This is a genomic window from Bradyrhizobium sp. HKCCYLRH3059 (assembly GCF_051168035.1).
Lineage (GTDB): Bacteria > Pseudomonadota > Alphaproteobacteria > Rhizobiales > Xanthobacteraceae > Bradyrhizobium.
In genome coordinates this window covers 392,482-504,981 of record NZ_JBNPUF010000002.1, presented here as the reverse complement: position 1 = coordinate 504,981, position 112,500 = coordinate 392,482, and the positions used below count along the sequence as shown (strand labels likewise).

The 112,500-nt window shown below is 66.0% G+C and carries 108 protein-coding genes and 3 tRNA genes (2 of these 111 cut by a window edge); 66 read left to right on the top strand and 45 right to left on the bottom strand.

The genetic code is table 11. From position 1 onward, the window contains the following. The 4 genes from rpsD to murI form a co-directional block, all read right to left on the bottom strand. Window positions 1-118, bottom strand: the 5' end (the start) of a protein-coding gene (rpsD, locus tag ACQR13_RS09295) for a 30S ribosomal protein S4 (RefSeq protein WP_011925811.1). It extends 500 nt beyond the left edge of the window; the window shows 118 of its 618 coding nt (coding positions 1-118); it begins with the start codon at window positions 116-118; its stop codon lies off the left edge, out of view. A 213-nt stretch (window positions 119-331) separates the two neighbouring features. Further along, window positions 332-1,156, bottom strand: a complete 825-nt coding sequence (locus ACQR13_RS09290; RefSeq protein ID WP_315749314.1) for an acyltransferase — start codon at window positions 1,154-1,156, stop codon at window positions 332-334. Window positions 1,157-1,397: 241 nt separating this feature from the next. Further along, a complete protein-coding gene (locus ACQR13_RS09285; RefSeq protein ID WP_315826300.1) occupies window positions 1,398-2,171 on the bottom strand; it encodes an HpcH/HpaI aldolase family protein in 774 nt (257 codons plus the stop codon). Window positions 2,172-2,183: 12 nt separating this feature from the next. Then, window positions 2,184-2,981, bottom strand: a complete 798-nt coding sequence (gene murI / locus ACQR13_RS09280) for a glutamate racemase (protein WP_315714825.1) — start codon at window positions 2,979-2,981, stop codon at window positions 2,184-2,186. Between the two features lie 1,007 nt (window positions 2,982-3,988). Between murI and ACQR13_RS09275 the strand changes: the two genes are divergently transcribed. The 12 genes from ACQR13_RS09275 (at window position 3,989) to ACQR13_RS09220 (ending at window position 15,631) form a co-directional block, all read left to right on the top strand. Beyond that, window positions 3,989-4,729, top strand: a complete 741-nt coding sequence (locus ACQR13_RS09275) for an HlyD family efflux transporter periplasmic adaptor subunit (RefSeq protein ID WP_316192770.1) — start codon at window positions 3,989-3,991, stop codon at window positions 4,727-4,729. 92 nt (window positions 4,730-4,821) lie between these two features. Then, entirely contained in the window at window positions 4,822-6,099 is a 1,278-nt protein-coding gene (locus tag ACQR13_RS09270) for a hypothetical protein (protein ID WP_434844771.1), read from the top strand. A gap of 83 nt (window positions 6,100-6,182) precedes the next feature. Then, window positions 6,183-6,860, top strand: a complete 678-nt coding sequence (locus ACQR13_RS09265; protein ID WP_434844770.1) for a transposase — start codon at window positions 6,183-6,185, stop codon at window positions 6,858-6,860. Between the two features lie 455 nt (window positions 6,861-7,315). After that, a complete protein-coding gene (locus ACQR13_RS09260; protein ID WP_315714817.1) occupies window positions 7,316-7,645 on the top strand; it encodes an ArsR/SmtB family transcription factor in 330 nt (109 codons plus the stop codon). After that, a complete protein-coding gene (locus tag ACQR13_RS09255; protein WP_315714816.1) occupies window positions 7,642-8,121 on the top strand; it encodes an SRPBCC family protein in 480 nt (159 codons plus the stop codon). The genes ACQR13_RS09260 and ACQR13_RS09255 overlap by 4 nt, the downstream gene beginning before the upstream one ends. Window positions 8,122-8,135: 14 nt before the next feature. Further along, complete coding sequence (locus ACQR13_RS09250) at window positions 8,136-8,549, top strand: GFA family protein (RefSeq protein WP_316192767.1); 414 nt, start codon at window positions 8,136-8,138, stop codon at window positions 8,547-8,549. A gap of 455 nt (window positions 8,550-9,004) precedes the next feature. Next, window positions 9,005-9,436 carry a CopG family transcriptional regulator gene (locus ACQR13_RS09245; protein WP_316225225.1) on the top strand — a complete coding sequence of 144 codons (432 nt, stop codon included), beginning with the start codon at window positions 9,005-9,007 and terminating at the stop codon, window positions 9,434-9,436. Window positions 9,437-9,440: 4 nt separating this feature from the next. Beyond that, a complete protein-coding gene (locus ACQR13_RS09240) occupies window positions 9,441-10,676 on the top strand; it encodes an extracellular catalytic domain type 1 short-chain-length polyhydroxyalkanoate depolymerase (RefSeq protein ID WP_316192766.1) in 1,236 nt (411 codons plus the stop codon). A gap of 192 nt (window positions 10,677-10,868) precedes the next feature. Beyond that, window positions 10,869-11,141, top strand: a complete 273-nt coding sequence (locus ACQR13_RS09235) for a hypothetical protein (protein ID WP_315714813.1) — start codon at window positions 10,869-10,871, stop codon at window positions 11,139-11,141. A 166-nt stretch (window positions 11,142-11,307) separates the two neighbouring features. Next, window positions 11,308-12,069: an ABC transporter ATP-binding protein gene (locus ACQR13_RS09230; RefSeq protein WP_315714812.1), complete on the top strand. Its 762-nt coding sequence runs from the start codon at window positions 11,308-11,310 to the stop codon at window positions 12,067-12,069. Further along, window positions 12,063-14,429 (top strand): ABC transporter permease, encoded by a 2,367-nt coding sequence (locus tag ACQR13_RS09225; protein WP_434862810.1) that lies wholly within the window; start codon window positions 12,063-12,065, stop codon window positions 14,427-14,429. The genes ACQR13_RS09230 and ACQR13_RS09225 overlap by 7 nt, the downstream gene beginning before the upstream one ends. A gap of 2 nt (window positions 14,430-14,431) precedes the next feature. Next, window positions 14,432-15,631, top strand: a complete 1,200-nt coding sequence (locus ACQR13_RS09220; protein WP_315826295.1) for an efflux RND transporter periplasmic adaptor subunit — start codon at window positions 14,432-14,434, stop codon at window positions 15,629-15,631. A gap of 25 nt (window positions 15,632-15,656) precedes the next feature. Here ACQR13_RS09220 and ACQR13_RS09215 read toward each other — a convergent pair whose 3' ends face one another. The 4 genes from ACQR13_RS09215 to ACQR13_RS09200 all read right to left on the bottom strand — a co-directional run bounded on the left by ACQR13_RS09215 (window position 15,657) and on the right by ACQR13_RS09200 (window position 18,330). After that, window positions 15,657-16,754, bottom strand: coding sequence for a D-alanine--D-alanine ligase family protein (locus ACQR13_RS09215; protein WP_434862766.1), 1,098 nt, complete (start codon window positions 16,752-16,754; stop codon window positions 15,657-15,659). A 116-nt stretch (window positions 16,755-16,870) separates the two neighbouring features. Then, a complete protein-coding gene (locus ACQR13_RS09210; protein ID WP_316185395.1) occupies window positions 16,871-17,407 on the bottom strand; it encodes a thermonuclease family protein in 537 nt (178 codons plus the stop codon). Window positions 17,408-17,564: 157 nt separating this feature from the next. Further along, the gene (locus tag ACQR13_RS09205) at window positions 17,565-17,750 is read right to left on the bottom strand and encodes a hypothetical protein (RefSeq protein WP_315714985.1); all 186 of its coding nucleotides are present in this window, start codon (window positions 17,748-17,750) and stop codon (window positions 17,565-17,567) included. Window positions 17,751-17,916: 166 nt separating this feature from the next. Then, window positions 17,917-18,330, bottom strand: coding sequence for a hypothetical protein (locus tag ACQR13_RS09200; RefSeq protein WP_315714984.1), 414 nt, complete (start codon window positions 18,328-18,330; stop codon window positions 17,917-17,919). A gap of 500 nt (window positions 18,331-18,830) precedes the next feature. Between ACQR13_RS09200 and ACQR13_RS09195 the strand changes: the two genes are divergently transcribed. From ACQR13_RS09195 to ACQR13_RS09185, 3 genes are all read left to right on the top strand, one after another. Beyond that, window positions 18,831-19,685 carry an HWE histidine kinase domain-containing protein gene (locus ACQR13_RS09195; RefSeq protein ID WP_315714808.1) on the top strand — a complete coding sequence of 285 codons (855 nt, stop codon included), beginning with the start codon at window positions 18,831-18,833 and terminating at the stop codon, window positions 19,683-19,685. Window positions 19,686-19,710: 25 nt separating this feature from the next. After that, complete coding sequence (locus ACQR13_RS09190; protein ID WP_315749324.1) at window positions 19,711-19,893, top strand: hypothetical protein; 183 nt, start codon at window positions 19,711-19,713, stop codon at window positions 19,891-19,893. Window positions 19,894-20,046: 153 nt separating this feature from the next. After that, the gene (locus ACQR13_RS09185) at window positions 20,047-21,063 is read left to right on the top strand and encodes a zinc-dependent alcohol dehydrogenase family protein (protein ID WP_315749326.1); all 1,017 of its coding nucleotides are present in this window, start codon (window positions 20,047-20,049) and stop codon (window positions 21,061-21,063) included. Between the two features lie 241 nt (window positions 21,064-21,304). On the opposite strand, the gene ACQR13_RS09180 is transcribed toward ACQR13_RS09185, so the two are convergent. The 7 genes from ACQR13_RS09180 to ACQR13_RS09150 all read right to left on the bottom strand — a co-directional run bounded on the left by ACQR13_RS09180 (window position 21,305) and on the right by ACQR13_RS09150 (window position 28,913). Further along, window positions 21,305-22,093 (bottom strand): hypothetical protein, encoded by a 789-nt coding sequence (locus ACQR13_RS09180; RefSeq protein WP_434862765.1) that lies wholly within the window; start codon window positions 22,091-22,093, stop codon window positions 21,305-21,307. Next, window positions 22,090-23,004 carry a DMT family transporter gene (locus ACQR13_RS09175; RefSeq protein WP_315714804.1) on the bottom strand — a complete coding sequence of 305 codons (915 nt, stop codon included), beginning with the start codon at window positions 23,002-23,004 and terminating at the stop codon, window positions 22,090-22,092. Before ACQR13_RS09175 ends, ACQR13_RS09180 begins: the two co-directional genes overlap by 4 nt. A gap of 299 nt (window positions 23,005-23,303) precedes the next feature. After that, the gene (locus tag ACQR13_RS09170) at window positions 23,304-24,476 is read right to left on the bottom strand and encodes a M20 aminoacylase family protein (protein WP_315749331.1); all 1,173 of its coding nucleotides are present in this window, start codon (window positions 24,474-24,476) and stop codon (window positions 23,304-23,306) included. Between the two features lie 194 nt (window positions 24,477-24,670). Next, a complete protein-coding gene (locus ACQR13_RS09165) occupies window positions 24,671-24,883 on the bottom strand; it encodes an MJ0042-type zinc finger domain-containing protein (protein ID WP_315749332.1) in 213 nt (70 codons plus the stop codon). 83 nt (window positions 24,884-24,966) lie between these two features. After that, complete coding sequence (locus ACQR13_RS09160) at window positions 24,967-26,712, bottom strand: CHAD domain-containing protein (RefSeq protein WP_434862764.1); 1,746 nt, start codon at window positions 26,710-26,712, stop codon at window positions 24,967-24,969. A 241-nt stretch (window positions 26,713-26,953) separates the two neighbouring features. After that, on the bottom strand, window positions 26,954-27,907 hold the full coding sequence (locus ACQR13_RS09155; RefSeq protein WP_315749335.1) for an exopolysaccharide biosynthesis protein: 954 nt from the start codon (window positions 27,905-27,907) through the stop codon (window positions 26,954-26,956). 28 nt (window positions 27,908-27,935) lie between these two features. Continuing rightward, window positions 27,936-28,913: a TerC family protein gene (locus ACQR13_RS09150; protein ID WP_315749337.1), complete on the bottom strand. Its 978-nt coding sequence runs from the start codon at window positions 28,911-28,913 to the stop codon at window positions 27,936-27,938. Between the two features lie 577 nt (window positions 28,914-29,490). Here ACQR13_RS09150 and ACQR13_RS09145 point away from each other — a divergent pair. Then, window positions 29,491-30,444: a lipid kinase gene (locus ACQR13_RS09145; RefSeq protein WP_315749338.1), complete on the top strand. Its 954-nt coding sequence runs from the start codon at window positions 29,491-29,493 to the stop codon at window positions 30,442-30,444. 66 nt (window positions 30,445-30,510) lie between these two features. Continuing rightward, the gene (ftsH, locus tag ACQR13_RS09140; RefSeq protein WP_315749340.1) at window positions 30,511-32,358 is read left to right on the top strand and encodes an ATP-dependent zinc metalloprotease FtsH; all 1,848 of its coding nucleotides are present in this window, start codon (window positions 30,511-30,513) and stop codon (window positions 32,356-32,358) included. Window positions 32,359-32,512: 154 nt separating this feature from the next. Here the strand turns inward: ftsH and ACQR13_RS09135 are convergent, their stop codons facing one another. Beyond that, window positions 32,513-33,055, bottom strand: coding sequence for a cytochrome b (locus tag ACQR13_RS09135; protein ID WP_315749341.1), 543 nt, complete (start codon window positions 33,053-33,055; stop codon window positions 32,513-32,515). Window positions 33,056-33,392: 337 nt separating this feature from the next. On the opposite strand from ACQR13_RS09135, the gene ACQR13_RS09130 reads away from it, so the two are divergent. Then, complete coding sequence (locus ACQR13_RS09130) at window positions 33,393-35,831, top strand: DUF2235 domain-containing protein (protein ID WP_315714796.1); 2,439 nt, start codon at window positions 33,393-33,395, stop codon at window positions 35,829-35,831. Window positions 35,832-35,960: 129 nt separating this feature from the next. Further along, window positions 35,961-36,725, top strand: a complete 765-nt coding sequence (locus tag ACQR13_RS09125) for a hypothetical protein (protein WP_434862763.1) — start codon at window positions 35,961-35,963, stop codon at window positions 36,723-36,725. A 13-nt stretch (window positions 36,726-36,738) separates the two neighbouring features. Here the strand turns inward: ACQR13_RS09125 and purB are convergent, their stop codons facing one another. Then, the gene (gene purB / locus ACQR13_RS09120; protein ID WP_434862762.1) at window positions 36,739-38,046 is read right to left on the bottom strand and encodes an adenylosuccinate lyase; all 1,308 of its coding nucleotides are present in this window, start codon (window positions 38,044-38,046) and stop codon (window positions 36,739-36,741) included. Window positions 38,047-38,327: 281 nt separating this feature from the next. Between purB and ACQR13_RS09115 the strand changes: the two genes are divergently transcribed. Both ACQR13_RS09115 and ACQR13_RS09110 read left to right on the top strand, forming a co-directional pair. Further along, window positions 38,328-38,501, top strand: coding sequence for a hypothetical protein (locus ACQR13_RS09115; protein WP_316170297.1), 174 nt, complete (start codon window positions 38,328-38,330; stop codon window positions 38,499-38,501). Further along, window positions 38,498-39,085, top strand: coding sequence for a TetR family transcriptional regulator (locus ACQR13_RS09110; protein WP_316164442.1), 588 nt, complete (start codon window positions 38,498-38,500; stop codon window positions 39,083-39,085). Before ACQR13_RS09115 ends, ACQR13_RS09110 begins: the two co-directional genes overlap by 4 nt. 17 nt (window positions 39,086-39,102) lie before the next feature. On the opposite strand, the gene ACQR13_RS09105 is transcribed toward ACQR13_RS09110, so the two are convergent. Together ACQR13_RS09105 and ACQR13_RS09100 are read right to left on the bottom strand one after the other, a co-directional pair. Beyond that, window positions 39,103-39,750 carry a response regulator gene (locus tag ACQR13_RS09105; protein ID WP_434862761.1) on the bottom strand — a complete coding sequence of 216 codons (648 nt, stop codon included), beginning with the start codon at window positions 39,748-39,750 and terminating at the stop codon, window positions 39,103-39,105. Window positions 39,751-39,760: 10 nt separating this feature from the next. After that, window positions 39,761-41,119 carry a sensor histidine kinase gene (locus ACQR13_RS09100; RefSeq protein ID WP_315714790.1) on the bottom strand — a complete coding sequence of 453 codons (1,359 nt, stop codon included), beginning with the start codon at window positions 41,117-41,119 and terminating at the stop codon, window positions 39,761-39,763. A gap of 194 nt (window positions 41,120-41,313) precedes the next feature. Here ACQR13_RS09100 and ACQR13_RS09095 point away from each other — a divergent pair, with 194 nt between their 5' ends. From ACQR13_RS09095 to ACQR13_RS09065, 7 genes are all read left to right on the top strand, one after another. Continuing rightward, on the top strand, window positions 41,314-42,093 hold the full coding sequence (locus ACQR13_RS09095) for a MotA/TolQ/ExbB proton channel family protein (protein ID WP_316164444.1): 780 nt from the start codon (window positions 41,314-41,316) through the stop codon (window positions 42,091-42,093). Continuing rightward, window positions 42,090-42,761, top strand: a complete 672-nt coding sequence (locus ACQR13_RS09090) for a hypothetical protein (protein WP_315714788.1) — start codon at window positions 42,090-42,092, stop codon at window positions 42,759-42,761. Before ACQR13_RS09095 ends, ACQR13_RS09090 begins: the two co-directional genes overlap by 4 nt. Continuing rightward, window positions 42,758-43,366 (top strand): hypothetical protein, encoded by a 609-nt coding sequence (locus tag ACQR13_RS09085; protein WP_315749351.1) that lies wholly within the window; start codon window positions 42,758-42,760, stop codon window positions 43,364-43,366. Before ACQR13_RS09090 ends, ACQR13_RS09085 begins: the two co-directional genes overlap by 4 nt. 44 nt (window positions 43,367-43,410) lie before the next feature. Continuing rightward, window positions 43,411-43,569, top strand: a complete 159-nt coding sequence (locus tag ACQR13_RS09080; RefSeq protein ID WP_434844766.1) for a hypothetical protein — start codon at window positions 43,411-43,413, stop codon at window positions 43,567-43,569. A gap of 88 nt (window positions 43,570-43,657) precedes the next feature. Further along, complete coding sequence (locus ACQR13_RS09075; protein WP_316170295.1) at window positions 43,658-44,398, top strand: metallophosphoesterase family protein; 741 nt, start codon at window positions 43,658-43,660, stop codon at window positions 44,396-44,398. A gap of 3 nt (window positions 44,399-44,401) precedes the next feature. Beyond that, window positions 44,402-45,859, top strand: a complete 1,458-nt coding sequence (locus ACQR13_RS09070; RefSeq protein WP_315714784.1) for a serine/threonine protein kinase — start codon at window positions 44,402-44,404, stop codon at window positions 45,857-45,859. Window positions 45,860-46,023: 164 nt separating this feature from the next. Continuing rightward, window positions 46,024-47,355 (top strand): dicarboxylate/amino acid:cation symporter, encoded by a 1,332-nt coding sequence (locus ACQR13_RS09065; protein WP_315714783.1) that lies wholly within the window; start codon window positions 46,024-46,026, stop codon window positions 47,353-47,355. A 133-nt stretch (window positions 47,356-47,488) separates the two neighbouring features. On the opposite strand, the gene ACQR13_RS09060 is transcribed toward ACQR13_RS09065, so the two are convergent. The 4 genes from ACQR13_RS09060 to rpe are packed head-to-tail and all read right to left on the bottom strand — an operon-like array spanning window position 47,489 to window position 50,126. Continuing rightward, window positions 47,489-48,004, bottom strand: coding sequence for a hypothetical protein (locus ACQR13_RS09060; protein ID WP_315714782.1), 516 nt, complete (start codon window positions 48,002-48,004; stop codon window positions 47,489-47,491). Between the two features lie 42 nt (window positions 48,005-48,046). Continuing rightward, entirely contained in the window at window positions 48,047-48,877 is an 831-nt protein-coding gene (locus ACQR13_RS09055; protein WP_315750015.1) for a bifunctional allantoicase/(S)-ureidoglycine aminohydrolase, read from the bottom strand. 45 nt (window positions 48,878-48,922) lie between these two features. Next, complete coding sequence (locus ACQR13_RS09050) at window positions 48,923-49,408, bottom strand: ureidoglycolate lyase (RefSeq protein ID WP_315749353.1); 486 nt, start codon at window positions 49,406-49,408, stop codon at window positions 48,923-48,925. 16 nt (window positions 49,409-49,424) lie between these two features. Further along, on the bottom strand, window positions 49,425-50,126 hold the full coding sequence (rpe, locus tag ACQR13_RS09045) for a ribulose-phosphate 3-epimerase (RefSeq protein ID WP_434862760.1): 702 nt from the start codon (window positions 50,124-50,126) through the stop codon (window positions 49,425-49,427). 229 nt (window positions 50,127-50,355) lie between these two features. On the opposite strand from rpe, the gene ACQR13_RS09040 reads away from it, so the two are divergent. Continuing rightward, complete coding sequence (locus ACQR13_RS09040) at window positions 50,356-51,132, top strand: EF-hand domain-containing protein (RefSeq protein ID WP_316170291.1); 777 nt, start codon at window positions 50,356-50,358, stop codon at window positions 51,130-51,132. Between the two features lie 2 nt (window positions 51,133-51,134). Here the strand turns inward: ACQR13_RS09040 and ACQR13_RS09035 are convergent, their stop codons facing one another. Further along, a complete protein-coding gene (locus tag ACQR13_RS09035) occupies window positions 51,135-52,133 on the bottom strand; it encodes a P1 family peptidase (RefSeq protein ID WP_316170290.1) in 999 nt (332 codons plus the stop codon). A 201-nt stretch (window positions 52,134-52,334) separates the two neighbouring features. Beyond that, window positions 52,335-55,109, bottom strand: coding sequence for a PAS domain S-box protein (locus ACQR13_RS09030; RefSeq protein WP_434862759.1), 2,775 nt, complete (start codon window positions 55,107-55,109; stop codon window positions 52,335-52,337). A gap of 236 nt (window positions 55,110-55,345) precedes the next feature. On the opposite strand from ACQR13_RS09030, the gene ACQR13_RS09025 reads away from it, so the two are divergent. After that, entirely contained in the window at window positions 55,346-55,747 is a 402-nt protein-coding gene (locus tag ACQR13_RS09025; RefSeq protein ID WP_315750016.1) for a response regulator, read from the top strand. Window positions 55,748-55,886: 139 nt separating this feature from the next. Here the strand turns inward: ACQR13_RS09025 and ACQR13_RS09020 are convergent, their stop codons facing one another. The 8 genes from ACQR13_RS09020 to ACQR13_RS08985 form a co-directional block, all read right to left on the bottom strand. Further along, window positions 55,887-57,005 carry a branched-chain amino acid ABC transporter substrate-binding protein gene (locus ACQR13_RS09020; protein ID WP_315737407.1) on the bottom strand — a complete coding sequence of 373 codons (1,119 nt, stop codon included), beginning with the start codon at window positions 57,003-57,005 and terminating at the stop codon, window positions 55,887-55,889. 156 nt (window positions 57,006-57,161) lie between these two features. Further along, entirely contained in the window at window positions 57,162-57,893 is a 732-nt protein-coding gene (locus ACQR13_RS09015) for an ABC transporter ATP-binding protein (RefSeq protein ID WP_315749359.1), read from the bottom strand. Then, window positions 57,890-58,723 carry an ABC transporter ATP-binding protein gene (locus tag ACQR13_RS09010; RefSeq protein WP_315714774.1) on the bottom strand — a complete coding sequence of 278 codons (834 nt, stop codon included), beginning with the start codon at window positions 58,721-58,723 and terminating at the stop codon, window positions 57,890-57,892. Before ACQR13_RS09010 ends, ACQR13_RS09015 begins: the two co-directional genes overlap by 4 nt. Continuing rightward, entirely contained in the window at window positions 58,720-60,048 is a 1,329-nt protein-coding gene (gene livM, locus ACQR13_RS09005; protein ID WP_315714773.1) for a high-affinity branched-chain amino acid ABC transporter permease LivM, read from the bottom strand. The genes ACQR13_RS09010 and livM overlap by 4 nt, the downstream gene beginning before the upstream one ends. Before the next feature lie 13 nt (window positions 60,049-60,061). Then, window positions 60,062-60,979, bottom strand: coding sequence for an ABC transporter permease subunit (locus tag ACQR13_RS09000; protein ID WP_315714772.1), 918 nt, complete (start codon window positions 60,977-60,979; stop codon window positions 60,062-60,064). A 297-nt stretch (window positions 60,980-61,276) separates the two neighbouring features. After that, window positions 61,277-62,356, bottom strand: coding sequence for a hypothetical protein (locus ACQR13_RS08995; RefSeq protein ID WP_315714771.1), 1,080 nt, complete (start codon window positions 62,354-62,356; stop codon window positions 61,277-61,279). A 43-nt stretch (window positions 62,357-62,399) separates the two neighbouring features. Continuing rightward, entirely contained in the window at window positions 62,400-64,370 is a 1,971-nt protein-coding gene (locus tag ACQR13_RS08990) for a glycosyltransferase family 2 protein (protein ID WP_316192762.1), read from the bottom strand. Beyond that, the gene (locus ACQR13_RS08985) at window positions 64,370-65,575 is read right to left on the bottom strand and encodes an HlyD family secretion protein (RefSeq protein WP_315714768.1); all 1,206 of its coding nucleotides are present in this window, start codon (window positions 65,573-65,575) and stop codon (window positions 64,370-64,372) included. Before ACQR13_RS08985 ends, ACQR13_RS08990 begins: the two co-directional genes overlap by 1 nt. 437 nt (window positions 65,576-66,012) lie before the next feature. Between ACQR13_RS08985 and ACQR13_RS08980 the strand changes: the two genes are divergently transcribed. After that, on the top strand, window positions 66,013-66,558 hold the full coding sequence (locus ACQR13_RS08980) for a hypothetical protein (RefSeq protein ID WP_316192761.1): 546 nt from the start codon (window positions 66,013-66,015) through the stop codon (window positions 66,556-66,558). Between the two features lie 22 nt (window positions 66,559-66,580). Here the strand turns inward: ACQR13_RS08980 and pcaD are convergent, their stop codons facing one another. Beyond that, window positions 66,581-67,363 (bottom strand): 3-oxoadipate enol-lactonase, encoded by a 783-nt coding sequence (gene pcaD / locus ACQR13_RS08975; RefSeq protein ID WP_315749364.1) that lies wholly within the window; start codon window positions 67,361-67,363, stop codon window positions 66,581-66,583. 231 nt (window positions 67,364-67,594) lie between these two features. Between pcaD and ACQR13_RS08970 the strand changes: the two genes are divergently transcribed. From ACQR13_RS08970 to ACQR13_RS08885, 18 genes are all read left to right on the top strand, one after another. Beyond that, window positions 67,595-68,041, top strand: coding sequence for an SRPBCC family protein (locus tag ACQR13_RS08970; RefSeq protein ID WP_315714765.1), 447 nt, complete (start codon window positions 67,595-67,597; stop codon window positions 68,039-68,041). Window positions 68,042-68,172: 131 nt separating this feature from the next. Beyond that, window positions 68,173-68,658 (top strand): (2Fe-2S)-binding protein, encoded by a 486-nt coding sequence (locus tag ACQR13_RS08965; protein WP_172180444.1) that lies wholly within the window; start codon window positions 68,173-68,175, stop codon window positions 68,656-68,658. Window positions 68,659-68,706: 48 nt separating this feature from the next. Beyond that, a complete protein-coding gene (locus tag ACQR13_RS08960; RefSeq protein WP_316192760.1) occupies window positions 68,707-69,564 on the top strand; it encodes an FAD binding domain-containing protein in 858 nt (285 codons plus the stop codon). Window positions 69,565-69,595: 31 nt separating this feature from the next. Beyond that, complete coding sequence (locus ACQR13_RS08955) at window positions 69,596-70,504, top strand: AAA family ATPase (protein ID WP_315714763.1); 909 nt, start codon at window positions 69,596-69,598, stop codon at window positions 70,502-70,504. Between the two features lie 169 nt (window positions 70,505-70,673). Continuing rightward, complete coding sequence (locus ACQR13_RS08950; protein WP_315749367.1) at window positions 70,674-71,879, top strand: vWA domain-containing protein; 1,206 nt, start codon at window positions 70,674-70,676, stop codon at window positions 71,877-71,879. A 13-nt stretch (window positions 71,880-71,892) separates the two neighbouring features. Beyond that, window positions 71,893-72,216, top strand: a complete 324-nt coding sequence (locus tag ACQR13_RS08945; protein WP_315826273.1) for an XdhC family protein — start codon at window positions 71,893-71,895, stop codon at window positions 72,214-72,216. A gap of 3 nt (window positions 72,217-72,219) precedes the next feature. Beyond that, on the top strand, window positions 72,220-72,921 hold the full coding sequence (locus ACQR13_RS08940; RefSeq protein WP_315826272.1) for an XdhC family protein: 702 nt from the start codon (window positions 72,220-72,222) through the stop codon (window positions 72,919-72,921). Beyond that, on the top strand, window positions 72,918-74,522 hold the full coding sequence (locus ACQR13_RS08935; protein WP_434843496.1) for an NTP transferase domain-containing protein: 1,605 nt from the start codon (window positions 72,918-72,920) through the stop codon (window positions 74,520-74,522). Before ACQR13_RS08940 ends, ACQR13_RS08935 begins: the two co-directional genes overlap by 4 nt. A 170-nt stretch (window positions 74,523-74,692) precedes the next feature. Continuing rightward, window positions 74,693-75,097: a DUF4189 domain-containing protein gene (locus ACQR13_RS08930; RefSeq protein ID WP_315749370.1), complete on the top strand. Its 405-nt coding sequence runs from the start codon at window positions 74,693-74,695 to the stop codon at window positions 75,095-75,097. Between the two features lie 124 nt (window positions 75,098-75,221). Continuing rightward, entirely contained in the window at window positions 75,222-75,635 is a 414-nt protein-coding gene (locus ACQR13_RS08925; RefSeq protein ID WP_315759242.1) for a DUF2000 family protein, read from the top strand. Between the two features lie 122 nt (window positions 75,636-75,757). After that, window positions 75,758-76,783 carry an alcohol dehydrogenase AdhP gene (gene adhP, locus ACQR13_RS08920; RefSeq protein ID WP_434862758.1) on the top strand — a complete coding sequence of 342 codons (1,026 nt, stop codon included), beginning with the start codon at window positions 75,758-75,760 and terminating at the stop codon, window positions 76,781-76,783. Window positions 76,784-76,880: 97 nt separating this feature from the next. Beyond that, entirely contained in the window at window positions 76,881-78,161 is a 1,281-nt protein-coding gene (locus tag ACQR13_RS08915; protein ID WP_434862757.1) for an alpha-glucosidase/alpha-galactosidase, read from the top strand. A 114-nt stretch (window positions 78,162-78,275) separates the two neighbouring features. Beyond that, complete coding sequence (locus ACQR13_RS08910; protein ID WP_434862756.1) at window positions 78,276-78,944, top strand: TetR/AcrR family transcriptional regulator; 669 nt, start codon at window positions 78,276-78,278, stop codon at window positions 78,942-78,944. After that, on the top strand, window positions 78,941-79,732 hold the full coding sequence (locus ACQR13_RS08905; protein WP_434862755.1) for an HlyD family secretion protein: 792 nt from the start codon (window positions 78,941-78,943) through the stop codon (window positions 79,730-79,732). Before ACQR13_RS08910 ends, ACQR13_RS08905 begins: the two co-directional genes overlap by 4 nt. Then, the gene (locus ACQR13_RS08900) at window positions 79,729-80,667 is read left to right on the top strand and encodes an ABC transporter ATP-binding protein (RefSeq protein ID WP_315714753.1); all 939 of its coding nucleotides are present in this window, start codon (window positions 79,729-79,731) and stop codon (window positions 80,665-80,667) included. Before ACQR13_RS08905 ends, ACQR13_RS08900 begins: the two co-directional genes overlap by 4 nt. Continuing rightward, window positions 80,664-81,821, top strand: coding sequence for an ABC transporter permease (locus tag ACQR13_RS08895; RefSeq protein ID WP_315714752.1), 1,158 nt, complete (start codon window positions 80,664-80,666; stop codon window positions 81,819-81,821). Before ACQR13_RS08900 ends, ACQR13_RS08895 begins: the two co-directional genes overlap by 4 nt. 39 nt (window positions 81,822-81,860) lie before the next feature. Beyond that, window positions 81,861-83,174 (top strand): adenylate/guanylate cyclase domain-containing protein, encoded by a 1,314-nt coding sequence (locus ACQR13_RS08890; RefSeq protein WP_434862754.1) that lies wholly within the window; start codon window positions 81,861-81,863, stop codon window positions 83,172-83,174. Between the two features lie 92 nt (window positions 83,175-83,266). Then, the gene (locus ACQR13_RS08885; RefSeq protein ID WP_315714750.1) at window positions 83,267-84,952 is read left to right on the top strand and encodes a tannase/feruloyl esterase family alpha/beta hydrolase; all 1,686 of its coding nucleotides are present in this window, start codon (window positions 83,267-83,269) and stop codon (window positions 84,950-84,952) included. 4 nt (window positions 84,953-84,956) lie between these two features. On the opposite strand, the gene ACQR13_RS08880 is transcribed toward ACQR13_RS08885, so the two are convergent. Continuing rightward, complete coding sequence (locus ACQR13_RS08880; protein ID WP_434862753.1) at window positions 84,957-85,418, bottom strand: DUF488 domain-containing protein; 462 nt, start codon at window positions 85,416-85,418, stop codon at window positions 84,957-84,959. A 15-nt stretch (window positions 85,419-85,433) separates the two neighbouring features. After that, window positions 85,434-86,258 (bottom strand): DUF72 domain-containing protein, encoded by an 825-nt coding sequence (locus tag ACQR13_RS08875; protein ID WP_316186828.1) that lies wholly within the window; start codon window positions 86,256-86,258, stop codon window positions 85,434-85,436. 158 nt (window positions 86,259-86,416) lie between these two features. On the opposite strand from ACQR13_RS08875, the gene ACQR13_RS08870 reads away from it, so the two are divergent. The 3 genes from ACQR13_RS08870 (at window position 86,417) to ACQR13_RS08860 (ending at window position 89,530) form a co-directional block, all read left to right on the top strand. Next, window positions 86,417-86,617: a hypothetical protein gene (locus ACQR13_RS08870; protein WP_315714746.1), complete on the top strand. Its 201-nt coding sequence runs from the start codon at window positions 86,417-86,419 to the stop codon at window positions 86,615-86,617. Between the two features lie 265 nt (window positions 86,618-86,882). Next, window positions 86,883-88,016 carry a glycosyltransferase family 2 protein gene (locus ACQR13_RS08865; RefSeq protein ID WP_434862752.1) on the top strand — a complete coding sequence of 378 codons (1,134 nt, stop codon included), beginning with the start codon at window positions 86,883-86,885 and terminating at the stop codon, window positions 88,014-88,016. Then, a complete protein-coding gene (locus ACQR13_RS08860; protein WP_315749388.1) occupies window positions 88,013-89,530 on the top strand; it encodes a glycosyltransferase family 39 protein in 1,518 nt (505 codons plus the stop codon). The genes ACQR13_RS08865 and ACQR13_RS08860 overlap by 4 nt, the downstream gene beginning before the upstream one ends. Window positions 89,531-89,538: 8 nt before the next feature. On the opposite strand, the gene ACQR13_RS08855 is transcribed toward ACQR13_RS08860, so the two are convergent. Continuing rightward, on the bottom strand, window positions 89,539-90,339 hold the full coding sequence (locus ACQR13_RS08855; protein WP_315749389.1) for an FkbM family methyltransferase: 801 nt from the start codon (window positions 90,337-90,339) through the stop codon (window positions 89,539-89,541). Between the two features lie 542 nt (window positions 90,340-90,881). Between ACQR13_RS08855 and ACQR13_RS08850 the strand changes: the two genes are divergently transcribed. The 10 genes from ACQR13_RS08850 (at window position 90,882) to lepB (ending at window position 99,337) form a co-directional block, all read left to right on the top strand. After that, window positions 90,882-92,057, top strand: coding sequence for a DUF2778 domain-containing protein (locus tag ACQR13_RS08850; RefSeq protein ID WP_315749391.1), 1,176 nt, complete (start codon window positions 90,882-90,884; stop codon window positions 92,055-92,057). Between the two features lie 1,399 nt (window positions 92,058-93,456). After that, on the top strand, window positions 93,457-93,633 hold the full coding sequence (locus ACQR13_RS08845) for a hypothetical protein (protein WP_315749393.1): 177 nt from the start codon (window positions 93,457-93,459) through the stop codon (window positions 93,631-93,633). Window position 93,634: 1 nt separating this feature from the next. Next, a tRNA-Asp gene (locus tag ACQR13_RS08840) sits at window positions 93,635-93,709 on the top strand. Between the two features lie 39 nt (window positions 93,710-93,748). Beyond that, window positions 93,749-94,285 carry an HNH endonuclease gene (locus ACQR13_RS08835; protein ID WP_315749395.1) on the top strand — a complete coding sequence of 179 codons (537 nt, stop codon included), beginning with the start codon at window positions 93,749-93,751 and terminating at the stop codon, window positions 94,283-94,285. Window positions 94,286-94,585: 300 nt separating this feature from the next. Beyond that, window positions 94,586-94,658: transfer RNA gene (locus ACQR13_RS08830), tRNA-Phe, on the top strand. 2 nt (window positions 94,659-94,660) lie between these two features. Beyond that, window positions 94,661-94,726 (top strand) — tRNA-His (locus tag ACQR13_RS08825). Between the two features lie 354 nt (window positions 94,727-95,080). Continuing rightward, complete coding sequence (locus ACQR13_RS08820; RefSeq protein WP_315749397.1) at window positions 95,081-96,232, top strand: slipin family protein; 1,152 nt, start codon at window positions 95,081-95,083, stop codon at window positions 96,230-96,232. 211 nt (window positions 96,233-96,443) lie between these two features. After that, a complete protein-coding gene (locus ACQR13_RS08815; protein WP_315714979.1) occupies window positions 96,444-96,731 on the top strand; it encodes a GIY-YIG nuclease family protein in 288 nt (95 codons plus the stop codon). 321 nt (window positions 96,732-97,052) lie between these two features. Beyond that, window positions 97,053-98,396, top strand: a complete 1,344-nt coding sequence (locus tag ACQR13_RS08810; protein WP_434862751.1) for an RtcB family protein — start codon at window positions 97,053-97,055, stop codon at window positions 98,394-98,396. A gap of 158 nt (window positions 98,397-98,554) precedes the next feature. After that, on the top strand, window positions 98,555-99,337 hold the full coding sequence (gene lepB, locus ACQR13_RS08805) for a signal peptidase I (protein ID WP_434862750.1): 783 nt from the start codon (window positions 98,555-98,557) through the stop codon (window positions 99,335-99,337). A gap of 251 nt (window positions 99,338-99,588) precedes the next feature. Here the strand turns inward: lepB and groL are convergent, their stop codons facing one another. Beyond that, window positions 99,589-101,229: a chaperonin GroEL gene (gene groL, locus ACQR13_RS08800; protein WP_315714737.1), complete on the bottom strand. Its 1,641-nt coding sequence runs from the start codon at window positions 101,227-101,229 to the stop codon at window positions 99,589-99,591. 87 nt (window positions 101,230-101,316) lie between these two features. Beyond that, window positions 101,317-101,631 carry a co-chaperone GroES gene (gene groES / locus ACQR13_RS08795; protein ID WP_315714736.1) on the bottom strand — a complete coding sequence of 105 codons (315 nt, stop codon included), beginning with the start codon at window positions 101,629-101,631 and terminating at the stop codon, window positions 101,317-101,319. 379 nt (window positions 101,632-102,010) lie between these two features. Here groES and ACQR13_RS08790 point away from each other — a divergent pair, with 379 nt between their 5' ends. From ACQR13_RS08790 to ACQR13_RS08780, 3 genes are all read left to right on the top strand, one after another. Continuing rightward, the gene (locus ACQR13_RS08790; protein WP_315714735.1) at window positions 102,011-102,295 is read left to right on the top strand and encodes an usg protein; all 285 of its coding nucleotides are present in this window, start codon (window positions 102,011-102,013) and stop codon (window positions 102,293-102,295) included. 215 nt (window positions 102,296-102,510) lie between these two features. Beyond that, entirely contained in the window at window positions 102,511-103,116 is a 606-nt protein-coding gene (locus ACQR13_RS08785; protein WP_434862749.1) for a cupin, read from the top strand. Window positions 103,117-103,274: 158 nt separating this feature from the next. Then, complete coding sequence (locus ACQR13_RS08780) at window positions 103,275-105,359, top strand: acyltransferase family protein (RefSeq protein ID WP_434862748.1); 2,085 nt, start codon at window positions 103,275-103,277, stop codon at window positions 105,357-105,359. Here the strand turns inward: ACQR13_RS08780 and ACQR13_RS08775 are convergent. Continuing rightward, on the bottom strand, window positions 105,297-106,547 hold the full coding sequence (locus ACQR13_RS08775) for a NupC/NupG family nucleoside CNT transporter (RefSeq protein WP_434862747.1): 1,251 nt from the start codon (window positions 106,545-106,547) through the stop codon (window positions 105,297-105,299). The genes ACQR13_RS08780 and ACQR13_RS08775 overlap by 63 nt on opposite strands. Before the next feature lie 117 nt (window positions 106,548-106,664). On the opposite strand from ACQR13_RS08775, the gene ACQR13_RS08770 reads away from it, so the two are divergent. Beyond that, the gene (locus tag ACQR13_RS08770; RefSeq protein WP_315749409.1) at window positions 106,665-107,891 is read left to right on the top strand and encodes an MFS transporter; all 1,227 of its coding nucleotides are present in this window, start codon (window positions 106,665-106,667) and stop codon (window positions 107,889-107,891) included. A gap of 209 nt (window positions 107,892-108,100) precedes the next feature. On the opposite strand, the gene ACQR13_RS08765 is transcribed toward ACQR13_RS08770, so the two are convergent. From ACQR13_RS08765 to ACQR13_RS08745, 5 genes are all read right to left on the bottom strand, one after another. Next, on the bottom strand, window positions 108,101-108,856 hold the full coding sequence (locus ACQR13_RS08765; RefSeq protein ID WP_315749410.1) for an SDR family oxidoreductase: 756 nt from the start codon (window positions 108,854-108,856) through the stop codon (window positions 108,101-108,103). Window positions 108,857-108,890: 34 nt separating this feature from the next. After that, window positions 108,891-109,649: a peptidase gene (locus ACQR13_RS08760; RefSeq protein WP_315714729.1), complete on the bottom strand. Its 759-nt coding sequence runs from the start codon at window positions 109,647-109,649 to the stop codon at window positions 108,891-108,893. A 234-nt stretch (window positions 109,650-109,883) separates the two neighbouring features. Beyond that, window positions 109,884-110,732, bottom strand: a complete 849-nt coding sequence (locus tag ACQR13_RS08755; RefSeq protein WP_315749412.1) for a transglutaminase family protein — start codon at window positions 110,730-110,732, stop codon at window positions 109,884-109,886. 171 nt (window positions 110,733-110,903) lie between these two features. Continuing rightward, the gene (locus tag ACQR13_RS08750) at window positions 110,904-111,848 is read right to left on the bottom strand and encodes an alpha-E domain-containing protein (RefSeq protein ID WP_315714727.1); all 945 of its coding nucleotides are present in this window, start codon (window positions 111,846-111,848) and stop codon (window positions 110,904-110,906) included. 89 nt (window positions 111,849-111,937) lie between these two features. Beyond that, window positions 111,938-112,500: the 3' end of a circularly permuted type 2 ATP-grasp protein gene (locus ACQR13_RS08745; RefSeq protein WP_315749414.1), read on the bottom strand. It continues 856 nt past the right edge of the window; 563 of the gene's 1,419 nt are visible here — the last part of the coding sequence; its start codon lies off the right edge, out of view; the stop codon is at window positions 111,938-111,940.

Below are 112,500 nucleotides of genomic sequence, written 5' to 3'. Positions count from 1 at the left end.
GCTGGCCGTGCTGGCCGGGGCCGTATTCGCGGCGGTTGACGGGGCTCTTCGGGCGGCCCCAGATGTTCTGGCCCATGCGGCGATCGATCTTGTACTTCGCCTCACTGCGCTTAGTCATCGCGTCCTCTTCGATCAAGTTAGGGTTTGAGGAAACGCGCCCTCCTGTGTGTCCGGGAAATCCGGTCCACCGACAGGCCCCTCCCCAAAGCATGAAGGGAGAAGGCCACGGGTCGCGAAACGCAACGCGGGCCGAAAGCGGCCCGCGAGCAGGGGGGTCTTAGGCGAGAAAGCGCCGGTTTGTCAAACCGCAACCGCCGCTTTTGCCGACAAATCACCCTTTCGGCCCCCTCAGGACGGTCATTTTCTGCCGCGCCGCCTCGCATCCCAGGTCGGCCTCCGCCGGCCCGCGCCCGGGAACCGGGCGGGCCCGCAGCTCGGCCGCGATCTCGCCATTCAGCACCTGCTCGAGCCGGATCGCCGTCCGGGCGATCATGGCGCCGTCGGTAACCCGGTGATCCCAACGGATCAGGATGGGAATCGTCTGGTCCGGCCCGACGACGTCGTAATTGATGATGAACGGTCCCGGGCTCAGGGCAAGGAGCTGGCCGCCGCCGCAGGCCGCGACGCTGGTGACGGAGAAATTGCCGAACCAGTTGGCGCGCTGGCGGCCGAAATTCAGCCCGACCCACCAGGCGAACCGGCGCAGTGGCAACGGCAGCCGGGTCGCCCGCATGATCTTGCGGAACATGGCGACGTCCCCGACCGGCGCCTCCTTGCCCTGCCGGATCACCGCGTCGATCTCGGCCAGCGACATGTCCTCCGGCCCGGAGACGCGCTGCGGCAGCACGCAATCCTCGCCATTCTCGACCCGGGCAATGGTGACGGTGGCGACGCTGCGCGGCAGCTCGTAGAGGCAGCGCCGCGGCCACCCGGTGTAGAGCGTGCGCAGGACCGGCTCGTCGCGGGCGACCAGGGCGAACGCCTTGACGAAGAGCGCGGCGAAACCGGGCGGGCGGACGGCCGCGGCGCGGGCCTCCAGCAGCGGCCCGATCTGGATCGTCCGGGCCAGCGAGACGAACGGCACACCACGGGAGGCGAGCATCAGATCGATGATCAGACGGCGGTGCAGCGAAATCGGCCTGGTGGTTCCGCGCATCCTGAACCTGTCGCTCCCGTTCGTTCTGCTTGGCCTGGTCCGGCTCCCCGGCGGCGGCTGCTGTTAACACCGCAGGCCGGGTTACGGAAGCGCCGTTCGAGGGCGCCGGCGAGGCGAGCGGCTTGGCCTCACACCCCGAGCACGGCCGGCGACAGACCGAAAATCATCTTCTTCCTCATGGTCTTCTTCCGCAAAGTTGTTTTTCGTTTGAAACATGAAGCGCGGCTCGAAACGGCGCGAATCAGCGCTTGATCCCCTCGAAGCTCGCGGCGATGCCGCGCTGGAACAAGGACCAGTCGAAGCCGAGCGCCAGCGCCACGTAACCGCGCGCGATCATCGCATTGGCCTGATCGGCCGAGCGCGCGGCGCCGCCGATCGGCACGCCTGATCTGAGGATGCCGGCCTCGGCGCGGGCGATCAGGGATTTCACTTCGGGATCATCGAGCTGGCCGCGCTTGTTGATCGAGGTGGCGAGATCGCCCGGGCCGATCACCGCGATGTCGATGCCGGGCGTGGCCATGATCTCGTCGATCCGCTCGACCGCCTCGACATGCTCGATCGTCACCATGCAGATCATGTCGTCGTCGGCGGTCGCCATGTAGTCGGCCATCGACACGTTCCAGCGGAAGGGGGCGTGGAACGGACCCCACAGGCGGTCGCCCTGGGGCGGGTAGCGCACGCTGCGGACCGCCTTCTCGGCATCAGTGCGGCTGGAAATCATCGGGAAGTTGATGCCGAGGGCGCCGAGGTCCATCGGCGCCTTGGCGAGATGCGGCTCGTTGGCGGCGATGCGCACCAGCGGCACGCAGGGCGTGCCTGCGGTGGCCGTGATCATCGCATGCGCGGTGGAGAGATCGATCGGCCCGTGCTCGAGGTCGACGATGATCCAGTCGAGCGACTGCGCCATGATACGCACGGTCTGGATGCTCGGGATGGTGGCGATGGCGCCGAAGGTCGGCCGCTTGTCGCGCCAAGCCTGCTTGAGGCGGTTGAGCGGTTTGGGCGCTGCGGCCATCGGCGGTCTCCGTCAGGCCGGGACGCGGCCGCCGAAATAGGGCGTGAGCGCGCGGCCGAGCTGATGTGGCTTGTTCGAGGTGAAGATCATGGTGGCGCCGCCATCGTCGGGGCCGCCAGCCGGGGGGCCCAGCAGGTCGACGACACGGCGCGCGATGGCGGGCGCGGGATCTATCCAGGTCACCGGCCAGGGCGCCAGGCGTTCGAGCCGGTCGAGCAGCAGCGGATAATGCGTGCAGGCGAGCACGACGGTGTCGGTCCGGCCCGCGGGATCGGCGGCGTCGCCCACGAAGCAAGGCGCGATCTCGGCGGCAATGGCCGCATCGCTGACCTGGGTTCCGCTGAGCGCGGCCTCCGCCAGTGACGCGAGTTCCGGCGAGCCGACCAGCGTGACGGCGCAGCCCCGCGCGAAGTCGCGGATGAGGGCGTGGGTGTATTCGCGCTGCACCGTCGCCTTGGTGCCGAGCACGGAGACGCGCTTCGTCAGGGATTGCGCGCAGGCCGGCTTGATCGCCGGCACGGTGCCGACGAACGGCGTCGCGTAGGCCGCGCGCAGCGGCGCCAGCGTCTGCACCGAGGCGGTGTTGCAGGCGATCACGACGAGGTCCGGCTCGTGCGCGGCGATCAACTCGCCCATCAGCGGCACCACGCGGGCGATCAGCGCCGCCTCGCTGTGATGGCCGTACGGAAAGAACGCGTCGTCGGCGACATAGACGTAGTGGGCATCGGGCCGCGCCCGCACCACCTCGCGCAGCACGGACAGGCCGCCGAGGCCTGAGTCGAAGACGAGAATCGTAGGGCGATGGGTCACGCGGCGAGTCTACCGGATCGGGGAGGCGGATTCAGTCGGTTTTTCTGCGGGATTTGGCGGGAATGAGGCGCTTGGGTGTGTTCGGGCAGCGGGGGCGAAGGTTCAAAGCTGCGCATTGGGGCCACGGTGGCTGTCAAAATCTCAGTGTCATCCGGCGAACGCCGGGATCCATAACCACCGGCGGGGTTGGGCGTGCGAGCTGGACGCTCCAGCGTGCGTCACACGACCGCTGCGGAGTATGGCCCCGGGGGCGGCGCCGCGCCAACGCTGACGCGTTGCCGCAGCTTGCCCGGGACGACAGTGGAGATGGAGGCGTCATGCCGAGCGAAGCAATCCAGAGTCTCGCGACGACTCTGGATTGCTTCGTCGCTGCGCTCCTCGCAATGACGCTGAAACATGAATGACGGCGAAACATGGGCTCTCATCCTCGCGCCCGCTTTCGCGTCCGAGTTTTGCTCGTCTGACCGCCCTCTTCAGAATGAGGGCGCGGGAAAGGCCGGGTGCCGGTCGCACCCATGGCCCGCCTGCGAAAAAAAATGCAGGCGGCAGGAACCACAGGTACGGGCCGGATCATCCCGGCCTTCCCCGCGCAATGGTTTGAACGGCTTATACGTGATCTCCCCGGGGATCGGCTTTCTTGCCCCCGTCGCCAGCGCGCTCGTCGAACTTGCAGCGCCAGCTTGGCATCAGCACCGGGATGCCAGGACCACACGACTTCGCCGTACGCATCGGATCGTTCGTCGGCATGATCGCTCACGCTGCAACCCGACACGCCCACCGCATCCCGCACCCAACGCTCGTGACGATCGCGAAACGCCCCTCAAGTGAGGCGGGACGGCGCGGATCATAGCATGCAATTCCGAAAAACAGAAGAAGAATCTTCGAGGCCGCCGGCCGAAACCGTGATCCCCTTGTAACGATTTGGCAAACCTGATTTTTGCTGCCGGCAATCTCGCCTTGCTCGGATGGGCGGAGGATGTTTCCTCCCAGGCTGGGAGGAGCCTGCGATGCTGGGGCAAGCGCTGGTCGAACTCGACCGCACCGTGACCGAGGCCGAGCGCCGCCGCGTCGCGCAGGGCCTGATGCAGGCGCGGCTCGACGTCGCCCGGCTCGGCGTGCTGCGCGACAGCTTCGCTGATCTGGCCGAGCTGCGGCCGCTGGTGGTGCCGCAAGGCGCCGCGCCCACCGACGTCGCGCGCGCTCGCGCCGCGCTGCAGGCCCAGGCCGCCGAGCAGCAGTCGAAGCTCGCCTCCAATCTGCAGCAGCTCGCGCTGCACACCGTCGGCAGCGTCGTCACCCCGGCGCAACAACTGATGCTCATTGTCCCCGCCGACAGCCAGCTCGAGGCCGAAGCCATGATCTCCAACCGCGACATCGGCTTCGTCAATGTCGGCCAGCCAGCCGAGATCAAGATCGACACCTTCAACTTCACCCGCTACGGCCTCGTCCGCGGCAAGGTGCTGAGCGTCTCGCAGGATTCGATCGTGCGCGAAAAGCCGACCGACAAGCAGAACGGCGGCAAGGCCGCCGGCGCGCTGGCGGAGACCAGCGAGCCGGCGGAGCAGGAGTTCATCTATTCGGCGCGGGTGTCGCTGGACGAGAAGCAGATGCAGGTCGAGGATAAGATGGTGGCGCTGGCGCCAGATATGGCGGTGACGGTGGAGATCAAGACGGGGACGCGGCGCATCATCGAATACGCAATGTCGCCGCTGCTGCAATACAGACAGGAGAGCTTGAGGGAGAGATAGAGTCAAGAGAATAGGCAAGTCAGCAAGTATACGGCAAAACGAATGCTCTGTTCGCTAAATCTCGGCTGTTCTAGTTCGGTCCAGGCTTCACCATGAAACTAAGAAATGCACTTGTTATATCCTTGCTGCTGGCGACGGTCGTGGTGTTTTTCGTGGTCAAGAACACTCCGTTCGTAAAGGCTTTGCTAGGAAATTGGGATTTCGTCAAATCAGTCGATAACGAACGGGGGAGCTATTACCGACTAAAAGTCAGGTTGGTCTACAATGGGGATTTGCAAAGTTTCGATATCGTAGTTGCATGTGACGTGCGGCAAGTGAACTATATGGACGGAGCAAGAACGCTGGAAGTTGGTTTGACGCCGACCGTCTTTGGCCGAAGGATGGCTGATGGAAAGGCGATCGTCGTCCGTCCCCCTCGTGCTTGTCGTGGTGAAACGACCGAAAACGGTGGTGTGCCTGTCGACCTGTTGCCGCTCATTGTCGTCTTTGATGATGCTGAGACATTGGCTTTCGGAACGGCATATCTGACGGATGATGCCTTCGATAGCCCGCTATCCTCATTAAAGTTCGACGGTGCGTCGGTCGAGTCGGCGGACAAAGCCGCGTTCGATAGGTTCAGAAGCGAACAGCCGAACCTCGTGAGCCGGTCGTCTTATCATACAGCGAGTGGCCCCGTTGCTGTGAAGAGGTTTGGCACGACCGCGGCAAGGATCCCGATGGGTATTGGATGTTTTGGCTACGCTCGATTTCGATTGACGGATGCTGAGCGCCAACGTGCGGCCGAGCTATGGCCGAACACTCGCCCGCGGTATTGGCTGCCTTCGCACCCGGGCGGGAGAGACGCGTTCTCGCCGACATTTGGCGAATTGATGATGACGGATCGGCAGTACGACAAGCCGACTGCATCGTACAACCTGCTTTCACAGACCGAGTATGGGATTGCAGACTTCGGAATGCCGAGGAGAAATCCTGTCGAATGGTCCGGACATCAACGCCCCGTTGCACCGTCCTACTATCCAGATATTGGCGGGTGGCAAGCCTTGCCGTGGCCGAGCGATCCTGAAGCAAGAGCGCTTGAGCTGTTGTCGAATGGTCCACATGTCGGCGCCAGCATAGACTTTCGAGGTGGGGCAACTCGCGGGTTTGCATACTGTCGCCCTATGCCGGAGACATTTCCGACGGGGGTGGAATATCCGGACCCAGCCCAGGCACCAAGTGTTCGATATCTCAACTCTCCGGCTACGAACTACGTTGATGGAGTTGTTGTGTCTGGTGAGAGAAATTCGAGGCCTGCAGCCATCGTCGAGCGTGACGATTTCATTTTCCGACAATTCTTAATTGGGTTGTCGTCGACCAGGGGGGATGTTTGATGTCATTAAATGAATTGATTTACGGATTTACGGTGACAGTGCACTTAAATTGACATGCGCCGTCCGAGCGCGCAAGGTGGCGCATGGCTCGCCTTGCCCGTGTCGTCGTCCCTGGTCTGCCGCACCACGTCACCCAGCGCGGCAATGGTCGTGCGCGAACATTCTTCGGCGACGACGACTACGCGCTGTACCGCGATCTGCTCGCGACCCATTGCCGGGCGGCTGACGTCGCGGTGTGGGCGTGGTGCCTGATGCCGAACCACGTGCATCTGATCCTGGTGCCGTCGGATGCCGACGGGCTGCGCCGGGCGCTGTCGCGGGTGCATCGCAGCTATGCCGGCGTCATCCAGGCGCGCCGCAAGCGCAGCGGGCATTTCTGGCAGGGGCGGTTCGGCGCCGTGGCGATGGACGAGGCGCATCTGGCGGCGGCGCTGCGCTATGTCAGTCTCAATCCGGTGCGGGCGCGGCTGGCGGCGCGCGCCCAGGACTGGGGCTGGTCGAGCACGCGCGCGCATCTGCGCGGGCGCGACGACGGCCTGACCGCACGTGAGCCGGTGAAGGCAATGTTCCCGGACATTGCCGGACTCCTGACCCGCGCGCCGGAGGACGAGGAGGCTCTGTTCGCGCGTCTGCGCGCCGCCGAGAGCATCGGCCGGCCGATCGGCAGCGACCGCTTCCTCGCCCGCATCGAGAAATTGACCGGGCGCGTGCTCAAGCCCGCCAAACGCGGGCCGAAGCCGGCCGAGGCGGAGGACGGGTGAGCGTCGCGGCCAAGGCGCCGGCGCGGCTGCGAGCCTGAGTGCCTTGTCGTCAAACGCGCAATCAAAACGCCTAAGAAGTTAAGTGCACTGTCACCGAAATGCCCGCGCGCTCGTCGTACTTGCAGCGCCGGCTTGGCATCAGCACCGGGATGCCAGGACCACACGATTTCGCCGTGCGCATCGGATCGTTCGTCGGCATGATCGCTCACGCTGCAACCCGACACGCCCACCGCATCCCGCACCCAACGCTCGTGACGATCGCGAAACGCCCCTCAAGTGAGACGGGACGCGACACCATAGCATCAAATTCTGAAAAACGGAAGAATAAAAATTCGGATTTTCGAGTGGGCGATTTAGCCGTGGAGGTTGGCTCCCCTTGCCATGGCGAAACGCCAGGCGGTCTTTCCAATAATATTAGTGTTGACTAATTGATTAGCGATTGCTATTGTTTTTTCATGATCCAGCCTGAACCCATCACTGCCGTCATGCGCGCGCTGGCCGACCCAACCCGGCGCGCGGTGTTCGAGCGCATCGTCGAGGCCGACGAGATCACTGTCGTCGAACTCACCCGCGGCAGCACCGTCACGCAGGGCGCGATCTCCCAGCATCTGAAATCCTTGAAACAGGCCGGCTTGGTCTGCGAGCGCCCCGAGGGCCGCAAGGTCTATTACCGCGCCGAGCCACGCGGCCTCGAGCCGCTGGCCGACTGGATGAGCCATTACGGCGCGTTCTGGCGCGACCGCTTTGCCAATCTGAGAAACCTGCTGAAGGACATCGATCCATGAACCAAGCCGTGAACGCGGATACGCGGGCCATTGTCGTCGAGGACATCTTTCCGCATGCGCCGGAGATCATCTGGAAAGCCTTGACCAACGGCGAGCTGATCGGCCGCTGGCTGATGGCGCCCAAGGGCTTTGAGCCGATCATCGGCAATCGGTTCACCTTTCAAACGACGCCGGCCGGCGAATGGGATGGCACCATTCACTGCGAGGTGCTGGAGGTCGTGCCGAACGAGCGGCTGTCCTACGCGTGGAAGGGCGGCCACGACAGCAATGTCGGCTACGGCGCGAAGCTGGAGACGGTGGTCACCTTCAGTCTTTCCAAGGCGGACACGGGCACGCGCCTTCGCCTGGTGCATTCCGGCTTCGTGCTGCCGACCAATGACACCGCCTATCGCAAGATGGGCGAGGGCTGGAAGACGGTCGTCAAGAAGCTCGATCAGATCGCCGCCGAACAGGCGTCATCGCAGCGGCCGCATTGAACAAGGAGAGCGACATGACGAAGTCCTATGCCGGCGGCTGCGCCTGCGGCGCAGTCCGCTACGAGATTACGGGCGAGCCGGCCGTGATGCTGGACTGCCAGTGCCGGCAATGTCAGCGCGACAGCGGCACCGGGCATCAATCGCATTTGACCTTCGTCGCGGCGGAGGTGAAGGTCGACGGCGAGGTGTCGCATTGGCAGAGCATCGGCGACGGCGGCACCGTCAAGCGGCGCGCCTTCTGCCCGACCTGCGGCTCGCACATTCACCTGACATTTCCCGCGATGCCCGAGGTGTTCATCGTCCCGCCGGCCAGTCTCGACGACCCCGGCCGCTACAAGCCGCAACTGGTGTCGTGGACATCAGCCGGGTACGCCTGGGATCACCTCGATCCGGCGCTGCCGAAATTCGAGAAGATGCCGCCGCGGTGAGTCTTGGTGCTTGGGGCGAACGAGACGAGCATTTCGTGAGAATCGGCAATTGGCCGTGGGATGAGCTCTCGCCGTCTCCAATGCCGTCATGCTCCGCCAAAAGCGGAGCATCCAGTATTCTGCTGCAGAAGATACCGAACCGAAAAACCTCGGCGTACTGGATCGTCCGCCTTCGACGATGACCAGGGTTACGGCCCCGGGTTACTGTGCACTAAACTAACGACGGCCTGCGCGGCGGTGGGGCGGTGGCGACTGCACGCTCTATCTTGCCCCTCCGATGTTGGACCGGCCCTTTCCTCGGTTGCTGCATCGAGCCGGGCCGCGCTGGCAGGCGATAGGATCGACAGGAAGCTCGCGGCATCACCGGTTCCCTCGCGGAACATTACGCTTGCGCCTTGAACGTCAACGGTGGGCATCCATATGCCATCCATGCACCATCCCGGTGGATGGTAGAAATGGATGCCGCTGTGCCCGACAACGTCCACCCACTCCGCGGGAAAGTTCCGGACACCGAGAAGATCACCGTCAATCTCGGCTACGTCGATCTCGGTCAGGTCGATCTGATGGTGCGGGAAGGGTTCTATTCCAACCGCACCGATTTCATCCGCACCGCGATCCGCAATCAGCTCGACCGACACGCCGACGTGGTCAGGCAGTCGACGGTGCGCAACAGCCTGGACCTCGGCTTGCGGCATTACAGCCGCGCCGATCTCGAAGCGGCGCAGCGGGCCGGGCAGATGCTGCAAATCAACGTGCTTGGGCTTGCCACCATCGCCGCCGATGTGACGCCCGAGCTGGCCCGCGCCACCGTCGCCTCGGTCTCCGTGCTGGGCGCACTCCATGCCACCCCCGCGGTCAAGGCCGCTCTCGCCGACAGAATGAGGTAGCGCGATGCTGAACCAAGAGATCATGCGCGAAGCGACGCGCCTGACGCGGGCCGGCCAGTTGGGCGAGGCCACGGCGTTGCTGCAACGTATGCTGCGCGGCGATGGCTCGTCGGCGGCAGCGGCCAGTCCAGTGCGATCAGTGCCGGCGCGGCTCGCGCCTCCGACCATCGAGGGACAGGCGACGCGCGTCAGTGAGCGCGACCGGCCGTCCGCGAAGGTTGCCCCGGCGCAAGCGCGCGCCACGCAGGCCAAGCCATCGCAAGCCAAGCCATGGCAAGCCAAGCCCGCTCAGGCGCGCCAGCGACCCGTCCGGCGCGAAGATCTCGGCGAGCTGCCGGGCTTCGGCCTGCGAGGTCCGCATCTGCGCGCGCCTTCGGCGCGCGACACCACCCCCGAAGGTGCAAGATTCGTCCAGGCCAGCTTCGGCAATGCGGCGGGACGCCGGAGCTACAAGCTGTTGATCCCCAGCAGGGCCGAGGGCCGTCAGCTTCCGCTCGTCGTCATGCTGCATGGCTGCACACAGTCGGCGGACGATTTCGCGGCCGGCACACGGATGAACTTCCTGGGCGAGGAGCAGAGCTGCCTCGTCGTCTATCCGGAGCAGCCGAGCGGTGCCAATCAGTCGAAATGCTGGAACTGGTTTCGCACCGGCGACCAGCAGCGCGAGGGCGGCGAGCCGTCGCTGATCGCGGGCATCACCCGCCAGGTGATGCGCGACCATGCTGTAGATTCCAGGCGCGTCTATGTCGCCGGCCTGTCGGCCGGAGGCGCCACGGCCGCCATCATGGCCGCGACCTATCCCGATCTCTACGCCGCGGCGGGCGTCCATTCCGGTCTCGCCTGCGGGGCCGCGCGCGATCTTCCCTCGGCGTTGATGGCGATGCGCCAAGGCGCCGGCCACGCGGCGGATCGGAGATCGGCTGTGCCGACGATCGTCTTCCATGGCGATCGCGACACGACCGTGCATCCCGCCAACGGCGACCGGGTCGTTGCGCAGGCGACCGGCGCCATGCGCGGGACATCGTCGGTCGTGCACGGGCGGGTGCCCGGTGGCCATGCCTATACGCGGACGATTCTGACGGAGCCGAGCGGGAAGGTGACGTCGGAGCACTGGACCGTCCACGGCGCCGCTCACGCCTGGTCCGGCGGCAGTCCGGCCGGATCCTACACCGATCCGAAAGGACCGGATGCGACGCGGGAGATGCTGCGGTTCTTCCTCGCGCATTCATGCGCGGACTAGCAAGACAACGGCGCCCGTGAAAATGCCGGTGGCGCTGCATTCCGTCTTGCGAGGTCAAGACATCTGCACATCTGCGCGTCGCTGCTACCAGCAACCATGATGCATCTCCCCCGTTAAGCGGGCACGAATATCCTGGCGGGTGTCGTCCTCGGGAGGGCGAATGACCATGTCACGACGAACGCGGGTGGTCCGATGTCGCGATTCCTGAACTGGTTCTTCCGCAATCGCGCGACCGGCGAGATCACGATCGCCCAGATGCCGAACCCCGCTCTTTGGATCGTGCTGGCGGGCAGCCTCGTCGGCTGGGTCTGGCATCCGCCGGGTCAGACAGGCGCCAATCTGGATTGTCTGGTCAAAGCCAGTCTCTTCGTCTGGGCGTTCGACGAACTCCTGCGCGGCGTCAACCCCTGGCGCCGCTGCCTCGGCGCAGCCGTGCTGGTGTATGTGATCGCGACCGCGGTCTGATGGGCATCAGCGCGTTGGCCACGTGATGATGCGGCCCGCTTGACATGCATCAACGGATGACGATGGCTGCCGACCGATGGTCGGGGATGTCATCCGATGTCGAGGATTCAGGCGTGAGACGTCTCGCACGTTCGATGCGGGCCTTTGGTGCAGGAACCGCAGCCCGATGAGTTCGGCCGTCACCAACGACGGGGGCCCCGCCGCGCCTTCTGATCGGCCCGGCGCCGCCCCGGTGTTCCGCGCGCGCAAGCTCTCGAAGACCTATCGGATGGGCGAGGTCGAGGTGCATGCGCTGCGCGATGTCGACCTCGACATCTACGAGGGGGAGCTCGTGGTGCTGCTCGGGCCATCGGGATCGGGCAAGTCGACCCTGCTCAACATCCTCGGCGGACTGGACAGCCCGACGTCGGGCGAAGCGCAATGGCGCGATCATCAACTGGTCGGCGCCGGCGATGCCGAGCTGACGCGCTACCGGCGCGAGCATGTCGGCTTCGTGTTTCAGTTCTACAACCTGATCCCGAGTCTGACGGTGCTCGAGAACGTCGCGCTGGTCACCGAGATCGCCGACAAGCCGCTCGATCCGCTCGAGGTGCTCAAGCTCGTCGGCCTCGAGCGGCGGATCGACCACTTTCCCTCGCAGCTGTCCGGCGGCGAGCAGCAGCGCGTCGCGGTGGCCCGCGCCATGGTCAAGGCGCCCGACGTGCTGTTGTGCGACGAGCCGACCGGTGCGCTGGACTATGAGACGGGGAAGGTCGTGCTCGCCGCGATCGCGCGCGCCAACGCGCAGCTCGGGACGACCACCATCATCATCACGCACAATGCGGCGATCGCCGGCATGGCCGATCGCGTGCTCCGGCTCGGCGGCGGGCGCATCGTCGGCGAGACGCGCAATGCGCGGCGCCTCTCGGCCGATGAGGTGCGCTGGTGAGCCTGCTGGACCGCAAGCTGTGGCGCGACGTCGGCGCGATGCGCGGACAGGTGGTCACGATCGCGCTGCTGGTGGCGGCCGGTGTCGCCGTGTTCGTCGGCTCGGTCTCGACCTATTTGTCCCTGCGCGGCGGCTGCGAGCAGTTCTATGCCGACGGCCGGTTTCCGCAGATCTTCGTCACGCTGAAGCGGGCGCCGCTCGCGCTGGTGCCGCGGCTCAATTCCATTCCTGGCGTGGTCGCGGTCGAGCCGCGCATCGTGCGCGAGGTCATCGTCGATTGGCCGGCCGTCTCGCAACCGGTCTCGGCCCGCCTGGTGTCGCTGACCCACGCCGGCGATGAGCCCCTGGCGCGGTTGCATCTGCGCCGCGGCGCAGCGCCCGAGCCGGGTGCCGCCCGCAGCGCCGCGGTCAACGAGGCGTTTGCCGAGGCCAATGGCGTCAGTCCGGGTGACGACATCCGCGTGCTGCTCAATGGCCGCGTGCAGGGCTTCCGGGTTTCCGGCATCGCGTTGTCGCCGGAATATGTCTACGCGGTGAAGCCGGGATTGCCGATCCCCGACGATCGCCTCTACGCCATCCTGTGGGTCGACCGGAGCGCGGCCGAGGCCGCCTTCGACATGAAAGGGGCGTTCAACGATGCCGTGGTCGCGCTCGCTCCGGGTGTCGATCCCAAGCCCGTGATCGAGGAGCTCGACCGGCTGCTCGAGCCCTATGGCTCGATCGGCGCGATCGCGCGGCGGGATCAGCCGTCGAACCGCTTTCTCGAGGACGAGCTGAACCAGCAGAAGGTGATGTCGATCACCATCCCCATCATCTTCTTCGGTGTCGCCACGTTCCTGCTCAACGGCGCGCTCGGGCGGCTGGTCGCCGCGCAGCGCGAGCAGATCGCGGCGCTGAAGGCGCTCGGCTTTCCGACGCTGCGGCTCACCTTCCACTATCTCAAGCTGATGCTGGTCATCGTGCTGATCGGATCGGTGCTCGGCATCGCCGGCGGCGTCGGCTTCGGCCATGCCATGATCGCGAGCTATCAGGGGTTCTTCCGTCTTCCGGAGCTGCCGTTTCGGCTGGCGCCATGGGCGGCGGTGGCCGGTGTCGCGATCAGCGTCGCGGCGGGCGCCCTCGGTGTCGTCACGGCGCTTCAGGAGGTCGTCGGCCTTGCGCCGGCGGAGGCGATGCGGCCCGCGATGCCGCTGGGGTTCCGCCGCTCCTGGATCGAGCGCATCCTGCCCGGCACGGCGTTCGGCGCGCGGCGGATGATGATGCTGCGCAACGTCGCTGGGCGGCCGTTCCGTTCGCTGTTCACCATCGTCGGCATCGCCTTCGCGGTGCCGATGATGGTGCTCGGGATCTTCTGGCGCGACGCCATCGGCGAGATGATCGAGTTGCAGTTCAATCTGGTCGAGCGCGGCAACGCCACGATCACTTTCATCCATCCGATGGACCGCGCGATCCTGCGTGACCTGGCGCGCCAGCCCGGCGTGCTCGCGATCGAAGGCCAGCGCATCGTTCCGGTGCGCCTGCGGGCCGGGCACCAGAGCTACCTCACCTCGGTGATCGGACTGGCCGCCGCCGACGAGCTGCGCCGACCGCACGATTCCGCGCGTCGTCCGATCGTCGCGGCGCCCGATGGCATCACACTGACCCGACGCCTTGCCGAGCGGCTGGCGCTGGGCGCAGGGCAGGTCGTGACGGTGGAGGCGATGGAAGGCCACCGCCGGCGGCGCGACCTGCCGGTGAGCGCCATCGTCGACGAAGCGATCGGCATGGCGTCCTACATGGACATCGACACGCTCAACCGCTTCACCGGCGAAGGCGCGGTGATCTCGGCGGCGAGCCTCCAGGTCGAGCCGGCGGCGCTGGCTGCGCTCGGCGCGAGGTTCAAGAGCATGCCGAAAATCGAATCCGTGACGATGAAGGCCTACACCCTCGCATCCTTCATCGAGAAGATCGCGGGCCTCGTATTCGTCACCGCCGGCATCCTCACCGGCTTCGCCGCGATCATCACCGTGGGCGTGGTCTACAACAGCGCCCGCATCAGCCTGCAGGAGCGCGCCTGGGAGCTCGCGAGCCTGCGGGTGCTGGGCTTCACCCGCGGCGAGGTCGCCGGCATCCTGTTCGGCGAGTTCGCGCTGGACATCGCGGTCGGGATTCCGCTCGGCCTATGGCTGTCGCACGCCATCATCGGGCTGATCGCGCGCCTGCATTCCAGCGAGAGCTTCCAGATCCCGGGCGTGATCGCGCCGCAGACCTACCTGATCGCGACAGCGGTGGTCTTGGCCAGCGCCGCGATCAGCGCCATCATCGTCCGCAGGAGGGTGGATCGGCTCGATCTGGTCGCGGCCCTCAAGACCAGGGAATGAGCATGCCACCCGTTTTGCGCCGCGTCGTCATCGCATCGACCGTTGTGGCGGCGGCCGCCGTCATCGCCTGGATGATGATGCCGGGCCCCGTCCCGGTGGAGACGGCCGCGGTGACGAAAGGGCGGTTCGTTGCCACCGTCGAGGACGACGGCAAGACGCGGGTGCGCCAGCGCTACGTCGTGGCCGCGCCGCTCGCCGGCCGTCTCGGCCGCATCCGCTTCAAGGCCGGCGACCAGGTCAAGGCCGACGACGTGGTCGCCACAATCATGCCGGCGCCGGCGCCGCTGCTCGATCCGCGGGCCCGCCGCGAGGTCGAGGAGCTGCTCGGTGCGGCCGAGGCCAATGTCGAGCGCGCCAAGGAGGTGGTGGCCCGAGCGCAGGCGCAGAGCGCACAGGCGAGCGCCGATCTGGCGCGTACCACGGCGCTGGCCGCCAGCGGAGCCGCGACGGCGCAGGCCCGGGAGCGCGCCGAGCTCGCGATGCGGATTGCCGAACGTGACCTGCGCGCCGCCGAATATGCCGACCATGCCGCCGAGCACGAGCTCAGCCAGCTCAGGGCGATGCTGGCGCGCTACGGGAGCAAGACCGATGCCGATGCGCCGGCGGATAGCTGGAGCGTGACCGCGCCGGTCGGCGGGCTGGTGCTGAAAGTGATCCAGGAAAGCGAGACGACGGTGCAGCCAGGCGCGGCGCTGCTCGAGCTCGGCGATCCCCGTGATCTCGAAGTGGTCATCGACGTGCTGAGCACCGACGCGGTCGAGATCCGTCCCGGCGCCGAGGTCACGATCGATCGCTGGGGCGGGGCAGGCCGCCTGTCGGGCCGGGTTCGCCGGGTCGAGCCGGCGGCCTTCACGAAGATCTCCACGCTCGGCGTCGAGGAGCAGCGGGTCAACGTGCTGATCGACATCGTCTCGCCGGCCGAGCAATGGCAGCGGCTCGGCGATGCCTATCAGCTCGATGCGCAGATCGTCGTCTTCACGCAGGAGGATGCGACCATCGTTCCGACCGGCGCGCTGTTCAAGCGCGGTGACGACTGGTCGGTGTTCGCGCTGAAGGATGGGCGCGCCGAGTTGCGCACCGTCCGGCTCATCCGGCGCTCGGGCCGGTTCGCCGCCGTGGCCGACGGCGTCGCCAGCGGCGATGTCGTGATCATCTATCCCAGTGACCGGGTCGCCGCCGGCGTCAATGTGGCGCCGCGCTGACCTGCGGCGGCCGCAGACGCGTTCCTCAGCGCTGCGACGCCAGTTGCCTGAGCCGGGCATGGCGCGCCAGCGCGTGTGCGATCAGGCTGTCCATCAGCGCCGGCTGGGGCAGGCCGGTGGCCTCCCACATCTTCGGGTACATGCTGATGTTGGTGAAGCCCGGCAGGGTGTTCACCTCGTTGACGTAGACCTCCTCGCCGCGGACGAAGAAGTCGACGCGCGCGAGACTCTCGCAGCAGAGCACGCCGAACACCTCGGTGGCCATTTTGCGGATGCGCGCGGCGAGAGCGGGTTCGACCTGCGCCGGGACGTGCAGCGAGGCGCCCTTGGCATCGGTGTATTTGGCCTCATAGGAATAGAAGCCGTGGCTGTCGGCGGGCACGATCTCGCCGAGCTCGGAGGCGGCGACCTCGCCGTCGGCACGCTCCAGCACCGCGCATTCGATCTCGCGCACCGGGCTGATGCAGCGCTCGATCAGGATCTTCAGGTCGAAGCGCAGCGCCAGGCGGCAGGCGGCTTCGAACTCCTCGGCGTTGCGCGCCTTGGAGATGCCGACGGAGGAGCCGAGATTGGCCGGCTTGACGAACAGCTCGGATGACCCGACGGCGTCGACCGCCGCCGCATAGGTCACAGGCGACGCTTCCGTCATGGTGACGAACGGCACGATCGGCAGGCCGGCATCGCGCAGCAGGCGCTTGGCGACGTCCTTGTCCATCGCCGCCGCCGATCCCATCACGCGGCCGCCGACATAGGCGACATCGGCGAGCTCCAGCGCGCCCTGCACGGTGCCGTCCTCGCCGTTCGGACCGTGCAGCACCGGAAACACGACGTCGAAGGCGAGCTCGCGCGGGGCGCCGTCGCCGATGACCAGCGCGCGGCCCTGGCCGGCCGGCAGCAGCACGATCTGCGGGCCGTCAGCGGGTACGGTCAGCGCCGCGCCTGTGCCGTCATTCGCAGCGTCGGCGAGCACCCAGCGTCCGTCGGTGGTGATGCCGATCAGCGTGACGGCGTAGCGGCCGGCATCGAGCGAGCGGACGATGTTGGCCGCCGAGGCCCGCGAGACGTCGTGCTCCGCCGAGCGCCCGCCGAACAGGATCGCCACGCGCGTCTTTGTCTCCGTCATCGTCCTCATCCAGCCCTGATCTCTGCGATGCGCGACCGTACAGCCAGAGGCCAACGCGTGGCAATTGAGGTGTTGTGTCGGGTGTGGTGGAAGGCGACGTCGTCATGCGGCGGCGCTCACCGCCAGCCGATCCCGCCGTCCGAGCACACCGACGTCGTGCCGCCGGCATGCATGCAGCTCCGATAGAGCGGCGGCTCGATGAAGCGGCCCGACCAGATGCCGCGGCCGGCGCGGCGGGCGGCGCGCTGATCGGCGGTGTAAACGCCGCGCGAATATTGCGGCTCCTCGACCGCAAGCCCGCGCGACACCATGAACTGGCCGAGATCCGTCGCGCCGGCGGCGCAACGCGCGACGATGCGGCCGTAGCGATCGCCATCGACCGGCAGGCAGCGCAGAACCTTGCTGCGCGTGAACGCGTCCAGCGTGTTGGCGGCCAGCGCGCCGCAGCGATATGGCTTGCGGTCGCGGCCGCGGCAGAGCTGCGCGCTTTCGGGCGCGTCGATGCCCCACAGGCGAATCCGTTCGCCGTGAATGTCCAGCGTGTCGCCATCGACGATGCTGACGCGGCCGACGAGCTCAGCGGCTGTGGCGGGGAAAGCGAGGAGAAGCGGCAGAACGAGGCAGGCGAGACGGGGGAGGAGACGTCGCAAGATCGGCACCTGTGGCGCTGAGAGGGGCGTGATCGCTCGCTGCGCGAATCGATCGCGGATCATCCCGATCTATAGCGAATGGGAGGTGCGCGATTGTGTGGCGAGCACCGCAACAGCAGCGGAGCGCAATCGGCGCAGTTCGTCCGGCGAGCGTCGCGGTTCAGCGCAGGCTCGCATTCTCTGCGTGCCCATCCCGTGCGCGCGCCGCGTGCTCGACCTCGGCGGCGAGCATGCTCAGATGCTCGGCCAGGCGCGCGAACAGCTCGCGCTTGTCGCGGTCGGTGGCGAGATCACGAATGAGGGCGCATTCCGCTGCGTCGGCCCGCAGCTTGTCCGGCTGGGTCATCAACTCTGACATGTTCCGCTTCCCTGCCGCGCCGGCAAGTTTTCGAAACAACGGATCGTCATGATTGTTCCGGGTGTCCATGCATTTTTTCGAGCGGCGCCGTCAGCGCCTGATCGGAGTACCTCTATGGGGATGCGAGATGACGCGACGCTCGGCATTCGACTGTCTATCGTTCACCGGGCCACCATGTCGAGGCCGGATGCGCGGCCGAGATCTTGGTCTCGCGCAATGCCACCAGCGCGCTGCGCTTGTAGGGACGACCGCGCAGCCGCGAGCAGTCCTGGCAGCGCATGTAGCGCTCGAGTTCATGGATTGGCGTCGTCTTGGCGCGCCTGATGATGTCGAGCGCAACGGTCTGATTGGTGTCGCAGCCGAGGCAGCGCACTTCGAGATAGTAATAGCCCGCGTTGAGCGCGTCGCCGAGCAGCGGCGACGGCTGCGCCGGTCCCTTGTAGCCGAGCATCCGCTTATTCCAGGCGTCGCAGGCCAGACGATCCGCTTCCTTGCGCGCGCGCGCGGCCTGCTCCTGCGCGATGCGGATGCCGGCACCGTAGAGTCTCTCGCGCGATTTCGTCGTCATGACCGCCATGATCGACGCTGCGGCGCTCAGCGGCAAGCCGCTAGGGTTAGCGCAGCAAGAGGCGCCGGATACAAGCTCTCTCGCGTGCAGCGTTCCGATACCGTTGTCTTTCAGTTCATCGGCGCAGCCGGCGACGAGCTCATCATGCAACGTCCAGCATTCGTGCTGCGCCGACGCGACGCGGAGTAGCACTGATGGTGTCGAGCAGAGGCGCTGGGGGCGCAGGGGCCATGTAGTCACGCTTGCCGGTGGCGGCGCGGCGGTCGCTTCTCCCACCACGCGGCATGATGCGTTCCGTCTGGCGCAACAGGGCCGTCAAACGCAACGGCGCGGCAAAAGTTCCTAAAATTTTTGCGCCCATGCGGCAGTTGCTTCAGCTTGTTCCTGCAGGCGTCCGGCGATAGACCTTGCGCTCGGGGTCAATCGTGCGCGCGGGTCGGAGTTTCTCAGATTGGATCGTTCGGGGCAGACAGTGGTCGGCGACCACGTTTCTGCTCACCATGCTCGCCGTCGCGATTTCGACCGCGGGCCGGATCGGGCTGGACTATGCCGGCGCGACGCTGCCCTACGCGACGTTCTACCCTGCGGTGGTGTTCGCCGCGCTGCTCGGCGGCATTCCCGCGGCCATTTTTGCCGCCTGGCTGTCTGCCACCGTGGTGCTCGTCGGCTTCACCGATCGTCCCGATCATGCCGAGGCGATCAACCTCGTCGGATTCCTCAGCACCGCGGCGCTGATCATCTGGCTCGGGCATCTCTGTCGCGGCGCGCTGATGGAGCTGAAGCGCAGCGAGCATGCGCGCGAGTTGCTGCTCGGCGAGCTGAGACATCGCGTGAACAATCAGCTCGCGTTGTTTCAGGCGATCGTCAGATCGAGCCTGTCGGGCGAGGATCGCGCCAAAGGGGAAGCGATCGCGCTGCGGCTCGACGCCGTCGCGCGCGCCAACAGTCTCGCCTGGTCGGACCACCGCCTGATGACCTTGCGCATGCTGCTCGACGTCGAGCTGCAGCCGTATCGCGCCTCCGGCGCCGTGACGGTGGACGGCCCGGACATGCCGTTGGGGCCGGAAGCGGTGCGTAATCTCGCGCTGGTGTTCCACGAACTTGCGACCAACGCCGTCAAATACGGCGCGCTGCGCGGCCAGGGTGGACGACTCGAGGTCCAGATCGCGCAGGAGGGCGGCCGCGGCAGCGTGGCCTGGCGCGAGCTCGGTCCGCACCCGATCGAGCCGCCCGGGAAAGAGGGCTTCGGCACGCGCATGATCCGTGCGAGCCTTGCGGCGATCGGCGGCAGCATCGAGCAGGATTATCGCGACGAAGGTCTGGTCTGCCGGATCAGGTTCGACGCGGCGATGTGAAGGCCCGGTTCCTCGCAGGCGTCGCATGTCTCGCGGCGCGTGGCATGGCTGCGATGCGAAACGCGCAGCGGCGTTGCTGCGTATGTGTTCGATGGAACGGCGCGACATGCTGCTGCTGGCTGGATTGCTGCTGCTGGCACTCACCATTACCTGGGTTGGCACGGAATATGTGCTGAACCATGTCGTGATCCCGCTGATCGATGACTGAGAGCCGGCGGCGCCGCGACCATCGGATTTGCGTTGCGTTCGCGTTGTCTGTCCGCCGCGCGGAACGAGGCTCGGCTTGATCGCCGGCACGAAACGCTTCACCATTCCCGGCAGAACAACGAAGCGGCGACGCCGCTTGGGCGGGAGACATCGGATGCAATGTTACGAGCTGCAGGGGCCCGGCGGAATCGATGCGCTGGCGCTGGTCGACAAGCCCGTGCCGCAGCCGGGGAGGGGCGAGGTGCTGGTGCGGCTGACGGCGGCGAGCATCAACTATCGTGACCTGATCACGGTGAGGGGCGGCTACGGCTCGCGGCAGAAATTTCCGCTGGTGCCGCTGTCCGACGGCGCAGGCGTGGTCGAGGCGGTCGGTGAGGGCGTCACAGCATTCGCGACCGGCGACCGAGTCATCGGCAGCTTCTTCGAGAGCTGGACCGGCGGCGAGCCGAGCGAAGCGAAGATGCGTGCGGCGCTGGGCGGCGCCGTCGACGGCACGTTGACGGAGTATCGGGTGTTTCCCATGCACGCGCTGGTGCGGACGCCGGCGCATCTCACCGACGTCGAGGCCGCGACATTGCCGTGCGCCGGCGTCACCGCCTGGAGCGCGGTGATCAAGCTCGGCGGCATCAGGCCCGGCCACACCGTGCTGACGCAAGGCAGCGGCGGCGTCTCGATCTTTGCGCTGCTGATCGCGAAGATGGCCGGCGCGCGGGTGATCGCGACGTCGTCGAGTGAAGCCAAGATCGCGCGGCTGACGGCGCTCGGCGCCGATGTCACGCTGAACTACAAGCAGGTGCCGGATTGGGGCAAGAAGGCGCGCGAGATCACCGGGCAGGGCGTCGATCTCGTGGTCGAGGTCGGCGGCGTCGGCACCTTGAACGAGTCGATCCGCGCCACCCGGATCGGCGGCACCATCGCCTTCATCGGCGTGCTCGCCGGTGCGCCGGCCTCGGAGCTGCGGCTGCCGCTGATGGTGATGCAGCAGCAGCGGCTGCAGGGCGTCACGGTCGGCTCGGTCGACGATCTCCAGGCGCTGGCGAACGCGCTGACGCTGCATCAGGTGAAGCCGGTGGTCGACCGCGTGTTTCCGTTCAGCGAGGCGCGCGAGGCGTTCCACTACATGGCGAGCGGCGCGCATCTCGGCAAGGTGACGATCGCGATCGGGGGATGAGTGACCACGCTGCTGTCGGCGACTGCGTCATCGAAGCAGGGCAGCACTCTTAGCCTCACTCTCTCCGCCGTCATTCCGGGGCGCGTCGCGCAGCGGCGCGAGCCCGGAATCCATAGCCACAGGATGCTGTGCGACGCGAGCTGGCCGGTATGCTCGTCTTCGCCACCTGCACAGTCGTGGTTATGGATTCCGGGCTCGTCGCTGCGCGCCGCCCCGGAATGACGGCGAGAGAAACGGGCTGCTAATGACGTGGCGGTTTGCGGTGCTGTTTTGGCAGCTTCAATTGCCAGCGGCCGTTGCTGCGTTCGACAGAGGCCGGGAATGGCTTCATCTCGGTGCCGACCTTGAAGGTGGCGATGAGCTTGACGCGGTCGTCGCCGTCCCAGCCGTCGAACTCGTAGAAGGTGTAGTCGTCGTCAGGGGTGAGATAGGACCAGCCCCCCAGCTTGAGGTCGAACGGCGCGGCAACGATCTCCATCCCGTTGCCGCAGCCGGAGGGACCTTCGCTGGAGCAGACCGAAAACAGCCAGCGGCGGCTTGGCGAGGCGTGCGGCGGCGAATGGATCTTGGTCTCGATGACGCGATTGAGCCACAGCAGCATCCATTGCACGCCTTCCCAATAGCCGATCTCGATCAGCAGGAGTTCGTGCTCCGGAAAGTAGCCGACGAGCTTGTACTCGACCGAGTCGTCCTCATGTCCGGGTAGGTCATCCGGAAGTCGGGTCACGTAGCTTCTGGTGGAACCATCCTTGAATGTGATTTCCAGCGACTTGCCGTTGCGCCTGACGACATCGTTCAACTGAGCGAGGCAGGCCTGCTCGTCGCGGTCGAGGTCGGCCTTGCCGGTGTCTCCTTTGCAGCGGCCGTCTTGTGAAGGATGCTCCGACATCGCGTAGGGGATGTCGGCCGAGGCCGCGGCCGGACCAATCGTGGTTGCCAGCGCGACAAGAAGCAAAACGAAGATGCATTGCATTTTATTGATCCAGCGTTGCCGCTTTGGGTTCAAAGCAGCGCTGGTGCGTGCGGTCAACCTTGGATCGGATCGCCTGTCGGCTTCTTGCGCGCGGGCAGCGTCATCGCGATCACACCAATGAGGACACAGGTGAGGCCGATCCAGGCGGTCGGCGCGAGGTGCTCGCCGAGCCCGGCCACGGCGATCGCAACGCCGATCGGCACCCGCAGATAGGATTGCGCGGTGGCGCCGATCGAGCCGAGCGTCTGCACCAGGCGGAAATAGATCACCATCGCGGCCGCAGTCGAGACGGTCGCGAGCGCGACCAGCGCCAGCACCGAGCGCAGTGACGGTGCCAGCGTCCACGGATGGTCGACGACCAGCGCAAGCGGGATCAGCACCGCGGCGCCCGACAGCAGCGATCCCGCGGCCGGCAACATCGGATCGAGTCCCTTGAAGCTCTTTCCCATGATCGCCGCACCGGCATAGCAGATGGTGGCGGCGACGATCGCAATCTGCGCCCACAGCTCGCGGCCAAGCCCGCCCAGCGCCTCGGTGCCGACGATGAGGCAGGTGCCGGCGAGTCCGGCGGCGACGCCGACCAGCTTGCGCAGGGTGACAGGCTCGTGGTGCGTCACCAGCGCGGTCAGCAGGAAGGTGAAGATCGGCGAGGTCGCGTTGAGGATCGTCGCAAGACCCGCCTCGACGGTGCGCTCGGCCCAGGCGATCAGCGTGAATGGCACGACGCTGTTGAGACCGGCCTGGATCACGAAGCGACGCCAAATCGTCCGGTCACGCGGCCAAGCGAGGCCGCGGCTGCGGATGATCGCGGCCAGCAGCAGCCCCGCAATCAGCGTGCGCGCGGCGATCAGGGTCAGCGGCGGAATGGTTTCGACGCCGATCTTGATGAAGGTGTATGAGGCGCCCCACAAGGTGGACAGAACGAGCAGGAGGGCGAATTCTGTCGTGAGATCGGAGCGGCTCTGCATGGTGCCTCGCGGGCGGGAGAATGGCTTCTCCTAGCCGGGCGGCGGCGCGCGATGTTTCGATACGGGGCGAACTGTTCGTGGAAGGAAACCGAAGCCATTCCGATCGGTGCATTGCGTCCCTGGACGCTTCGCTGGCGCTCGCGATGACGGAGCCTGTGGGGTCGGCGATGTCAGCCACACCCGTCATTGCGAGCGGAGCGAAGCAATCCAGACTGGCGATCCGATGAATATCCTGGATTGCTTCGTCGCCTACGGCTCCTCGCAATGACGCTCGTTGCGAGCTTGCGCGGTCGCTCCGATCAGTTCGCCGGCATGCTCTTCTCGACCAGCTTCACCCAGTACGATGCGCCGGCGCTGAGGATGTTGTCGTTGAAGCGGTAGGCCGGGTGGTGGCATTCGTTGCCGGGGCCCATGCCGAGGAACACGAAGGCGCCCGGGCGCGCCTCCAGCATGAACGCGAAATCCTCGCCGCCCATCAGCGGAATGGCGCGGTCGTTGACGCGCTCAGCGCCGGCGACGTCGCGGGCGACGTCGGCGGCGAAAGCCGCCTGCGCAGGGTGATTCATCGTCACCGGATATTTGCGCTCGTAGATCGCCTCGGCCGAGCCGCCATAGGCGCGCGCGGTGGCCTCGGCGACCTCGACGATGCGCCTCTCGACGAGATCGCGGATCTCCGGATCGAGCGTGCGCACGGTGCCCAGCATCTCGACCGTCTCGGGGATCACGTTGAAGGTGGTGCCGCCATGGATCGAGCACACCGAGATCACCGCCGACTTCAAGGGATCGACGTTGCGGGCGACGATCGACTGCAGCGCGTTGACGATCTGCGAGGCGATCAGGATGCTGTCGACCGCCCGGTGCGGGCCGGCACCGCCATGGCCGCCCTTGCCGGTGACCTTGATGTGGATCGCATCAGCCGAGGCCAGCATCGCGGCGGGCGAGATTTCGAAATGGCCTTCGGGCACGCCCGGCATGTTGTGCATGCCGTAGACCTCCTGGATGCCCCAGCGCGTCATCAGCCCGTCATCGACCATCGCCTTGCCGCCGGCGCCGCCTTCCTCGGCCGGCTGGAAGATGACGATGGCGGTGCCGTCGAAATTGCGGGTCTCGGCGAGATATTTCGCAGCGCCCAGCAGCATCGCGGTGTGGCCGTCGTGGCCGCAGGCATGCATCAGGCCCGGCGTCTTCGAGGCGTAGGGAACGCCAGAGGTTTCCTCGATCGGGAGCGCATCCATGTCGGCGCGCAGGCCGATGGTCCTGCCGGAGGCGGACTTGCGGCCGCGGATCACGCCGACCACGCCGGTGCGGCCGATGCCCGTCACCACCTCGTCGCAGCCGAATGCGCGCAGCTTGTCGGCGACGATGCCGGCGGTGCGATGCACCTCGTACAGCAGCTCGGGATGTTCGTGGAAGTCGTGGCGCCAAGCGGCCATTTCGTCGGAGAGCGCGGCGATGCTGTTGAGGATGGGCATGAGGACCGGATGACTCGCTGAAGTGGATCGGGACGCTGCAGTGGATGCGGCCAAGCCAGCCGGCAGCACCGCGCGGTGACCGACTATGACCCGGTCAAAAAAGCCAGGCAAGTTGCCGCCGGCCATGGCGCCATGCGCGGATGCGCGGTCACCTCGACGGACCACGCCGGGCGTTCCGGATTGCGGAACGGGAGTCAGGTGAGCGGGGCGGGGGCCGGCACGCGGGGATATTTGCGCTCGGGTGGTACCTCCAGGCGGAAGGCCCGCAGCTTCGGCTCGTCCCACGCCGCCAATGGCGTGCCGCAGACGCCGCAGTCGAACCGCCCGGCAGCGCCAATGGCGGAGGTCGATTCCGCGATCTCGTAGGCGGCACGGCAATGGGGACACGTCACGCTGGATATCTTCATGAGATCACGCTCCCAAACAGCTCGACCAGACGCCTTGAACCAGATCAATGCGGTCCATGAACCGACGTCACCGCGTCCGGTCGTCACGCCTCCTCGGCCTGCCATGGCGTCGGCGCCTTCGTGAAGGCGCGCCACGCCTCGCGCAACGGCTCCTCCACGCCGGCCATGGCATGCGACTGCCAGCCGGTGATCGCGGCGGCCGCGATCGCCGCCTCGGTGGAGGTGGTGCCGAGGGTCTCGATCACGCCGGCGGTGACCGCCATGTCGTTGTAGTGGCCAAGCTGTTCCTGGAAGCCGGCGAGCGTCCTGGCATATTTCTTCGCCGATTTGCTCGCGCCGTAGAGCGGCAGCAGGAAGTCGATGCTGTAGCGCAGCTTCTTCAGCGCGAGACGCAGCCGGTGGCGCCGCTCGGCCGACAGCTTCTTGAAGCGGCGGCCGCGCTTGAGCACCTTCTGGTGGCGCTCCGACAGGACAGGCCCGGCGAAATCGATCGCGGGCGCCGCGAGGCGTCGGAGATCGTCGGGGGAGACGTCGTTGCGCCAGCCGCGGGTCTCGATCCATTCGCCGAGGCCGAGCACGAAAGCGGCGCAGCGGCGCTCGGCAAGCGCGATGCGCAGCGTGCGATAGGCGAGATCGCGCCGCCGCTCGGCGAGCGCCCGGAGCGAGTCGAAGCCTGCAACAGTGGGGCAGGCCTCGGCGATCTCGGGCAGCGTATCGGTCAGGAACACGTCGAGGTCGCGCGCCGCCGAGAGGCTCTGTGCCAGCCAGCGCGCATCCGCCTCGAGACCGTCGAGCGTCGCCGAGGTCCCGAGCGGCCGCATCAGATGCAACGCGGCGCGCAGGCGGCGCAGCGCCACCCGCAACTGATGCACGCCTTCCGTATCGCGTCCGTCCTCTGCCGCAGGCATGGCCTGCAGCAGATGATGCAGGCTGCCGCGCAGGACGAGAGCGAAGCTCTCGTCGAGAGACACCGCCGGATCGAGGCGCAGCTTGGGCGGCTTTTCGGCCCCCGGCGCTGCTCCGGCTGCGAGGTCGAAACCGCGCGCGGATTTGCTGCGGATCGAAGGTCTGATCGGTCCGTGATCGGCGATGCGCTGTGCGATCTCGTAGATGGCGGCGGGGTTGCCGCTCTTGAGCTCCAGCTCGATCTCGCTCACGATCTCACGGTGCTCGCCGGCCTTGATGACACCGCTGTCGAACGCGATCTCGATGGTCGCGCCGGGCAAGTCGAGCATGCGCGCGTGACGATGCACGTCGGTCGTGAACACCGCCTCGAGCGTTGCCTCGGCCAGCGCGGAGCGAAGCTCCTCCGGCAGCAGCGCGGCCGCCAGCACCGGATCTGGCGCCAGCGAGCTGACGCTGGCCTCCCACTCTCCGCGCTTGAGTGGGTCGTCGCTGTGCTGCTCTTTCACGGTCTGCACGAAGCGCGAGCCGCTCTGGCGCACCCGCAAGGTGAAGCCGTTCTTCCACAGCGTGCGCTTCGGCGTGTCGTAGTAGACCGATGTCAGATGCTTGCGCGAGCCCTTGTTGCGCGCATGCGCGGTGACGACCGGTGCGTTGTTGAAGCCGGCGAGTTGATCGGGCGCGACGAGGAGTTTCAGCTCGATCTCGTGGCCGCTGCCGGCCGCCGGATCCGGCAAGGACGGCGCCGCGACCTCCACGCCAAGCGCTGCGGCATCCTCCTGCGCGGCCGCGTGATCGGCTAGGTGCTGCGCAGTCAAGCGATCGGCGGCGCCACCGGGATCGCTGCTCGCCGACTCACCACTCTCCCGCACGCCGACCGCATGGCCACTGCCGTGGATCGACGCCGGTGCGTTCGAATCGGGCATGTGTCGATTCTGTAACCGTTTAATGACAGTCATCTCTCGTATAGCTGCAGCCGGCACAAAGGGACAGTGGCATTTCTCGCAGGCCGTCGACGATGCGCGACGCGCCAGAGCTTACCGGTCGCATTTTTTGTTGCTGCTTCAATGACAAGTGCTCGCGCTTCCGGCCGGCAGGTGCTCACGAAGATATGTCCGTCGCAGCCGCAATGCACCGTCGTGCGGCCGCGCCGCCACAGGCGGAACTTCAGATCGAGCCGGTGAGCATGAAACGCGTGGCGATGAAGACGGCGGCTGCGGTGGTCGCAATGCTCGCGGCGGCCACGAGGCCGCGGCCGCGACGCGCCAGCGCGCGGGAGCGCTCGCGCGGATCCTGCGCCGGATCGAAGGATGCGCGCCGGCTGCGCCGGTGGCGTACCGCCTGCACCCAGAAGGCAAGCGCCGCGATGCCGGTTACCACTGCAAATACGGTTGTCACGCCTGCGGCAAAGCCGAGATCGACACCGACGCTTTCCAGCATCGCCCGCAGATGCACAGCTAAGCGGGCCAGGAGAGTTGCGGCATAGTCGGCTGCTGCGGCGCCGGTGTAGAGCAGAACGGCAGTCCAGACCACCGCAGCCATCGCAATCAGGATCGACACGAGCACGGCGAGGCCGTCGCCTGCCATGAAGCCGATCGAGGCGGCGATCAGCGCCAGCGCCGGCATCACGTTGCCCATCGGGATCGGCAGGATGATGGTGACCGCCATCAGAAGCAGCGGCAGCGCGAGCAGCATCCGCGCCGGCCGGCCGGTCAGCCAGACCAGCCGCTCCTCGCGCAGGCCGCGTTCGGCATAGCCCGCCCAGTCGAGACCGGCGCGGATTATCTTGCGCAGCAGCCGCTGCGGCACCGGCCGGCGGCGCAACTGTTCGGGCAGCCATAGCCGCTCGGCGCCGAACAGGATCTGCAGCGCGACCAGCGCGACAAAGGTGCCGAACACCACGCCGAATGGGCCCGGCAACGGGATCAGCGCCGGCAGGGTCAGCAGCAGCAGGGTCAGGCCAAGACCTTCCGATTCCAGCCGGTCGAACAACTCGCCGATCGACGGTTCCTCGGACCGCACCGTACGGGCGATCGCGAGCAGCCGGCGGCTGATCGGCCCGTTGTGACGGCGCGGCGCCGAGGAGTCCTCGTCGTCGGATGCGACATCATTCATTGCCACGCAGCAACCTCTTGTCCTTCGACCTGCCTCACTTCATCGGCTCGACCGCAGGCCGCGTCTTCCACAGCGAATAGGCGATGCCGGCGCCGAGCAGACCGAAGGTGATGCCGAGCGAAATCGCGGGCGGAAACTTCTCGAGCCCGAGCAGGTCGGCCAGGAAGATCTTCGAGCCGATGAAGATCAGCACCGCCGCCAGCGCCAGCTTGAGATACTGGAAGCGATCCACCATCGCGGCAAGCGCGAAATAGAGCGCGCGCAGGCCGAGGATCGCGAAGATGTTCGACGTGTAGACCACGAAGGGGTCGGTCGAGATCGCGAAGATCGCGGGCACCGAGTCGACCGCGAAGATGACGTCGGCAAATTCGATCAGGATCAGCGCCAGGAACAGCGGCGTCATGAACCAGGTCGGCTTGCCGCGCGCATCAGGCTGGCGCACGAAGAAGTGCTCTTCGTGCAGGCGGTCGGTGACGTCGAAGCGGCGGCGCACCCAGGCCAGCGCCGGGTTGGCGCCGATGTCGTGCGGCGTGTCCCTGAACACCAGCATCTTGATGCCGGTCGCGACCAGGAACAGCGCGAACAGGTAGAGCACCCAGCTCGCCTGGGCGACGATCGCGGCGCCGAGCCCGATCATGATCGCGCGCAGCACGATGACGCCGACGATGCCCCAGAACAGCACGCGGTGCTGATAGGCGCGCGGGATCGAGAAGTAGCTGAAGATCATGGCGATGACGAAGACGTTGTCCATCGCCAGCGCCTTCTCGATCGTGAACGCGGTGAGATAGGCGGTGCCGGCCTCGGCGCCGATTTGCCACCATACCCAGGCGCCGAAGGCGAGGGCGAGCATGATGTAGATGCCGCTCATGACGAGGCTCTCGCGTACCGAGATCTCGCGCGTCTTGCGATGGAGGATGCCGAGATCGAAGACGAGGAGGGCGAGCACGATTGCGAGGAAGGCGAGCCACATCCAGACGGGCTTGCCGGCAAACGCGATGAGCAGGAATTCCACGACGGGTCCCTCTTTCAAGCCGGTGAGATTGATGTCAGGTCCGACATCGTGAGCGCACCGGCAGCTTCACCAGAGGGGCCCGGACCAGGGGTAGGCGACGGACGTATGTGTCTGCCGATTGGTTTTCAAGAGCCTGCGGTTTTCAAGAGCCCGCCGTTCGCATCTGCGTTCAGCAAGATGAACGGCGAGGTGCGACAGAGTGTCTGCTGCCCGGCGGCCGTCTTGCGGCCGTGCGGCGGTGAACTAATTCCAGAGGGCCGGAGATCCGGGCCCCTCTGATAGTCCGTGAGACTATGATGTCGGACTCTCTTTCATGACCGCTGCCGCTGGCGGTATTGCGCACTTCGGGCGCTATTGAGGAGTTTGACGAGATGCGGCCCCACGCGTCGCTTGTTGCTATCGGGCCTTGCGGCTCTCGCCCCCACATCACCATCCCAACAATCGTTACCCCGCTGAAACCTCCCGGCATCGCCTGGATGGGCGGCGGTGATCGTGATGGAACCGGAGCGCCTGCTCGCCACTTTGTATGGAACCTGTGCGCTGGAGCGCGCTGGCATTTTGTGTACGGGAGACAATCGTGACCACGGGGGGTGACCAGGTATCGATCGCGAAGGCGCCGCCGTCGCGCCCGGCCGTGGCAACGCGCCGCCTCTTGATGATCATCAATCGCGGCAGCCGCTCCGGCGGCGAGGCGGCCGGCGTTGCCGTGTCGCGGCTGAGCGCAGCCGGCTATGATCTCGTGATCTCGGCGCCGCATAGTCCGCGCGAGGTGGCGCCGTGGATCGAAGCCCATGCCGACGATGCGGAAGCGGTCGTCGTCGCCGGGGGGGACGGCAGCCTGAACGCGGCTGCGCCTGCACTGCTCAAGACCGGCCTGCCGCTGGGCATCATTCCGGCTGGCACCGCCAATGACCTTGCCCGCACGCTTGGCCTGCCGGCGGATATGGAGGCCGCGGTCGATGTGATTGCGGCCGGCCATCGCCGCCGGATCGATCTCGGCGAGGTCAACGGGCACCCGTTCTTCAACGTCGCCAGCCTCGGCTTGAGCGCCGAGCTCGCGCGGCAGCTGACCAAGGAAACCAAGCGGAGGTTCGGCCGGCTCGGCTATGCGCTCACGGCGCTGAAGGTGCTGACCAATGCACGGCCGTTCCGCGCGATGATCGTATCGTCCGACGGCGCGGTGCGGGTGAAGACACTGCAGATCGCGGTCGGCAATGGCCGCTACTACGGCGGCGGCATGGCGGTCGATCACCGCGCCGAGATCGACGATTCCCATCTCGATCTGTATTCGCTGGAGATCGGCCGCATCTGGAAGCTGCTGGCGATGGCCTATGACTTCCGCAAAGGCCGCCACGGCCTGTGGCAGGAGGTGCGGGCCTCGCGTGATACATCGTTCGAGATCCGCACGCGCCGTCCGCGCCGGATCAATGCCGATGGCGAGCTCGTCACCTTCACGCCGGCGCGCTTCTCCGTGCTGCCGCGTGCGGTCACGGTGTTCGTGCCCGAGGTCGCAGCGCAGGACCGCACCTGACGCGTGGCCGCTTGATCCGCCGTTCGCGGACACTCGATTTCGACTGATCACCCGATTGAGAGACCCATGACCAAGCAGACCCGCTTCAATCTCTGGTACGCGATCGTCGCGATCTTCGTCGCGATGATGATCCACAATGCGTGGACGAGCTATCGCCAGGTCGCCGTCATTCCCTACAGTCAATTCCAGGACCTGCTCGCAGCCGGCAAGGTGAAGGAGGTCGGCGTCTCCGAGAACTACCTGGAAGGCACGCTGAAGGAGCCGCTGCCCAGCGGCCAGTCGCGCTTCGCGACGACGCGCGTCGACCAGGAGTTCGCCAAGGAGCTCAGCAAGGCCAACGTCACCTTCACCGGTCGCGTCGAGAGCAATATCCTCGGCGACATCCTCTCGCTGGTGATGCCGATCGCGCTGTTCTTCGGCGTCTGGTACTGGCTGTCGCGCCGGATGATGGGTGGCGCCGGCGGGCTCGGCGGCGGCCTGATGCAGATCGGCAAGAGCAAGGCCAAGGTCTACGTCGAATCCAACACGGGCGTCCGATTCGACGACGTTGCCGGCGTCGACGAGGCCAAGGACGAACTGCGCGAGATCGTCTCGTTCCTGAAGGATCCGAAATCCTATGGCCGTCTCGGCGGCCGCATGCCCAAGGGCGTGCTGCTGGTCGGCCCGCCCGGCACCGGCAAGACGCTGCTCGCCAAGGCGGTCGCGGGCGAGGCCGGCGTGCCATTCTTCTCGATCTCGGGCTCGGAATTCGTCGAGATGTTCGTCGGCGTCGGTGCCGCGCGCGTGCGCGACCTGTTCGAGCAGGCCCGCGCCAAGGCGCCCGCGATCATCTTCATCGACGAGCTCGATGCGCTCGGCCGCGCCCGCGGCATGGGCCCGTTCGCCGGCGGCCATGACGAGAAGGAGCAGACTCTGAACCAGTTGCTGGTCGAGCTCGATGGCTTCGATTCCTCGACCGGCCTCGTGCTGCTGGCAGCGACCAACCGGCCGGAGATTCTCGATCCGGCGCTGCTGCGGGCCGGCCGCTTCGACCGCCAGGTGCTGGTCGACCGGCCCGACAAGCCGGGTCGCATCCAGATCCTGCAGGTGCATCTGAAGAAGGCCAAGCTCGCCGCCGACGTCGATCCGGAGAAGGTCGCGGCGCTGACGCCCGGCTTCACCGGCGCCGATCTCGCCAACCTCGTCAACGAGGCGACCTTGCTGGCGACGCGGCGCGGCGCCGACGAGGTCACGCTCGACGATTTCAACAATGCGATCGAGCGCATCGTCGCCGGTCTGGAGAAGCGCAACCGGCTGCTCAATCCGAAGGAGCGCGAGATCGTCGCCTATCACGAGATGGGGCACGCGATCGTCGCGATGAGCCTGCCGGGCACCGATCCCGTGCACAAGGTGTCGATCATCCCGCGCGGCGTCGGCGCGCTCGGCTACACCATCCAGCGCCCGACGGAAGATCGCTTCCTGATGACGCGCGAGGAGCTCGAGAACAAGATGGCGGTGCTGCTCGGCGGCCGCGCCGCGGAGCTCGTGGTCTACGGCCATCTGTCGACGGGCGCCGCCGACGATCTGCGCCGCGTCACCGACATCGCGCGCTCGATGGTGACGCGCTACGGCATGTCGGAGCAGTTGGGTTCGGTCGCCTATGAGCGCGACAACCAGTCGTTTCTTGCGCCGGGCGTCTCACGCAGCGCCGAGTATGGCGAGGCCGCGGGGGATGCGATCGACGCCGAGGTGCGTACGATCGTGACGAACGCGCTGGAGCGCACCCGCAAGCTGCTGCAGGACAAGCGCGACGTGCTGGAGCGCGCCGCCCGCCGCCTGCTGGTCAAGGAGACGCTCGACGAGACCGAACTCGCCGCCCTGCTGAAGCAGGACCAGCGCGCCGGCGATCTCGTTGTGGCAGCGAAGCCGATATAGTTGTCGAGTCGGGGAGCAAAGGCGCGGCCGTGCGGTCTCCACGATCGAGATTGTGTGGCGCCGTGCCCATCGTCTTGGCAATGAGCTCGCCGCACGACGATGGGCACGTTGCCGGTTGACGGCGGCTGCTTTGCCCACCCTACGGCGGCCACGCTCACCGCCGCGGCCACATCCGGGCCAGCGCCTCGTCCTTCTTGACAAACGCGTGCCAGAGCGTGGCCGCAATGTGCAGGCCGACCACGAGATAGACCAGATAGGCCAGCGTATCATGCGTGATCTCGCCGGCATGGGCGATCGTCCTGTCGCCGGCGAACAGGCGCGGCCAGCTGAAGGTCCCGAAATAACGCAGCGAACAGCCGCCGGCCGACGAGAACATGTAGCCGGTGACGGGCATGATCAGCAGCAGCGCATAGAGCGCCCAATGATTGAGCTGCGACAGCGCGCGGACCATCGGTCCGAACGTGGCCGGAGCGGCCGGCGCCGTGGTGCGAGCCCGCACGATCACGCGGAGAATGGCCAGCATAAACAGCGTGACGCCGAGCGATTTGTGAACCTCCAGCAACTCGCGCCGCGGCGACGTGCCGGCCGGCTGAAGGCCGCAATAGAGCCCGATCAGCATCGCTGCGATGAACAGCAGGGCGGTCGCCCAATGAATCCACCGCAGCAGGGGATCGTAGCTCGCGATCGTCTCGGGCATGTCGGGCTCGTCAGTGGTGAATTCCGGCGACCTGCTTAGTCGCGGATCTGACCTCTGTCGAAGGATCAGAGGTCGACGACGAGATGTCGGACAACCGCACAAAGGCATCTGCTGATCATTTTTGAGTGATTCCATGCGTGCCGCTCTGTCAGTCGCGCCTCGATAAGCCGTCCCCCGTTCGATGACTGCATTGGATCAAGCGACGATGTTGCCTTGCGGATGACGGGCGGTGCTGAGAACTGAGCGGGTGGTCCTGCGGGCTCGCGCAGGGATTGTGCCTTGATTTTCCTGCAATTGCGGACCAATCTCCCTGCCGGCATTCTGGTCGGGGGGCCTCGTGTCCAATCCTGTTGCAAAGAACATCGTGCTGTTGTCGGACGGGACCGGCAACAGCGCCAAGGCCGTGTTCAAGACCAATGTCTGGCGCCTGTTCCAGCTGCTGGACCTGCGCGATCCGCGCCGGCAAGTCGCCTTTTATGACGATGGCGTCGGAACGTCCTCCTTCAAGCTGTTCGCAGCCCTCGGCGGCATCTTCGGCTTCGGCCTGAAGCGGAATGTGATTGCGATCTACAGCTTCTGCTGTCGCAACTACAAGCCGGGCGACCGCATCTACTGCTTCGGGTTCAGCCGCGGTGCCTTCACCATCCGTATCGTGGCGGCAATGATCGCGGGGCAGGGGCTCGTCGCCTACGACGACAATGAAGCCGATCTCGCCCGGTTCGCCGCAGACGCCTATCGCCGCTATCGGCGTCGCTACAATAGCGGAATTCTCAGATATCTCGGCAAGATCGGCCTGGACCTGCGCGGAGTGCGCGACTGGGGAATCAGAACGCTGCGCAGAGTGCAGGGCGTGGCGCTGCAGGCTCCGCCAGCAGTCGAGGTCGAGAGCGTGCATTTCGTCGGCATTTGGGACACCGTTGACGCCTACGGCGGGCCGATCGAGGAGATGACGCGCGCCATTGACTATTGGATCTGGCCGCTGTCGATGCCGGACCAGTTCATGAATTCCAAGATCCATCGCGCTTGCCACGCCCTCGCGATCGAAGAGGAGCGTGACGCCTTCCGCCCGGTGATCTGGGATGAGCGCTATGTGTGGGGACGGGACGAGGCTGTTTCAGGCCGCAGTGACAAGAAGGACTGGCTGTTCGGCATCGACCACGATCCGCGCAGCGCGGCTGCGAAACTGGCCGAGCCGCCGCCGCATCTGCGCACCGATCTGCCGCCACGTGACCGCGAGCGCATCAGCCAGGTGTGGTTTACCGGCGTGCATTCCGACATCGGCGGCGGCTATCCGCAGGATGGCCTTTCCTATGTGACGCTCGATTGGATGCTCGACCGCGCCCAGGCCTATGGTCTCGTCTATCTCGACGGGCGGCGCAGGCTGCTCTACGATCCCGAGATCGATCCGCTCGACACGCTGAACGACTCGCGCAAGGGGCTTGCGGCCTACTACCGCTACAAGCCGCGCAATCTGCGCGAGATCTATGACGCGCCGCCCTACAAGCTATCGCTCCGGTACGATGTCAGTCGCATCAAGTGGCTGCTTCATTCGCCGTTCAAGGCCCAGACCGGGCTTCTTGCTGACGATCTGCATCCGAGCCTGCCGCAGCCACCTCTGCCGCCGGTGAAGCCGACGATCCACCGCACCGTGTTCGAACGCATTGGGTCGGGTCCCGATCACTATGCACCGGTGGTCGTACCCGCCGCTTACCGCGTCACGGATGAGACCGATACGCCGGTCGATGCGCTGCATCCGCTCGATCACGGGCACGCGCGGACGCGGGTGCAGGACGATGTCTGGAATTGGGTCTGGCTGCGCCGCGTGGTCTATTTCGCCACCATGTTCGCGCTGCTGTTCGTCGCGGCGATCCCATATTTCGTCATCTATTGGCCGCGCGTGCTTTATGAGCCCTTGCATGGGCTGGTAAATCCGCTGGTCAACGGAGCGGCAGCCTTCTTGCCCAAATTTCTCGACCCATGGTTCGTCGCGTTTCGGGATTCGCCGGGTTTGCTGGTGGTCGGTGTGGCCGCTGCGCTCGGCTTGACGGCGTGGGGCACCTCACTGCAGCGAACGATCCGCGACGCCGCACGCATCGCCTGGAACGATCCATCCCGGCACAAGCCGGTGACCGGCTGGCGCGCGACGGTTTATTCGCTGCGACGCCAGGGCTGGTATGTTGCCGGTTTCTATCTGCTGAAAACGTGGATCTTCCCGTTCGCCATCATGTTCTGGCTGTTCTGGTGGCTGGGGTTCGGCGCGGCCAATACGGCCGGGCTGTTCTGCAAGGAGACGCTGAGGCCGATCGAGGTCGAGGAGACAGAGATCGGCGCATACCCTGGTGGAAGCATCCGGCCAGTATTCGAGACGCGTCATCATTGCTATCCGACAGCGCTGACCGTGGCGCAGGGCGAGACCTATCAGATCGTGCTCGACGTCGGGGAGGCATGGAGCGACGGCGGCATCCCTGCGACTCCGGCCGGCTTCGGTTACGGCACCTGGACCCAATTGCCTGGGATACCCTTCAAGCGGCTGATCTGGTCGAACTGGTTCGCACCGATCGTGCGGGTGGGCAGCACCGGGCTGGAGGAGCATCTCCCGGCTTTCCAGCAGGAAACGCCCGGCAGCAGCCGCTGGACAGCCAGGTTCACGGCCCGCAGCGATGGGGAGGTGTTCGTCTACGTCAACGACACGTCCATCATGCTTCCTTGGCTGCTGTTGTATCGATTCTACTTCAACAACAAGGGCAACGCGGTCGTCTCGTTGAAGAAGCTGTAGCTGCAAGCGCTGCCAGGTCTGGCACTTGTCGAGCGTGACGTCGTCACGCTTCAGATGCTGCGCGGCACGGGCTGGTGTTGGCGTCGGGGCTGGGTAGGATGCAGGCATTGATCGCCTGCGAGGAGTACCATGACCCGACGAAGCTGGACAGGATGGACCGCACGCTTGGCGCTCGCCGCCGTCACGCTCGCCGGTGCCAGCGCCCATGCCGCCGAGCGGACGATGTCCTGGGACAGCGGCTGCCGTTTCACGGTCCGGTACGATCCCGCCAAGCACGACGAGACGCGGCTGCGCAACACCGTCCGTCTGCTGTTTGGCCCGTCCGATTTCGACTCGCCGGGCACGTTGCCGGCATTCGACCCGAAGGCGGTCGAGGCGCTCGACGCCGACAAGATCGACCGCGCCTGCAAGGCCACGCTCGACGCTGCCGCGCGGCTGGAGTTCATCGCGCTGCCCGGCATCGATGACTATCGGCGCGCCAGGGTGGCGGAGCTGAAGGACAGTTGCGATTTCGACCTGGTGCAGACCCGCGGATTCAAGACGCCCTCTACGCTGCGCGACTACCAGCCTGCCGCCGCCTGCGCGCGCTTCGTCGACGCGATCGAGGGCAAGACCGACCTGCAGCAGATGTTTCGCCAGACCGTCGACAAGGGCTGCGCCGACAACGCCAGCCCGAAGGCCTGCGTCGCCCGCTACGTCGCCGAGGCGCAGAAGCCGGACGGCCAGGAGCGCATGCGGATCTATCTGGTCAATTTCGGCTGGAGCAATTGCGCTATCAACTACAACCTCCGCAACACCGGCGAGAAGAAGATGGAGGCGATGCGGAGCGCGCTCGAGACCCAGTTCCGGAAGATGTTCAAGGTCAAGCAGGACAAGTGCGAGGAGGCGGACTGAGGCGTCCGCCCGCTCAGCTCTCCCCGAACACGCGCTTGAAGATCGTGTCGACGTGCTTGAGGTGATAGCCGAGGTCGAACTGCTCGTCGATCTCGGCGTCGCTCAGGTACTTCTTCACGTCGGCGTCGGCCTTGAGCAAAGTGCGGAAGTCGCCTTCGCCGCGCCAGACCGGCATCGCGTTGCGCTGGACCAGTCTGTAGGAGTCCTCGCGGCTCGCGCCCTTCTGGGTCAGCGCGATGAGCACGCGCTGCGAGTGGACGAGGCCGCCGAGCTTGTCGAGGTTCTTCTCCATGTTGGCCGGGTAGACCAGGAGCTTCTCGATCAGGCCGGCGAGGCGCATCAGCGCAAAGTCGAGCGTGACGGTGGCGTCGGGGCCGATCATGCGCTCGACCGATGAGTGCGAGATGTCGCGCTCATGCCAGAGCACGACGTTCTCCATCGCGGGCGTCACATAGGCACGCACCATGCGGGCGAGGCCGGTGAGGTTCTCCGACAGCACCGGGTTGCGCTTGTGCGGCATCGCCGACGAGCCCTTCTGCCCCTCGGAGAAGAATTCCTCGGCTTCCAGCACCTCGGTGCGCTGCAGGTGGCGGACTTCGGTCGCAACGCGTTCGACCGAGGAGGCGATCACGCCGAGGGTCGCAAAGAACATCGCGTGGCGGTCGCGCGGAATCACCTGGGTCGAGATCGGCTCGGGCGACAGGCCCATCGCCTTGGCGACGTGCTCTTCCACGCGCGGATCGATCTGGGCGAAGGTGCCGACGGCGCCGGAAATCGCGCAGGTCGCGACTTCCTTCCGCGCGGCGACCAGGCGCGCGCGCGCGCGGGAGAATTCGGCATAGGCATAAGCGAGCTTGAGGCCGAACGTGACCGGCTCGGCGTGGATGCCGTGCGAGCGGCCGATGGTCGGCGTCATCTTGTGCTCGAAGGCGCGTGTCTTCAGCGCCGCAAGCACGCGGTCGAGATCGGCGAGCAGCAGGTCGGCGGCGCGGGTGAGCTGGACGTTGAGGCAGGTGTCGAGCACGTCCGATGACGTCATGCCCTGGTGCACGAAGCGCGCCTCGGGACCGACGATCTCGGCGAGATGGGTCAGGAAGGCGATGACGTCGTGCTTGGTCTCGCGCTCGATCTCATCGATGCGGGCGACGTCGAAGGTGGCGTCCTTGGCCTTGGCCCAGATCGTCTTGGCGGCGTCCTTCGGGATCACGCCGAGCTCCGCCAGCGCGTCCGCCGCATGCGCCTCGATCTCGAACCAGATCTTGAACCGGGTCTGCGGCTCCCAGATCGAGGCCATTTCGGGACGGGAATAGCGGGGGATCATCGACGGCGCTCCGAGGCGGGAGGGAAGGTGGGCGGGACCAAGCGTCCGCGCCGGCATTTTACGCCGCGCTTTACCAGAGCGGCCGGATCGACACAAACGGCGGTCTTTCCGGCCGCTCGGCATGCCGTTACCGGATCATAATACCATTTTCAAAAAATCGCGCTGACAGATATTGAAATCTGTCAGCGCGATGGTGTATGTCGATCCTGCCATCTTGCTTAAGACCAACTTCCACTGTCTGACCTTGGGTTCAGCGGTTTCAACTGCGAAGGACCGCTTCGATGAAAATTGAAAAGCGATTGTTGCACTCACAATTTCAGGACTGGCTGAATCTCCAGGTCGCGCGTCACCTGGAGGCCCAGGCCACCAGGTTTCGCGCGCCATCGTCCACCGACCAGGCTGAGACGATCCAGATCAAGGCGAATACGTCCGACGCCGATATGGTGCACGCATGAATGAGGCCGTGGTTCTGACATCCGAGCGCATCCTCGAAGTTACCGAGGACGTGTTGCGCCGTTATGGGCTCGCCAAAGCGACGGTCGTCGACGTCGCGAGAGCGCTCGATGTCAGCCACGGCTCCGTCTACCGTCACTTTCCGAGCAAGGCGTCGCTGCGCGAGGCGGTTGCCAAGCGCTGGCTCGAGCGGGTCAGCGCGCCGCTGGCGCAGATCGCGGCCGAGCCGGGACCGGCGCCGGCGAAGCTGGAGCGCTGGCTGCGCGAGCTGTTCGGCGCCAAGCAGAAACGGGTCTGTGAAGATCCGGAGATGTTCGCGACCTATCTCACCCTGGCGCGCGAGGCGTGCTCGGTGGTCAAGGCGCACAAGCAGAACCTGATCGCCCAGGTCGAGGGCATGATCGCTGAGGGGGTCGCGCAGGGGACGTTCGATGTCGCTGATCCCAAGACCGCGGCCGCGGCGATCTTCGACGCGACCCGAAGCTTCCATCATCCCGCCCACGCTGAAGAATGGGGCGAATGCACCTGCTCGGCCCGCGTCGATGCCGTGCTGACCCTGCTGCTCCGTGGACTTCAGGCGCGCTAGGCGCGCGCTCATCCGGGCTACAAATCCGTCAGCCCGCTGGTCACCGCCAGCCGCACCAGCTGCGCATCCGTCTGCAGTCCCGTCTTGGCCTTCACCAGATAATGATAGTTCTGCACCGTCTTGACGCTGAGGTGCAGGTTCGTGGCGATCTGCTCGGTGGTGAGGCCCGACGCGAACTGGCGCAGGATTTCGATCTCACGCTCGCCGAGCCGGTCGAGCACGGTCTGCTGCGGATCGAGACTGTCGGCGGCCAGCACATGGGCGACGTCGTCGCTGAGCGCGCGCTCCCCGCTGATCACCATGCGGATGGCACGGACCAGCGCCGACGGCTCGCTGCTCTTGGTGACGAAGCCGCTCGCGCCGGCGGCGAACGCCGCCTTCACCAGCGGCGCCTCGCCATGCATCGAGAACACGAGGATGCAGGCGCGATTGTCGCGAGCGCGGATGTTGCGGATCGCCTCCAGCCCGCTGGCGCCCTTCATCGAGATGTCGAGCACGACCACGTCGGGCGCATGCGCCTTGAACGCGGCATAGGCCGCCGCGGCGCTGTCGGCCTCGGCGACGACTCGAAACCCGTCCTGGCTCTCCAGCACGCGGCGATAGCCTTGCCGGACCACCGGGTGGTCGTCGACCAGCAGGATCGAAATGCCTGTGCGCTCGGGCATCCCCGTAATCTCAGGCGGCCAGTGGAATTGTCGCGGAGACGCTGAGCCCGCGCGCGGCCGGTCCGATCGACAGCGAGCCGCCGACCGCGGCGATGCGCTCGCGGATTCCGGTCAGGCCGAAGCCGCTCGATTGCGCCAGCAGTGTCGCATCGCCGCCGCCGTCGTCCTCGACTGAAATCAGCAGCGCACTGTCGGGCCCGGAGCGCCGCTCGACCCGCAACGACACCTCGCTCGCACTGGTGTGGCGCAGGGCGTTGGTCAGGCACTCCTGCGCCATCCGGTAGGCGGTGACCGCGACCGGGCCCTGGATGTCGGCGAGATCACCGTGGAGGTCGAGCCGGATCGCCGGTCGCGCGGCGTGCTGATAGTTCTCGGTCAGCGCGATCAGGCCTGCGGCAAGGCCGAGCTCCTCGGTGAGCGGACGGCGCAGTCGGCTCAAGGTGCCGCGCAGGCACGCCATCAGATGGCTGACGGATCGCGTGATCATGCGTGCGTCCTGGGCGATCTGATCGTTGCGGCCGTTGCCGGCGCTCTCGATCGTCGAGGCAAAAGCGAGGATCGCAGTGAGGTTCTGCCCGAACTCGTCGTGCAGCTCGCGGGCGAGCGCCCGCCGCTCCTCGTCGCGGATGTCGAGCAGGCGCTCGGTCAGCGCGGCGCGCTGCTCGTTGGCCTGCGCCAGCCGGTCGCCGAGCTCGCCGACGGCGCGGCCGATCATCGCGAGCTCCATCGAGCGGAAGCGCGGCAGTGAGGGGCGGTGGTCGCCCTCGGCCATCCGCTGCAGCGCCGAGACGATGCTGCGCGCCGGCGCCAGCGCATGGGCGATCGCCAGCGAGGCCAGTACGCCGATCGCGACCGCCATCGCCAGCGCCACGCCAAAGCTGTCCTGGATGCGCAGCCAGGCGAGCTGGATCGCCGCATCGGGATCGGCGATCGCCGAGACGGTTCCCGCCGTGGTGGCGCGCGCGCTGATCGGCTGCGCGACCGCCGCGTGATCGCCGAGGATGGCTTCCACGGCGCTTGAGAACCAGCGCGGCGGCGCGGCGCCGAGGCCCTTGCTCTGGCCGCACAGCGGCTTCTCGAACGCCGCCTCCGGCTTGAACTGTACGCAGATGCCGGGCGCGATCAGCTTCATGGTCTCGGTCGTGCGCCAGTCGGGCAGCGGCAGCAGCCGCTCGCGCGATCGGTTGCCGCGCAGCAGCAGCTCGCGCCAGTACAGCGCCTCCAGCGCCTGCGAGACCCGGTCGGCCGATGCCGCGGTGGCGCGGTCGACGCTGCGATAGGCGTCGACGGTGACCCATACGGCCGCGGCGGCCAGACACAGCAGCACGATCAGCGCGAGGCGCGCAATGAGCTGGAGCACGAGACGCATGCGATCCTCTCCACGGCTTTTGCCGCAGCGTAACAATGGGCTGGTGCTCCGCCAAGCAAATGCACTGCAGCAAGCGGCAGGTTGGGAAATTTTCCCGAGAGCCTCGAGGCAGATGTCTTTGGACGCTGTTCCGCCGCTCTGCTTAACTCGCCTGCGAAGCGCCGAACGAAACGGCGCGCATCGGGAGTTCATGCATGAGCGTGGTCAGCAGTGCCGAACGAGTGGAACCTGCGCGCGACGCAGCCGAGCGCGGGCCGCTGCTGCTCTGGATGATCTTCACCGGCCTCACGATATTCGCCGCCGTGGTGCTCGCCCGCTACGGCTATTTCCACCTGATGGTCGCCTCCGACCGCACCTACATCTCCAGCGTCATCGCCGTGCTCTACGTCGCCACGTGCTGCCATTGCTTCTGGCGCACCAGAGCGATCGCGCGCGAGGCGGATGCGGCGCGGCGCTGCCGCGCCGTGCTGATCGGGCCCGATGCGGCGCGCGCGCTCGAACCTGATGCGCAGTTGCTTCCCAAAGGGCTGGTCACCAACCACATCCGCAGCCTCGTCACCAAGGCGCAAACGCAAGGGGCAGGGCGGCTCGACCAGACGCTGCTGCTGCGGACGCTCGCCGACCGCCTGCGCGGCTCCAACGGCTTCGGCGGCTTCGCCTCGGACACGCTGATGAAGCTCGGCCTGCTCGGCACCATCATCGGCTTCATCATCATGCTGGCGCCGATTGCCGGCCTCGACGTCAACGACAAGCTGGCGATGAAATCCTCGATGGGGCTGATGAGCGACGGCATGGCGGTGGCCATGTACACGACGCTCGCCGGCCTCGTCGGCTCGATCCTGGTGCGCATCCAGTACTACATGCTGGATGCGGCGACCGGGCGCGTGTTCTCGGACGCGGTCATGCTCACCGAGACGCGGGTGACGCCGCGGCTCGAGCGCGCGATGGATCGCGCGCCGGAGCAGGGCGCATGATGGACGATTTCGGGCTCTATCCGCGCGAGGAGCAGTTCGACCCGTTCAGCGTCATGCTGTTCAAGGCGCTGCAGATCGTCGCGTTCTTCTTCTTCATCGCGGTGCTCGCGATCTCGCCGGACGCCAAGGACGGCAAGGTCGACTCGAAGGCCGAGTTCCTGATCACGATGGACTGGCCGGATAACCATCCCGACGATCTCGACCTGTTCGTGCAGGACCCCGTCGGCAACATCGCCTGGTACCGGCATCGCGAGGCCGGCTTCCTCACCCTCGATCGCGACGACCGCGGCGGCGCCAACGATTTCATCCTGGTCAACGGTCTGAAGATCCCGTCGCCGATCCGCGAGGAGATCGTGACCATCAGAGGCATCGTCGCCGGCGAATACACCGTCAACATCTCGCATTTCCAGAACGTCAGCGGCGCGCCGGTCGAGGCCACCGTGAAGGTGCAGAAGCTCAACCCGACCGCGCAGGTGATCTTCGACGACAAGGTCGTGCTCGACCATTCCGGCGACGAGAAGACGGCGCTGCGCTTCAAGCTCAATGCCGAGGGCAAGGTGATCGACGTGCAGCGCCGACCGAAATCGCTTTTGGAGACGTTCCGCAGCAATTGGCGCAACGGCGCCGATCTCGATCCCAAGACCGGCGTCAGGGTGATCAGGCGATGATGAGCAGTCTGCAGACCGTCATCGTCACGCTGTCCGTGTGCTACGCGCTGATCGGCGCGCTGCTCTTGCTGGTGCTGGTCTATGCAAGGCTGCCTTGGCAGGCCAAGGCGGTCGCCGTGGTCATCACCAGTGCGTTCTATGTCGGCAGCTTCGCCGGCGCCCGCGGCCTGCTCGGCTGGGCCAGCGTCGACCGGCTGCCGAGGAGCTTCAAGGTGCTGCAGGTGCGGATCGTCGATCCGCACTCCGTCGAGGGCGATCCCGGCGCGGTCTATCTGTGGGTCGAGGCGCTGGACGACGACAACCGTCCGAGCGGCGTGCCGCGCGCCTATCGTATTCCCTACAGCGACACACTTGCCGACAAGGCTCAGCACGCCGCCGACCAGATCGCGGCGGGCCATCCGCAGGGCGGCCGCGCCGCCGATTTCGGCACCGGCGACGGCGGGGTCATCGACGCCGCGCGCGAATACATTCTGCCGAAGACGATCATCGAGACCGCCGGCGGTGATCCCTCCACCGGCGAGTTCAAGGCCGCCAAGAACGCCGGCGACGGCGTCTCGTTCACGCCACTGCTGCCGCCGCGCATGCCGCCGAAGGACGAGCAGTAGGCGGCTGCGGCCGTATCCTCCCGCGCGAAGCTCGCGCGCGGGCAATGGCGAGCATCGGGACGTTCCTGGCACGGCGCCTCGAGCTCAAGATCAACAAGGTCAAGAGTGCGGTCGCCAGACCGAACCGCCGCAAGTTCCTGGGCTTCGGCTTTACCCAGGGAAGAAAGCCGCACCGGCGCATCGCAGGGGACCTGCAACGCTGACATTCCGCATCTCTCCGCCTATCTTGTTTGATGTTCCTCAAGTCTCGTGTGGCCACGGCCGCTAGCCTTGAGAACCGGAGGACACGGGTTGCTGCTGGCGATTTTCACCGATATCCATGCCAATCGGCAGGCCTTCGCGGCCTGCCTGGAGGCGGCGCGTGCGCGTGGCGCGGATCGTCTCATCTGTCTCGGCGACATCGTCGGCTATGGCGCCGATCCGGAATGGTCGGTCGACACCGTCATGGAGATCGTCGCCGGTGGCGGGCTGGCGGTGCGCGGCAATCATGACAATGCCGTCTCGACGGCAAGCGAGAGCATGAATGCCGAGGCGCAGGCGGCGATGGAGTGGACGCGCGGGCGGCTCAGCGCCGAGCAGCGCCGCTTTCTCGCCGAGCTGCCGATGAGTATCGGTGACGACGACCGGTTGTTCGTGCATGCGGAGGCGTCCAGCCCGCCGCGCTGGCGCTATGTGCAGTCGTCCGCCGATGCCGCGCGCAGCATGATCGCGACCGAGGCGCAGGTAACGTTCTGCGGCCACATCCACCGTCCGGCGCTGTACTCGATGTCCGCCACCGCCAAGATGACGAGCTTCACCCCGACCGCCAACATGCCCATTCAGCTGTTGCGCGGCCGGCAATGGCTGGCCGTGGTCGGCTCGGTCGGCCAGCCGCGCGACGGTGATCCCGCCGCGTCGTTCGTGACCTTCGACACCAGGACCCGCGAGCTGACCTATTGCCGCGTGCCCTATGACGTCGAGGCGGCGGCGCAGCGCATTCGCGACAACGGCCTGCCGCCCTGGCTGGCGCAGCGGCTCTCGATGGGGCGCTAGAGCATGACGAAATCAAGGCTCAAGCCGGGCGTCGTGATCGACGGTTTCACGGTGGGTGAATGCGTGCATTCCGGCGGCATGGCGACGTTGTGGAGCGTCACCCATCCGGACATCGACCGGCCCATCCTGATGAAGGTGCCGCGCGTCTCCGAGGGCGAGGATCCTGCGGCGATCGTCAGCTTCGAGATGGAGCAGATGATTCTGCCAAAACTGTCGGGACCGCACGTGCCGGCCTGTTTCGGCACCGGCGATTTCGCCACCCAGGCCTATGTGGTGATCGAGCAGATTCCAGGCGATACGCTGTACAAGCGGCTGCCCGAGCTGCCGCTGGCTTACGAGGAGGCGCGGGTGCTGGTCGCGAAGATCGCGACCGCGCTCGCCGATATTCACCGGCAGCACGTCATCCATCACGACATCAAGCCCTCCAGCATCATGTTCCGGCCGACGGGGGAGGCGGTGCTGATCGACTACGGCCTGTCCTGCCACAAGCACTTGCCGGATCTCTTGCAGGAGGAGTTCCGCCTGCCTTACGGCACCGCGCCCTACATGGCGCCGGAGCGCATGATGGGCACGCGTAGCGATCCGCGCAGCGACATCTTTTCGCTCGGCGTGCTGCTCTACTTCTTCACCACCGGCGTGCGGCCGTTCGGCGAGACCGAGACCCTGCGCGGCATGCGCCGGCGGCTGTGGCGCGATCCCTATCCACCGCGACAGCTGAAGCCGGACTATCCGCCGTGGCTGCAGGAGATCGTGCTGCGCTGCCTGGAGATCGAGCCGGTGTGGCGCTACCCGACCGCGGCGCAGCTCGCCTTCGATCTCGGCCATCCCGACCAGGTCAAGCTGACGGCGCGTGCGGAGAAGGTCAAGCGCGACCCGATCACGGCCGTGTGGCGCCGCCGCTTCAACCGCGGCCTGGTGCAGCCGGAACAGAAAACATCCGACGTCGCGGTGCAGATCGCCTCCAGCCCGATCGTGGCGGTCGCGATCGACACCGTGGAAGGCGGCGAGGAGCTCAACGGCGCGCTGCGGCTGACCGCGCAGCGCATCCTCGCCACTTTGCCCGCGGCTCGGCTCGCCTGCGTCAACGTGCTGAAGCTCGGGCGTCTCACCATCGACCGCACCCTGGACGAGGAGGGCAACAACAAGCACATCGACCGCATGGTCGCGCTGAAGCACTGGGCGACGCCGCTCAAGCTCGACACGAGCCGGCTGACGGTGCACGTGCTGGAGGCGGTCGATCCGGCGGCCTCCATCATCGAATTCGCCGAGGCCAACCAGGTCGACCACATCATCATCGGCGCCCGCCGCGATTCCGTGCTGCGCTCGCTGCTCGGCAGCGTCTCGGCGAAGGTCGCCGCGGAGGCGGGGTGTACGGTGACCGTGGTGCGGACACGGCTCGCGGCACGGGAAGCCGAGGGCGACGATGATGATGCGCCGGCAAGGGTCGTGTCGGGGGAATGATGGACATGCGATGAAGATCCACGGCGCCTCCAAGCACGACAGTCAGAACGGCATGCACAGGCTGAAAAGTGAGGCGCGGCTGCGGTTGCGTTTCGAAAGTTCCCCCTCCAAAGTGATCCGGCGCGTGCGGAACGTGTCGGTTTTTTTCTGAGGGGGGACGATCAATGGCGGCAACGGATGTGAGCATGGCGGGGACAGCCGCGCCGAAGCGAGGCCTGTTCGGCTCGCTCTTCTTTCAGGTCGTGGCTGCGCTCGTGCTCGGCATCCTGATCGGCGTCTTCGCGCCCGAGACCGCCCAGGGGCTCAAATTCTTCAGCGACGCTTTCCTGCGTCTGATCGCCATGGTGGTCGCGCCGATCGTGTTCTGCGTCGTCGTGCACGGCATTGCGAGCGCCGGCGATCTCAGGAAGGTCGGCCGCGTCGGCGTCAAGTCGCTGGTCTATTTCGAGGGCATGACCACGATCGCGCTGGCCTTCGGCCTCGTGCTGGCGCTGGTCTTCAGCCCCGGCCACGGCATGAACATCGACGTCTCCAAGCTCGACGCCAAGCAGCTCGCGAGCTTCGCCGACAACGCCCACAAGCTGCAGGGCGGCGGCTTCGGCGGCTTCATCCTCAACATCATTCCGCCGACGGCGTTCGACGCCTTTGCCCGCAACGACGTGCTGCAGGTGCTGTTCTTCGCGGTGATCTTCGGCGTCAGCCTGGCGCTGGTCGGCGAGCCCGGCAAGCCCGTGGTCGACCTGATCGAGTCCGTCGCCAAGGTGCTGTTCAAGGCGATGGGGCTGATCGTGCGCGTCGCGCCGCTCGGCGTGCTCGGCGCCATCGGCTTCACCGTCGGCAAATATGGCGTCGGCTCGCTCAAGCAGCTCTTGGCGCTGGTCGTGCTGTTCTACGTCTCGGTGGCGCTGTTCGTCGTGACCGCGCTTGGCCTCGTGATGCGCATGGCCGGCCTCAGCCTGTTCAAGTTCCTGCGCTATTTGAAGGAGGAGCTCCTGATCGTGCTGGCGACGGCGTCGTCCGACTCGGTGCTGCCGCAGATCATGCGCAAGCTCGAGGCGATGGGCGTCAAGCAGGAGGTCGTCGGCCTGGTCATCCCGACCGGCTATTCCTTCAACCTCGATGCGTTCTCGATCTACCTGACGCTCGCCGTCGTCTTCATCGCCCAGGCCACCAACACGCCGCTGTCGGTCAGCGACCTGCTGCTGGTGCTCGGCGTGTCGCTGGTCACGTCCAAGGGCGCCCATGGCGTGCCCGGCTCGGCCATCGTCATCCTGGCCGCAACGCTCGGCGCCGTGCCGGCGATCCCCGCGATCGGACTTGTGCTCGTGTTGTCGGTCGACTGGTTCGTCGGCATCGCGCGCGCCGTCGGCAACCTGATCGGCAACTGCGTCGCCACCGTCGTCGTCGCCGCCTGGGAGGACGACCTCGACCATGCCAAGGCGAAGGCCGTGCTCGACCGCGGCACGGCGGAAGAGGTGGAGTATCAGGGGGCGTGAGGGAGGATCACTAGGGGGAGAATGAGGGAGCGAGTACGGCGTGGATTGGTCGATCGCGCGATCGAGCCGGTGTTCGAGGCCGATGAGGAGAAGCTCTTCGTCGGCGGTTGCGGCCGAAGATTCGACGAGCGCATCAGGTGGCAGTCTTGCGATAGCCGATGTCGTGGCCGCATTCATAGCGGCCGCTCGGATCATGATTGCGCAATTCGTAGACCCGCTGCCATGTGCTCTCCCACGCGCCTTCGGCGGTCAGACAGGTCCGGGTTCCGTCAGCATCGATGTTGATCACCTTCCAGATTAGAAGCGCCACGCAGGCGAAAGAATCGAAAAATGCATCCAGAAACGAGGTGAACCAGCCGGAGTCCATGCCCATATGGCGGAACTCCGGTTCGTGCGCAGAACTCACCAGGCCCCAGGGGCAGCCCGGTCCGAAGCCGTGCTCACAATAGGCGATCTCGGCACCGGATTGTGCATCGCGAAGCACGAACCAGCAGGGATATTGCTCCCCCGGTTGGCCATAGTCCCAATCGCGCAGCACCATGTGAGGTGCGACGAGCATGCCGCGGATATGCGAGAGCACACGCTTGTCGGACAGCTCAGCCAATTCCCCTTCGATCAAGCTCTCCAGGCGTTCGGGAACGGTCGACATCAGCCGTGTATCCAGGACTCATTCAGCGGATGCTGCTGGCCTTCACCTGAACGGCCGCAGCTTCATGTGCCGGTTGGCGTCCTTGTAGAGCAGGTAGCGGAAGCGGCCGGGGCCACCGGCGTAGCAGGCCTGCGGGCAGAAGGCGCGCAGCCACATGAAGTCGCCGGCCTCGACCTCGACCCAGTCGCGGTTGAGCTTGTAGACCGCCTTTCCCTCGAGCACATAGAGCCCGTGCTCCATCACATGCGTCTCCAGGAACGGGATCACGGCGCCGGGCTCGAAGGTGACGATGTTGACGTGCATGTCGTGGCGAACGTCGAGCGGATCGACGAAGCGCGTGGTGGCCCAGCGGCCCTGCGTCTCCGGCATCGCGGCAGGGGCGATCGTCGCCTCGTTGGTGACGAAGGCCTCGGGCACGGCGATGCCGGGAACGGCCTCATAGGCCTTGCGGATCCAGTGGAAGGTCGCGGGCGCCTGGCTGTCGTTGCGCATCGTCCACTTGCAGGACGGCGGCAGGAAGGCGTAGCCGCCATGGCCCAGGCGATGCTCTTTGCCGGCGATGGTGAGCATGATCTCGCCTGACACCACGAACAGCACGCCCTCGGCCTCCGGATCCGGCTCGGGCTGGGCGCTGCCGCCGCCGGGCGAGACCTCGACGATGTATTGCGAGAACGTTTCCGAGAAGCCGGAGAGGGGACGCGCGATCACCCAGGTTCGCGTCTTGTCCCAGAACGGCAGCGCCGAGGTGACGATGTCGCGCATCACGCCCTTCGGGATGACGGCATACGCCTCGGTGAACACGGCGCGGCCGGTCAGCAGGTCGGTCTGCGGCGGGTGGCCGCCCTGCGGGACGAAATAGTTCGGCTTGTCCATCATCGTCTCTCCTGCGCGCGGATCGTCGATCTCGCGCGCCCACATTCAAGGGATGCTCAAATACAGCGGCTCATCGAGCCACAGCTCCTCGAGATTGTCCGGGCTCATGCGATCGACCACCATGAAGCGCGAGGCCTCGTCGAACACCAGCAGCGGATGGTGCCAGACGTTGCGGGCGTAGTTCACGCCCTGGCGGCCGCTCGCCGTGAAGGCCCGGTAGCTCGCGGGATTGCGCGGGTCGGCGCAGACCAGCACCAGCCAGGGGCGGTCCTGCAGCGGCATGAACAGCTGGGTGCCGAGCGGATGCCGCTCCATCAGCTTGATCTCTATCGGCAGCGGCCGCGGCCTGGCCTCGAACAGGCTGATGTTCACGGCCGCGCCACCGGAGGTCACGTCGATGGCGGCCAGCCCGTTGCAGCGGTGGGCGAAGCCCTGGTTGATCTCGATCGTCTCGGCGCCGTCGGTCTCGACAACGTCGCCGAAGGCAGCGAACGCTGCCTTCGTCAGCGGCTGCGGCGTGAGCTTATGCATTCCGGGTCCGTGCGGCTCAGATCGCTTCGCCGCGTGCCGACGCGGCGGCATCGCGGATCGCGGCGATGTTGCTGCGATAGGCTTCCATCGTGCCACCCTTGAAGACGGCGGAGCCTGCGACGAAGGCGTTGGCGCCAGCGGCGGCGAGTGCGCCGGCATTGTCGCGGCCGACGCCGCCATCGACCTCGATATCGATCGGCCGGCCCGCGGTCATCGCGCGCAGATCCTGGATCTTGCCAATCGCCGAGGGGATGAAGGCCTGGCCGCCGAAGCCGGGATTGACCGACATGATCAGCACGAGGTCGACGAGGTCGAGCACATATTCGATGACGTTGAGCGGGGTCGACGGGTTGAGCGAGACGCCGGCCTTCTTGCCGAGCGCGCGGATTGCCTGCAGCGAGCGATGCAGATGCGGGCCGGCCTCGGCGTGGACCGTGATGTGATCGCAGCCGGCCTTGGCGAAGGCTTCGAGATAGGGATCGCACGGCGTGATCATCAGATGCGCGTCGAAGATCTTGGTGGTGTGCGGACGCAGCGCCTTGATCACGTCAGGGCCGTAGGAAATGTTCGGCACGAAATGGCCGTCCATGACGTCGAGATGGATCCAGTCGGCGCCGGCGGCATCGACGGCGCGCACCTCCTCGCCGAGCTTGGAGAAATCGGAGGCCAGGATCGATGGTGCGATGACGAGCGGACGCGGCGTGAAGGACTGGGTCATGGGCGGCTGTTCCAGTGCGATCGGGGAGTGTCGCCGTATCATGCAGAGGCGGCTGCGGCAACGCGAGCGGGAAAAATCTGCCGGGCGCGGCATGATCTGCCGGGTTTCGGCGATCGCAACATCGCGAAATGTCGGGAAATATCAGCGATTTGGCGCTGGCATGGCGATTGCGAGGAGAGGGGCGAGGTGTTGTCGCCGCCGCTCGCCGCGGCTTTCTCGGAGTTTCGCCATGTGGTTTGCATTGGGGGCCGCCGCGTCGGTCCTGGATGGCCTGCAGTCGCTGGGCTCGACGAAGTCCAGTTCCGGCAAATCAGACCAGTCCGGCGGCGGGCTGTTCAGCCTGGGCAATACTGGCTCGAGCAGCTCGGGCAATTTCAGCCCGTGGTCGAGCTCAGGCAGCGGCGGCAGCTCGGGGCAGATCGCCCCGGAGACGATGAGCGCGCTGCTGGCGGCGCAGAGCCAGTCGGGGACGACGTCGAGCGCGAGCTCGACCAGCAATCCGCTGCAGGACCTGTTCTCGCAGATCGACGGCGATGGCGACGGCAAGATCACGAAGTCCGAATTCGAGACTGCGCTCGGCGCGGGCGGCACCAACCTCTCGAACGCAGACAAGGTGTTCGGCAAGCTCGACAGCAACAGCGACGGCAATGTCAGCATGGACGAGCTGACCTCGGCGCTGCAGGGCGCCGGACGCCGTCGGGGCCACCATCACCACCAGGCTGGCGCAGGCAACGCCGACGGCTCCGGCAATTCGTCGGGCGCAGGGGCCGATGCGCTGATGCAGGCGCTGTCGGGCGCGTCGAGCTCCTCGTCCACCAACAGCGACGGTTCGACCACGACCACGATCACCTATGCGGATGGGTCGAAGGTGACGCTGACGACGCCGGCAGCCACAACCGCGTCCAACGCTGCGACCTCGTCCTACAACATGATCGAGAAGCTGATCCAGCGGCAGTCCAACATGCTGTCGGCCTCCACGTCTTCAACGACCGCGGTCAGCGCGTAAGCTCAACTGCCGAAGCGGCCTTGCCAGGACGGCAGCGCGCCGGCGAACGGCAGCGGCCTCGCGTGATAGACGCCGCGGGCGATCGCGCGCGCCAGGACGTTGGCCGCGACCATGCCGAGCTCACTCAGCTCGACCAGCGGCTCGATCGGCCTGGTGCAGGTCGCGGCCGCGAACACGATGTCGCCGTCGAGCGGCAGATGCACCGGATAGATCGCGCGCGCCATGCCGGTCTGCGCCATCATCGCGAGCCGCTTGGCCTGCGCCTTAGTCAGGATGGCATCGGTCACGACGAGGCTGATCGTCGTGTTCTCGGAGGCCGATGCTGCCGGGCCGCCCTTGATGCGCATCGCCAGCATGTCCGTCGTGAAGGCGGCCGGCAGGCCGCGGCCGCCGAACTCGCCGTCGATCTCGTACGGTGCCGCCCAGAACCACGGACCGTCGCCGACGGTGACGCTGCCGACCGCATTCACCACAACAATGGCCGCAACCTTGATGCCGCCTGTCGTCGTCGCCGACGCCGAGCCGAGCCCGCCCTGCAGGTTGGCCGTGGTGGCGCCGAGCCCGGCACCGACGCTGCCGAGCGCGAAGGTCGTGCTGGCCGCCGCCGCGGCCGCGTAGCCGAGCTCGCGATACGGCGCGTAGCGGCCCCAGGCCTTGTTGCCGCCGTTCAAGAGGTCGAACACGATCGCGCCGGGGACGATCGGGATCAGCGCGTCGCGCACGGCAAAGCCGCGCCCCTGTTCCGCCAGCCAGGCCTGAATGCCGCTCGCGGCCTCGAGCCCGAACGCCGAGCCTCCCGACAGGGCAATGCCGTCGACCCGTTCCACCGTATTCGCAGGATCGAGCAGCGCATCCTCGCGCACCCCGGGTCCGCCGCCACGGATGTCGATCGCGGCGACCGCCGGCTGATCGAACAGGATCGCGGTCACGCCGGAAGCGAGCGCTGCGTCATGGGCATGGCCTACGCGTACGCCGGGGATGTCGGTGAGGAGATTCTGCACGATCGTCCCTCGCTGCAGATGATGATGCCGGATGGATAGCGCGGCCGGCGCGAGGCCTCAATGCAGGAGGGCACGCGCCTCGGCGCTGGTATGAGCGCCCCGCTTGCGTCCCGCGGGCGCGAGGGGGGGGAGGCGACATCCGGGTCTCACGTGCCGCGCCGGTAGGCCCGGATGTCGCTTACGCCGATCCGGGCGCGTGCTTCAGCGCTCCAGCGCGATACGGATCATGCGGGCCAGCTCTGGCTTCCGGTAAGGCTTGGGCAGCAGCAGCACGCCGGCGTCGAGGCGGCCGTGGTGCACGATCGCGTTCTCGGTGTAGCCCGAGGTGAACAGCGTCCGCAGCGCCGGCCGCCGCACCCGCGCGGCGTCGGCGAGCTGGCGGCCGTTCATGGCGCCGGGCATGATGACGTCGGTGAACAGCAGGTCGATCTCCGGATGGCGCTCGAGCACGTCGAGCGCCTCGGCGGCATTGGCTGCAGCCAGGGTGGTGTAGCCGAGGCTGCCGACCTGGGCGATCACGTGCTGGCGTACAAGCGGATCGTCTTCCACGATCAGGATCGTCTCATTGCCGCCGCGCGCGTCTGGCGCCTGCAAGCCCGCGCTGGCCGCCGGAGTGGACGCCGAGCGCGGCAGATACAGCTTGATCGAGGTGCCGTGGCCGACCTCGCTGTAGATCTTGATGTGGCCGCCGGACTGCTTGACGAAACCGAACACCATGCTGAGGCCGAGCCCCGTGCCCTTGCCGGTGCCCTTGGTCGAGAAGAACGGATCGAACACCTTCTCGAGATAGGCCGGCGGAATGCCACAGCCGGTGTCGCTCACGGCGATCATCACGTAGTCACCGACGATGACCTCGCTATGGACGTCGGCATAGTCCCGGTCGAGCGTGACGTTCGCGGTCTCCAGCGTGAGCTTGCCGCCCTGCGGCATCGCATCACGCGCATTGAGCGCGAGATTGATGACCGCGGTGGCGAGCTGGTTCGGATCGGCGAGCGCAGTGCAGGGATCGGCGTCAAGGATACGCTCGATCTCGATCTGCGCGCCGAGCGTCGGCTGCAGCAAGGCTGCGGTCTCGTTCAACAGCGCGTTGACGTCGAGATCCGTCGGCTGCAGCGGCTGCTTGCGGGCGAAGGCCAGCAACTGCCGCGTGAGCTGCGCGCCGCGGTCGGCGGAGTCGTCGATCAGCTTGGCGACGGAGGCGAGCTCCGGCCGGTCGGAGACGGCGTCGGCAAGAATGCCGATGCTGCCGGTGATGACGGTGAGGATGTTGTTGAAGTCGTGGGCGACGCCGCCGGTGAGCTGACCGACCGCCTCCATCTTCTGCGCCTGGCGGAACTGCGCCTCGGCCGCGCGCTTCTCGGTGAGGTCGCGGCCGACGAAGAAGTGGCGCTGCACCGGCTCCGACCAGCTCGCCATCCAGTTCAGGACGACGCCGCGGCCTTCCTTGTGCATGAGCTGCGCCTCGAAATTACGGACGTCGCGGCCGCGGCGGCAGGCGCGCATCTGGCTACGGACCGCCTCGAGCTCGGGCGGATAGACGAAGTCGCTGGCATTGCGGCCGACCATCTCCTCCGGCCGGTAGCCGAGCACGTCCAGCGCGCTCGGGCTGACCTGCATCAATTGTCCGTAGGAGTTGGCAACCAGGATCAGGTCCTGCGAGGTCTCGAAGATGCGGCGGCGCTCCTCGGTCTCACGGGTCAGGGCGGTTCGGGTGCGCTTGCTCTCGGTGATGTCGTGCGCCACCTTCGAGGCGCCGATGACCACACCATGCGCGTCGAGGATCGGCGACACGCCGAGCGATACTTCGATCTCGCGGCCGTCCTTGTGGCGGCGGATCGTCTCGTGATGCTCGATCTTCTCGCCGCCGCCGATCCGGCTCAGGATGCGATCGACTTCGCTGCGCCGTTCGGCGGGCACGATCAGGCCGACGTCGTTGCCAAGCGCCTCGTCTGCGCCGTATCCGAACAGGTGTTCGGCGGCGCGATTCCAGGACGTGATCTTGCCCTGCAGCGTCAGCGTGATGATGGCGTCGTTGGAGGATTCCACCACAGCGCTGAACAGCCGCTCCCGCGCGATGAAGCGTGCCCGCTCGCTTTCGCTCTGCCGGCGCTGCTGCTGCAGCAGCCGCGTGAGCCTCGTCTGCAGCCTGACATTGTCGGCGAGCAGGACGCCGAGGACGAAGCTCGCTGCCAGCAAGCCATAGATGCGGCCCGCATAGTAGCCGAGGTCGAACCGGGCGGCGTTGAGCAGCGAGGAGAGCGAGAGATCGAACAGCCAAGCGCACAGCACCACCATGACCCAGAGGTCGAGAATGCTGTGCGGCCTGCGCAACGCCAGGACGAGCAGGGCAGCCGATGTTACGCACCAGATGGCGCCGACCGCGATCTTCAAAGCCGGAGTGGCAGCGTCATCGCGGACGAGCGCAGGCAGCGCCGTATCATGGGCGATCACCGCCCAGGTGAGTGCCGCAAGTGCAACCGCCACGCCGAGCACGGCGACCGAGAGAGACAGCGCAACCGACCCAACGGGCGCCGGACGGAGACGGTCGTGCAGCGCATAGACCAGAACGAACAAGGGGAACGCGCCGTGCCAGATCATGTAGATCCAGGCTGCGGTCTGCGGCCCTGCATCGAGCAGGCCGGTCTGAGAATACAGGCCTGGGAACACCAGCGTGTGCAGCAGCGAGGCCGGCGCGGTAAACAGGTAACCGCAGGCCAACCACAGCAACGGTCGCGAGCGAAGCAGCACGAACTGGGAGAACAGCAGGAACGCGGTGATGAGATCGTTCAGCGCCAGCGCCGACTGGTAGCTCGCGACGAACGCAGGCACCGGCGGCAACTGCACCTTGGCAAAGGGAGCGGCGGCGGCAAACAGCAAGGTCGAGATCGCAACCGCCGCGAGCGCTGCGATTTGGTCTCGGCGCGTCGCGGTGGACGTCGACAGGAGGACTTCGCGATGATCCTTGATGCTCTGCATCTCCAAGGGTCCTGCGCAACAGAGCCGACTTGCAAGCGGGGAGGTTTACAGCTGATGCGCGAAGAAAATCACTATTCTAATGAAGGTTGTATGGTACCAGATCGGATCGTTCTGTAGAATGAGTCAATAGTTGGAGTAACCGCACCTTTACCGCAAATGAGATAAATATACTCATAGTTGTGTCCGATTTCTTTCTACGTTGTAGGCTGTCCAACGGAAAAATTCTGGAGAAGTTGATGCCACGGATTCTGGTGGTCGACGATCAGAAGGATGTGCGCGCCATGATCTGTATGGTGCTGCGCGTCAATCAGTTCGACGTGGTCGAAGCGGGAACCGCTGCGTCCGGACTGCAGTTGTTCCGCGACCAGGCATTCGATGCCGTCATCGTCGACATCTATCTCGATGATTCCAACGGGCTCGATCTGGTCAGCAGTATGCGCGCGCTGGTTCCCGACGTTCCGGTGGTCGCCGTCTCCGGCATGACTGCCTTCGATGGCGCGTCGATGTCGGACGAGCTGACCCGTGTCGTTTACCTGCAGAAACCGTTCCGCCCGGCCGAGCTGATGCGTGCCGTTGAAACGGCCCGTGCAGCAGTGGCGGCGAAGGGGGCCCCATCGCTTTCGGCCTGTGCCGGCTGAGCCGGTCTGTTGCTCCGTACGACGTGGTTCCCCACGGTCGGGGGGCCTCAACGACGACCAAGCGCTCAGCAGAACGCCCCGGTCCAGGACCGGGGCGTTTGTATTTTGCTGATGATGATCGAGACGGTCAGAGTTCCTATCAGGAGCCCTTGCCGCCGAGCTCGGCGTAGCCGCCCTTGGCGTCCCACTTGTAGACGACGTAGTCGATCTGCTTGATGTCGCCCTTGGCGTCGAAGCCGAGCTTGCCCAGCACCGTGTCCCACTCGCCGGCCTTGATGGTGTCCATCACCTTCTTGGCGTCGGTGGTGTTGGCCTTCTTGACGGCCTGCGACCAGACCTGGATCGCGGCGTAGGTGTAGAGCGTATAGCCCTCGGGATCGATGTTCTTGGCCTTGAACTTGTCCACGATCGCCTTCGCGGTCGGCTTGTTGCGCGGCTCGGGGCCGAAGGTGAACAGCGTGCCTTCCGCGGCCGGACCGGTGATCGAAGCGAACTCCTTGTCGTTCATCGCGTCGCCCGCCATCAGGATGGTCTTGAGACCCTGGTCGCGCATCTGGCGCAGGATGAGGCCGGCTTCCTGATGATAGCCGCCGACATAGACGAGATCGATGTTGTCACGCTTCAAGCGGGAGACGATGGCGTTGAAGTCCTTGTCGCCCTTGTTGTAGGACTCGAACATCTTCTCGGTGACGCCGGCCTTGTTCAGCGCCTTCTTGGTCTCGTCGGCGAGACCCTTGCCGTAGGTGGTCTTGTCGTTGAGGATCGCGATGTTCTTGCCCTTGAAGTTCTTCGCGATGTAGTTGGCGGCGACGAGACCCTGCTGGTCGTCACGGCCGCAGACGCGCGCCACGTTCCACAGCTTGCGCTCGGTGAACAGCGGGTTGGTCGAGGCCGGCGTGATCTGCAGCACGTTGCTGTCGGCATAGGCCTCGGAGGCCGGGATCGACGACGACGAGCAGAAATGGCCGGCGACGAACGGAATGCCGGAGCCGGCGAGCTTTTCGGCAACCGAACGCGCCTGCTTCGGATCGCAGGCATCGTCACCCACCTGCAGTGCGAGCTTCTTGCCGAGCACGCCACCGGCGGCATTGAGGTCGGCGACCGCCATCTCGGCGCCGTTCTGCATCTGGCGGCCGAAGGCCGATTCACTGCCGGTCATCGGGCCGGCCACGGCGATGTTGATGTCTTCGGCGAAGGCAGCAGTCGAGAGCGCCAGCGATGCGCCCAGAGCCAAGCCGATGAGTTTGAGTGGTTTCATGAGAAATCCTCGCGGGGGTAGGTCGACACGGAACGGCCCGAACGGCGGGCCGCAGACCGCGCGCATTGTGGCTGATTTTCCGGCGAAGTCACCGGCAATTTTTGACCACACCTACGAAGGACTAAGGCCATTCTGGCCGGGTTTTGAGGGCCCGCCTCAGTGGCGGCCGCCCTCCAGATAGGCAGCGCGGATCTCCGGTCGCTGCAGCAGCTCGGTGCCGGTGCCCGACAGCGTAATCAGGCCGTTGACCAGCACATAGCCGCGATGGGCGAGCTTCAGCGCGTGATTGGCGTTCTGCTCGACGATCAGCACGGTCAGACCGTCCTGGCGGTTGAGTGTCCGAATGGCGTCGAAAATCTGGCGGGCGATCAGCGGCGCCAAGCCGAGCGAGGGCTCATCCAGAAGCAGCAGGCGCGGCCGGCTCATCAGCGCGCGCCCGATCGCCAGCATCTGCTGCTCGCCACCGGATAGCGTACCGCCGCGCTGGTCGACGCGCTCCTTCAGGCGCGGGAACAGGGCGAAGACGCGCTCCAGCGTGCTGGCCCGCTCCGCGTCGGTCGTCTCGCCGGCGTCGGCGCCCATCTGCAGGTTTTCCGCCACGCTCATGCGCGGAAAGATGCGGCGTCCCTCCGGCGACTGCGCGATGCGCAGCCGCGCGATCTGATGCGTCGGCACCTGTGTGATGTCGTTGCCGTCGTAGACGATGTTGCCGGAGCTTGCGCGCGGGCGGCCGAAGATCGACATCATCAGCGTCGACTTGCCGGCGCCGTTGGCGCCGATCAGCGCGACGATCTCGCCCGGCTTGATGTCGAGATCGACGCCCTTCAGCGCTTCGATTTTGCCGTAGGACGCGCGCAGATTGCGGATCGCGAGCAGGGACGCACTCACGCCTCGGCCTCCATCACGGCTGCGGCCTCTTCCTCGTCGGTGCCGAGATAGGCGGCGATGACCTTCGGATCGTCGCGGATCTCGCGCGGCGTGCCCTCGGCGATCTTGACGCCGTAGTCCATCACGACGACGCGGTCGGAGATTTCCATCACGACGCTCATGTCGTGCTCGATCAGCAGGATCGACGTGGCGTGATCGGCCCGGATCGACAGCAGCAACTCGCTGAGGGCCGCACTCTCGCGCGCGTTGAGGCCGGCGGCCGGTTCGTCGAGGCAGAGCAGGGCCGGCGAGGTGCACATCGCGCGCGCGATCTCCAGCCGACGCTGGTCGCCATAGGCGAGATTGCCGGCCGCGTCGTCGGCGCGGTCGATCAGCCCGACGCGCTTCAGCCAGAACACGGCCGCATCGATCGCGTTCCGCTCGGCCGCGCGCCACGAGGGCACGCCGAGCAGCCCGAGCACCGTCATGCCGGACGCGCGCATCAGCGCGTTGTGCTGCGCGACCATCAGGTTCTCGAGCGCCGTCATGCCCGGAAACAGCCGGATGTTCTGGAACGTCCGCGCTACCTTGGCCTGCTTGGAGATGTTGAAGTCCTTCAGCTTCTGCATCTCGAACTGCGCGCCGTCATCATGGGTCAGGCGGATGACGCCGGAGGTCGGCTTGTAGAAGCCGGTGATGCAGTTGAACACGGTGGTCTTGCCGGCGCCGTTGGGGCCGATCAGGGCCGTGATCTGCGTGCGTTGCGCGGTGAACGACAGCGCATTGACGGCGACGATGCCGCCGAAGCGCATGGTGAGGTTTTCGAGTGCGAGAATGGGAGCGGAGCTCATCCGTGGCCTTCCTTGACGAGGTCCGAAGAGATGCTCTTGGATTTTTCCAGGAATACGGTCGGCGCGCGATGGCCGACAATGCCGCGCGGCCGCCAGATCATCACCAGCACCATGGCGAGACCGAACACCAGCATGCGGTAGCCCTCGAGGCTTCTGAACAGCTCGAAGCCGCCGATCATGGCGAGCGCCGCCAGCGCCACGCCGAGCTGCGACCCCATGCCGCCGAGCACGACGATGGCGAGCACCAGCGCCGATTCCTGGAAGGTGAAGGATTCCGGGCTGATGAAGCCCTGGCGCGTGGCGAAGAAGGCGCCGGCGAAACCGCCGAACATCGCGCCGGTCGCAAATGCGGTCAGCTTGGTGGTGGTGATGTTGATGCCGAGCGCGCGGCAGGCGACCTCGTCCTCGCGCAGCGCTTCCCAGGCCCGGCCGATCGGCAGCCGGCGCAGCCGGATGGTGACCCAGTTGGTCAGGAGTGCCAGCGCCAGGATCAGATAGAACAGAAAAACGATGCGATGCGTCGGCGAGAACGGGATGCCGAGCATCGATGCAAGGCCGCCTTCGCCCGGTGCGAGCGGAATGCCGAACAACGTCGGTCGCGGAATCCCGGAGACGCCGTTGGGACCGCCGGTCACGTCCTGCCAGTTGATGAGGACGAGGCGGATGATCTCGCCAAAGGCCAGGGTGACGATGGCGAGGTAGTCACCGCGCAGCCGCAGCACCGGAAAGCCGAGCAGCACGCCCCAGAAGGCGGCGAGAATGCCGGCGAGCGGCAGGCAGACCCAGAACGACAGGCCGAAGGTGGTCGAGAGCAGGCCGTAGGAATAGGCGCCGACGGCGTAGAACGCGACGTAGCCGAGGTCGAGCAGGCCGGCGAGACCGACCACGACGTTGAGGCCCCAACCCAGCATGACGTAGGTAAGGACCAAAATGCCGAGGTCGAGAATGTAACGCTGATTGTAGAAGATCACCGGTACCAGCAAGGTGAAGATCAGCAGCGCCGGCGCGAGATAGCGGCCGGCTACCGACATGCCGCTCCGCACGGACGGCGGCACGAAGCTGCCGAGGCCGCCGCGCGGTCCGAGCCACAGCCGCAGCAGCTCGACCGCGATCGAGCCGACGAACACCGCCACAACCAGGCTGGCGAGGTCGCCGAAGCGGGTCCAGTATACGAGCTGGCCGCTCTGACCCGCTTCGGTGCGGATGCCGACCATCAGGGAGAACAGACCGAGAGCGACCAGTGCGCTGAGAAAGGCCTTCTTGAGGATGAAGGCGGCTCCGACCGGTTCGGAGCCTTTCGACGAGGCGGGAAGGGACGCGCTCACGCGGACTCCATCTTCAGACTTTTTCGACTTCGGGCCGGCCGAGCAGGCCGGTTGGCAGGAAAATCAGCACCACGATCAGGATCGAGAATGCCGCGACGTCCTTGTACTCCACCGAAAAATAAGCCGACCAGAACGTCTCGATCAGTCCGATCGCGAGGCCTCCGAGCATCGCGCCCGGCAGCGAGCCAATGCCGCCGAGCACCGCCGCCGTGAACGCCTTGATGCCGGCGACGAAGCCCATGAAGAAATCGACCAGGCCGTAATACAGCAGGTACATCATGCCGGCGACGGCCGCGAGCGCCGCGCCGATCACGAAGGTCATCGAGATGGTGCGGTCGACGTCGACGCCCAGCAGTGCCGCCATGGTCTGATCCTGCTCGCAGGCGCGCATGTCGCGGCCGAGCCGCGTGCGGGATACCAGCCAGGTGAACAGCGCGAGCAGAACGATGGTGGTGATGACCACCACGATCTGGATGTTGGAGAGCTGGACGACGAAGCCGCCCGCGCCCTCGTGCAGCGTGTAGCCGCCGGTGATGATCGGCGGCACCGGCTTGACGCGCGCGCCCTGCGACACCTGCGAATAGTTGGTGAGGACGAACGACATGCCGATGGCGGACAGCATCGGCGCCAGGCGGAACGAGTGCCGCAGCGGGCGATAGGCGATGCGTTCGATGGTCCACCCATAGAGCGCCGTGATGGCCATCGACACCAGCAGCACGATCAGCAGGATCACCGGAACCGCGGTCAGGCCCAGCGACACCAGGACCAGGAAGCAGATCAGCGCGATGAAGCCGCCGATCATGAAGATGTCGCCATGGGCGAAATTGATCATGCCGACGATGCCGTAGACCATGGTGTAGCCGATGGCGATCAGGCCGTAGATCGAGCCAAGGACGAGGCCGTTGATGAGCTGTTGCGCGAAATAATCCATGAACTGCCGTGAGTGAGACTGCCGATACCGGTTCGCAACGCGGCGGGGGCCTTGTAGAGCGGGTGCCGGTATGCCTGGAGACGCACCCGCGCCCAAGGCGACGCGTGCGGCAGTACTAACAGTTCGGAACCGGGTGCCGCAACAGCGTGCAGTGCCACAATTGCGGGCTTATCCCGCCTCCTTTGATGGCGCGGTTCCCCTGCCTTCCTCGGGGCCGGCCGTCGCCATCAAATGACCGCTTGGGAACCCAGCACGTAGCGCCGAAAAGGAGGGTTCTCGCACCGGTTGCTGGCGCCGCTATATGCCGCTACCGCTGTCTTCCGTCGAACCAGGCACTTTTGCCATCAGCTTCGACTGGAGCCTGACCAAGGCGTCGCGCAGCCGCGTCGCCTCATCGTACCGGGTTTCCCGCGCCACCATGCCAGAAAACGGATCTTTCACCATGGTCTCGGCGGCCTGGGCAAGACGGCGCATCGGCGTCACCACCCATTTCGCGGCGAAATTGAGCAGCACCAGGATCGAGAACACGCCACCGGCAACGTTGAACCAAAACGAGCGCACAAGCTGGCGGGTCGGCACCATCGCGGCAACGGCGTCCTGCCGGATCAGAAGGGACCAGCCGAAGCTCGGCAGATCGGCGTACTTCACGGTGGGGAACGTGAGGGTGAAATAATCCTTGCCGTCGGGCCATCGCTCGATGAGCGCGACCGAGGCCCCGCGGCTTGCGGCCTGCGCCGAGCCGATCGTCAGTTGCTTGCCGACGAGATCCGGCGGGCCGAACAGCACGATGCTCTCGCGCGACAGCAACACCAGATCGATGTCGCGCGACGCCAGCGCCGCGACGGATTCGATCACCCATTTCCAATCGATCTGGGCCCCGATGACGCCGGCGGGGGCGCCGTCGTGCACGAGCGGAGCCGACATTGCGATCAAGCGGTCCGGTCCCGAAGCGGCCTGCAACATCCGGCCCAGGGCCTCTGATTCGCGATCATCGACCGCCGTCGGCACCCCGAGTCCATGCCGGAACCAGCGCAGGTCGGCGACGTTTTGTCCTTCCAGCATCCGGTCCTTGCTCGCGATGACCTTGCCGCCGGAGTCGGCGATGCCGAGCCAGGCATAGCGCGGCTGGAACTGGCTCACGAACTGGATCTGCCGGCGCGCCTCGGCGACGTCGGCGGGGTCGATGATCGCGGCGAGCCGCGACACGTCGCTCCACGTGCCGTACAACTGTCGCGCCAGCAGGTTTGCGCTGAGCTCACCGCGCGTCCTCAGCTGCTCGATCGCGAGCTCCTCGCCGCGCCGCTGCAGCGACGCCGAATAGAGGATGGCAACGGCCAGCGCCGTCACGACGATCAGTGTCGTGCCGCCGAGGAACACCGCTGTCTGTAAGCTCCACCGTCGCCTCGTCATTGTCTTCTCCTCAATCGGCCACGGCTCGCGCGATTTCTTTCAGCATGCGGCCGAGATCGCCGCTGTCGGCGCCGGGCACTCCGCTCGCGGTGTGCAGCCGCTCGATGATCTGGGCGCGCTGCTGCGGCGTCACCGCAAATATGAGCCGGTAGCCGTCGTTCGTCGGAGCCGCGACCTTGGTCTGGATATCGCCGATCAGGGGCAGGGTGAGCGTGCCGATGGCGCCGGTCGCAAGGCCGACCGGACCGCTGACGCGTGCGCCGCCGGGGCCGAGATTGACGATCCAGCCGCGTTGCGGCTCGCCGTCGACCGTCAGGGTTATCGGCTCGACGATCTGGCGTTGCGGCCGGTTGTAGCGTGGACGGTCGATGCACACGGCGATCGCCACCGACAGCACCAGAATGTTGTAGATCGTCCAGAACATCACGACGATGACGCCGTCTCCCGCGGTCCCCGTGGTATTGAAGACGAAATCGGACGTCAGCGACACGATCATGCCACCGATCGTCAGCGCCATCAGGATCAGGAAGGGCCGCATCAGCGGCCATTGGACGATGATCTTGGCGCGGTCGCCGCCCTTGGCGGTCACCGAGAATTTGTGCGGACCGGGGGAGAGCAGGCCGAGAGCGGCGGCGCGGAGCACGGGCCAGGCGGCGACGATCTGCGAGACATCGTTGACGATCGGAATGAACAGTCCCTTGGACAGCCAGTTCAGCGTGTACATGATCGAGAGATAATAGGGGCCGTAATACCGGATGATATCGGCGATCGAGGCGTTCACCACCGTCACCCCGCCCCACCAGTAGAGCAGTGGACAGATCAGCGCGGCGAGGCGGAACGGATAGGTCGACGTCCAATAGAGCAGCGAGTCGAGCACGCTGAGCCGGTGGAAGAAATCGAGACCATGGGAGCCGAATGGATTGTAGACGTTGCGCACGATCTGCATGAGGCCGAGGCACCAGCGGCCGCGCTGCGTGACGTATTCCGCAAGGCCTTCCGGCGCCAATCCCTCCGACAACGCCTCGTTCAGGTACACGGTCTGGTAGCCGTGCGCGGACAGGCGCAGTGTGAGCAGGAAATCCTCGGTGACGCTCTCGGTGGGCACGCCGCCGATCATCTCCACGGCGGAGACGCGGAATATCGAGGAGGTGCCGCAGCACATTGCGATGCCCCAGGCGTCGCGCGCCGGCTCGACGTTGTCGAAGAAGTGGCGCTGCTCGTCGGGATAGGCCGCGCCGATGCCGAGATTGTGCTGGATCGGGTCCGGGTTGAAGAAGTGCTGGGGCGTCTGTACGAGGCCGACAGCCGGATCGTGGAACAACGCCAGCGTCCGCTCGACGAAGTCGAGATGAGGCACGAAATCGGCGTCGAGAACGGCGACGAAATCCGGCCGGTCCGCATCCGCCGCGCGCAGCCGCAAGGCATTGTTGATGTTGCCGGCCTTGGCGTGCGACTTGTCGGTACGGGCGACATAGCCGATGCCGTGCTCGGTGCAGTAATCCCGGAGCCAGGCCCGGCTGCCGTCGTCGAGGACGAAGACGCGCAACGCCGCATAGGTGATCGCCTTGGCGCCGACGATGGTTCGCTCCAGCACCTCGAGCTGCTCGTTGTAGGTCGTGATGAAGATGTCGACCCGAGGCGGCGGCCTCGGAAGCCACCAGCCGGCATGGCGATCAGCCTCCGTCGTCCGCTCCTTGGTCCTGGTCAGGATCAGGAAGGCGAAGGACGACGAAACAACGGTGAGCGCTTCGAGAATGGCGAAGCCCCAGCTGAGGATCCCATCCGGCGTGAGGCCGGGCGGAGCAAGGGTCTCGGTGAAGCGCCAGACGACATAGCGCCAGGCCAGCAGGATCGAGCCGCTGAGGAGCAGGGTCCGCCAGTACCATATCTTCGGGTCCAGGAGGGGCAACGCCAGGACGCGCAGCCCTACGATGATCGCAACGACTGCGAATGCGGACAGGAATGGTGACAGCGTCGGCATCAGTAGCCGTACCGGGCGACGAAGCCGCGCAATGCCGCGATCGGTCCGCTGGTGAAGATCACCCGGCCGGTGCGCCCGATGGCGCAGGACAGATCCGGCTGCTTGGCGAGATCTGGCACCGCAACGGTGACGTCGAAGCGCTGCAAGTGCTGCGGCGTCGGGCCGACAGCGAGATTGGCGTAGAGTTGCGAGGCGCCCGAGCCGCCGAGACGTGTCACCGTCCCATCGAATATCCGGTCGTCTCCGAACAGACGGAACTGCACCGGGGCGCCGATCGACAGGCGGGCGTAGAGACTTTCGGGAACGCTCGCGGTCACCACGAGACTGTTGCAGTCCACCAGCTTGACGAGATCCTGACCGCGACGGGCATATTCGCCATCGTCGACGAGGAAATCCCAGGCCATGCCCAGGACGCGGGCCCTCAGCGTCGCCGAGGTCAGCCGGTTGATCCGGACGCGTTCGGCGTTGATCTGCTGCTCGTATTGGACCAGGCGGGATTGGATCTGCTGCTCGTCCACGGCAAGTTCGGCGAGGCGCAGGTCGAGCTCGTGAATGCGCTGCATCGAGAACGGCACGTCGTTGTAGGAGTCGCCGATGAAGACCCCTGATTGCGCGGAGCCGAGCTCGGTCTCAACATAGTTGGTGCGCTGTTTCGCGCTTTCCAAATCCTGCTTGGCGATATCGAGCGAGGCGCTGGCCTGGTCGAGGCCGGCGACCGTCTGGACCCCGCGTTCCTTCAGCTCGTTGGCCCGCGTGAAGGTGAGATCCGCGAGCTTCAGCCGGGCGGCCGCGGCATCCTCCGCCGCCTTGGCCTCGGCGATGCGCGCCGCGATCTGGCGGACGCGGCCGGTCTTGTAGTTGGCCGACTGGGCCGCGAAGGCGGCCCGCGCCTGCTCGAGCGCCGAACGCTGCGCCGGAACCCGCTTGAGCGCGATCTTCTGCTCGTCACGGTCGCGCTCGAGATTGAGCAGGCGCGTGGTGTCGAACCGGTCGTCGACGATCTCGGCCATGAGTTCCCCGGCATTGACCCTGGCGCCGATATTGCTCACCCCCAGCGTCACGCGGCCTTCGATCGGCGCGCGCACGACGTAAAGCCGGGCATTGACGGTCGCGTCTCCCGAAGTTCCGGCGAAATGTTCGCCGACCAGGATGTAGAGGCCGCCGGCCAGCAGGAGGATGCCGATGAAGATCCGAGCTACTCTCATGCGGTACTCCCGCTCGGCAGCTGCCTGCCGCATCACGATCCCGCTGTGCGAAACGCAGCGGCGTTCGCCTCTAAGGTAGTATATCTGTTTCAGACTACTTTGACGCTAGTCAAGAACACCGATGGCGTGGCGCACAGAGTTGCGAGGCGCATGGACGTGAATCAGCGGCCGCCGACGGACGCAATGTCGGATGCGATGCAGATGTTCGAGGAGGCGTCGATGAGGCCCGGAAAGGCCGCTATCACGCGGGAATTCGGGGCCTGATCGGCGAGGTCATCAGCACGGTCTCTGCGGCGATTGGACGGTGGGCTCTCGCGCCCGTCGCCCCCCTGTTAAGGTAAACGAATGGTTTAAATTGCCGGGCGCGTTTGCCGGGCGTTAGCTCGTCTGGAAATCGGCCGGACGGGCGGTTTGTGGGATGCAAAGGTGGGCGTGACATGATCAAGGATTGCGTGATCAGGAATTGGCGGCTCAGCTGCGTCAACGGTGTGCTGCTGGCGCTCTATTTCGTGCCCGCCTGGACCATCATCGCGTTTCAGATCATGGTGTCGCCGATCCAGGGGTTGTTCGCGCGGCCGAATATCGCGGTGGCCTTGTTCATCAGCGACCACCTGCAGCTGTCGGGCATCGAGACGGTTCGCGCCGCCTGGCTGCTTGCGCTGGCGCGACTGACGGTCGCAGGCTTCTTCGCGATGTTCCTGGTGCTGATCCTGGTTCCGCGGGTGCGAAAGGTGGCCGGCTATGTCGAGGCACTGTCGATCGGGCTCGGCTTCGGCAGCATGCTCGCCTTCTTCAGCATGATCATGGCTGCCAAAGTCGGGGAGCCCCAGGCGTTGCGTCTGCATGCCACGGAACTCCTGATGCTGCTCGGCACGGCCATCGTCATGCTGGTGGAGAAGCCGACGACGCAAGCCTCGCCGTCTTCCGCATCCGCTTCGCCGAAGATGGAGCCCGCGGCGACGCCGTCGCCGCAGCAGGCATGACGCCCCGATCCATCGCGGTGCATCAGTGCTGGGTCAGAAAGCCCAGCACCGCATCGTTGAACTGGCCCGCCGCTTCGACATTCGAGATGTGCGCGGCATCGACGATGGTCATGCTGGCGCCGGGGATGCGGCTGCGGATTGCTTCCGCCATCGCGATCGGCGTCGATTTGTCGTAGCGGCCGGCCACGACGAGGGTCGGGCTCTTGATGGCCGGCAGATCCTCACGCAGGTCCAGGGCACGCAGCGCCGCGCAGCAGGCAAGATAGCCGCCGACAGGGGTGGCCACGAGCATTGCCTTCATCCGGTCGGCGACATCAGGATTGTGATCACGAAACTCCTGCGTCAGCCAGCCAGCGATGACCGTGTCGGCGATTCCAGCGAGTCCGCTGTCCTCGACCGCCTTGATGCGGGCGTCCCAGATTGCCGGATCGGGGTAGTAGCAGGTGGTGTTGGCGAGCACGAGCTTGCCGATGCGTTCAGGAGCATGGGCGGCGAGCCACTGTCCGACCATGCCGCCCATCGACACGCCGCACCAGTGCACCTTCTCGATGTTGAGGTCATCGAGAATCGCCAGCGCATCGCGGCCAAATCGCTCGATCGAGTAGGGCCCGGGCGGCACTTGCGATTTGCCATGACCGCGCCGGTCATAGCGGATCACGCGGAACACCTGCGTGAAGGCGCGCATCTGCGGCTCCCACATCTGCAGGGTCGAGCCGAGCGAGTTCGAGAGCATCAGGGTCGGCCCGCCGTCGCGGCCCTCGACGGTGACATTCAACAGACAGCCGTCGGCATCGATCATCGGCATGGGCGGAATCCTTGTCGCAGGCGGCCGCGCCGCCGGAGGAATCGTGCAGATTTGATGGCGAACTAACCACCGCCGCCGCCGTCTGCCAATCAAAACCCGACGGCGGCGAGGTCCGGAATGCTGCGGTGCCCGGCTTTTCTGCAACGCTTCCGGGCGCTGCTCGCCCTTCCTTTTGGGCGTTCGGTGCTTTACTTGAATGCCTCTAACCGCGCCAATCGGGGGGAGATGCACATGGCTATGACGATGACGGGCGAAGTCCAGCTGGCCGCTCCGCGAGAGCAGGTCTGGGACAAGCTGAATGATCCGGAGGTGCTCAAGGCCTGCATTCCCGGCTGCGAGGAGCTGGAGAGGACCGAGGATGGCGGCCTCCGCGCCGTTGCCAAGATGAAGGTCGGACCGGTCTCTGCGCGCTTCAAAGGCAAGGTGACCTTGAGCGATCTCGATCCGCCGAACGGCTACAAGATCTCCGGCGAAGGCGAGGGCGGTGTCGCCGGATTCGCCAAGGGTGGCGCGGTCGTCGCGCTGGCGGACAAGGACGGCGGCACGCTGCTGACCTACAATGTCGAAGCGCAGATCGGCGGCAAGCTGGCGCAGCTCGGCCAGCGGCTGATCAACGGCACCGCAAAGAAGCTCGCCGACGAATTCTTCGCCAACTTCGCCAAAGCCGTTCAAGGCTGACCGCAACCGACCCATGCGCGGCCGGGGGCGAGGTTGCCCGCCGCCGGGAGCGCCCATATGATGGTTTTCGACTGATTTTGCTGGGCTGCGCTGCAGTGCAACGCTGTCGCGCGGATAATAGAGAGTCCTGAATGGCCAAGATTTCCATGATTGTGAACGGTAATCCCGTCACGGCGAACGTCGACCCGCGGACGCTGCTGGTGCAGTTCCTGCGCGAGAATCTGCGCCTCACCGGCACCCATGTCGGCTGCGACACGTCGCAATGCGGAGCCTGCGTCGTCCATCTCGACGGCAAGGCAGTGAAGTCCTGCACGACCTTGGCCGTGATGGCCGATGGTCATGAGGTCAGGACGATCGAGGGACTCGCTGCCGACGGCGCGCCGCTGCATCCGATGCAGGAGGCGTTTCGCGAGCATCATGGCCTGCAATGCGGTTTCTGCACGCCGGGCATGATCATGACCGCGGTCGACCTCGTCCACCGTAAGGGACATGAGCTCAGCGACGAGACCATTCGCGAGGAGCTCGAGGGCAATCTCTGCCGCTGCACCGGCTATCAGAACATCGTGCAATCGATCGCCGCCGGCGCCAAGGCGATGGCCAAATCGGACCTCGCCTAAACGTCTGACCTTGCCTTAGTCGGCCCGCTGCGCACAGGACATTCCCCTATGTACGAATTCAAATATCATCGGCCGGCGACCGTGCGCCAGGCCGCCAATCTCCTCACCAAGAACGAAGACGCCAAGCTGGTCGCCGGCGGCCACACGCTGGTGCCGGTCATGAAGCAGCGACTCGCGAGCCCGCCGCATCTGGTCGATCTCTCCCATGTCGAGGGGCTCGATACGATCGAGGTGAAGGGCCGAAACCTCGTCATCGGCGCGATGGCGCGTCACGCCGACGTCGCCAACTCCGCAACCGTCGGCGAGGCCATTCCGGCGCTCGCCCATCTGGCGAGCCTGATCGGCGATCCCGCGGTGCGCCATCGCGGCACCATCGGCGGCTCGATCGCCAACAACGATCCGACCGCGGACTATCCGGCCGCATGCCTCGCGCTCGGCGCCACCATCGTCACCAACAAGCGCAAGCTGAAGGCCGAGGAGTTCTTCCTCGGGCTGTTCACGACCGCGCTGGAGCCGGACGAGATCATCACCAAGGTGAGCTTCCCGCTGGCCAAGAAGGCGGCCTACGTCAAGTTCCGCAACCAGGCCTCCCGCTACGCGCTGGTCGGTGTGTTCGTCGCCCGCCGTCCGTCCGACGTGCGCGTTGCGGTGACCGGGGCCGGCGGCAATGGCGTGTTCCGCGTCACCGCCTTCGAGGAGGCGCTGCAGAAGCGCTTCTCGCCGAAGGTGCTGGAGGGCATTACGGTCTCGGCTGAAGGCCTCAACAGCGATATTCACGGCAGCGCCGAATATCGTGCCCATCTGATCGGCGTGCTGGCGCGCCGTGCGGTCGATGCGGCCAATACCGGCGCCAAGGCCTCAACCGCGTCGGAGGGAGCCGCCGAACCCGAGGCTCCGGCTTCGTGACGGACGCGTGAAGAAGGAAGCGGTCTCGCCCATGAGTGCTCCGGCCCTGCCAGCATCGGTCGACGCGATGCTCGAATTGTTGTCCTCGCGCGGCTATCTGGCCGAGCGATCGCTGGCGACGGTGACCTATCTGTCGTTGCGCATGGGCCGGCCGCTGTTCCTCGAAGGCGAGGCCGGCGTCGGCAAGACCGAGATCGCCAAGGTCCTGTCGGCGGCGCTCGGCCGCAAGCTGATCCGGCTGCAGTGCTACGAGGGTCTCGACGTCGCCTCCGCCGTCTACGAATGGAATTCAGCGGCGCAGATGATCGCGATCCGGCTGGCGGAAGCGGGCGGCGAGGTCGACCGCGATCAATTGACGTCGGACATCTTCGCCGACCGCTACCTGATCAAGCGCCCGCTGCTGCAGGCGCTGGAGCCGGATGTCGCCGGCGCGCCGGTTCTGCTCATTGACGAGCTCGACCGCGCGGACGAGGCGTTCGAGGCCTATCTGCTCGAGATCCTCTCCGACTTCCAGGTCACGATCCCGGAGTTCGGCACCGTCAAGGCGCCGCATCCGCCGATCGTCATCATCACCTCGAACCGGACCCGCGAGATCCATGACGCGCTGAAGCGGCGCTGCCTGTATCACTGGGTCGATTATCCCTCCGCCGAGCGCGAGCTTGCCATCGTCAAAACCCGGCTGCCCGGCATCTCGCAGCGGCTGTCGCAGCAGATCGTGCGCTTCGTCCAGGCGCTGCGCGACCAGGACTTCTACAAGTCGCCGGGGGTCGCCGAGACGCTCGACTGGGCCACGGCGCTGACGGAGCTCGATGCGCGCTCGCTGAACGCCGAGGTCGTCGGCGACACGCTGGGCGCGCTGTTGAAATATCAGGACGACATCGCCCGCATGCAGGGCGATGCGTTGCAGAAGGCGATCAAGGACGCGACCAACGAGACGTAGTTCACGCCGGTGCCCACAATAAAGGTCGTCATTCCGGGATGCGTGCGCAGCACGCAGGCCCGGAATCCATAACCACGATCGTGAGTATGGATTCCGGGCTCACCCTCCGGGCGCCCCGGAATGACGAGCTCAATTTGAGGCGTGTGCGAAGCGGACGAGGGATCAGAACGTGCCCACAAGCATCAATCACCTCGCGCCGCCAACCGGCGGCATCGCCGACAACATCGCGGGCTTTGCGCGGGCGCTGCGTGCCGCCGGCCTGCCGGTCGGTCCGGGTGCCGTGATCGACGCGATGACCGCGCTCGAGGTCATCGACATCGGCAAGCGTGCGGACGTCTTCACCACGCTCGAATCGATCTTCGTCAAGCGCCACGAGCATGCGCTGATCTTCTCTCAGGCCTTCGACCTGTTCTTCCGCCCGGCCGAGGAGTGGAAGTCGATGCTCGATTCGGTGCCGCTGCCGGATCACGCCAAGAAGAAGCCGCCGCCGGCCTCGCGCCGGGTCCAGGAGGCGATGTCGCAGCCGCAGACCCATGAGGAGCCGAAGGCGCAGGAGCAGGACCTGCGGCTCGCGGTGTCCGACCGCGAGGTGCTGCAGAAGAAGGACTTTGCGCAGATGAGCGCGGCGGAGATCGCCGAGGTTGCGCGCGCCATCGCCAAGATGCGGCTCCCGCAGGCCGAGCTGAAGACCCGCCGCCACACCGCCGATCCGCGCGGCCGTCGCATCGACATGCGCAAGACGCTGCGTCAGGCGCTGCGCACCGAAGGCGAGATCATCAACTTTCATCGCTTGGGGAGAATCGAGAAGCCGGCGCCGATCGTGGCCTTGCTCGACATCTCCGGCTCGATGAGCGAGTACACCCGCCTGTTCCTGCATTTCCTCCACGCCATCACCGACGCGCGCAAGCGCGTCTCGGTGTTCCTGTTCGGCACGAGGCTGACCAACGTGACCCGGGCGCTGCGCCAGCGCGATCCCGACGAGGCGCTGGCGAGCTGCTCGGCCAATGTCGAGGACTGGGCCGGCGGGACCCGGATCGCCACCTCGCTGCAGACCTTCAACAAGCAGTGGGCGCGCCGCGTGCTCGGGCAGGGCGCGATCGTGCTGTTGATCTCCGACGGGCTGGAGCGCGAGGCCGACAGCAAGCTTGCCTTCGAGATGGACCGGCTGCACCGCTCCTGCCGGCGGCTGATCTGGCTCAATCCGCTGCTGCGCTATTCCGGCTTCGAGGCGAAGGCGCAGGGCATCAAAACCATGCTGCCCCACGTTGACGAATTCCGCCCGGTACATAACTTGACTTCGATCGAGACGCTGATCTCGGCGCTGTCGTCGCCGCTGCCGCCCCACCAGCGCAGCGCGATCCGGCCCGCCGCCTGAGAGGGAGATGACCATGCTCAACCGCGACGAAGACATCCTCAGGGCCGCCGAGGACTGGCACAAATCCGGTCACGGCGTGGCGCTCGCCACCGTGGTCGAGACCTGGGGCTCGGCGCCGCGCCCGGTCGGGTCCAACCTCGTGATCAACGACGAGGGCACGTTCTTAGGGTCCGTGTCCGGCGGCTGCGTGGAGGGCGCTGTCGTTACCGAGGCGCTCGACGTGATCACCAGCGGCCAGCCCAAGATGCTGGAGTTCGGCGTCGCCGACGAGACGGCCTGGAATGTCGGGCTGTCCTGCGGCGGCACCATCCGCGTGTTCGTCGAGAAGGTGGGTTGATCCATGCAGCCTGCAACGCTGGCCGAACTGAACGCCGAGCGTGCCGCGCGTCGCCCGGCGATTCTCGTCACCGACGTCGGCTCCGGGGCGCAGCGCCTGGTCAGGGCCGCCGCCATCGCCACCGATCCGCTGCGCAACGAGCTGTCGACCCATCTGCGTATGGGCAAGAGCGGCATGGTCGAGGTGGACGGCAAGCGGCTGTTCCTGAACGTCTACGCGCCGACGGCCAAGCTCGTGATCGTCGGCGCCGTCCATATCAGCCAGGCGTTGGCGCCGATCGCCAAGTCGCTGGGCTATGACGTCACCGTCGTCGATCCGCGCACGGCTTTCGCCAGCCCCGAGCGCTTCCCTGACGTGCCGCTGATCGCCGAATGGCCCGACGTGGCGCTGCCCCCGCTCAACGTCGATCACTACACCGCCTTTGTCGCGCTGACGCATGATCCGAAGATCGACGATCCGGCGCTGCTGCACGCCTTCTCGCGCGACTGCTTCTATATCGGCGCGCTCGGCTCGCGGAAGACGCACGCCAAGCGCGGTGATCGGCTGCGCGCGCAGGGCGCCAGCGATGCCGACATTGCCCGCATCCATGCGCCGATCGGGCTCGCCATCGGCGCGGTGTCGCCGTCGGAGATCGCGGTCTCGATCATGGCCGAGATCACCGCCACGTTGCGGCTGCCGGCCAAGGAGAAAGAGCAGGCGGCATGAAGTTCGGTCCTGCCAGTCCAGCCGAGGCGATCGGCGGGGTGACGGTGCACACCCTGCGCAAAGGATCATTGGTGCTGAAGAAGGGCACGCTGATCGGTCCCGCGGAGGTCGAGGCGCTGGTCCGGGAAGGCGTCAAGGAGATCGTCGTCGTCCGGCTCGAGGCCGGCGACGTCTCCGAGGACGAGGCGGCCGCCGACGTCGCCAAGGTCGTCGCCGGCGCGGGCATTCACGTCGATCGCGCCTTCACCGGGCGCGCCAATCTGTTCGCGGCGCAGGCCGGCGTGCTGATGATCGACCGCGCCGCGGTCGAGCGCATCAACGGCGTCGACGAGGCCATCACCTTTGCGACCCTGCCGGCGTTCAAGCCGGTGGTCGAAGGCGAGATGGTCGGCACCGTCAAGCTGATCCCGTTCGGCGTCGAAGGCCGCCTGCGCGATGTCGCCGTCGCGGCGGCGGGCAGGGGCGCGCTCAGCATCGCCTCCTATGTGATCAAGCGCGTCGGCGTGGTCTCGACGCTTCTTCCGGGGCTCGCACCCAAGGTCATCGACAAGACGCTGCGCGTCACCGCAGAGCGGCTCGCACCGGCCGGCGCCACCATCATCGCCGAGCGCCGCGCGCCGCATGAGCAGGCCGCGCTGGCTGCTGCGATCAGGGAGCTGCTGGCGCTGGGCGCCGAGCTCGTCATCGTGTTCGGCGCGTCCGCCATCGCCGACCGCCGCGACGTCATTCCAGCCGCAATCACCGGCATTGGCGGTGCCATCGAGCATTTCGGCATGCCGGTCGATCCCGGCAATCTGCTCTTGATCGGCAATGCCGGCGGTGTGCCGGTGCTCGGCGCGCCCGGCTGCGCCCGTTCGCCGGCGGAGAACGGTTTTGACTGGGTGCTGATGCGGCTGCTCGCCGGCATCAAGGTCAGCCGCGCCGAGCTCACGGCCATGGGTGTGGGTGGCCTCCTCATGGAGATCGTGACGCGGCCGCAGCCGCGCGCCACGCCGGAGGCCGAGGGCGAACGCAAGGTCGCCGCCGTCGTGCTTGCCGCCGGACGCTCGACCCGCATGGGGGGGCCGAACAAGCTGCTGGCCGAGCTCGACGGCAAGAAGCTGGTGCGCATCGTGACCGAGCAGGCGCTGGCCTCCAAGGCCGGTGAGGTCATCGTCGTCACCGGTCATCAGGCCGAGCTGGTCGAACAGGCGCTGTCCGACCTCAACGTCCGCTTCGTCCGCAACCCGGATTTCGCCGGCGGCCTCGCCAGCTCGGTGAAATCGGGCATTGCCGCGGTGCCTGAGGGCGTCGATGGCGCGGTGGTGTGCCTGGGTGACATGCCGATGGTGTCCTCGGATCTGCTCGACCGCCTGATCGGCGCGTTCGCGCCGGATCGCGGCAATTTGATCGTGGTGCCTGTGTCCGAGGGACGCCGCGGCAACCCCGTGCTGTGGTCGCGCCGCTTCTTCGCCGAGCTGATGACGCTGGACGGCGACGTCGGCGCGCGGCACCTGATCGCCAAGCACACCGAGGCCGTGGCCGAGGTGCCGGTCGACGGTGACAGTGCGTTTCTCGACATCGACACGCCGCAGGCGCTGGAAGCCGCGCGGCGCGGTTGAAGCCCGTAGCCCGCATGAGCATAAGCGACATGCGGGACGCCGTGCGTGAGAGCACGCATGTCGACTACGCTCATGCGGGCTACGACTTCCCTCCGACTCAACCTCTCATTCACCAAGTTTCAACGACCCCCGGCTAGATTTGCCGACATTGGGCCTCGGGGGAGGAGAGAGTGATCATTTCGACCGCCGCGCGACGTTTCGCGCTGTTTGCATTTGGACTGACCGTGATCGTTGGTGCCGCGCGCATCGCAGACACCAGCGCTATCAGCCCGGCGCATGCGGCCGGCGCGTTCGCCATTGGCCAGTGCGCCGCCTATGGCCAGGCGTTCGACTATCCGGCGGAGCATCTCGCCAAGGCCGCGGCGCTCAAGCAGTGCAAGGGCGACTGCACCGCGGTGACGATGAAGAAGGCCTGCGCGGCATTCGCGGTCGATCTCACCAATCCCTGCGGCGCCCACGGCTATGCTGTTCGGCCGACGATCTCGACCTCGCTCAACGAAGCGACCCGGGAATGCTACAAATATGGCGGCAAGGAATGCGTCATCCGCGCCTGGGTATGCGACGCCAAGGGTTGATTCAAGTCTGATGATCTCAGCGACTCGGCCGCCGGGGTTCCACGTCCGCTTTCATTTCGATGCTTCACCCTGAGAACGGCTCGGCTATTCTCGGGGTTCGATGACATCGAACTCTGGAAGTGGCATGCAATTCGACACCAAGATCGCGCTGATCATCCGCAACGATCTCGAGGCCTGGCAGAAGCTCAACGTCGCGGCGTTTCTTTCCAGCGGCATCGCCGCGGCATTTCCCGAATGCATCGGCGCACCTTATGAGGACGGCTCGGCGACCCTGTATCACGCGTTGATCGGGCAGCCGATCCTGATCTACGGCGCGCCGGATCGTGCCGCGCTGGCGCGTGCTCTGGATCGCGCGCTGTCGCGCAGCGTGAAGCCGGCCCTCTACACCGAGGACATGTTCAAGACCACGCATGACGAGGCCAACCGTGATGCCGTGAAGGCGGTGGCGCGCACCGATCTCAATCTGGTGGGATTGGCGTTTCGTGCGGAGCGCAAGGTGGTCGACAAGGTCGTCGACGGACTCAAATTTCACGCCTGACAGCCATGGGCACATTGCGCTGTCATCAAACTGTTACTTCATGCAGCGGCGCGGCTTGATGCCGATCAAGCCCGGAATACGCCGACGTCGTTAGTTTGCGCCGCGACATGAGGAGCAGACAGATGCAGACCATGAAAGCCGCCGTCGTCAAAGCCTTCGGCAAGCCGCTCGACATCGAGGACGTTCCGATTCCTGTGCCGGGACCCGGCGAGCTTCTGGTCAGGGTGAAGGCGTGCGGCGTCTGCCACACCGACCTTCACGCCGCCTCCGGCGATTGGCCGGTGAAGCCGGTGCCGCCATTCATCCCAGGACACGAGGCGGCCGGGATCGTCGCGGCGCTCGGGCTCGGGGTCACCGACTTCAAGGTCGGCGACGCCGTGGGCGTGGCGTGGCTGCACGATGCCTGCCTGCGCTGCGAGTATTGCGAGACCGGCTGGGAGACCTTGTGCGAGCACCAGCACAACACCGGCTATAGCGTGAATGGCGGCTTTGCCGAATACGTGATCGCATCCGCGGCGTTCGCTGCGCGTCTGCCGGCCAATGTGGACTTCGCCAGGATCGCGCCGATCCTCTGCGCCGGCGTCACCACCTACAAGGGTTTGAAGGAGACCGACGCACGGCCGGGCGAGTGGGTGGTGGTCTCCGGCGTCGGCGGCCTCGGTCATGTTGCAATCCAGTATGCGAAGGCGATGGGGCTGAAGGCGATCGGTCTCGACATCGCCGAGGACAAGCTGAAACTCGCGCTGGAGGCCGGCGCCGAACATGCCGTCAACGCGCTCGACAAGGATGCCGTGGCGCAGGTGATCGCAATCACCGGCGGCGGCGCTCATGGCGTGCTGGTCACTGCGGTGTCGACGCCGGCTTTTGCCCAGGCGCTGCACATGGTCCGCCGCAAGGGGACGGTCAGCCTCGTCGGCTTGCCGCCGGGCGAATTCCCGACACCGATCTTCGATGTCGTGCTGAAGCGCATCACCGTGCGCGGCTCGATCGTCGGTACCAGGCGTGATCTCGACGAAGCCATCGCGTTCGCCGCGGACGGCAAGGTGACGGCCGAGGTGACCACGGCGCCGTTGTCGGAGATCAACACCGTCTTCGACCGCATGAAGGCCGGCAAGATCGACGGTCGCGTGGTGCTCGACTTCGGCTGATCGGCAAGACCGATTGACGCGCCGCCGTGCCGAACATTGGGGCGGCGGTTTGATCTGGATCAGGAATGGGGACGCGCGGCGCTGGCACAAATTGCTCATGGCAGCCGTCACCAAGATCGTCTTCCTCGGCGCGAGCAGCGCGTCCTTTGGACTCAGCGTGTTCCGGGACTTGTTCTCGACGCATGATCTCGCTGGTTCGACGCTCGTGCTGGTCGGCCGCGACTCGATCCGGCTTGCCCGGTCGGAAGCACTGGCCCGGCTGCTCAACGACCTCTCCGGCGCCGGCCTTAAGATCGAGGCGACCACGGATTGGCGCGCGGCGCTCGACGGCGCCGGCTTCGTGATCCATGCCACCGCGATCGACCGCAACCGCCTGTGGAAGCTCGATTTCGAGGTGCCGCGCAAATACGGCATCCGTCACACGCTGGGCGAGAATGGCGGGCCGGGCGCATTGTTCTTCACGCTCCGCACCTTGCCGGTCGTATTCGACTTCGTGCGCGAGATGGAGCGGCGCTGTCCGGACGCGCTGTTCATCAACTTCTCCAATCCTGAGAGCCGCATCATCCTCGCGCTGGGGCTTCACAGCCGCCTCGCGCATATCGGCCTGTGCCACGGCATCTTCATCGCGCGCAGCCAGGTGGCTTCCATTCTGGAACTGGCCGAGGAGCGCGTGGACGTGTGGGGCGCCGGGCTCAACCATTTCCAATGTCTCATGCAGATCCGGGATCGCGACACCGGGGCCGATCTCTATCCACTGCTCCGCGAAAAGGCTGGGAGCCACGACCCCAAGGTCGCGCCGCTGACGCGGGCGCTGTTGCGCGACTTCGGCTTCTGGCTGGGCTGCGGCGACAGCCATGTCGGCGAATATCTCGCCTATGGCTGGGAAGCGGGCGAGAGCGGGTACGACTTCGCCTGGGACGAGGCGGAACGGGCCAAGCTGATCCGGCAGATCGACGAGGTCCTGGCAGGCAAATCCGGCATGCCGGACTGGTGGCGAATGCCGTCCGGAGAGCGCGCGGTCACCGTGATCAGCTCGGTGCTGCACGATCGGAAGCAGGTCATCGAGTCCGGCGTCGTTCTGAACCGTCACGTCATTCCCAACCTGGCTGCCGAGGCCGCCGTCGAAGTGCCCGTTGTCGCCGATCGCGTCGGTATCCATCCGGTGTCGCTGGGCCCGCTTCCAGATGCAGTCGCCAAGCTGATGTCGGTCCAGGTTCAGGTTCAGCAACTGGCGGTGCAGGCGGCCATGACCGCCTCCAAGGATCTCGCGCTGCAGGCGCTGCTCATCGATCCCGTCGTCAACTCGGCGGCTGCCGCGCGCCGGATCGTGGACGAGCTCTGGGAGGTCAATCGGCCTTACATCAGGTCCTGTGCGTGATCGCGCCGACTTCGTCTGACGAGGGGGCCGCGCGGTCGGGTAGGGCTCCTGACCCGCGCCGACGGATCTGCGAGGCCTCTTTACAATGACTGACTAGTCAGTCATAATGGTTTAATGTCGAAGCCGTCGAAATTGTCCGAGCGCAGAGTTCAAGCCGTCAAGCCAGCGGGAGCTGGCGCGTCGCGCCGGGCGGATCGCTCCGCCGAGCGCCGCGCGGCGATCGTGCAGGCGGCGATGGACGAGTTCATCGCCCGAGGCTTCGCGGCGACGCGGCTGGACGACGTCGCCAAGCGGGCCGGGGTCGCCAAGGGGACGATCTATCTGCACTTCAAGGACAAGGAATCGATGTTCGAGGAATTGATCCGGACCGCGATCGTGCCCTTCGTCGGCCGTCTTGCGGCGCCGCCGCCGGCCGGCGGCTCGGTGCGCGACATGGTCGAGGCGTTGGCGCGCATGTTCCTGCAGGAGGTCGCCGGCACCCGGCGGGCCGATCTCGTCCGGCTCATCATCGCGGAAGGGCCGCGCTTTCCGGCCATTGCCGATTTCTATTATCGCGAGGTCGTCTCCCGCGGTCTCGCGGCCATGCGCGCGCTGATCCAGTTGGCGATCACGCGCGGCGAGATCCGCGAGCCCAAGCTGGTGCAACACCCGCAATTGATGATCGCGCCAATGATGGTCGCGGTGCTGTGGAAGAGCCTGTTCGAGCGACATGCGCCGCTCGACGCCGAAGCGATGCTGCAGACCCATCTCGATCTGATCTTTGGCACGAGGAGGCCGACATGAGCCTGCTGCATTGCCTCGCCGTGCTGGTCACGGCCTTCACGTTCAACGCCTGCAAGGAGACGCGCGATCCCGGCTATCAAGGCTGGGTCGAGGCCGACATGATCTTCGTCAGCCCGGACGAAGCGGGTCGGATCACGAAGCTGAACGTGCATGAGGGCGACGTGGTCAAGGTCGGCGATCCGCTCTATTCGGTCGACGACGATCTGCAGCAGGCCGATCTCAACCAGACCAAGGCGACGCTGGCCAACGCGCAGCAGACCTATGACCGCGCCGCGGCCCTGAGCAAGACGGGCGCGGGGACACAGGCGACGCTCGACTCCGCCGTTTCGGCGCTGCGCGTCGCCGAGGCCCATCTCGTGACCTCGCAGACGCGGCTGGCACGGCGCAAGGGCGTGGCGCCGGTCGCGGGCACCATCCAGCAGATCTACTTCCGCGAGGGCGAGATGGTCGCGGCGCAACGGCCGGTGCTGTCGATCATGCCGCCGGGCAACATGAAGCTGCGCTTCTACGTGTCCGAGCCTGATCTGCCGAAGCTCGCGATCGGTGACGAGGTCCGCGTCACCTGCGACAATTGTGCTGATGATCTGACGGCCAGAATCTATTTCCTCGCGACCTCGGCGGAATACACGCCGCCGGTGATCTACAGCCTCGATGAGCGCAACAAGCTCGTCTATCTGATCCAGGCGCGGCCGTCGCGGCCGGATGCGCTGCGCGTCGGCCAGCCGGTCAGCATCTATCCGCATTCCAGGACGCCTGATCCGAAGACCCCGGTGGCGGACAAGCAATGAACGGAACGGGTCCCGCCGAGATCGCGATCGACGTCCAGGGATTGACCAAGTCCTTCGACGGCCGCGAGGTCGTGCATGATCTGTCGATGCAGGTGAAGCGCGGCTCGATCTACGGCTTTCTCGGCCCGAACGGCTCGGGCAAGACCACGACCATCCGGATGCTGTGCGGCCTGCTGACACCCGACGGCGGCGAGGGCACCTGCCTCGGCTTCGACATCCGTCGCGACGCCGACAAGATCAAGCGCCGGGTGGGCTACATGACGCAGCGCTTCAGCCTCTATCAGGACCTCTCGGTGCGGGAGAACCTCGAATTCGTGGCGCGCCTCTATGGCATGTCCGATCCGCGCCGGGCCGCGCGCGACATGGTGCAGCGACTCGGGCTTGCCGGCCGCGAGCGGCAGCTCGCCGGCGAGTTGTCGGGCGGCTGGAAGCAGCGGCTGGCGCTCGGGGCCTGCACCCTGCCGAATCCGCAACTGCTACTGCTCGACGAGCCCACCGCCGGCGTCGATCCCAAGGCGCGGCGGGACTTCTGGAACGAGATCCATGCGCTCGCCGGCGAAGGGCTGACCGTGCTGGTCTCGACCCACTACATGGACGAGGCCGAGCGCTGTCACGAGATCGCCTATATCGCCTATGGTCATCTGCTGGTGCACGGCACCGTCTCGGAGGTGATCGCGCAATCGGCGCTCACCACGTATACGGTGAGCGGCGACGATCTGCGCGAGCTCGCGGCGGACCTCACCGGCAAGCCGGGGGTCGACATGGTGGCGCCGTTCGGCACCAGCCTGCACGTGTCCGGCCGCGATCGCAACGCGCTGGACGCTGCGATCGCGCCCTGGCGCGACAAGGCTGATCTGCACTGGCAGCCCGCCGCGCCCTCGCTTGAGGACGTCTTCATCGACCTGATGAACCGTTCACGGGACAATTTCCAATGAGCGACGCAGCCGTCCATCACGCGTCTTCCGAGCCGCGCTTCGGCTTCTGGCGGCGCACCTACGCGATGCTGGTCAAGGAGTTCATCCAGCTCAAGCGCGACCGGGTCTCGTTTGCGATGATCGTGATGATCCCGGTGATGCAGCTGATGCTGTTCGGCTACGCGATCAACACCACGCCGCATCATCTGCCGGCGGCGGTGCTGCTGCAGGAGGACAGCGATCTCGGCCGCTCGATCCTGAAGGCGATGGAGAACACCGCGTATTTCCGCTTCACCCGGGAGGTCAGCAGCGTTGCCGAGTTCGACGATCTCCTGCTGTCCGGCAAGGTCCTGTTCGGCGTCGAGATCCCGCGCGGCTTCGAGCGCGCGGTCCGCCGCGGCGACCGGCCGGCCTTGCTCGTCGCGGCCGACGCGACCGATCCGGTCGCGGCGTCATCGGCGCTGTCCTCGCTCGGCATGATCGTGCAGACCGCGCTCGCGCACGATCTCTACACCGGCAATCCCGTCACGACGCCGTTCGAGATCAGGGCCCACGCGCGCTACAACCCGGCGGCCTCGTCGCGGCTCAACATCGTGCCGGGCCTCGTCGGCACCATCCTGACCATGACCATGCTGATCTTCACCGCGCTCTCGGTGACGCGCGAGATCGAGCGCGGCACGATGGAGAGCCTGCTGTCGATGCCGATCAAGCCGGTCGAGGTCATGCTCGGCAAGATCATCCCCTATGTGATGGTCGGATTCCTGCAGGCGACGATCATCATCGGCATCGGCGTCCTGCTGTTCGGCGTTCCGATCATGGGCAACCTGCTGCTGTTGGCGCTGCTGTCGACGCTGTTCATCGCGACCAACCTCTCGATCGGCTACACCTTCTCGACCCTGGCGCAGAACCAGCTGCAGGCAATGCAGCTCTCGATGATGTTCTTCCTGCCGAGCATCCTGTTGTCCGGATTCATGTTTCCCTTTCTCGGCATGCCGCAATGGGCGCAAGTGCTCGGTGAATGCCTGCCGCTGACGCACTATCTGCGGATCGTCCGCGCCATCATGCTGAAGGGCTCGACGCTCCAGAACCTGCAGCATGATACGATCGCCCTGTTCGGCCTCATGCTGTTCGCCATGACGGTCGCCGTCCTGCGCTTCCGCCGCACCCTCGATTGAGGCACAATGGCGACCGGGAGCAGGAACGGCTGAGGCAAGATGCAGATCGTGGGAGGAGGACAGGCGAACGAAGCGCCGGCGGGAGCGCCGGCCGAGTTCGACCAGGCGCTGATGCGTCAGACGTTGAACACCGAGCTGCTGCGGGTGAGGGCACTGATCGCCACTGCGGCTCTGTTTCTCGTGATATCGGTGCTGGTCGAAATCTTCGAGCCCAGGATCTCGGAGTGGATCTGGCCGACCCGAACCGGGGTCCTCTACGTCTACGCGATCATCGTCGCATTCATCAGCTTCCAGACTCTCATCCTGTTCAGGATCAAGGCGGACATCCGCCACGGCCGGGACGTGCCGGTGATCTGGCGCTATGTCAGCGCCCTGGTCGAGACCTCGCTGCCAACGTTCGTCCTCATCCTGCAGATCGAGGGCATCGGCCACGACAAGGCGCTGGGCTTCGGCGCGCCGCTGGTCTATTTCATCTTCATCGTTCTCTCGACGCTTCGTCTCGATTTCTGGCTGTCGAGCTTCACCGGTCTGGTTGCCGCGGTGGAGCTGCTGGTGGTGGCGCTGTTCGACCGGCCTTCGATCGATCTCAGCCAGAATCCGGAGGTCTACTATCACGGTGAGCGCAGCTTCATCATCCTGTTGTGCGGGATGCTCGCCGGTGCCGTCAGCGTGCAGCTGCGACGCCAGTTCGCGGCGAGCATCGAGGCCGCGTCGGCGCGCGACCGCGTCACGGATTTGTTTGGCCAGCACGTCTCGCCCCAGGTCGTCGAGCGCCTGATGAAGGAGGGGACGGCGGAGGCGCGCGACATCCACGAGGTCGCGGTGATGTTCGTCGACTTCCGCGGCTTCACCGCGGCGGCGCGGTCGAAGACGCCGCAGCAGGTTGTCGATCGTCTCGACGGAGCGTTCGCGGTGCTGGTGGAGATCCTCGAGCGTCATGGCGGCATCGTCAACAAATTCCTCGGCGATGGTTTCCTGGCGCTGTTCGGCGCGCCGTTCGAGTCGCGCGATGCCGCCGTGCAGGCGGTCATGGCTGCGCGCGAGATGGTGGCAGCGATGGAGCGCGTCAACGCATCGTCATCCTGGCAGCTCAGGATCGGGATCGGCATACATCTGGGCGAGGTGGTCGCCGGCAGCATCGGCTCGCCGCGGCGCAAAGAGTATACCGTCATCGGTGACACCGTGAACTTCGCCTCGCGGCTCGAGGCGCTGAACAAGGAGTTCGATTCGCAACTCCTGATCTCGAGCGAGGTGCGGCAGGCGGCCGGCGACGGGGCGCGCGACGCCGTCTTCCACGGCGCGGTGTCGGTGCGCGGCTACGACCGGCCGTTCGAGATCTGGCAATTGCACTGACGCAGGCGATACGGCGCGCGATGTCGGAGATTTACATTGGCTGGCCTCCGCGTTTAACTGCCCCCAACGAGAAGCATCATCAGGGGGAATGCATGATCCGAACCGGGGCGTCGTTTTTGGCCGCAGCAGGGATCTTGTGCGTAACCGGGATGGAGGCGGTGCGGGCTGAGGATGTTGCCTGCAGCAAGGTGACGGCCGAGGCGTTGAAGGTCCCCGGGCTGACCTTGACGGGATCGAAGCTGCAGGAGGCCGCCGACGGGCTGCCGCGGCATTGCATTCTCTCCGGCAAAGTCAATGAGCGCACCGGCGTCGATGGCCATGCCTATGCGATCCAGTTCGAGATCAGGCTGCCGGAGACCTGGAACGGCCGCTTCCTGCATCAGGTCAATGGCGGCAATGACGGCGTGGTGGTGCCGGCGCTCGGCGACAAGGCCGACGGTCTCGTCGGTGGCGGTGTGACGCCGCTCGGCCGCGGCTTTGCCGTGCTGTCGTCGGACAGTGGCCACTCCGGCAACGATCCCGCCAACAAGCCGCGCGGGCTTGCGTCCGGCTCAGCCTTCGGGCTCGATCCGCAGGCGCGCCGCGACTACGGCTATTCGGCCGACATCACGCTGGCGCCGATCGCGAAGGCGATCATCTCGGCGCATTACGGCAGGAAGCCGGACTATTCCTACATCGCCGGCTGTTCCAATGGCGGCCGCCACACCATGGTGGCTGCCGAGCGCATGCCCGAGCAGTATGACGGCTTCCTGGTCGGCAATCCCGGCTTCAACCTGCCGCGCGCTGCCGTGCAGCACGCCTGGGACGTGCAGGCGCTGACCAAGGCCGACGTCGACATCCGCAAGTCGATCACGCGGGAGGATGCCAAGCTGATCGCTTCCAAGATCACGGAGGTCTGCGACGGGCTCGACGGCGCCAAGGACGGCCTCACGGCCAACCTGAAAGCCTGCCAGAAGGCGTTCGATTTCGACAGCCTGCGCTGCGCCGCTGGGGCAACCGAAGCCTGTCTGCCGGCCGCCAAGGTCGATGCCTTGAAGAAAGTCTTCGCGGGCCCCCACAATTCCAAGGGCGAGCCGCTGTATTCCGACTGGCCGGTGGATGGTGGCGTCGGCACCGGCAACTGGCGCGCCTGGAAGGTCGAAAGCCCGGTGGCGCCGTGGAACAACCTTCCGATCATTGCCACCATGGGCGGCGCCTCGCTCAACTACATCTTCTCGACGCCGCCGGTCGAGATCGAAGGCTCGCCCGACAAGCTCGTCGAGAAGCTGCAGACCTACGACTTCGACAAGGACGCGCCGAAGATCTACGCCAAGGAAGGCCCCTTCACGGAGTCGGCGATGGACTTCATGGCCCCGCCCGCGGTCGATAACCCAACCTTGCCGGCGTTCCAGAACGGTGCCCGCAAGATGCTGATCTACCACGGCCAGGCTGATCCGGTGTTCTCAATCAACGACACGATCCGCTGGTATGAGAAGCTCAACGCCAACGTCCAGGGCAAGGCCGACGGTTTCGCGCGGCTGTTTGCGCTGCCCGGCGAGACCCATTGCGGCGGCGGCGTCACGCTGGAGAAATTCGATGCGCTGGGCGCGCTGATGGACTGGGTCGAGAAGGGCAAGGCGCCGGAGGCGATCACGGCCTCGGTCAATGCGGCCAACAAGGAGCTCCCATCGACATGGAGCCCGCAGCGGACGCGGCCGCTGTGCCCGTGGCCGAAATTCGCCAAGTATGTCGGCGGCGACGTCGAGCAGGCGTCATCCTTCACCTGCGCGGCGGAGTGAAACGTCAGACCTGCGGCGCGATCAGATTCTCGACTCGGACCTGGTCGCGCTCCTCGATGATCTCCGCGATCCATTGCCGGTGGCAATGAGCGTGGTCGCGCTCGTAGCAGAGCAGGCAAACGGGACCGGCGCTCTTCACGAGCGAGGCCAGCTCGTCCATCTGCTCCTTCGCCTGCGGCGTCTTCAGATGGGCGCTGTAGATCTTGTGCAGCGTGTCGTAGTGGCCGCTGCGGGCCGCCTCGCGGCCTTGCTTCGGCGTGCCGAGCCCGCGCAGGTGCACATAGCCGATGCCGCGCTCGTCCAGCCCGGCGGCGAGCTGGCTCTTGGAGAAGCCCGGCCGGCGCGAGGCCGCCACCGCGCGGACGTCGACCAGCAGCTTGACGCCGGCCGATTGCAGCTCGTCGAGGACGGCTTTGGCCGGCGTGTGCTCGTAGCCGATGGTGAACAGCATCTTGCTCTTGGCCATCATGCGCCTCCTGCGTCAGCTCACGCGCTCGATGAGCTCCATCGCGCCGGCTGGCGCGCGCACCTTGCCCTCGTGGATGACATAGGCGAACACGTCGCGCGGTATCTTCTTCGCCGGCTTGTCGTCAACCCGTGGCAGATCGTCCGGTTCGCCGCCGCCAGCCCACAGCTGCAACCGCTTCGCCCAGGCGTCGAGCTGCTTCGGCGGATAGCAGGTCGCAAGCTCGTCATTGCCCTTCTGCAGCCGGGCATAGACGAAATCACCCACGACATCGGCGATCGCCGGATATTTGCCGTGCTCGGCGAACACGACCGGCGTTGCAAACTCGCGCAGCAGCGCCACGAAGCCGGGGACGCAGAAACTGTCATGGCGGACCTCGACGACGTGACGCAGCTTGCGGCCGTCGAGCTCGCGCGGCAACAGCTCCAGGAACTTGCCGAAATCGGCCTCGTCGAACTTCTTGGTCGGCGCGAACTGCCACAGCACCGGCCCGAGCCGGTCGCCGAGCTCGAGCACGCCGGTGTCGTAAAAGCGCTTCACGGAATCACCGGCCTCGGCGAGCACGCGGCGGTTGGTCGCGAAGCGCGGCCCCTTCAGCGAGAAGATGAAACCGTCCGGCACCTCGCGCGCCCATTTGCGGAAGCTCTCCGGCTTCTGCGAGCCATAATAGGTGCCGTTGATCTCGATCGAGGTCAGCTTCGAGGCGGCGTATTCGAGCTCCTTCGATTGCGGCAGCTTGTCCGGATAGAACACACCGCGCCACGGCGCGAAGGTCCAGCCGCCGATGCCGATGTAGATGTGGCTCTTGGATTGCGAGGCGCGTGCGGGGGCTTTGCTCACGGACCAATTCCGATGCTGATTGCCGAGGGTGTTGCGGTAGGGGAGACGATAGTCAACCGGGCCGGTTCTGACCAGTTCGGCGCGGTCGCGCCGTCGCTCTTCCCGTGCTCCGGAGCCTCGTGTATCCAGGGCCGGGGCCGGGAAGGGGAGATATGACAATGAGAGCGGAATCGGTCGGCGGCCTGCTGGGGGCAATCGTCGCCGCTGTCGTGCTTGCGGCAGCCTTCTACTATGTTCCCGTCGGGCCGATGGCCCGTCAGATGCAGCCGGCCAAGGTCGAGGTGCCGCCCACGCCGGTGCAGACGGTTCCGGTGGCTCCGGCCGTACGCGGACCGGTGGTCCGGGAGGTTCCGAACTAGGCCGGCCAGGGACCCCTTGCAATCCTGCCGAGGCACCCCATTTTGGTCGGGACGGTGACGTCGAGCTGTAACGGCTCCGGCACCGAGACGACCACGGCAGAGCGGTTGCGCCGGATGTACGCGCGCCCTTTGTTTGTGGTCGTTGGCATTTTGGGCCGCTCATTCGGCAGCGGTGCACGCCGGCACCACAGTCCGGGCTTTTTGCGCCTTCCTTCAGCCGTTGCGCTTGGCAGTGTGGAACGCGGCAGATATACGCATCCGCACCATGAACGATGTCCTCCGACCGGCCATGCCCGCGCCGCCGCAAACCGCTGATATTCCGATCGTTTCGGTGGTCGTTCCGACCTTCAACGAGCGCGACAATGTCACCACGCTGTACCGGCGGCTGGAGGCGGCGTTCAAGGATGTGCCGTGGGAGGTGGTGTTCGTCGACGACAACTCCCCGGACGGCACCTGGCAGGTGGTGCGCGAATTGTCGCGCAGCGACAAACGTGTCCGCTGCGTCCGCCGGATCGGCCGCCGCGGACTGTCCGGTGCCTGCATCGAGGGCATCCTGGCCGCCAGTGCGCCCTATGCCGCCGTGATCGACGCCGATCTGCAGCACGACGAGACCCAGCTGCCGAAGATGCTGGCGCTCTTGCAGAGCGGCGCCGCCGAGCTTGTCGTCGGCAGTCGCTACATCGAGGGCGGCAGCGCCGCGAGCTTCGACAGCAAGCGGGCCGGGGCCAGCGCCTTCGCCACCGAGATCGCGCGCCGCGCGCTCAAGGTCGAGGTCAACGACCCCATGAGCGGCTTCTTCATGATCCGCCGCGACCGCTTCGAGGAGATCGCGCCGAAGCTCTCCACGCAGGGCTTCAAGATCCTGCTCGACATCATCGCCAGCGCCGAGGGTGGTCTGAAGACGGTCGAGGTGCCCTATACGTTCGGCTCGCGCCTGCACGGCGAGAGCAAGCTCGACTCGATGGTCGCGCTCGACTTCCTCGGCCTCGTGCTGGCCAAGATGACCAACGACGTGGTGTCGCTGCGCTTCCTGTTGTTCGCGATGGTCGGCGGCACCGGCCTGGTGGTCCATCTCGCCACGCTGTTCCTCGGTCTCAATTTGTTCGACCTTCCGTTCGCGGAGTCGCAGGCGCTCGGCGCCTTCGTCGCGATGACCTCGAACTTCATCCTCAACAACTTCCTCACCTATCGCGACCAGCGGCTGAAGGGCTTTGCCATCCTGCGTGGCCTGCTCGTCTTCTATCTGGTCTGCTCGGTCGGCCTGCTGGCCAATGTCGGCGTCGCCTTCTCGGTCTATGACCAGGAGCCGATCTGGTGGCTGGCGGGCGCCGCCGGCGCGCTGATGGGCGTGGTCTGGAATTACGCGATCTCCGGATTGTTCGTCTGGCGCAAGCGATGACATCTGCGGCAGGTGCCGACGACGCCCGGCTGGTCCGCAATGTCTGGCTGACCATCGCGGGCCTGATCGTTGTCCGGCTGATCGCGGCGGCAGTCACGCCGATCACCTTCGACGAAGCCTATTACTGGATGTGGTCGAAGCATCTCGCGGGCGGCTATTACGACCACCCGCCGATGGTTGCGGTCGTGATCCGGCTGGGCACGCTGATCGCCGGCGACAGCGAGCTCGGCGTGCGCCTCGTCTCGATCCTGCTCGGCCTGCCCATGAGCTATGCGGTGTATCGCACGGCCGAGATCCTGTTCGGCGGCGTGCGCGTGGCGGCGACCGCGGCGCTGCTGCTCAACGTCACCCTGATGGCGGCGGTCGGCACACTGATCGTGACCCCCGACGCGCCGCTGCTGGTCGCCTCCAGCTTCGTGCTGTTCTTCTGCGCCAAGGTGCTGGAGACGGGGAGGGGCGCGTGGTGGCTCGCGGTCGGCGCAGCCGTCGGTGCGGCGCTGCTGTCGAAATACACCGCGATGTTCTTCGGCGCGGCGATCCTGATCTGGCTCGTCGCCGTGCCGAAATTGCGCCGTTGGCTGGCCTCGCCCTGGCCCTATCTCGGCGGCCTCGTGGCGTTCGCGCTGTTCGCGCCGGTGATCCTGTGGAATGCCGATCACCAATGGGTGTCGTTCATCAAGCAGCTCGGCCGTGCCAGGGTCGAGGCGGTCAGGCCTGTCTACATCGCCGAGATCATCCCGACGCAGTTTGCCTTCGCGACGCCGCTGGTCTTCATCCTCGGCCTGATGGGCCTCTACGGCCTGGCCCGGCGCAGGGCAGGGGATGCGGCGGCGCGCGTCCTGATCGAGGCGATGGTCTGGGTCATCGTCGCCTATTTCGTTTGGCATTCGCTGCATGCGCGGGTCGAGGCCAACTGGTTCGCGCCGGTCTATCCGGCGTTCGTGGTGGCTGCCGCGGCGGCGGCCCATCTCGTCGCCTGGTCGGCGCGCGAGCAGCGCACCGCGACGTTCTGTCTGCGCTGGGCCGTGCCCGTCGGCGTCGTGATGTTCGTCGCGCTGATCGTGCAGGCCAACACGGGCCTGCTGTCCGGCTACCGGCGCGATGCCACGGTGCGCAGCGTCGGCGTCGGCTGGCGGCCGCTGGCTGCCGAGATCGAGGCGGCGCGGGTGCGCGCCGGCGCCTCCTGCGTGCTGGCGATGGACTATGGCACCACCGCCTGGCTGTCGTTCTATCTGCCGCCGGGGACCTGCGTGCTGCAGCCGATCCAGCGCATCCGCTGGGTCAATTTCCCGGAGCCGGATCCGGCCAAGCTCGCGGGCACGCAGCTTTTCGTCGACGAGGCCCAGATCGCGACGCGGGTCTACGTCAGCAACACGTTCGGCCGCATCGAGAAGGTCGGCGAGGCCGTGCGCAAGCGCGGGTCCTTGACCATCGAGACCTACGCCTTCTACGCGCTCAGCGAGCCGAAGGGCGATCTCCTCGACCGCACGCCGCCGCCGGAGCTGCAGCGCTGACACGCGCCTCAGGCCTGCTGCGGAATGATGTCCGCCAGCGCCTTGTCCCCGCCGTGGATCGCGACCATGTTGATGTCGGCGTCGATGGTCTTGTAGCCGCGGCGATCGAACCATTGCCGCAACTGGTCGGCATCGGTCTTGATCTTCTCGACCAGCATGATCGGCGTGCAGCGTTCGATCGTCGCCGCCGCACCTTCGAGCGCCTCGAGCTCCATGCCCTCGACGTCGAGCTTGATCAGGTCGCAACGCGGCAGGTTGAAATCGTCCAGCGGAAGCTTGCGCACCTCGACCGTGTCGTTCTCATAGTCGATGGCCTGGCCAATGAACTCGGTGTTGGGACGCTGGCGCAGCTCGAGGCTGCCGAAGCTCGACGGGGTCAGATAGTTCGGGCTCGGGATGTTGAGCACGCCGCGCTCGGAGGATACCGCGGCATGGATCGCAATCGCGTTGAAGCAGTTGTTGATCGCGATATTGCCGGCGAGCGCGTAGTAGATCCGCTCCTGCGCCTCGATCGAGAGCACGGATCCCCAGCCGGTCATCGCCTTCGCCCATTCGATCGTGTGGACGCCGATATTGGCGCCGCAGTCGATCGCGACCGCGCCGTCCCCATGGTGCCTGCGGCGTACGCCGAGCAGGCGGACGGCCAGCTGCACCTCTCCCGGATCGAAGGCGCCGGTGTTGAGGATCTGGAAGCCGACGCCGTAGCCGCGGTTGGCGTCGATCATGCGATAGTCGAGCCGGTTGACGATCATCGTACCTTGATTGGTCGAGGCCAGCACGAAGGCCAGCTTCCGGCCGGGGATCTGCATGGAGAGGTCCTCTCGTGTCGTCTTGGCCGGGAGCGGACGCGGTACGATTCGCCGACGGCGTGTCGCAGAGAATCGTCCCGTACCATACTGTCGCCAGCGGCCACAGCACCTGTAACTCCGGGTTGCTACGGATGCGCTTGTCGCGCACCTGGCCTGCCGGAGCAGGGGCTTTCGACTGGCGAGACCTGCGGCCTTTACCTCGTCAGCGCACGCATACGAGAGATCATCGATCGCTCGCCGCCGCCCCGGCCCAACCGTTAACGCGGCGTGCGCTGTTTTACGGATCGGCGCGACCGACGGATGCTGCCTCTCCCGATTTTTCCGGTACGGCAATATTGCCTCCGGCTGCAGTTTTGCCCTGTTTCTGCCCTGTTTGCCGGCAAAACAGGCCCTGATGGTTAACCCGCCTCTAATCCGCCAAAACTTAATCAGCATTTAACTAAAAGTCGCCTTAATGAAGCTCTGTGCTTCTGCGAGATGCAAAGCGGGTGTCCGTGGCGCATCGAGCGAGAGTTGTCGAGTATTCGTTCGGGCGTGAGTGAATGAGTAACAGTCGAGCTGCGTTGGCCGCACGAAATCGCAGGAAGTCCTCCCTGATCGCGTTCTCTCACAAATTGATCGGTGGCGCGGCAATCGCATGCCTGATCGGGGGCTGCGCCGTAACGGTCTATACCAAGATCATCGCGGCCGACGCCTATCCGACCCTGGGCAGCATCGAGCAGGATGAGCCCGTCGTGCGCCCGGCGCCGCGGCTCGCGACGCGCAGCGCCGCCGATGCGGTGGGTGAGGCCTTCTCGGCATTCCCGGAATCTCCGCCCGTCACCACGGCCGCCGCCATCACGCCGCAGATGTTCAACGACCGCTTCGGCGCGGCCGTGCCGCAGGGCGTCGCCTCCAACGCCGCGAACGGCGCGCCGCCGCTGCCCAAGCTCGCCGAAGCCGCGCCCAAGCAGATCGAGACCAGGCAGATCGAGACCAAGTCGGCCGAGGCCAAGCCGGCCGAGCCTGCGAAGGTCGCCGAGGCGTCGAAGAAGGATGCCCGGCCGCCGATGCAGCTGGCGCTCGCCAACACCAGGCCGGCCGCGCAGCCCGCGACGCCGGCGCAGGCTGCCGAGGCCAATGCGCCGAAGAGCAGCGGCTTCTCGCTGCGCGCGATGACCGAGCGTGCCAAGGCGGCGGTGCTGTCGATCGCGGGTGAGCGCCACTCGATCCAGGAAAAGCTCTGGGGCAAGCCGGAGAACCAGGATGGCGGGCTCCTGGCCTATGCCTCGGCTGATTCCAACATCACTGCCAGCATCGCCAAGGATCCGACCCGCGGCGGCCGGCCGCCGTACGATTTGAGCACGGCCGTGTACGACATCTCGGCCAAGGCGGTGTATCTGCCCGACGGCACCAAGCTCGAGGCGCATTCCGGCCTCGGCGACAACCTCGACAAGCCGAGCTCGGAGAAGATCAAGATGCGCGGCGTCACCCCGCCGCACATCTACGAGCTGAAGCCGCGCGAGGCGCTGTTCCATGGCGTGCCGGCGCTGCGGCTCAACCCGATCGGCGGCGAGGACGCCATCCACGGTCGCAACGGCCTGCTGGCGCACACCTTCATGCTCGGCCCGAACGGCGACTCCAACGGCTGCGTCTCGTTCCGCGACTACTATGCGTTCCTCGATGCCTACAAGAACAAGGGCATCCGCAAGCTCGCCGTGCTCGCCCGCATCGAGTGAGCCGGACGGGAGGCGTTGAGGTGGGATCTGCATGGTCGCCCTCACACACTCAGCAGTAGTTCCGAACTGTAGGGCGTGCAAAGGTGCGCCGTGATTCCCGTCGCACGAGTGCTATATCGCTAACTACTACGCTGCGCGATACAGCGTCCTCTCCCCTTGTGGGAGAGGGCGCATTCACTTGCAGCGCTCGTCCGATCTCCCAATCTCCAAGAGCACGCACTTTTAGAGCTACAAGATCGAGAATCCGCCGGCTGCCGTGCAGTCACGAGCGCACGATTTCTGATGCGGCTTCGGGATCGGCGTCGCTCCGGGCGACCGCTTCATGCGATCGTACGGAAAGAAGGGAAAACGGATACACAGCTCGAACACTCCTGGACACGACATCGCATTCTCGCGGCGAACGACGCCCGAGGCTTGCCAGCGACGTCGCCCTCGAAAATCAGGAGAGGGCGCGGGGAATGCCGGGTGAGGGCCTCACCCATGGCCCGCCTGCAACAAAGAAAGCAGGCGGCAGTCACCACAGGTTCAGCCGCATCATCCGGCATTCCCCGCGCGATGGACCTACGGCTTATACGTGGTCTCCCTGGTGCGCCGGGCTTTCTGGCCACCATCGGTCGGAGCATTCGTCTCCCTCGACCTTGACACCAGCATCGGGGTGTCAGGACATCACGACTTCGCCGTGCGCGCCGGATCGTTCGTCCGCATGATCAGATCACGCTGCAACCCGACGCGCCCACCGCATCCCGCCCTCCACGTTCATGACGATCGCGAAGCGCCCCTCTCATGAGGGCGGGACCGGCATAGAATGCATGATTTCCGATTTTTGGAAACAAGAAAATGCGGGGCACAGGAGGCGAGCGGGGCGATCTGATTGACCCGGCTCAACAAATCAGCCTTCGCGCGCGCGCGTCTTCGATCGTTCGAGCGGGCGACAGTGCTCTTGTCGTGCGCGAAAATGCGCAACTGATTTGCCCGACGAGCAGTCCGGCTGTTGCAGATCCGTCGCATTGCGGAAGCCGGCAACGTCATCGCTTCACGCTTTGGTCTTGACGGTTTCGGAAAATTCTGCGCATAGCTCTGCCCCATCGCAATCGGCCGCCGATCATCACCGGCGCGCTCTTGAGGACTACGACCGTGTTGAGCCTACGCTCACATCTCGCGAACGCCGCCACCAACGAACGACCCTTTAATCGGTCGAGCGATTGGTCGGGTCTGCGCGTCGCCTGTCAGGGTCCAAGCGATCTCGTGAAAATCCTGGCCCGACCGGGGCTCCAGATTTCAGCAAGAGCATAACAGCGGCGGGACTGCACCCTCCGCGCACCAAGCGGAGGGTTGGATGACCCGGACGTCAGGCGAAGATCCCGAGACTTGCGACATTGCGCGCGCACTGGATTCACCGGTGGCAGCAGCTTTCGTGCGCATCGTCATGACGTGCCGAGGCGTGACCGAGGCGCGCGCGCGGCAGCTCTATCTCGACTACCTCAATCGCACCGATCCGGACGCGTTTCATCCGCACGCGGTGGACGGCGGGCGCGATGGCCGGCGAGCGTCGAGCGGTGCGCCGGGTAGACCATGAGGCCCATGTCCCCATCTGGCGAAGGGACCGGACCGTCGATCCGGGAAGGCGGGTTCGATTCCCGCCATGGGCGCCAGAACGACCAGGCGGTTGAAGCGAAGAGAGGAGGTCGACGATGTCAGCAACAAATCCGGCGCTGGTTCTCAACGCCGACTTCCAGCCGCTGAGCTACTTCCCGCTGTCAGTGGTCAGCTGGGAGGATGCGATCAGGGCAGTCGTCAGCGGCTCTCACGTCGTCGTCGCGGAATACGACCGGGTCGTTCGTAGCCCGAGCGTCACCATGCGGCTGCCGGCGGTGATCGCGCTGCGCAACTACGTCAGGCCCGCGATGCGCGTGCCTTTCACGCGGTTCAACGTGTTCCTGCGCGATCGCTTCGAATGTCAGTATTGCGGCGGCCGCTATCTGCACGGCGAGTTGACGTTCGACCACGTGGTACCGCGGGCCGATGGCGGCGAGACGTCGTGGACCAACATCGTCGCCGCTTGCAGTCCATGCAACGCGCGCAAGGACCGGCGCTATCTCAAGCCGCGACGGCCGCCCTTCGAGCCGACGCGGCACGAGCTGATGGCCGCGCAGCGCCTGTTTCCGCCGAGATTCCTGCACGAGACGTGGCAGGATTATCTCTATTGGGACGTGGAGCTGGAGCGGTGAGGAGAGGTGGCCCAGATGAGCGTGCGCCGAGGTCCAACGGGCCTCGGCGTAAGCGACATCCGGGCTACGAAATTGCGTCGCCCGCATTTGCATGCGAGCGACGTCGTTATGAGTAGATCGATATGTAGACGATTAGTTACGGAATGAGATCGTTCGAAAATAATCGATGTCTACGTCTTGCGCGTGCCGTTGATTGTGTGTAGTAGCACGGTCCTTCGTGATGACTTTGGTTCGGGCTCGCTGAAATCCCGACTGGCGCGGCCGGTGTCCGGTCCCGTGTTCCGTCGTCGCAAAGAACAAGGAGTCTGTAGCTCATGGAGAGCGTCGGGTTGAAGGCCCGAAGGCATCGGTTCGATTCCGATCGACACCACCAAAGGATAGCTCAGTTAGGTAGAGCAGATGACTGTGAATCATCGGGTCGCGGGTTCGACTCCCGCTCCAGCGCTTCGGTTTAGCCTGAAAAGCTAATCGCCTCTGACGAGGACCGGACGCGCGCTTCAGTCGCGGTCCGGCCGTTTTGCCCAAGAAGAAAGTTCTAGGGCATTTCGACCAGATCAAGACACTGCAGAACCGGCTCTGTGCCGCGGTGGATACCGCGTCTGAAGATGCCGGGAAGGCTGCGCAAGGACGCTCGGGCTGATAGCTCGTGTGACCGCGCGCGTGCGCCCGGCATCGTCAGATGCTCAAGCCTCGGTCCGCTCGGTTCACGCAGGAAGCGTCGTCCGGTCCTCACGTCCTTTGATCAATGAATCGCGTTTCGGCCGATGGGCCGGACGCAAGCTGTGGGAGTGTGTTGTGACTTGGCATCTGGTGACGAAGACCGTGACGGTGGAGGATGGCGAGCGGGCGCTGGTGTGGCGTGACGGCCAGCTCGTGCGCGTGCTCGGTCCTGGCCGTCATGCGCTGCTCGATCCGCTGCACCGGCTGATGGTGCAAGTGTACGACGTGGTCAGGGCCGAATACCCGGCCGAGCGCTACGCGGTGCTGAAGGCCGCGCGGCCCGATCTCGCCGCCGAACTCTTCGAGGCCGTGGAGACCGGCGCGAACGAGATCGCGATCGTCAGCCTCGACGGCCGGCCGACGCATCTGCTCACGCCGTGGCAGACACGTGTCTACTGGAAGGTGGCGACGCAGGTCGAGGTCGAGCGCATCGACATCGCAAGCGACGTGCGTGTGAGCGCGCGGCATCTGGCGATGATCGAGCGTAACCGGCCGAGCGTTGTGACCGAGGTCGTGGTCGAGAACCACGAGGCCGGTCTGCTCCATGTCGACGGCAAGCTGACGGAGCGGCTGGCGCCGGGCCGGCACGCCTTCTGGGCGGTCGGCCGCAAGATCGAGGTCAAGCGCCTGGATATGCGGCCCACAGTGCTGGAGATCACCGCGCAGGAGATGCTGACCAAGGATCGCATCGCGCTGCGGGTGACGCTCACGGCGTTCCGGCGGATTGCCGACGCGGAGGCGGCTGTCGCGACCACGCCCGATGTGGATGCGTGGCTGTACCGGCTGGTGCAGTTCGCGATCCGCGAGGCGGTGGCGTCACGCACGCTCGACGAGGTGCTGGCCGCCAAGGCCTCGCTCGATGCCGAGCTGCGCGACTACGTGCGCGCGCGGCTCGGCGGCTCGGGCGTGGAGGTGACGGAGCTCGGCGTGAAGGACGTGATCCTGCCCGGCGAGATCCGCGAGCTCGTCAACAAGGTGGTGGAGGCGGAGCGGCTGGCCAAGGCCAACCTGATCCGTCGCCAGGAGGAGACCGCGGCGACGCGCTCGCTCCTGAACACTGCCAGGCTGATGGAGGAGAACCCGCTGCTGCTGCGGCTCAAGGAGCTGGAGTCGCTGGAGCGCCTAGTCGAGAAGGTCGGCCGCATCGACCTGCATGCCGGCGACGGCGCCGGCCTCGATGCGCTGCTGACGCGGCTGGTCCGGCTGAAGGCGCCGGAGACGGCGTGATCGAAGAGAGGCCGCCCAAGGGCGGCCTCTCGCTTGGAAGTGAGAGGGCGTAGGACAGAATTGAAATTGCAGCTCAGTTTCGTGAGTATGGATTCCGAGCTCTCGCTGCGAGCCCCGGAATGACGGGAGGAGAGATCACACCTCTCTCCACGCGTCATTCCGGGGCAGCCGCGTAGCGGCTGAGCCCGGAATCCATAACCACGGCTCTCGGATGGCATACTACGTCTATCTACTGGCGAGCAAAAAACACGGGACGCTCTATCTGGGCATCACGAATGATCTCATTCGACGCGTCTACGAACACCGAACCAAGGCGGCTCCGGGCTTCACCTCGCGCTATGACATCGGCAAGCTCGTCTGGTTCGAGATCTACGACAACGCGATCACGGCCATCGCGCGCGAGAAGGAGCTGAAGAAGTGGCGGCGCGACTGGAAAATCAGGCTGATCGAGGAGAACAACCCGAATTGGGACGATCTGTATCCGGGGATTTGTGGTTGAGACGGTGCCTCACACTGACCGTCGGGAGTATGGATTCCGGGCTCGCGCCGTCTGCGCAAATGGCTTTGCCATTTGCTTGCCGACGCGCCCCGGAATGACGCATCGAGAGATCACGCGCTCTTTCCTCCGCCATTCTCGGCCAGCACAGTGTCGGGGGTATAGATCATCGACGGATGCCATATGCTTGGCCGGCGATGAGCGCAACATCTTGGTGTCACGAACTACGCACGCACAGGCGCCACTGATCGCGCTACGAGCGGCGAATGAACGCAGCTGCCGCTGGATGTTACAAACTGACCTGATTGGAATGTGAGACGAGCCATGATCGACGGAAACACCCTGATCGCCTGGGGCTTCAAGCCCGGTCGCTGGTTCAAGGAGGGACTGGCGACGGCCAATGCGATGCGGGCCGATGGCGCCGATGATGACGCGATCTTCGCCGCGCTGCAGGAACTGCAGCCGGCGGAGACGCTGATGCGCACCAACGGCGTGCCGTTCGCGATGCTGATCGAGGCCGACAACGAGCTGGAGCGCGCCAATGTCGCGGCGGTGACCCAGCACATGGATGCGTTGATGCGGGTGCCGACCATCGTAGCCGGCGCCGTGATGCCGGACGCCTGTCCGTCGGGAACGGCGCTCGGCACCATCCCGGTCGGCGGCGTGGTCGCCTGTGAGGACGCGATCCATCCGGGCTTCCATTCCTCCGACATTTGCTGCTCGGTGGCGGTGACGGTGTTCGCGCGCAAGGACGATCCCAAGCGCATTCTCGATGCGGTTCACGCCGTGACCCATTTCGGTCCCGGCGGACGCGACCGGCTGCATCAGCCGCCCGACGAGGTGATGGCAGGGTTCGAGGCCAATCCCTTCCTGAAGGGGCTCGAGCGCTTCGCGATCGGCCACTTCGCCACGCAGGGCGACGGCAACCACTTCGCCTATGTCGGCCATCTCAAATCGACCGGGCAGGCGGCGCTGGTGACGCATCACGGCTCGCGCGGCTTCGGCGCACAGCTCTACAAGCGCGGCATGAGCGTGGCGAAGCGGCACACCGCGATCCATGCGCCGAAGGTCCCGGAGCACAGCGCCTGGATCAAGGCGTCGAGCGACGACGGCCGCGCCTATTGGGAGGCGTTGCAGGTCGCGCGGCTGTGGACCAGGGCCAATCACCACGCGATTCACGATCTCGCTGCGGCGAAGCTCGGCAACGCCGTCGCGGACCGGTTCTGGAACGAGCACAACTTCGTCTTCCAGAAGAGCGACGGCCTGTACTACCACGGCAAGGGCGCGACGCCGAACTGGTCCGGCTTCTCGGCTGACGATGACGGACGCACGATCGTGCCGCTCAACATGGCCGAGCCGGTGCTGATCCTGAAGCATCGCGACAACAAGGATGCGCTCGGCTTCGCGCCGCACGGCGCTGGCCGCAATCTCGGTCGGAAGGCGTTTTTGCGCGCGCATCGCCCGGAGATGCCCGAGGGCATCGATGCGCGGTTCTATTGCGGCAAGCCTGATTTGTCGGAGCTGCCGCAGGCCTACAAGAACGCGGCGTCGGTACGGGCGCAGATCGCACGCTACGGCCTCGGCGAGGTGACCGACGAGGTGATCCCTTACGGCTCGATCATGGCCGGTGACTGGGAAGCCGACGCGCCGTGGCGGAAGGGGCGGTGAAGGCCCCAAATCGGTGCGGTCGCCCACGGGCGGCCTCCTGTTGACGGGGCGGCAGGCGCCGGAGGTGATCAGCGGCCGCGTGGCCGCCGGTTCATTTGGCGATTGCGCATGGCCGGGCCTTCCATCATCCTCAGGCTGTGAAGAAGGGGGGAGACGCGATGACGAGCCTGGATGCGGGTGCCATCGGGCCGAAGCGCGAGCCGTGGTGGGCGATCGCGGGGATCTTCATCGCGGGCTTTGCGCTGCTGTGCCTGCTGCTGGCCTCGCCGGTACTGATCCGCTCCTTCCTGTATCAGCCGTTCAACATCCCTTCATCCTCGAACATTCCAACGCTTCTCGTCGGCGATGTCTTCTTCGTGTCGAAATATCCCTACGGCTACAGCCGTTTCACTTGGCCGTTGTCTTGGCCTTCCTCGTTGCCGCCGTCGGCGCGCATCTGGGGCGCGACACCTGCGCGCGGTGATGTGGTCGAGTTCTTCCTGCCGAAAGACAATGCGACCGTCTACATCAAGCGCGTCGTCGGACTGCCCGGCGATCGCGTCCAGATGAAGGAGGGAGTGCTCTACATCAACGATACGGCCGTCGAGCGGGAGCGGGTCGAGGATCTGACCGGAGAGGCGGCCTGCGGGGGCGGTGCGAACGAGCGCGTCACGCGCTGGCGCGAGACCTTGCCGAATGGCGTGAGCTACGAGACGCTGGATTGCGTCAGCCACGGCTTCTTCGACAACACCAACGTCTTCGTTGTGCCGGACGGCCGGCTGTTCATGCTCGGCGACAACCGCGACAACTCGACCGACAGCCGTGTGCTTGGCACCATCGGCTATGTGCCGATCGAGAATGTCATCGGCCGCGCCGCGATGATCTTCTTCTCGGCCACCAGCGCCGAGAAAGGCAAGCCGGGCCGGATCCGTTTCGAGCGGATCGGGACGATGGTGAAGTAGGGCGGCGCGGAGCCCGTAGCCCGCATGAGCGAAGCGACATGCGGGATCACCTGCGTAGTTCGTGATACCCCCGATGTCGCTCCCGCCTGCGCCCTTCGGGATGCGGCGTGCGCTCATCTGAACTACGCATTGAAGGCATCGGGGGCATGAGCCCGAAACCGAGGCTGGCGATGCGACAATTCCAGCACAAACGAAAACCCCGGCATCGCTGCCGGGGTTTTGCAATTGTCGTCTGCGACGAAGCGTCGGACTTAGAAGTCCATGCCGCCCATGCCGCCGCCCGGAGGCATCGCGGGGCCGCCGGCGTTCTTCTTCGGCAGCTCGGCGACCATGGCTTCGGTCGTGATCAGCAGCGCAGCCACGGAGGCGGCGTTCTGGATCGCGGCGCGAACCACCTTGGTCGGGTCGATGATGCCCTTGGAGACCAGGTTGCCGTACTCGCCGGTCTGGCTGTCGAAGCCGTAGGCGTACTGGTCCTTCTCCAGGATCTTGCCGACGATGACCGAGCCGTCCTCGCCCGCGTTGATCGCGATCTGGCGGGCCGGGGCGGAGAGCGCCTTGCGGACGATCTCGATGCCGGTCTTCTGGTCGTCGTTCTTGGTGCGCAGGCCCTTGAGCTGCTCGGACGCTCGGAGCAGGGCGACGCCGCCGCCCGGCAGGATGCCTTCCTCGACAGCCGCGCGGGTCGCATGCATCGCGTCATCCACGCGATCCTTGCGCTCCTTGACCTCGACCTCGGTCGCGCCGCCGACGCGGATCACCGCGACGCCGCCCGCGAGCTTGGCCAGACGCTCCTGCAGCTTCTCACGGTCGTAGTCCGAGGTGGTCTCCTCGATCTGCGCCTTGATCTGCTGAACGCGCGCCTCGATGTCGGCCTTCTTGCCGGCGCCGTTGACGATCGTGGTGTTCTCCTTGTCGATCATCACCTTCTTGGCGCGGCCGAGCATGGAGAGGTTGACGTTCTCGAGCTTGATGCCGAGATCTTCCGAGATCGCCTGGCCGCCGGTCAGGATCGCGATGTCCTGCAGCATGGCCTTGCGGCGATCGCCGAAGCCCGGAGCCTTGACGGCCGCGACCTTCAGGCCGCCACGCAGGCGGTTGACGACCAGGGTGGCGAGCGCCTCGCCCTCGACGTCCTCGGCGACGATGACCAGCGGCTTGCCGGTCTGCACCACGGCCTCGAGCAGCGGCAGCAGCTCGTTCAGCGACGACAGCTTCTTCTCGTTGATCAGGATGTAGGCGTCATCCATCTCAACGCGCATCTTGTCGGCGTTGGTGACGAAGTAGGGCGAGATGTAGCCGCGGTCGAACTGCATGCCCTCGACGACGTCGAGCTCGGTCTCGAGCGACTTGGCTTCCTCGACGGTGATGACACCCTCGTTGCCGACCTTCTTCATCGCGTCGGCGAGGAACTTGCCGATCTCGGCGTCGCCGTTGGCGGAGATGGTGCCGACCTGGGCGATCTCGTCGTTCGACGTGACCTTCTTGGAGTTCTTCACGAGGTCGGCAACGACCGCCTCGACCGCGAGGTCGATGCCGCGCTTCAGATCCATCGGGTTCATGCCGGCGGCAACCGCCTTGGCGCCTTCGCGCACGATGGCCTGGGCCAGCACGGTCGCGGTGGTGGTGCCGTCGCCGGCCGCGTCAGCGGACTTCGAGGCGACCTCGCGCACCATCTGCGCGCCCATGTTCTCGAACTTGTCGTCGAGCTCGATCTCCTTGGCGACGGTGACGCCGTCCTTGGTGATGCGCGGCGCGCCGAACGACTTGTCGAGGACGACGTTGCGGCCCTTCGGACCGAGCGTGACCTTGACGGCATTGGCGAGGATGTCCACGCCGCGCAGCATGCGGTCGCGAGCGTCGACGCCGAACTTTACGTCTTTTGCTGACATATTGGGTTTCCCTGAGTTGAATTGGTCGTCTCACCCTGGGCAGGGCGCCCGCAGGCGCTCCTCAGGGTGAGCGTTGAGCGGGTTGGCTTAGGCGGCCTTCTTCTTCGACGCGGTGTCGGTGAGCACGCCCATGATGTCGCTTTCCTTCATGATCAGCAGCTCGTGGCCGTCGATCTTGACCTCGGTGCCCGACCACTTGCCGAACAGCACGCGGTCACCGACCTGGACGTCGAGCGGGACCAGCTTGCCGCTCTCGTCGCGGGCGCCCGGGCCCACCGCGATCACTTCGCCCTGCGAGGGCTTCTCCTTGGCCGAGTCGGGGATGATGATGCCGCCAGCGGTCTTCTCTTCGGCGTCGATGCGCTTGACCACGACGCGGTCGTGAAGCGGACGGAAAGCCATACAGTCCTCCTAAGCTATTGAGGCGATTGTCAGTTTCTGGGAATTTGGCAGTCGGCGCCGGCGAGTGCCAGCACGCAGGCTGGATTTAGGGGAGAGCATTCGGCCGGGCAAGGGCTTGTAGCAGAAAAATTAGCAGTCAACTGCGGGCTCTGCCAACGCGTTCCGATAGCGTTAACGGAAGCGGAACGAACCATGAAACCCCGTATTAGCACCTGGGCTAAGTGGCTGCTAATGCAGCATTTTTCAACATGTCGTTAAACATTTAAGCTTGAGATGGGTTGAGGACATGCGTCACATTTCTAGGCAGTGAGCGCATCTTTGCCGGGTGGCTCCATCCCGGATGGCCACACGGACATGCGCTCCAGAAACGGAGGTTGGCATGGTGTCGAAGGTTGAGGTTTCCGAGGACTTTCGGAAACAGGTGCTGGGTTACGGGCTGACGACGGCGCAGATCCTGTATCGGATGCCGGACCATCGCTCGCTGCTGCAGACCTATGTCTGGCAGAACTACGACCTGTTTCCGAAATTCCCAGCGCTGCAGGACTTCCTGGCGTTCTGGCAGGAGAAGATCGAGGGTCCGCTGTATTCGGTCACGGTGGCGCATTCCAAGCTCATCAAGCCGGCCGAGCTGCGCGCTGTCGACGGCGTGTTCCGGCTGCATTGAGGCTGACAGCCACCGCTGCCGCCTCATGACCGGTGTCATTCCGGGGCGCGCGAAGCGCGAGCCCGGAATCCATCGGGCGGCAGAACGCGCGGAGGAATGGATTCCGGGCTCGTGCTTCGCACGCCCCGGAATGACGACCTTTGTTGGAGCGGCTGCTGAGCCTCTCCAATCCAATATGTGCTACCCTCGCGACGAGGACTCGTAGGGAGAGCACCATGGCCACCAAGAGCCGGACGACCAAGCCCGTATCACGCGCCGCCGCCAAGTCAGCGGCGCTGAAGACCGGCAAGAGCAGCAAGGCGACGGCGAAGGCGGTTACGAGAACTAGCGCCAAGCCGCTGGCGAAGACGCCCGCCAAGCCGGGCCGGGCGGCTGCGCCCTCGGCGCGCAAGGCGCTGGCGAGCAAGGGGCGACCAGCGCCGGCGCCGCGCCGCCGCAAACAGAAGGTCGCGATCAGCCATCACCGCGAGGAGGACTTCAAGGCCGACGGCCTGCGCGCTTATGCCCATTACCGCGACCTCGGCATCGCCGACGCGACGCACGGTTTGGCGCGCGCGCATGTCATCCGCATGCTGCCGCCGTGCAATCCGCAGGAAGTCTCCAAGCTGCACACCCATGCGGTCGACTTCCAGATGGTCTATGTGCTCAAGGGCTGGGTGAAGAGCTACCTCGAAGGCGTCGGCGAGACGCTGATGCAGGAGGGCAGTTGCTGGACCCAGCCGCCGAAGATCCGGCACATGATCCTCGACTATTCCGACGACGTCGAGCTGCTGGAAGTGATCCTGCCGGCCGACTTCAAAACCGTCGAACTGTCGACGTAAAGCCGACAGAAATGGATGGAAACATTCGCGTGCGATGGACGGCGGTCCCATCGCGCGTGTGTGTTGACATCCGGTCTCGCGTCATTGGGACGGATGGGCCGGCGACGAATCCGTAAGACGTGTTCGCCGCGGGCTTGCGTAAAGGCGTACCCGTTCCGTTGCCGCGCTTCGTCGTCCAGTTCGCTCCCACGATCCCGCGCGCGCCTCGCACGCGCGCATCGACGCAGCCCCGCTTCGCCAGCGCGGGCGCCGGCTCGGCTTCAGGTGTAGGACATCGCGAGGACATCGACTGGCTGCGCGCCATCGCGGTGCTCTCCGTCGTCGCATTCCATTTCGAGGCGCCGGCGATCTTCGGCGGCTTCGTCGGCGTCGACATCTTCTTCGTCATCTCCGGCTACCTGATCACCGGCATCATCGCCGCGGAGATCGCGGCGGGCCGCTTCTCGTTCGTGCAATTCTACGAGCGGAGGGTGCGGCGGCTGCTGCCGGCGCTCTACGCCATGGTGGCGTTCGCGGCGCTTCCGGCGTCGCAGGACATGCTGGGCTCCGAGCGCGCCGAATTCTTCCGTTCCGCGGCCGCCGTCGTCACCTTCACTTCGAACATCTTCTTCTGGCAGCAGTCGGGCTATTTCGACCACGCCGCGGTGGAGAAGCCACTGCTGCACGCCTGGTCGCTCGCGGTCGAGGAGCAGTTCTATCTGGTGCTGCCGATCGTGGTCTGGGCCGTGTTGCTGATAGCGCGCGGCCGCAGGCTGGCGCTGACTTTCACGCTGGCGCTGCTGGCTGCCGGCTCGTTCGCGCTCGGTTTGCTGCTGATGCGAGGCGGCGCGTCCGCGAGCGCATTCTTTCTCAGCCCGCCGCGCGCCTGGGAATTCCTGCTCGGCAGCCTGGTCGCGATATCCGGCCTTCCCGCACCGCGGCCTGGTCTCGCCCGGCGCGGCGCCCGCGCGCTGTCGCTGCTGCTGATGGCGGTGCCGATTCTGGCGCTGCGCCCCGGACCGGGTTTCCCCGGCGTCGACGCGCTGGCGCCATGCCTCGGTGCCGCGCTGTTCCTGTGGAGCGGCGCCGGCGTGGCCAACGTGCCGCGTAGCCCGCTATCGCCGCTCGGCGTGGCGGCGTTCTTCGGCCGCATTTCCTATTCGCTGTATCTGTGGCACTGGCCGTTGTTCGCCTTCGCGCGCTTCGCCAAGCCCGGCCTCGCACTCGACGGCGGGGAGCGGGTGGCGTTGTTCGCGCTCACGGTCGCAGTCGCCACGCTGTCCTGGCGCTTCATCGAGCAGCCGTTCCGGCATCGCAAACTCGCAGCGACCCCGCGCGCGGCCTTCGGTCTTGCGGCGCTGGCAAGCCTGCTGCTGCTGGCCGGCAGCGGCGTGGGTCTGTTGCGCGCCGGCGCCGTGTCGGACGCCGACCGCGCGGCGCAGCGGCTGGACGCCTACAACGCCTACGACATGAAGCCGGTCTATCGCTACGGCACCTGCTTCACGACGCCGGACGGGCGCGTGCCCGAGGATTGTCTCCGTCCAGTGCCTGGCAAGACCAACTTGCTGCTGTGGGGCGACAGCTTTGCCGCGCACTACTACCACGGCCTCAAGGCCGAGCTCGATCCGGACACCGTCAACATCATGCAGGCGAGCCAGCCCACCTGCATGCCGACCTTCAACGCGGAGACGCAGGGCGTGGCCGCCTGCCGCGCGCTGGCGGCCCAGATGCGCGACTACTTCGCGGCGCACCGGCCCGATCTGGTGGTGATGTCAGCCGATTGGCTCGAAGATGCCCGATCGCCGCGCTTTGCCGGAATGGTGCGCGACCTCAGGTCGACCCTGTCTCGGCTCAGTGATGCCGGCATTCCGGTGGTGCTGCTCGGTCCCTCCGTGCAATTTCGCGCGCGACTGCCGTCGATGCTGGCGCGCGCCACCTTGCGCGGCATGGCGCCGGATCCCGTGGCTTTCGTCCGCTCGGACATCTTCGCGCTGGATTCGGCCATGCAGTCGGGGCTGCCGAGTGGTGAGGGCTTTTCCTACGTCTCGATCCTGTCGGCGGTCTGCGAGAGCGGACGCTGTCCGCTCACGGTCGGCGACGTCCCGCTGTCGTTCGATCATGCGCATCTCACGGCGGAGGGCTCGCAGCTCGTGATGGCGAGGATCGTGCCGCAACTGCTGCCGATGACGACCGAGCTCAGCTCACGTCAGCAGGCCGACGATCGCACCCATCAGGCAGGTGGTGAGGGTGCCCGAGACGATTGATTTCAGGCCGAGCGCGTTGATCTCGTCGCGCCGGGTCGGCGCCATGGTGCCGAGCCCCCCGATCATGATGCCGAGGCTGGCGAAGTTGGCGAAGCCGCACATCGCGTACAGCATGATCAGCCGCGCGCGCGGATCGAGCGCGCCGGCGTCGAGCTTGGCCAGCTCGACATAGGCGATCAGCTCGTTCAGCACCGTCTTGGCGCCCATCAGGCTGCCGGCGGTGACGGCCTCCGACCACGGCAGGCCCATCAGCCAGCACACCGGCGCCATCACGAGGCCGAGCAGCCGCTGCAGCGAGATGTCGGCGCCGCCGATGGCGGGCAAGAGCGACAGGATCGCGTTGGCGAGATGCACCAGCGCGACCAGCACCAGCAGCAGCGCCACGATGTTCATCAGGAGTTCGAGCCCGGCGCTGGTGCCCTTGACGATCGCGTCCATGGTCGAGGTGGCCTGAGTCCCGGGATCGCCGAGCGCGCCGCCGGTGAGCTGCTTCGACGTCTCCGGCACCATGATCAGGCTGACCAGGATCGACGCCGGCGCGCCGAGCACCGAGGCGATGACGAAATGCGCGGCGGCATCCGGGATCAGTGGCGCCAGCAGCGTGGCGTAGAGCACCAGCACGGTGCCGGCGATGCCGGCCATGCCGCCGGTCATGACGAGAAACAATTCGCTGCGCGTCATCTGCGCCAGATACGGCCGGATGAACAGCGGCGCTTCGACCATGCCGAGGAAGACATTCGCGGCGGTCGACAGGCCGACCGCGCCGCCGACGCCGAGGGTGCGCTCCAGCAGCCAGGCCATGCCGCGCACCAAGGGCGGCAGCACGCGCCAGTAGAACAACAGCGTCGTGAGCACGCTCATGACCAGCACGATCGGCAGCGCCTGGAAGGCGAGCACGAAATCGGCACCGGGCGCCTTCAGCTCGAAGGGCAGGGCGCCGCCGCCGACATAGCCGAAGACGAAGGAGGTACCGGCCCGGGAGGCCGACGAGATGGCGCCCACGACGTCGTTGATGGCGCCGAACGCGCGGGCGACCGCAGGCACCTTGAGCAGGACGATGGCCGTCACGAGCGTCACCACCAGCCCGAGCCCGGCCTGTTTCAACGACACCGCGCGCCGGTTTTCACCGAGCGCCCATGCGATCGCGAGCAGTGCGATTGTCCCGAACGCCGATTGCAGCTGAAGCATCAGATCCCCCGAACCCCGTTTCATTATGGGCGCAGGGAACTGCCGCGTGCAATGCCGCGCGGCCATGCGGGGCCCGCGATTGACAAGCAGTGAGGGCTGCGTCACGCAGGCGCCATCATGTCGTCCACCGTCCCGATCGGCGCGCGCGATCTCTTGAAGCAAAGCGCGTTCCTGTTCTTCCTGTCGTCCCGCAGCTTGTCGCGCTTTGCGAGCCAGATCGCGGCGGTGGCGATCGGCTGGCAGATCTACGACCTGACCGGGCGCGCCTTCGATCTCGGCATGGTCGGGCTGATCCAGTTCCTGCCAACGGCACTGCTGGTGTTCGTCGCCGGCAGCGCCGCCGACCGATTCCAGCGCAAGCGCGTCGTGCAGCTCTGTCAGCTCGTCGAGGCGCTGACGGCGCTCTATCTGTGCTGGGGCGCTTACGCCGGTCAGCTCGGCGAATTCCAGCTATTCGCGGCCGTCTTCGTGCTAGGCATTGCCGGCGCCTTCGAAAGCCCGGCCACGGCGGCGCTGCTGCCGCTGATCGCGCCGTCCGGCACCTTGCAGCGGGCCAGCGCGCTGTCCAGCGGTGCAGCGCAGCTCGCGACCATCGCGGGGCCTGCGATCGGCGGCTTCGCCTATGCGGTCGCGCCCGGTGTGCCCTACGGCATCATGATGCTGTTCTGGATCGGAGGCATGGCCCTGACCGGCCTGATGCAGGTGCCTGATGACGTGCCGGCCGAGCGGCTCGAGGGCAGCAAGGACGATCTGTTCGCCGGCGTCCGCTTCATCCGCGCCAATCCGGCGATCCTCGGCACCATCTCGCTCGATCTGTTCGCGGTGCTGCTCGGCGGCGTCACTGCGCTGCTGCCGATCTACGCGCGCGATATCCTCGACACCGGGCCGTTCGGGCTCGGCGTGCTGCGCGCCGCGCCCGCGGTCGGCGCGCTGGCGATGACGGCGGTGCTGGCGCGCTACACCATTCGGCGGCGCGTCGGCCTGCGCATGTTCCAGGCGGTCATCGTGTTCGGTGCGGCGACGGTCGTGTTCGCCGTCTCGCATGTGATGTGGATCTCGGTCGCTGCGCTCGCCGTTCTCGGCGCCGCCGACACCGTCAGCGTCGTGATCCGCTTTTCTCTCGTTCAGCTCGCCACGCCCAACGAGATGCGCGGTCGCGTCGGCGCGGTGAACTTCCTGTTCATCAACGCCTCCAACCAGCTCGGCCAGTTCGAGAGCGGCGTCACCGCCGCGCTGTTAGGGGCCATGCCCGCCGCCATCCTCGGCGGCGTCGGCACCATCGCGATCGCGCTGGCGTGGATGAAGCTGTTTCCCGAGCTGCGGAAGGTGGAGCGGTTGGAGTAGGGCGAGCCGGCCGCGCTCTCTCCGTCATTCCGGGGCATCGCGCAGCGATGAGCCCGGAATCCATCAGCATGAGACGTCGTGTGACGAAGATAAATGCCACATCCATCTCGCGCCACACCACCGCGTGTGGCTATGGATTCCGGGCTCGCGCTTCGCGCGCCCCGGAATGACGAGTGGAGAGAGCAGGGAGCGGGATCTGAAAGAAGTGATCACCCCCGTCCGACGAACGGCATCTTCGTCGCCATCACCGTGATGAACAGGACGTTGGCGTCGAGCGGCAGGCCGGCCATGTAGGCGACGGCGTCGCCGACCGCCTTCACGTCCATGCGGGGCTCCGGCATCATGCGGCCGTCGGGCTGCAGCACGCCGCCGACCATGCGCTCGGTCATCGGCGTCTCGGCGTTGCCGATGTCGATCTGGCCGACCGCGATGTCATAGGCGCGGCCGTCGAGGTTCGACGCTTTCGTCAGACCCGTGATCGCGTGCTTCGTCGAGGTGTAGGGCGAGGAGAACGGCCGCGGCGCGTGCGCCGAGATCGAGCCGTTGTTGATGATGCGGCCGCCGCGCGGCGATTGATCCTTCATGATGCGGAAGGCGTGCTGCGTGCACAGGAACGGCGCAGTGAGGTTGGTCGCCACCACCGACTGCCATTGCTGCAGGGTGAGGTCCTCGAATGGCACCGGTGGCGCGCCCATGCCGGCATTGTTGAACAGCACGTCGAGCCGGCCGTAGGTCGACTTCACGGTGTCGAACAGCGCCGCGATCGAGGCGGGGTCCATCATATCGGCGGAGACGGGGAGGCTCATGCCGGCTGGGCCGAGCTTGGCGGTCTCCTCCAGCATCTCCTTGCGGCGACCGGCCAGCACCACGGTGAAGCCGGAGTTCATCAACGCGAGCGATGCGGCGCGGCCGACCCCCGTGCCTGCGCCTGTCACCAGCGCGATCTTCTTTGCCGCTTCAGCCATGTTTCCTCACCTTCAGTTCAAGTGTTTTGCAGTTTCAGTGTTTTGACTCGCTCTGAGTCTTATAGGGCGGCCTTGGAATGTTGTTATGCGCAGCGCGCAGGGCCGCCGACCAGCGCGAGCGGAGATCGTGGAAATAGGGCTCGCCGGCCTCGATGCGATGATTGAGGTCGGCCTCGCAGGCCTCCGCGCGCACGACCAGGACGTCGATCGGCAGGCCGACGCCGAGATTGGAGCGCATCGTCGAGTCCATCGAGATCAGGCCCGTCTTCAGCGCCTCGTAGAGCTCGACGTCGTAATGCATGGCGCGGTCGAGCACCGGCTTGCCGTATTTGTGCTCGCCGATCTGCAAGTACGGCGTGTCGGTGGTGCATTCGATGAAGTTGCCGGCGGTGTAGACCATGAACAGCCGCATCCGCGAGCCCTTGATCTGGCCGCCGAACAGGAACGAGACGTCGAACGAGATGTCTTCGGCCTTCAGCGCCGGGCCTTCGGTGGCGTGCACCATGCGGATCGCCTTGCCGATGCGCTGTGCGGCCTGAAACATCGTCGGCGCGTTCATCAGGGTCTCGACCTCGCCGGTGTCGGGGTCTTCCATCCCTTCGGTCAAGGTCGATAGGACGGACTGGCTGATGGCGAGATTGCCGGCGCTGGCGACCGCCACGATGCGCTCGCCCGGATTGGAGAAGATGTGCAGCTTGCGGAAGGTCGAGACGTTGTCGAGACCGGCATTGGTTCGGGTGTCCGCGATCATGACGAGGCCGTCACGCACCAGAATTCCGCAGCAATAAGTCATCTCAGTCCCCTCGAGCCATTGCGCGAATTACTAGCGAAAATCGGCCTCCCGTCCACCCCCGCCGATGTCGAAGCCGGAATGAGTGGTCGCTCCACAAAAGGTCGTCATTCCGGGGCGGAGCGAAGCGACGAACCCGGAATCCATCGCTCCGTGCATTCTGCCGCCCGATGGATTCCGGGCTCGCGCTTCGCGCGCCCCGGAACGACACCATGGGTGGAGCGCGCGTTCCAGAATTCAGGACTGCCGCTGCGACTGGGATTGCGACGGACCGCCGCGGCCGACCTGCTCGACCTTCACTTTCACGGTGAGCGTCTCGGTGCCGCCGCCATAGCGTGTGCCGCGCACCGGCGCCGCACCGAGATAATCGAGCCCGATCGCGACCCGGACATGAGCGTCGGTGGTGCAGATGCAGTTGGCGGCGTCGAAACCGACCCAGCCGAGATCCGGTACATAGGCTTCCGCCCAGGCATGGCCGGCCTCCTGGTGCACTGCACCATCGGAACGCAGGAAGTGGCCGGATACGAAACGCGCGGGAATGCCGGCGGCGCGCGCGCAGGCGATGAAGATATGCGCATAGTCCTGGCAGACGCCGCGCTTCAGCACGAAGGCTTCCGCCGCCGAGGTGCCGCTGTGGGTCGGATCCTCGTCGAAGGTCATGTGCTCGTAGACCTGCATCATCAGCGTGTGCAGGAGGCCGAGTACGTCGCTCTCCGACTCCGCGCGCAGATCGCGCACGACGGCGGCCATGGCCGCATTTGCGGCCGTGAGCGGCGTCTGCCGGAGGAAGAAGCTGGGCGGGAAGCGTTCGTCCGCTCCCTTCAGCACGCCGCCGGTGTCGTGGGTCTCGACCAGTCCTTCGGCGGTGATCGTGAGGTCCTCGAGCGCGCCATGCGTGATCACGTGGGTGACGTTGCCGAATGCGTCCTCGTGCATGTCGAGGCGGGAATCGGTCGACACGTCGATCTGCCACTCCGCCACATATTGGCCGTCATTGCTGCCGGGCGTCATGCGGATGATCTGGATCGCGCCGGTCGCCGCCGGCTCGTAGCGGTAGGTGGTGGAATGGGAGATACGCAGGCGCATGGCGGTCGACCAGTCTTCGTCAGATGTACTGTCCGCGGTAGCTCGTTTCACCTCTCCCTGAAAGGGGGAAGGAGGATCCCTCGGGCGGAGGGCAGGGGCCGGGTGCCGGACGTGGTCTCGCAGTCACAGTCCGACGGCCGCCCATCGCCGTATTCGCCGCGCTCCAGGCGCTCAGATCAGATACTGCTTGGTGATGATCTCTCCGAGCCGTGAATTGTCGGCGATGAACTCCTGGATGAACTCGTGCACGCCGCGCTGGAAGATGTCGTCCATGTTGGAGTGGTCGAGCCGGTTGCGGACGCCGCGGGCATGGCGCTGCGCGGCCCCCTGGCGGCCATAGGCGACGCCGATCTGGTCGAGATTGCGGACGAGGTTGCCGTAGCAGCTCGCCAGCGAGCGCGGCAGCGTGTCGTTGAGGATCAAGAGGTCCGCGATCAGCCAGGGCTTCAGCGTCTCGCGATAGACCCAGTGATAGGCCGTCAGCGCCGAGACCGAACGCAGGATCGAGGTCCACTGATAATAGTCCAGCGGGCCGCCGACATGCTCCTCCTCGGGTAGCAGCACGTGATATTTGACGTCGAGAATGCGGGCGGTGTTGTCGGCGCGCTCCAGATGCAGCCCGAGCCGCGAGAACCAGTAGGCGTCGTTGCGCAGCATGGTCCGGTAGGCCGAGCCGTCGAAGCGCAGCGAGGTCTCCTGCACGAAGCGCAGGAAGCGCGCCAGCTCCTCGCGCGTCTTGGTGCCCTTGCTCCAGACCTCCTGGAGCTCGATCCAGGAGCCGTTGAGGGTGTCCCACATCTCCGATGTGAGCGCTGTCCGCACCGAGCGGGCGTTGAGGCGGGCGGCCTCGATGCAGTTCTTGATCGAGGATGGGTTCGACTGGTTGAACGAGAGATATTCGACGACGTTCTGCTCGTTGGCCTCGGAGTAATGCTCGTAGAAGCTGACATTGACGCCGGCGGTCATCAGCGCCGATTCCCACTCATTGGTCTTGCCGATATAGGCCGCGGGAAGCGCCGTGACGCGCAGGGTGGCGTCGATGGTGCGGGCGAGGTACTCGGCGCGCTCGACGTAGCGGGCCAGCCAGTACAGATTTTCGGCGGTGCGCGACAGCATGGGCAATCTATGAGGTGCGATGTGAACCCGCCCCGGCGAGGGGGAAGGCATGCACGGGAACGAAGCGCGTGAAGCGAGGGCGGCGAGGCTTACTCATCCAGCACCCATGTGTCCTTGGTGCCGCCGCCCTGGCTGGAATTCACCACCAGCGAGCCTTCCTTCAGCGCCACGCGGGTGAGGCCGCCGGGCACGATGGTGGTGCGGTCGCGGCCGGTCAGCACGAACGGGCGCAAATCGACATGGCGCGGTGCCAGCCCTGACGTGACGCAGGTCGGGCAGGTCGACAGCGCCAGCGTCGGCTGCGCGATGAAGCCCTCCGGCTCGCGCTTCAGCTTGTCGCGGAACGCCTCGATGGTCGCCTTAGTGGCGGCCGGGCCGATCAGCATGCCGTAGCCGCCGGAGCCGTGCACCTCCTTGACGACGAGCTCGCCGAGATGGTCGAGCACGTAGGACAGATCCTGCGGCTCACGGCAGCGCCAGGTCTGCACGTTCTTCAGGATCGGCTCCTCGCCGAGATAGAACTTCACGACATCGGGCATGTAGGAGTAGATCGCCTTGTCGTCGGCGATGCCGGTGCCGACCGCGTTGGCGAGCGTCACGTTGCCGGCAACATAGGCCGACATCAGGCCGGGCACGCCGAGCGCCGAATCCG

Bases quoted from the DNA above. Each gene is read 5' to 3' on its own strand.
- ACQR13_RS09290 (WP_315749314.1), bottom strand. From the start codon at position 1,156: ATGCGCGGAACCACCAGGCCGATTTCGCTGCACCGCCGTCTGATCATC.
- ACQR13_RS09285 (WP_315826300.1), bottom strand. From the start codon at position 2,171: ATGGCCGCAGCGCCCAAACCGCTCAACCGCCTCAAGCAGGCTTGGCGC.
- ACQR13_RS09275 (WP_316192770.1), top strand. From the start codon at position 3,989: ATGCTGGGGCAAGCGCTGGTCGAACTCGACCGCACCGTGACCGAGGCC.
- ACQR13_RS09270 (WP_434844771.1), top strand. From the start codon at position 4,822: ATGAAACTAAGAAATGCACTTGTTATATCCTTGCTGCTGGCGACGGTC.
- ACQR13_RS09265 (WP_434844770.1), top strand. From the start codon at position 6,183: ATGGCTCGCCTTGCCCGTGTCGTCGTCCCTGGTCTGCCGCACCACGTC.
- ACQR13_RS09260 (WP_315714817.1), top strand. From the start codon at position 7,316: ATGATCCAGCCTGAACCCATCACTGCCGTCATGCGCGCGCTGGCCGAC.
- ACQR13_RS09255 (WP_315714816.1), top strand. From the start codon at position 7,642: ATGAACCAAGCCGTGAACGCGGATACGCGGGCCATTGTCGTCGAGGAC.
- ACQR13_RS09250 (WP_316192767.1), top strand. From the start codon at position 8,136: ATGACGAAGTCCTATGCCGGCGGCTGCGCCTGCGGCGCAGTCCGCTAC.
- ACQR13_RS09245 (WP_316225225.1), top strand. From the start codon at position 9,005: ATGGATGCCGCTGTGCCCGACAACGTCCACCCACTCCGCGGGAAAGTT.
- ACQR13_RS09240 (WP_316192766.1), top strand. From the start codon at position 9,441: ATGCTGAACCAAGAGATCATGCGCGAAGCGACGCGCCTGACGCGGGCC.
- ACQR13_RS09235 (WP_315714813.1), top strand. From the start codon at position 10,869: ATGTCGCGATTCCTGAACTGGTTCTTCCGCAATCGCGCGACCGGCGAG.
- ACQR13_RS09230 (WP_315714812.1), top strand. From the start codon at position 11,308: ATGAGTTCGGCCGTCACCAACGACGGGGGCCCCGCCGCGCCTTCTGAT.
- ACQR13_RS09220 (WP_315826295.1), top strand. From the start codon at position 14,432: ATGCCACCCGTTTTGCGCCGCGTCGTCATCGCATCGACCGTTGTGGCG.
- ACQR13_RS09215 (WP_434862766.1), bottom strand. From the start codon at position 16,754: ATGACGGAGACAAAGACGCGCGTGGCGATCCTGTTCGGCGGGCGCTCG.
- ACQR13_RS09205 (WP_315714985.1), bottom strand. From the start codon at position 17,750: ATGACCCAGCCGGACAAGCTGCGGGCCGACGCAGCGGAATGCGCCCTC.
- ACQR13_RS09200 (WP_315714984.1), bottom strand. From the start codon at position 18,330: ATGACGACGAAATCGCGCGAGAGACTCTACGGTGCCGGCATCCGCATC.
- ACQR13_RS09195 (WP_315714808.1), top strand. From the start codon at position 18,831: ATGCTCGCCGTCGCGATTTCGACCGCGGGCCGGATCGGGCTGGACTAT.
- ACQR13_RS09190 (WP_315749324.1), top strand. From the start codon at position 19,711: ATGTCTCGCGGCGCGTGGCATGGCTGCGATGCGAAACGCGCAGCGGCG.
- ACQR13_RS09185 (WP_315749326.1), top strand. From the start codon at position 20,047: ATGCAATGTTACGAGCTGCAGGGGCCCGGCGGAATCGATGCGCTGGCG.
- ACQR13_RS09175 (WP_315714804.1), bottom strand. From the start codon at position 23,004: ATGCAGAGCCGCTCCGATCTCACGACAGAATTCGCCCTCCTGCTCGTT.
- ACQR13_RS09170 (WP_315749331.1), bottom strand. From the start codon at position 24,476: ATGCCCATCCTCAACAGCATCGCCGCGCTCTCCGACGAAATGGCCGCT.
- ACQR13_RS09165 (WP_315749332.1), bottom strand. From the start codon at position 24,883: ATGAAGATATCCAGCGTGACGTGTCCCCATTGCCGTGCCGCCTACGAG.
- ACQR13_RS09160 (WP_434862764.1), bottom strand. From the start codon at position 26,712: ATGCCCGATTCGAACGCACCGGCGTCGATCCACGGCAGTGGCCATGCG.
- ftsH (WP_315749340.1), top strand. From the start codon at position 30,511: ATGACCAAGCAGACCCGCTTCAATCTCTGGTACGCGATCGTCGCGATC.
- ACQR13_RS09135 (WP_315749341.1), bottom strand. From the start codon at position 33,055: ATGCCCGAGACGATCGCGAGCTACGATCCCCTGCTGCGGTGGATTCAT.
- ACQR13_RS09125 (WP_434862763.1), top strand. From the start codon at position 35,961: ATGACCCGACGAAGCTGGACAGGATGGACCGCACGCTTGGCGCTCGCC.
- purB (WP_434862762.1), bottom strand. From the start codon at position 38,046: ATGATCCCCCGCTATTCCCGTCCCGAAATGGCCTCGATCTGGGAGCCG.
- ACQR13_RS09115 (WP_316170297.1), top strand. From the start codon at position 38,328: ATGAAAATTGAAAAGCGATTGTTGCACTCACAATTTCAGGACTGGCTG.
- ACQR13_RS09110 (WP_316164442.1), top strand. From the start codon at position 38,498: ATGAATGAGGCCGTGGTTCTGACATCCGAGCGCATCCTCGAAGTTACC.
- ACQR13_RS09105 (WP_434862761.1), bottom strand. From the start codon at position 39,750: ATGCCCGAGCGCACAGGCATTTCGATCCTGCTGGTCGACGACCACCCG.
- ACQR13_RS09100 (WP_315714790.1), bottom strand. From the start codon at position 41,119: ATGCGTCTCGTGCTCCAGCTCATTGCGCGCCTCGCGCTGATCGTGCTG.
- ACQR13_RS09095 (WP_316164444.1), top strand. From the start codon at position 41,314: ATGAGCGTGGTCAGCAGTGCCGAACGAGTGGAACCTGCGCGCGACGCA.
- ACQR13_RS09090 (WP_315714788.1), top strand. From the start codon at position 42,090: ATGATGGACGATTTCGGGCTCTATCCGCGCGAGGAGCAGTTCGACCCG.
- ACQR13_RS09085 (WP_315749351.1), top strand. From the start codon at position 42,758: ATGATGAGCAGTCTGCAGACCGTCATCGTCACGCTGTCCGTGTGCTAC.
- ACQR13_RS09080 (WP_434844766.1), top strand. From the start codon at position 43,411: ATGGCGAGCATCGGGACGTTCCTGGCACGGCGCCTCGAGCTCAAGATC.
- ACQR13_RS09070 (WP_315714784.1), top strand. From the start codon at position 44,402: ATGACGAAATCAAGGCTCAAGCCGGGCGTCGTGATCGACGGTTTCACG.
- ACQR13_RS09065 (WP_315714783.1), top strand. From the start codon at position 46,024: ATGGCGGCAACGGATGTGAGCATGGCGGGGACAGCCGCGCCGAAGCGA.
- ACQR13_RS09060 (WP_315714782.1), bottom strand. From the start codon at position 48,004: ATGTCGACCGTTCCCGAACGCCTGGAGAGCTTGATCGAAGGGGAATTG.
- ACQR13_RS09055 (WP_315750015.1), bottom strand. From the start codon at position 48,877: ATGGACAAGCCGAACTATTTCGTCCCGCAGGGCGGCCACCCGCCGCAG.
- ACQR13_RS09050 (WP_315749353.1), bottom strand. From the start codon at position 49,408: ATGCATAAGCTCACGCCGCAGCCGCTGACGAAGGCAGCGTTCGCTGCC.
- rpe (WP_434862760.1), bottom strand. From the start codon at position 50,126: ATGACCCAGTCCTTCACGCCGCGTCCGCTCGTCATCGCACCATCGATC.
- ACQR13_RS09040 (WP_316170291.1), top strand. From the start codon at position 50,356: ATGTGGTTTGCATTGGGGGCCGCCGCGTCGGTCCTGGATGGCCTGCAG.
- ACQR13_RS09030 (WP_434862759.1), bottom strand. From the start codon at position 55,109: ATGCAGAGCATCAAGGATCATCGCGAAGTCCTCCTGTCGACGTCCACC.
- ACQR13_RS09025 (WP_315750016.1), top strand. From the start codon at position 55,346: ATGCCACGGATTCTGGTGGTCGACGATCAGAAGGATGTGCGCGCCATG.
- ACQR13_RS09020 (WP_315737407.1), bottom strand. From the start codon at position 57,005: ATGAAACCACTCAAACTCATCGGCTTGGCTCTGGGCGCATCGCTGGCG.
- ACQR13_RS09010 (WP_315714774.1), bottom strand. From the start codon at position 58,723: ATGAGCTCCGCTCCCATTCTCGCACTCGAAAACCTCACCATGCGCTTC.
- ACQR13_RS09000 (WP_315714772.1), bottom strand. From the start codon at position 60,979: ATGGATTATTTCGCGCAACAGCTCATCAACGGCCTCGTCCTTGGCTCG.
- ACQR13_RS08990 (WP_316192762.1), bottom strand. From the start codon at position 64,370: ATGCCGACGCTGTCACCATTCCTGTCCGCATTCGCAGTCGTTGCGATC.
- ACQR13_RS08985 (WP_315714768.1), bottom strand. From the start codon at position 65,575: ATGAGAGTAGCTCGGATCTTCATCGGCATCCTCCTGCTGGCCGGCGGC.
- ACQR13_RS08980 (WP_316192761.1), top strand. From the start codon at position 66,013: ATGATCAAGGATTGCGTGATCAGGAATTGGCGGCTCAGCTGCGTCAAC.
- pcaD (WP_315749364.1), bottom strand. From the start codon at position 67,363: ATGCCGATGATCGATGCCGACGGCTGTCTGTTGAATGTCACCGTCGAG.
- ACQR13_RS08970 (WP_315714765.1), top strand. From the start codon at position 67,595: ATGGCTATGACGATGACGGGCGAAGTCCAGCTGGCCGCTCCGCGAGAG.
- ACQR13_RS08965 (WP_172180444.1), top strand. From the start codon at position 68,173: ATGGCCAAGATTTCCATGATTGTGAACGGTAATCCCGTCACGGCGAAC.
- ACQR13_RS08960 (WP_316192760.1), top strand. From the start codon at position 68,707: ATGTACGAATTCAAATATCATCGGCCGGCGACCGTGCGCCAGGCCGCC.
- ACQR13_RS08955 (WP_315714763.1), top strand. From the start codon at position 69,596: ATGAGTGCTCCGGCCCTGCCAGCATCGGTCGACGCGATGCTCGAATTG.
- ACQR13_RS08945 (WP_315826273.1), top strand. From the start codon at position 71,893: ATGCTCAACCGCGACGAAGACATCCTCAGGGCCGCCGAGGACTGGCAC.
- ACQR13_RS08940 (WP_315826272.1), top strand. From the start codon at position 72,220: ATGCAGCCTGCAACGCTGGCCGAACTGAACGCCGAGCGTGCCGCGCGT.
- ACQR13_RS08935 (WP_434843496.1), top strand. From the start codon at position 72,918: ATGAAGTTCGGTCCTGCCAGTCCAGCCGAGGCGATCGGCGGGGTGACG.
- ACQR13_RS08925 (WP_315759242.1), top strand. From the start codon at position 75,222: ATGCAATTCGACACCAAGATCGCGCTGATCATCCGCAACGATCTCGAG.
- adhP (WP_434862758.1), top strand. From the start codon at position 75,758: ATGCAGACCATGAAAGCCGCCGTCGTCAAAGCCTTCGGCAAGCCGCTC.
- ACQR13_RS08915 (WP_434862757.1), top strand. From the start codon at position 76,881: ATGGCAGCCGTCACCAAGATCGTCTTCCTCGGCGCGAGCAGCGCGTCC.
- ACQR13_RS08910 (WP_434862756.1), top strand. From the start codon at position 78,276: ATGTCGAAGCCGTCGAAATTGTCCGAGCGCAGAGTTCAAGCCGTCAAG.
- ACQR13_RS08905 (WP_434862755.1), top strand. From the start codon at position 78,941: ATGAGCCTGCTGCATTGCCTCGCCGTGCTGGTCACGGCCTTCACGTTC.
- ACQR13_RS08900 (WP_315714753.1), top strand. From the start codon at position 79,729: ATGAACGGAACGGGTCCCGCCGAGATCGCGATCGACGTCCAGGGATTG.
- ACQR13_RS08895 (WP_315714752.1), top strand. From the start codon at position 80,664: ATGAGCGACGCAGCCGTCCATCACGCGTCTTCCGAGCCGCGCTTCGGC.
- ACQR13_RS08890 (WP_434862754.1), top strand. From the start codon at position 81,861: ATGCAGATCGTGGGAGGAGGACAGGCGAACGAAGCGCCGGCGGGAGCG.
- ACQR13_RS08885 (WP_315714750.1), top strand. From the start codon at position 83,267: ATGATCCGAACCGGGGCGTCGTTTTTGGCCGCAGCAGGGATCTTGTGC.
- ACQR13_RS08880 (WP_434862753.1), bottom strand. From the start codon at position 85,418: ATGGCCAAGAGCAAGATGCTGTTCACCATCGGCTACGAGCACACGCCG.
- ACQR13_RS08870 (WP_315714746.1), top strand. From the start codon at position 86,417: ATGAGAGCGGAATCGGTCGGCGGCCTGCTGGGGGCAATCGTCGCCGCT.
- ACQR13_RS08865 (WP_434862752.1), top strand. From the start codon at position 86,883: ATGAACGATGTCCTCCGACCGGCCATGCCCGCGCCGCCGCAAACCGCT.
- ACQR13_RS08860 (WP_315749388.1), top strand. From the start codon at position 88,013: ATGACATCTGCGGCAGGTGCCGACGACGCCCGGCTGGTCCGCAATGTC.
- ACQR13_RS08855 (WP_315749389.1), bottom strand. From the start codon at position 90,339: ATGCAGATCCCCGGCCGGAAGCTGGCCTTCGTGCTGGCCTCGACCAAT.
- ACQR13_RS08850 (WP_315749391.1), top strand. From the start codon at position 90,882: ATGAGTAACAGTCGAGCTGCGTTGGCCGCACGAAATCGCAGGAAGTCC.
- ACQR13_RS08835 (WP_315749395.1), top strand. From the start codon at position 93,749: ATGTCAGCAACAAATCCGGCGCTGGTTCTCAACGCCGACTTCCAGCCG.
- ACQR13_RS08815 (WP_315714979.1), top strand. From the start codon at position 96,444: ATGGCATACTACGTCTATCTACTGGCGAGCAAAAAACACGGGACGCTC.
- ACQR13_RS08810 (WP_434862751.1), top strand. From the start codon at position 97,053: ATGATCGACGGAAACACCCTGATCGCCTGGGGCTTCAAGCCCGGTCGC.
- lepB (WP_434862750.1), top strand. From the start codon at position 98,555: ATGACGAGCCTGGATGCGGGTGCCATCGGGCCGAAGCGCGAGCCGTGG.
- groL (WP_315714737.1), bottom strand. From the start codon at position 101,229: ATGTCAGCAAAAGACGTAAAGTTCGGCGTCGACGCTCGCGACCGCATG.
- groES (WP_315714736.1), bottom strand. From the start codon at position 101,631: ATGGCTTTCCGTCCGCTTCACGACCGCGTCGTGGTCAAGCGCATCGAC.
- ACQR13_RS08790 (WP_315714735.1), top strand. From the start codon at position 102,011: ATGGTGTCGAAGGTTGAGGTTTCCGAGGACTTTCGGAAACAGGTGCTG.
- ACQR13_RS08785 (WP_434862749.1), top strand. From the start codon at position 102,511: ATGGCCACCAAGAGCCGGACGACCAAGCCCGTATCACGCGCCGCCGCC.
- ACQR13_RS08775 (WP_434862747.1), bottom strand. From the start codon at position 106,547: ATGCTTCAGCTGCAATCGGCGTTCGGGACAATCGCACTGCTCGCGATC.
- ACQR13_RS08770 (WP_315749409.1), top strand. From the start codon at position 106,665: ATGTCGTCCACCGTCCCGATCGGCGCGCGCGATCTCTTGAAGCAAAGC.
- ACQR13_RS08765 (WP_315749410.1), bottom strand. From the start codon at position 108,856: ATGGCTGAAGCGGCAAAGAAGATCGCGCTGGTGACAGGCGCAGGCACG.
- ACQR13_RS08760 (WP_315714729.1), bottom strand. From the start codon at position 109,649: ATGACTTATTGCTGCGGAATTCTGGTGCGTGACGGCCTCGTCATGATC.
- ACQR13_RS08755 (WP_315749412.1), bottom strand. From the start codon at position 110,732: ATGCGCCTGCGTATCTCCCATTCCACCACCTACCGCTACGAGCCGGCG.
- ACQR13_RS08750 (WP_315714727.1), bottom strand. From the start codon at position 111,848: ATGCTGTCGCGCACCGCCGAAAATCTGTACTGGCTGGCCCGCTACGTC.